This is a genomic window from Saccharopolyspora sp. ASAGF58 (assembly GCF_012277335.1).
GTDB lineage: Bacteria > Actinomycetota > Actinomycetes > Mycobacteriales > Pseudonocardiaceae > Saccharopolyspora > Saccharopolyspora hattusasensis.
This window is the reverse complement of sequence record NZ_CP040605.1, coordinates 3099462-3211822: the sequence shown is the minus strand read 5'-3', so window position 1 is coordinate 3211822 and position 112361 is coordinate 3099462. Positions and strand designations below refer to the sequence as shown.

The 112361-nt window shown below is 68.0% G+C and carries 112 protein-coding genes, 6 pseudogenes and 1 riboswitch; of the genes and pseudogenes, 57 read left to right on the top strand and 61 right to left on the bottom strand.

What is annotated here, in order from left to right; all coding sequences use genetic code 11:
• Nucleotides 1-265: 265 nt before the first annotated feature.
• The 5 genes from FDZ84_RS15220 to FDZ84_RS15205 all read right to left on the bottom strand — a co-directional run bounded on the left by FDZ84_RS15220 (nt 266) and on the right by FDZ84_RS15205 (nt 3757).
• The gene (locus tag FDZ84_RS15220) at nt 266-958 is read right to left on the bottom strand and encodes a helix-turn-helix domain-containing protein (RefSeq protein WP_246869030.1); all 693 of its coding nucleotides are present in this window, start codon (nt 956-958) and stop codon (nt 266-268) included.
• Between the two features lie 384 nt (nt 959-1342).
• Complete coding sequence (locus FDZ84_RS38870) at nt 1343-1657, bottom strand: hypothetical protein (protein ID WP_246869029.1); 315 nt, start codon at nt 1655-1657, stop codon at nt 1343-1345.
• Nucleotides 1654-2493, bottom strand: a complete 840-nt coding sequence (locus tag FDZ84_RS15215) for a hypothetical protein (RefSeq protein ID WP_246869028.1) — start codon at nt 2491-2493, stop codon at nt 1654-1656. The genes FDZ84_RS38870 and FDZ84_RS15215 overlap by 4 nt, the downstream gene beginning before the upstream one ends.
• Before the next feature lie 236 nt (nt 2494-2729).
• A complete protein-coding gene (locus FDZ84_RS15210) occupies nt 2730-2915 on the bottom strand; it encodes a DUF397 domain-containing protein (RefSeq protein WP_168586448.1) in 186 nt (61 codons plus the stop codon).
• A 5-nt stretch (nt 2916-2920) separates the two neighbouring features.
• Nucleotides 2921-3757: a helix-turn-helix transcriptional regulator gene (locus tag FDZ84_RS15205; protein ID WP_168586447.1), complete on the bottom strand. Its 837-nt coding sequence runs from the start codon at nt 3755-3757 to the stop codon at nt 2921-2923.
• A 104-nt stretch (nt 3758-3861) separates the two neighbouring features.
• On the opposite strand from FDZ84_RS15205, the gene FDZ84_RS15200 reads away from it, so the two are divergent.
• Together FDZ84_RS15200 and FDZ84_RS15195 are read left to right on the top strand one after the other, a co-directional pair.
• On the top strand, nt 3862-4074 hold the full coding sequence (locus FDZ84_RS15200) for a hypothetical protein (RefSeq protein WP_168586446.1): 213 nt from the start codon (nt 3862-3864) through the stop codon (nt 4072-4074).
• Nucleotides 4075-4179: 105 nt separating this feature from the next.
• Nucleotides 4180-4458 (top strand): hypothetical protein, encoded by a 279-nt coding sequence (locus tag FDZ84_RS15195; RefSeq protein WP_168586445.1) that lies wholly within the window; start codon nt 4180-4182, stop codon nt 4456-4458.
• A 336-nt stretch (nt 4459-4794) separates the two neighbouring features.
• Here FDZ84_RS15195 and FDZ84_RS15190 read toward each other — a convergent pair whose 3' ends face one another.
• Together FDZ84_RS15190 and FDZ84_RS15185 are read right to left on the bottom strand one after the other, a co-directional pair.
• A complete protein-coding gene (locus FDZ84_RS15190) occupies nt 4795-4986 on the bottom strand; it encodes a DUF397 domain-containing protein (protein WP_168586444.1) in 192 nt (63 codons plus the stop codon).
• Complete coding sequence (locus FDZ84_RS15185) at nt 4976-5818, bottom strand: helix-turn-helix transcriptional regulator (protein WP_168586443.1); 843 nt, start codon at nt 5816-5818, stop codon at nt 4976-4978. The genes FDZ84_RS15190 and FDZ84_RS15185 overlap by 11 nt, the downstream gene beginning before the upstream one ends.
• A 370-nt stretch (nt 5819-6188) precedes the next feature.
• On the opposite strand from FDZ84_RS15185, the gene FDZ84_RS15180 reads away from it, so the two are divergent.
• Both FDZ84_RS15180 and FDZ84_RS15175 read left to right on the top strand, forming a co-directional pair.
• Complete coding sequence (locus FDZ84_RS15180; RefSeq protein ID WP_168586442.1) at nt 6189-6401, top strand: zinc finger protein; 213 nt, start codon at nt 6189-6191, stop codon at nt 6399-6401.
• A gap of 30 nt (nt 6402-6431) precedes the next feature.
• Nucleotides 6432-6710 carry a hypothetical protein gene (locus FDZ84_RS15175; RefSeq protein ID WP_168586441.1) on the top strand — a complete coding sequence of 93 codons (279 nt, stop codon included), beginning with the start codon at nt 6432-6434 and terminating at the stop codon, nt 6708-6710.
• Nucleotides 6711-7043: 333 nt separating this feature from the next.
• Here FDZ84_RS15175 and FDZ84_RS15170 read toward each other — a convergent pair whose 3' ends face one another.
• The gene (locus FDZ84_RS15170; protein ID WP_168586440.1) at nt 7044-7532 is read right to left on the bottom strand and encodes an HNH endonuclease family protein; all 489 of its coding nucleotides are present in this window, start codon (nt 7530-7532) and stop codon (nt 7044-7046) included.
• 110 nt (nt 7533-7642) lie between these two features.
• On the opposite strand from FDZ84_RS15170, the gene FDZ84_RS15165 reads away from it, so the two are divergent.
• On the top strand, nt 7643-8407 hold the full coding sequence (locus FDZ84_RS15165) for a transposase family protein (RefSeq protein WP_168584374.1): 765 nt from the start codon (nt 7643-7645) through the stop codon (nt 8405-8407).
• A gap of 525 nt (nt 8408-8932) precedes the next feature.
• On the opposite strand, the pseudogene FDZ84_RS38865 reads toward FDZ84_RS15165, so the two are convergent.
• Nucleotides 8933-9607, bottom strand: a pseudogene (locus FDZ84_RS38865) (DUF262 domain-containing protein); the annotation flags it as partial.
• A 164-nt stretch (nt 9608-9771) separates the two neighbouring features.
• Between FDZ84_RS38865 and FDZ84_RS15160 the strand changes: the two are divergent.
• On the top strand, nt 9772-11025 hold the full coding sequence (locus FDZ84_RS15160) for an ISAs1 family transposase (RefSeq protein ID WP_168586439.1): 1254 nt from the start codon (nt 9772-9774) through the stop codon (nt 11023-11025).
• A gap of 85 nt (nt 11026-11110) precedes the next feature.
• Here the strand turns inward: FDZ84_RS15160 and FDZ84_RS15155 are convergent, their stop codons facing one another.
• From FDZ84_RS15155 to FDZ84_RS15140, 4 genes are all read right to left on the bottom strand, one after another.
• Complete coding sequence (locus FDZ84_RS15155; RefSeq protein WP_210435570.1) at nt 11111-12046, bottom strand: hypothetical protein; 936 nt, start codon at nt 12044-12046, stop codon at nt 11111-11113.
• A 215-nt stretch (nt 12047-12261) separates the two neighbouring features.
• Complete coding sequence (locus FDZ84_RS15150) at nt 12262-13164, bottom strand: MFS transporter (protein ID WP_168586438.1); 903 nt, start codon at nt 13162-13164, stop codon at nt 12262-12264.
• Nucleotides 13165-13196: 32 nt separating this feature from the next.
• The gene (locus tag FDZ84_RS15145) at nt 13197-13481 is read right to left on the bottom strand and encodes a hypothetical protein (protein WP_168586437.1); all 285 of its coding nucleotides are present in this window, start codon (nt 13479-13481) and stop codon (nt 13197-13199) included.
• Nucleotides 13482-13512: 31 nt separating this feature from the next.
• On the bottom strand, nt 13513-14478 hold the full coding sequence (locus FDZ84_RS15140) for a nucleoside hydrolase (RefSeq protein WP_168586436.1): 966 nt from the start codon (nt 14476-14478) through the stop codon (nt 13513-13515).
• 72 nt (nt 14479-14550) lie between these two features.
• Here FDZ84_RS15140 and FDZ84_RS40655 point away from each other — a divergent pair, with 72 nt between their 5' ends.
• From FDZ84_RS40655 to FDZ84_RS15115, 5 genes and pseudogenes are all read left to right on the top strand, one after another.
• Nucleotides 14551-14934: a GntR family transcriptional regulator gene (locus FDZ84_RS40655; protein WP_210435569.1), complete on the top strand. Its 384-nt coding sequence runs from the start codon at nt 14551-14553 to the stop codon at nt 14932-14934.
• Between the two features lie 20 nt (nt 14935-14954).
• A complete protein-coding gene (locus FDZ84_RS15130) occupies nt 14955-15428 on the top strand; it encodes a carboxymuconolactone decarboxylase family protein (RefSeq protein ID WP_168586435.1) in 474 nt (157 codons plus the stop codon).
• A gap of 125 nt (nt 15429-15553) precedes the next feature.
• Nucleotides 15554-16477: an RNA polymerase sigma-70 factor gene (locus FDZ84_RS15125; protein WP_168586434.1), complete on the top strand. Its 924-nt coding sequence runs from the start codon at nt 15554-15556 to the stop codon at nt 16475-16477.
• Between the two features lie 4 nt (nt 16478-16481).
• Nucleotides 16482-16913: pseudogene (locus FDZ84_RS15120) on the top strand (MarR family winged helix-turn-helix transcriptional regulator).
• 230 nt (nt 16914-17143) lie between these two features.
• On the top strand, nt 17144-17806 hold the full coding sequence (locus FDZ84_RS15115) for an alpha/beta fold hydrolase (RefSeq protein ID WP_168586433.1): 663 nt from the start codon (nt 17144-17146) through the stop codon (nt 17804-17806).
• A gap of 95 nt (nt 17807-17901) precedes the next feature.
• On the opposite strand, the gene FDZ84_RS15110 is transcribed toward FDZ84_RS15115, so the two are convergent.
• Nucleotides 17902-19674, bottom strand: a complete 1773-nt coding sequence (locus FDZ84_RS15110; RefSeq protein ID WP_168586432.1) for a hypothetical protein — start codon at nt 19672-19674, stop codon at nt 17902-17904.
• Nucleotides 19675-20090: 416 nt separating this feature from the next.
• Between FDZ84_RS15110 and FDZ84_RS38860 the strand changes: the two are divergent.
• Nucleotides 20091-20314, top strand: a pseudogene (locus FDZ84_RS38860) (leucine zipper domain-containing protein); the annotation flags it as partial.
• Nucleotides 20301-20597 carry a hypothetical protein gene (locus FDZ84_RS38855; RefSeq protein ID WP_246869301.1) on the top strand — a complete coding sequence of 99 codons (297 nt, stop codon included), beginning with the start codon at nt 20301-20303 and terminating at the stop codon, nt 20595-20597. The pseudogene FDZ84_RS38860 and the gene FDZ84_RS38855, both read left to right, overlap by 14 nt.
• 318 nt (nt 20598-20915) lie before the next feature.
• Here the strand turns inward: FDZ84_RS38855 and FDZ84_RS15100 are convergent, their stop codons facing one another.
• Entirely contained in the window at nt 20916-21650 is a 735-nt protein-coding gene (locus tag FDZ84_RS15100; RefSeq protein ID WP_168586430.1) for a TetR/AcrR family transcriptional regulator, read from the bottom strand.
• Nucleotides 21651-21812: 162 nt separating this feature from the next.
• On the opposite strand from FDZ84_RS15100, the gene FDZ84_RS15095 reads away from it, so the two are divergent.
• On the top strand, nt 21813-22886 hold the full coding sequence (locus FDZ84_RS15095; RefSeq protein WP_168586429.1) for a peroxidase-related enzyme: 1074 nt from the start codon (nt 21813-21815) through the stop codon (nt 22884-22886).
• A 175-nt stretch (nt 22887-23061) separates the two neighbouring features.
• On the opposite strand, the gene FDZ84_RS15090 is transcribed toward FDZ84_RS15095, so the two are convergent.
• Nucleotides 23062-25329 (bottom strand): molybdopterin-dependent oxidoreductase, encoded by a 2268-nt coding sequence (locus FDZ84_RS15090; protein WP_246869027.1) that lies wholly within the window; start codon nt 25327-25329, stop codon nt 23062-23064.
• A gap of 121 nt (nt 25330-25450) precedes the next feature.
• Complete coding sequence (locus FDZ84_RS15085) at nt 25451-25783, bottom strand: hypothetical protein (protein ID WP_168586427.1); 333 nt, start codon at nt 25781-25783, stop codon at nt 25451-25453.
• 292 nt (nt 25784-26075) lie between these two features.
• Here FDZ84_RS15085 and FDZ84_RS15080 point away from each other — a divergent pair, with 292 nt between their 5' ends.
• Complete coding sequence (locus FDZ84_RS15080; RefSeq protein WP_168586426.1) at nt 26076-26822, top strand: dienelactone hydrolase family protein; 747 nt, start codon at nt 26076-26078, stop codon at nt 26820-26822.
• Here the strand turns inward: FDZ84_RS15080 and FDZ84_RS15075 are convergent.
• The 3 genes from FDZ84_RS15075 to FDZ84_RS15065 all read right to left on the bottom strand — a co-directional run bounded on the left by FDZ84_RS15075 (nt 26774) and on the right by FDZ84_RS15065 (nt 29201).
• Nucleotides 26774-27532: an isocitrate lyase/phosphoenolpyruvate mutase family protein gene (locus FDZ84_RS15075; protein ID WP_256413689.1), complete on the bottom strand. Its 759-nt coding sequence runs from the start codon at nt 27530-27532 to the stop codon at nt 26774-26776. The two genes, FDZ84_RS15080 and FDZ84_RS15075, sit on opposite strands and share 49 nt — an antisense overlap.
• A 284-nt stretch (nt 27533-27816) precedes the next feature.
• A complete protein-coding gene (locus FDZ84_RS38850; RefSeq protein WP_246869025.1) occupies nt 27817-28206 on the bottom strand; it encodes a hypothetical protein in 390 nt (129 codons plus the stop codon).
• Between the two features lie 251 nt (nt 28207-28457).
• Nucleotides 28458-29201, bottom strand: a complete 744-nt coding sequence (locus FDZ84_RS15065) for a decaprenylphospho-beta-D-erythro-pentofuranosid-2-ulose 2-reductase (RefSeq protein WP_168586425.1) — start codon at nt 29199-29201, stop codon at nt 28458-28460.
• Between the two features lie 160 nt (nt 29202-29361).
• Here FDZ84_RS15065 and FDZ84_RS15060 point away from each other — a divergent pair, with 160 nt between their 5' ends.
• The gene (locus tag FDZ84_RS15060; RefSeq protein ID WP_168586424.1) at nt 29362-29676 is read left to right on the top strand and encodes a DNA glycosylase AlkZ-like family protein; all 315 of its coding nucleotides are present in this window, start codon (nt 29362-29364) and stop codon (nt 29674-29676) included.
• 77 nt (nt 29677-29753) lie between these two features.
• A complete protein-coding gene (locus tag FDZ84_RS15055; protein ID WP_168586423.1) occupies nt 29754-30569 on the top strand; it encodes an SAM-dependent methyltransferase in 816 nt (271 codons plus the stop codon).
• A 61-nt stretch (nt 30570-30630) separates the two neighbouring features.
• Here the strand turns inward: FDZ84_RS15055 and FDZ84_RS15050 are convergent, their stop codons facing one another.
• Genes FDZ84_RS15050 through FDZ84_RS15035 form a run of 4 tightly spaced genes read right to left on the bottom strand, consistent with a single transcriptional unit; the run spans nt 30631 to nt 35309 of the window.
• On the bottom strand, nt 30631-31260 hold the full coding sequence (locus FDZ84_RS15050) for an ATP/GTP-binding protein (RefSeq protein WP_168586422.1): 630 nt from the start codon (nt 31258-31260) through the stop codon (nt 30631-30633).
• Nucleotides 31241-31831: a DUF742 domain-containing protein gene (locus FDZ84_RS15045; protein WP_168586421.1), complete on the bottom strand. Its 591-nt coding sequence runs from the start codon at nt 31829-31831 to the stop codon at nt 31241-31243. The genes FDZ84_RS15050 and FDZ84_RS15045 overlap by 20 nt, the downstream gene beginning before the upstream one ends.
• A gap of 7 nt (nt 31832-31838) precedes the next feature.
• Nucleotides 31839-32279, bottom strand: coding sequence for a roadblock/LC7 domain-containing protein (locus tag FDZ84_RS15040; protein ID WP_168586420.1), 441 nt, complete (start codon nt 32277-32279; stop codon nt 31839-31841).
• A gap of 54 nt (nt 32280-32333) precedes the next feature.
• Entirely contained in the window at nt 32334-35309 is a 2976-nt protein-coding gene (locus FDZ84_RS15035; RefSeq protein WP_168586419.1) for a nitrate- and nitrite sensing domain-containing protein, read from the bottom strand.
• 703 nt (nt 35310-36012) lie between these two features.
• On the opposite strand from FDZ84_RS15035, the gene FDZ84_RS15030 reads away from it, so the two are divergent.
• The 3 genes from FDZ84_RS15030 to FDZ84_RS15020 all read left to right on the top strand — a co-directional run bounded on the left by FDZ84_RS15030 (nt 36013) and on the right by FDZ84_RS15020 (nt 38907).
• A complete protein-coding gene (locus tag FDZ84_RS15030; RefSeq protein WP_210435568.1) occupies nt 36013-36432 on the top strand; it encodes a DUF485 domain-containing protein in 420 nt (139 codons plus the stop codon).
• On the top strand, nt 36429-38021 hold the full coding sequence (locus tag FDZ84_RS15025) for a cation acetate symporter (RefSeq protein ID WP_168586418.1): 1593 nt from the start codon (nt 36429-36431) through the stop codon (nt 38019-38021). Before FDZ84_RS15030 ends, FDZ84_RS15025 begins: the two co-directional genes overlap by 4 nt.
• A 523-nt stretch (nt 38022-38544) precedes the next feature.
• A complete protein-coding gene (locus tag FDZ84_RS15020) occupies nt 38545-38907 on the top strand; it encodes a hypothetical protein (RefSeq protein WP_168586417.1) in 363 nt (120 codons plus the stop codon).
• Between the two features lie 23 nt (nt 38908-38930).
• Here the strand turns inward: FDZ84_RS15020 and FDZ84_RS15015 are convergent, their stop codons facing one another.
• Both FDZ84_RS15015 and FDZ84_RS15010 read right to left on the bottom strand, forming a co-directional pair.
• Nucleotides 38931-39221 (bottom strand): YrhK family protein, encoded by a 291-nt coding sequence (locus FDZ84_RS15015; protein WP_210435567.1) that lies wholly within the window; start codon nt 39219-39221, stop codon nt 38931-38933.
• Between the two features lie 45 nt (nt 39222-39266).
• Nucleotides 39267-40922 (bottom strand): FAD-binding dehydrogenase, encoded by a 1656-nt coding sequence (locus tag FDZ84_RS15010; RefSeq protein WP_168586416.1) that lies wholly within the window; start codon nt 40920-40922, stop codon nt 39267-39269.
• Nucleotides 40923-41165: 243 nt separating this feature from the next.
• Between FDZ84_RS15010 and FDZ84_RS15005 the strand changes: the two genes are divergently transcribed.
• On the top strand, nt 41166-41603 hold the full coding sequence (locus tag FDZ84_RS15005) for a peptidase inhibitor family I36 protein (protein ID WP_168586415.1): 438 nt from the start codon (nt 41166-41168) through the stop codon (nt 41601-41603).
• A gap of 383 nt (nt 41604-41986) precedes the next feature.
• On the opposite strand, the gene FDZ84_RS15000 is transcribed toward FDZ84_RS15005, so the two are convergent.
• From FDZ84_RS15000 to FDZ84_RS14985, 4 genes are all read right to left on the bottom strand, one after another.
• Nucleotides 41987-43084 (bottom strand): glycosyltransferase family 1 protein, encoded by a 1098-nt coding sequence (locus FDZ84_RS15000; RefSeq protein ID WP_168586414.1) that lies wholly within the window; start codon nt 43082-43084, stop codon nt 41987-41989.
• A gap of 65 nt (nt 43085-43149) precedes the next feature.
• On the bottom strand, nt 43150-44103 hold the full coding sequence (locus FDZ84_RS14995) for an alpha/beta fold hydrolase (RefSeq protein WP_168586413.1): 954 nt from the start codon (nt 44101-44103) through the stop codon (nt 43150-43152).
• Between the two features lie 6 nt (nt 44104-44109).
• Entirely contained in the window at nt 44110-45342 is a 1233-nt protein-coding gene (locus tag FDZ84_RS14990; RefSeq protein ID WP_168586412.1) for a glycosyltransferase, read from the bottom strand.
• On the bottom strand, nt 45339-46388 hold the full coding sequence (locus tag FDZ84_RS14985; protein WP_168586411.1) for a hypothetical protein: 1050 nt from the start codon (nt 46386-46388) through the stop codon (nt 45339-45341). The genes FDZ84_RS14990 and FDZ84_RS14985 overlap by 4 nt, the downstream gene beginning before the upstream one ends.
• Nucleotides 46389-47341: 953 nt before the next feature.
• Between FDZ84_RS14985 and FDZ84_RS14980 the strand changes: the two genes are divergently transcribed.
• Nucleotides 47342-48421, top strand: coding sequence for a copper resistance D family protein (locus FDZ84_RS14980; protein WP_168586410.1), 1080 nt, complete (start codon nt 47342-47344; stop codon nt 48419-48421).
• Here the strand turns inward: FDZ84_RS14980 and FDZ84_RS14975 are convergent.
• Together FDZ84_RS14975 and FDZ84_RS14970 are read right to left on the bottom strand one after the other, a co-directional pair.
• Nucleotides 48376-49527, bottom strand: a complete 1152-nt coding sequence (locus FDZ84_RS14975; protein ID WP_246869024.1) for a hypothetical protein — start codon at nt 49525-49527, stop codon at nt 48376-48378. The two genes, FDZ84_RS14980 and FDZ84_RS14975, sit on opposite strands and share 46 nt — an antisense overlap.
• 189 nt (nt 49528-49716) lie before the next feature.
• Nucleotides 49717-50499, bottom strand: a complete 783-nt coding sequence (locus tag FDZ84_RS14970) for a GH25 family lysozyme (protein ID WP_168586409.1) — start codon at nt 50497-50499, stop codon at nt 49717-49719.
• Between the two features lie 375 nt (nt 50500-50874).
• On the opposite strand from FDZ84_RS14970, the gene FDZ84_RS14965 reads away from it, so the two are divergent.
• The 8 genes from FDZ84_RS14965 to FDZ84_RS14930 all read left to right on the top strand — a co-directional run bounded on the left by FDZ84_RS14965 (nt 50875) and on the right by FDZ84_RS14930 (nt 58201).
• Nucleotides 50875-51582 carry a DUF4232 domain-containing protein gene (locus tag FDZ84_RS14965; protein WP_246869023.1) on the top strand — a complete coding sequence of 236 codons (708 nt, stop codon included), beginning with the start codon at nt 50875-50877 and terminating at the stop codon, nt 51580-51582.
• Between the two features lie 147 nt (nt 51583-51729).
• Nucleotides 51730-52533 (top strand): alpha/beta hydrolase, encoded by an 804-nt coding sequence (locus FDZ84_RS14960; protein ID WP_168586407.1) that lies wholly within the window; start codon nt 51730-51732, stop codon nt 52531-52533.
• A gap of 209 nt (nt 52534-52742) precedes the next feature.
• A complete protein-coding gene (locus tag FDZ84_RS14955; RefSeq protein ID WP_168586406.1) occupies nt 52743-53090 on the top strand; it encodes a PRC-barrel domain-containing protein in 348 nt (115 codons plus the stop codon).
• A gap of 77 nt (nt 53091-53167) precedes the next feature.
• Nucleotides 53168-53977 (top strand): hypothetical protein, encoded by an 810-nt coding sequence (locus FDZ84_RS14950; protein ID WP_168586405.1) that lies wholly within the window; start codon nt 53168-53170, stop codon nt 53975-53977.
• Between the two features lie 221 nt (nt 53978-54198).
• Nucleotides 54199-54459: a hypothetical protein gene (locus tag FDZ84_RS14945; RefSeq protein ID WP_168586404.1), complete on the top strand. Its 261-nt coding sequence runs from the start codon at nt 54199-54201 to the stop codon at nt 54457-54459.
• A gap of 144 nt (nt 54460-54603) precedes the next feature.
• Nucleotides 54604-54855, top strand: a complete 252-nt coding sequence (locus tag FDZ84_RS14940; protein WP_168586403.1) for a hypothetical protein — start codon at nt 54604-54606, stop codon at nt 54853-54855.
• Nucleotides 54856-54990: 135 nt separating this feature from the next.
• Nucleotides 54991-57816 carry an FtsK/SpoIIIE domain-containing protein gene (locus FDZ84_RS14935; RefSeq protein ID WP_168586402.1) on the top strand — a complete coding sequence of 942 codons (2826 nt, stop codon included), beginning with the start codon at nt 54991-54993 and terminating at the stop codon, nt 57814-57816.
• Nucleotides 57809-58201, top strand: coding sequence for a hypothetical protein (locus FDZ84_RS14930; RefSeq protein WP_168586401.1), 393 nt, complete (start codon nt 57809-57811; stop codon nt 58199-58201). The genes FDZ84_RS14935 and FDZ84_RS14930 overlap by 8 nt, the downstream gene beginning before the upstream one ends.
• Nucleotides 58202-58343: 142 nt before the next feature.
• Here the strand turns inward: FDZ84_RS14930 and FDZ84_RS14925 are convergent, their stop codons facing one another.
• The gene (locus FDZ84_RS14925; RefSeq protein WP_168586400.1) at nt 58344-58535 is read right to left on the bottom strand and encodes a hypothetical protein; all 192 of its coding nucleotides are present in this window, start codon (nt 58533-58535) and stop codon (nt 58344-58346) included.
• Between the two features lie 491 nt (nt 58536-59026).
• Here FDZ84_RS14925 and FDZ84_RS14920 point away from each other — a divergent pair, with 491 nt between their 5' ends.
• The 3 genes from FDZ84_RS14920 to FDZ84_RS14910 all read left to right on the top strand — a co-directional run bounded on the left by FDZ84_RS14920 (nt 59027) and on the right by FDZ84_RS14910 (nt 61993).
• Nucleotides 59027-59746, top strand: a complete 720-nt coding sequence (locus FDZ84_RS14920) for a TetR/AcrR family transcriptional regulator (RefSeq protein WP_168586399.1) — start codon at nt 59027-59029, stop codon at nt 59744-59746.
• Nucleotides 59747-59808: 62 nt separating this feature from the next.
• Nucleotides 59809-61383, top strand: coding sequence for a glycerol-3-phosphate dehydrogenase/oxidase (locus FDZ84_RS14915; RefSeq protein WP_168586398.1), 1575 nt, complete (start codon nt 59809-59811; stop codon nt 61381-61383).
• 292 nt (nt 61384-61675) lie between these two features.
• Nucleotides 61676-61993, top strand: a complete 318-nt coding sequence (locus FDZ84_RS14910) for an ABC transporter permease (protein ID WP_246869022.1) — start codon at nt 61676-61678, stop codon at nt 61991-61993.
• Between the two features lie 172 nt (nt 61994-62165).
• Here FDZ84_RS14910 and FDZ84_RS14905 read toward each other — a convergent pair whose 3' ends face one another.
• The 3 genes from FDZ84_RS14905 to FDZ84_RS14895 all read right to left on the bottom strand — a co-directional run bounded on the left by FDZ84_RS14905 (nt 62166) and on the right by FDZ84_RS14895 (nt 65399).
• On the bottom strand, nt 62166-63470 hold the full coding sequence (locus tag FDZ84_RS14905; RefSeq protein WP_168586397.1) for a citrate synthase: 1305 nt from the start codon (nt 63468-63470) through the stop codon (nt 62166-62168).
• Nucleotides 63471-63855: 385 nt separating this feature from the next.
• Nucleotides 63856-64782, bottom strand: a complete 927-nt coding sequence (locus tag FDZ84_RS14900; protein WP_168586396.1) for a carbohydrate kinase — start codon at nt 64780-64782, stop codon at nt 63856-63858.
• Nucleotides 64783-64799: 17 nt separating this feature from the next.
• On the bottom strand, nt 64800-65399 hold the full coding sequence (locus FDZ84_RS14895; protein ID WP_168586395.1) for a TetR/AcrR family transcriptional regulator: 600 nt from the start codon (nt 65397-65399) through the stop codon (nt 64800-64802).
• Between the two features lie 164 nt (nt 65400-65563).
• Between FDZ84_RS14895 and FDZ84_RS14890 the strand changes: the two genes are divergently transcribed.
• The gene (locus FDZ84_RS14890) at nt 65564-66709 is read left to right on the top strand and encodes an acyl-CoA dehydrogenase family protein (RefSeq protein ID WP_168586394.1); all 1146 of its coding nucleotides are present in this window, start codon (nt 65564-65566) and stop codon (nt 66707-66709) included.
• 203 nt (nt 66710-66912) lie between these two features.
• Here FDZ84_RS14890 and FDZ84_RS14885 read toward each other — a convergent pair whose 3' ends face one another.
• The 5 genes and pseudogenes from FDZ84_RS14885 to ureA form a co-directional block, all read right to left on the bottom strand.
• Nucleotides 66913-67833 carry an aldose 1-epimerase family protein gene (locus FDZ84_RS14885; RefSeq protein ID WP_168586393.1) on the bottom strand — a complete coding sequence of 307 codons (921 nt, stop codon included), beginning with the start codon at nt 67831-67833 and terminating at the stop codon, nt 66913-66915.
• A 60-nt stretch (nt 67834-67893) separates the two neighbouring features.
• A complete protein-coding gene (locus FDZ84_RS14880) occupies nt 67894-69288 on the bottom strand; it encodes an APC family permease (protein ID WP_168586392.1) in 1395 nt (464 codons plus the stop codon).
• A gap of 105 nt (nt 69289-69393) precedes the next feature.
• Nucleotides 69394-70692 carry an MFS transporter gene (locus tag FDZ84_RS14875; protein WP_168586391.1) on the bottom strand — a complete coding sequence of 433 codons (1299 nt, stop codon included), beginning with the start codon at nt 70690-70692 and terminating at the stop codon, nt 69394-69396.
• Between the two features lie 379 nt (nt 70693-71071).
• The gene (gene pdxH / locus FDZ84_RS14870) at nt 71072-71725 is read right to left on the bottom strand and encodes a pyridoxamine 5'-phosphate oxidase (RefSeq protein ID WP_168586390.1); all 654 of its coding nucleotides are present in this window, start codon (nt 71723-71725) and stop codon (nt 71072-71074) included.
• A gap of 421 nt (nt 71726-72146) precedes the next feature.
• A pseudogene (gene ureA, locus FDZ84_RS14865) lies at nt 72147-72446 on the bottom strand (urease subunit gamma); the annotation flags it as partial.
• 276 nt (nt 72447-72722) lie between these two features.
• Here ureA and FDZ84_RS14860 point away from each other — a divergent pair.
• The 4 genes from FDZ84_RS14860 (at nt 72723) to sepH (ending at nt 77517) form a co-directional block, all read left to right on the top strand.
• The gene (locus tag FDZ84_RS14860; protein ID WP_168586388.1) at nt 72723-73850 is read left to right on the top strand and encodes a citrate synthase 2; all 1128 of its coding nucleotides are present in this window, start codon (nt 72723-72725) and stop codon (nt 73848-73850) included.
• A gap of 130 nt (nt 73851-73980) precedes the next feature.
• The gene (locus FDZ84_RS14855) at nt 73981-74907 is read left to right on the top strand and encodes an SEC-C metal-binding domain-containing protein (RefSeq protein ID WP_168586387.1); all 927 of its coding nucleotides are present in this window, start codon (nt 73981-73983) and stop codon (nt 74905-74907) included.
• A 298-nt stretch (nt 74908-75205) separates the two neighbouring features.
• Complete coding sequence (serC, locus tag FDZ84_RS14850) at nt 75206-76348, top strand: phosphoserine transaminase (RefSeq protein WP_168586386.1); 1143 nt, start codon at nt 75206-75208, stop codon at nt 76346-76348.
• Between the two features lie 266 nt (nt 76349-76614).
• A complete protein-coding gene (gene sepH / locus FDZ84_RS14845; protein WP_168586385.1) occupies nt 76615-77517 on the top strand; it encodes a septation protein SepH in 903 nt (300 codons plus the stop codon).
• Nucleotides 77518-77991: 474 nt separating this feature from the next.
• Here the strand turns inward: sepH and FDZ84_RS14840 are convergent, their stop codons facing one another.
• Both FDZ84_RS14840 and FDZ84_RS14835 read right to left on the bottom strand, forming a co-directional pair.
• A complete protein-coding gene (locus FDZ84_RS14840) occupies nt 77992-78603 on the bottom strand; it encodes a DUF2537 domain-containing protein (RefSeq protein ID WP_168590073.1) in 612 nt (203 codons plus the stop codon).
• Nucleotides 78603-79406, bottom strand: a complete 804-nt coding sequence (locus FDZ84_RS14835) for an RNA methyltransferase (protein ID WP_168586384.1) — start codon at nt 79404-79406, stop codon at nt 78603-78605. The genes FDZ84_RS14840 and FDZ84_RS14835 overlap by 1 nt, the downstream gene beginning before the upstream one ends.
• Nucleotides 79407-79633: 227 nt before the next feature.
• Between FDZ84_RS14835 and FDZ84_RS14830 the strand changes: the two genes are divergently transcribed.
• Together FDZ84_RS14830 and FDZ84_RS14825 are read left to right on the top strand one after the other, a co-directional pair.
• Nucleotides 79634-80569 (top strand): aldo/keto reductase, encoded by a 936-nt coding sequence (locus tag FDZ84_RS14830; protein ID WP_168586383.1) that lies wholly within the window; start codon nt 79634-79636, stop codon nt 80567-80569.
• Between the two features lie 119 nt (nt 80570-80688).
• The gene (locus tag FDZ84_RS14825) at nt 80689-82185 is read left to right on the top strand and encodes a glutamate-cysteine ligase family protein (protein WP_168590072.1); all 1497 of its coding nucleotides are present in this window, start codon (nt 80689-80691) and stop codon (nt 82183-82185) included.
• Between the two features lie 288 nt (nt 82186-82473).
• On the opposite strand, the gene FDZ84_RS14820 is transcribed toward FDZ84_RS14825, so the two are convergent.
• Complete coding sequence (locus FDZ84_RS14820) at nt 82474-82692, bottom strand: hypothetical protein (protein ID WP_168586382.1); 219 nt, start codon at nt 82690-82692, stop codon at nt 82474-82476.
• Between the two features lie 501 nt (nt 82693-83193).
• Nucleotides 83194-83260: riboswitch (cobalamin riboswitch) on the bottom strand.
• Nucleotides 83261-83471: 211 nt separating this feature from the next.
• On the opposite strand from FDZ84_RS14820, the gene FDZ84_RS14815 reads away from it, so the two are divergent.
• Nucleotides 83472-84101 carry a superoxide dismutase gene (locus tag FDZ84_RS14815; RefSeq protein WP_168586381.1) on the top strand — a complete coding sequence of 210 codons (630 nt, stop codon included), beginning with the start codon at nt 83472-83474 and terminating at the stop codon, nt 84099-84101.
• Between the two features lie 265 nt (nt 84102-84366).
• Here FDZ84_RS14815 and FDZ84_RS14810 read toward each other — a convergent pair whose 3' ends face one another.
• The 3 genes and pseudogenes from FDZ84_RS14810 to FDZ84_RS14800 all read right to left on the bottom strand — a co-directional run bounded on the left by FDZ84_RS14810 (nt 84367) and on the right by FDZ84_RS14800 (nt 87912).
• On the bottom strand, nt 84367-85728 hold the full coding sequence (locus FDZ84_RS14810; RefSeq protein WP_168586380.1) for an MFS transporter: 1362 nt from the start codon (nt 85726-85728) through the stop codon (nt 84367-84369).
• A 32-nt stretch (nt 85729-85760) separates the two neighbouring features.
• On the bottom strand, nt 85761-86195 hold the full coding sequence (locus tag FDZ84_RS14805; protein ID WP_168586379.1) for a MarR family winged helix-turn-helix transcriptional regulator: 435 nt from the start codon (nt 86193-86195) through the stop codon (nt 85761-85763).
• Between the two features lie 252 nt (nt 86196-86447).
• Nucleotides 86448-87912: pseudogene (locus FDZ84_RS14800) on the bottom strand (NCS2 family permease).
• A 60-nt stretch (nt 87913-87972) separates the two neighbouring features.
• Between FDZ84_RS14800 and FDZ84_RS14795 the strand changes: the two are divergent.
• The gene (locus tag FDZ84_RS14795) at nt 87973-88272 is read left to right on the top strand and encodes a DUF2530 domain-containing protein (RefSeq protein ID WP_168586378.1); all 300 of its coding nucleotides are present in this window, start codon (nt 87973-87975) and stop codon (nt 88270-88272) included.
• 103 nt (nt 88273-88375) lie between these two features.
• A complete protein-coding gene (locus FDZ84_RS14790) occupies nt 88376-89170 on the top strand; it encodes an ESX secretion-associated protein EspG (protein WP_168586377.1) in 795 nt (264 codons plus the stop codon).
• A 56-nt stretch (nt 89171-89226) separates the two neighbouring features.
• Here the strand turns inward: FDZ84_RS14790 and FDZ84_RS14785 are convergent, their stop codons facing one another.
• Both FDZ84_RS14785 and FDZ84_RS14780 read right to left on the bottom strand, forming a co-directional pair.
• Nucleotides 89227-89832, bottom strand: coding sequence for a hypothetical protein (locus FDZ84_RS14785; protein ID WP_168586376.1), 606 nt, complete (start codon nt 89830-89832; stop codon nt 89227-89229).
• Nucleotides 89829-90482 carry a hypothetical protein gene (locus tag FDZ84_RS14780; protein ID WP_210435566.1) on the bottom strand — a complete coding sequence of 218 codons (654 nt, stop codon included), beginning with the start codon at nt 90480-90482 and terminating at the stop codon, nt 89829-89831. Before FDZ84_RS14780 ends, FDZ84_RS14785 begins: the two co-directional genes overlap by 4 nt.
• A gap of 431 nt (nt 90483-90913) precedes the next feature.
• On the opposite strand from FDZ84_RS14780, the gene FDZ84_RS14775 reads away from it, so the two are divergent.
• From FDZ84_RS14775 to FDZ84_RS37790, 3 genes are read left to right on the top strand one after another with little or no spacing between them, the layout of a single operon-like run.
• On the top strand, nt 90914-91327 hold the full coding sequence (locus tag FDZ84_RS14775) for a hypothetical protein (protein WP_168586375.1): 414 nt from the start codon (nt 90914-90916) through the stop codon (nt 91325-91327).
• 11 nt (nt 91328-91338) lie between these two features.
• Entirely contained in the window at nt 91339-91917 is a 579-nt protein-coding gene (locus tag FDZ84_RS14770; RefSeq protein WP_168586374.1) for a DUF3558 domain-containing protein, read from the top strand.
• A 46-nt stretch (nt 91918-91963) separates the two neighbouring features.
• Nucleotides 91964-93196, top strand: a complete 1233-nt coding sequence (locus tag FDZ84_RS37790) for a hypothetical protein (RefSeq protein ID WP_210435834.1) — start codon at nt 91964-91966, stop codon at nt 93194-93196.
• Nucleotides 93197-93263: 67 nt separating this feature from the next.
• Here FDZ84_RS37790 and FDZ84_RS14760 read toward each other — a convergent pair whose 3' ends face one another.
• From FDZ84_RS14760 to FDZ84_RS14745, 4 genes are all read right to left on the bottom strand, one after another.
• Nucleotides 93264-93950 (bottom strand): hypothetical protein, encoded by a 687-nt coding sequence (locus FDZ84_RS14760; protein ID WP_168586373.1) that lies wholly within the window; start codon nt 93948-93950, stop codon nt 93264-93266.
• Nucleotides 93951-94191: 241 nt separating this feature from the next.
• Nucleotides 94192-94431, bottom strand: coding sequence for a hypothetical protein (locus FDZ84_RS14755; RefSeq protein WP_168586372.1), 240 nt, complete (start codon nt 94429-94431; stop codon nt 94192-94194).
• A gap of 186 nt (nt 94432-94617) precedes the next feature.
• Nucleotides 94618-94905, bottom strand: coding sequence for a hypothetical protein (locus FDZ84_RS14750; protein ID WP_168586371.1), 288 nt, complete (start codon nt 94903-94905; stop codon nt 94618-94620).
• A 105-nt stretch (nt 94906-95010) separates the two neighbouring features.
• The gene (locus tag FDZ84_RS14745) at nt 95011-95223 is read right to left on the bottom strand and encodes a zinc finger protein (protein WP_168586370.1); all 213 of its coding nucleotides are present in this window, start codon (nt 95221-95223) and stop codon (nt 95011-95013) included.
• Nucleotides 95224-95336: 113 nt separating this feature from the next.
• On the opposite strand from FDZ84_RS14745, the gene FDZ84_RS14740 reads away from it, so the two are divergent.
• Entirely contained in the window at nt 95337-96182 is an 846-nt protein-coding gene (locus tag FDZ84_RS14740) for a helix-turn-helix transcriptional regulator (protein WP_168586369.1), read from the top strand.
• Entirely contained in the window at nt 96179-96412 is a 234-nt protein-coding gene (locus tag FDZ84_RS14735; protein ID WP_168586368.1) for a DUF397 domain-containing protein, read from the top strand. Before FDZ84_RS14740 ends, FDZ84_RS14735 begins: the two co-directional genes overlap by 4 nt.
• A 5-nt stretch (nt 96413-96417) precedes the next feature.
• Here the strand turns inward: FDZ84_RS14735 and FDZ84_RS14730 are convergent, their stop codons facing one another.
• Both FDZ84_RS14730 and FDZ84_RS14725 read right to left on the bottom strand, forming a co-directional pair.
• Nucleotides 96418-99396, bottom strand: a complete 2979-nt coding sequence (locus FDZ84_RS14730) for a sacsin N-terminal ATP-binding-like domain-containing protein (protein WP_168586367.1) — start codon at nt 99394-99396, stop codon at nt 96418-96420.
• Entirely contained in the window at nt 99393-100406 is a 1014-nt protein-coding gene (locus FDZ84_RS14725; RefSeq protein ID WP_246869020.1) for a DUF3027 domain-containing protein, read from the bottom strand. Before FDZ84_RS14725 ends, FDZ84_RS14730 begins: the two co-directional genes overlap by 4 nt.
• Here FDZ84_RS14725 and FDZ84_RS14720 point away from each other — a divergent pair.
• From FDZ84_RS14720 to FDZ84_RS14705, 4 genes are all read left to right on the top strand, one after another.
• A complete protein-coding gene (locus FDZ84_RS14720; protein WP_168590071.1) occupies nt 100335-101153 on the top strand; it encodes a glutaminyl-peptide cyclotransferase in 819 nt (272 codons plus the stop codon). The genes FDZ84_RS14725 and FDZ84_RS14720 overlap by 72 nt on opposite strands.
• A 19-nt stretch (nt 101154-101172) precedes the next feature.
• The gene (locus FDZ84_RS14715; RefSeq protein ID WP_168586366.1) at nt 101173-101922 is read left to right on the top strand and encodes a hypothetical protein; all 750 of its coding nucleotides are present in this window, start codon (nt 101173-101175) and stop codon (nt 101920-101922) included.
• A gap of 430 nt (nt 101923-102352) precedes the next feature.
• Nucleotides 102353-104068, top strand: a complete 1716-nt coding sequence (locus tag FDZ84_RS14710) for an MFS transporter (protein ID WP_168586365.1) — start codon at nt 102353-102355, stop codon at nt 104066-104068.
• A gap of 9 nt (nt 104069-104077) precedes the next feature.
• Nucleotides 104078-104554 carry a DUF2771 family protein gene (locus FDZ84_RS14705; protein ID WP_168586364.1) on the top strand — a complete coding sequence of 159 codons (477 nt, stop codon included), beginning with the start codon at nt 104078-104080 and terminating at the stop codon, nt 104552-104554.
• Nucleotides 104555-104563: 9 nt separating this feature from the next.
• Here FDZ84_RS14705 and FDZ84_RS14700 read toward each other — a convergent pair.
• From FDZ84_RS14700 to FDZ84_RS40360, 4 genes and pseudogenes are all read right to left on the bottom strand, one after another.
• A pseudogene (locus tag FDZ84_RS14700) lies at nt 104564-104747 on the bottom strand (response regulator transcription factor); the annotation flags it as partial.
• A gap of 99 nt (nt 104748-104846) precedes the next feature.
• Complete coding sequence (gene istB, locus FDZ84_RS14695) at nt 104847-105662, bottom strand: IS21-like element helper ATPase IstB (RefSeq protein WP_246869018.1); 816 nt, start codon at nt 105660-105662, stop codon at nt 104847-104849.
• Complete coding sequence (locus FDZ84_RS14690) at nt 105659-107179, bottom strand: DDE-type integrase/transposase/recombinase (protein ID WP_168586363.1); 1521 nt, start codon at nt 107177-107179, stop codon at nt 105659-105661. Before FDZ84_RS14690 ends, istB begins: the two co-directional genes overlap by 4 nt.
• Nucleotides 107180-107485: 306 nt before the next feature.
• The gene (locus tag FDZ84_RS40360; protein WP_168586362.1) at nt 107486-107878 is read right to left on the bottom strand and encodes a cold-shock protein; all 393 of its coding nucleotides are present in this window, start codon (nt 107876-107878) and stop codon (nt 107486-107488) included.
• 242 nt (nt 107879-108120) lie between these two features.
• Here FDZ84_RS40360 and FDZ84_RS14680 point away from each other — a divergent pair, with 242 nt between their 5' ends.
• Entirely contained in the window at nt 108121-108327 is a 207-nt protein-coding gene (locus FDZ84_RS14680; RefSeq protein WP_168584096.1) for a hypothetical protein, read from the top strand.
• Nucleotides 108328-108462: 135 nt separating this feature from the next.
• On the opposite strand, the gene FDZ84_RS14675 is transcribed toward FDZ84_RS14680, so the two are convergent.
• Complete coding sequence (locus FDZ84_RS14675) at nt 108463-109083, bottom strand: HAD family hydrolase (protein WP_246869017.1); 621 nt, start codon at nt 109081-109083, stop codon at nt 108463-108465.
• A 122-nt stretch (nt 109084-109205) separates the two neighbouring features.
• On the opposite strand from FDZ84_RS14675, the gene FDZ84_RS14670 reads away from it, so the two are divergent.
• The gene (locus FDZ84_RS14670; protein WP_168586361.1) at nt 109206-110180 is read left to right on the top strand and encodes a R2-like ligand-binding oxidase; all 975 of its coding nucleotides are present in this window, start codon (nt 109206-109208) and stop codon (nt 110178-110180) included.
• A 166-nt stretch (nt 110181-110346) separates the two neighbouring features.
• Here FDZ84_RS14670 and FDZ84_RS14665 read toward each other — a convergent pair whose 3' ends face one another.
• Nucleotides 110347-110568, bottom strand: a complete 222-nt coding sequence (locus FDZ84_RS14665) for a hypothetical protein (RefSeq protein WP_168586360.1) — start codon at nt 110566-110568, stop codon at nt 110347-110349.
• A gap of 45 nt (nt 110569-110613) precedes the next feature.
• Here FDZ84_RS14665 and FDZ84_RS14660 point away from each other — a divergent pair, with 45 nt between their 5' ends.
• The 3 genes from FDZ84_RS14660 to FDZ84_RS14650 all read left to right on the top strand — a co-directional run bounded on the left by FDZ84_RS14660 (nt 110614) and on the right by FDZ84_RS14650 (nt 112160).
• Complete coding sequence (locus FDZ84_RS14660) at nt 110614-110751, top strand: hypothetical protein (protein WP_168586359.1); 138 nt, start codon at nt 110614-110616, stop codon at nt 110749-110751.
• Nucleotides 110752-110829: 78 nt separating this feature from the next.
• Complete coding sequence (locus tag FDZ84_RS14655) at nt 110830-111618, top strand: PhzF family phenazine biosynthesis protein (protein WP_168586358.1); 789 nt, start codon at nt 110830-110832, stop codon at nt 111616-111618.
• Nucleotides 111619-111758: 140 nt separating this feature from the next.
• Nucleotides 111759-112160, top strand: coding sequence for a YccF domain-containing protein (locus FDZ84_RS14650; protein ID WP_010308641.1), 402 nt, complete (start codon nt 111759-111761; stop codon nt 112158-112160).
• Nucleotides 112161-112361 lie beyond the last annotated feature (201 nt).

The following is a 112361-nucleotide window of genomic DNA, read 5'->3' as shown; positions in this document are numbered from 1 at the left end:
CAACTACCGCACCCGCGGACAAACCCCCGGGCGGGGGGCTGTTCGCAGTGATCCGTTTGCGACCGGCTACTGCCGGGACTGAACGGCCCCCACACACCGAGCCACATCCTCGTGCATACCCACCAGCATCACCGCAGGACGGAGGCGTCGCTAGCGAAAAAGCGACAGCAACGCCGGCGGACAGGGGTCACGAACGGTGGTCACGAACGGCGGTCACGAACGGCGGTCACGAACGGCGGTCACGAACGGCGGTCACAAACGGTGATCACATCATCACGATGTGATCGAAGTTGGGTGGCGGGCCCACCGTGCGGTGCAGAGTGTCAATCACCCGGCGAGGGTTGTCATACGGGCCCGAGATGTAGCACGGCTTGCCCTCGTTGCCAAAGGTGATGCCGGACGGGCCTTCCCAGGTACCGAGGTGGTCGGCGGCCTTCAAGAAATCGGCGTGGGGTTCGAAACCGAGGCCGCGCGCGTACTCGACGGCGCCGAACACGATCTCCTGTGCGAGTCCGATCGGAGCCTCCTTCCAACCGTTCCGGAAGGTCCTGAAGTACTCCGGCACGAACCGCCGCAGGGCGACGTCGTCGGTGATGTCCGGCCCGAGCGCGTTCTTGACTCCCAGGCAATAGACGTCCACCAGGTATCCGCACACCGACACCTTGTCCCAGCGGTGCCTGCGCGCGATCAGCACGCTCACCAGCCCGCCGGGGCCGTCCTGTGCTGGTTCAATCCAGTCGGGTCGGCCGACAACGGAAAGTCCCTGGCTCCAACCCACGTTGAGCCAGCAGCCAACGAGTTCCGGCAACTCGGCCGTGGCGCGATCTTGCGCCGCGACGGCCCGCACCAGAGGAGCCACCGCGGACGGACGTACATCAAGAGCACGGGCGATTTCCTTCGGCGACTTGCCTTCACTACGTAGCCGGCGCACTTGTTCGAGAAGCTCGGTCTTTTCCACGAGACAGGACCTTATACCCGATACCCGGTAGTTCGGGCTCTGGCCAGTTGCCACGGCACCCGTCGGGTACCCCGGCGATGTCGCCAACCGTGCCCGTATTCCAACCAAACAAAGGACCGACCCCCGGCAAGTCAGCGCAAATCATGTTCCGCAAACGATGCCGCGCTCCAAACAGCCACGGAGAGCATTACTACCAGTGGCAGACATGGGCTCTTCCCGTGACGGACGGGCTGGGAGCCCCCGGCTACACCAGCCACAGCTTCCCAGCCCCCGCCGCGTCCAATGATCAACGAGCCACGGGAAGGTCTTCGGCGTGGACTGCCACGACGGTTCCCGTGGTGCGGTTGACGGCTTTCCGGGCTCCGCCAAAGGCTTGCAGAAATCTCAAAGCCCTGCGACGTCGAAACGTTGCATCAGGCTCGGCTTGCGGCGGTGATCGTCCCGAAGTCGTTCATAGCGTTTGGCGAACTTCGGCTCGTCACCGCTCCGTGCACTGAGAGCCTTGAGATCGATAAGGAGACTGACGGCCGCGTCGTATTCGCGCTGGTTCTTGGTGGCGATCAGTTCGTCCACCCGCTGCCAAGCGGCTTCCTCGTCAGCGGCGAGCGCATCAAGCCGCTTCTCGCGAACGGCAGCGGCCTCGCGATCACGGCGGGCGCGCAACTCTTCGGCGCGGCGAGTCTCCTCCTGCTGCCTCACCGCTTCACCGCTTCCCGCCCCGACGCAGCATCCAACAACTCACCGACCGTGCGGGAGCCCGTCAAAGGCGCAGTCGCGTGCAGACTCCGATAGCGCCGTCGGAGATCGGCAATGCCACTACCATCGCCATTGGCAGCGCGGACGAGGAGCGCGTCTTTTTCGTTCTGCGGCAAGCTTTCCACGAACTTGGCGAGCCCATCATCCGAAGGCCTGGCGCCGAGCGGCGCGCTGGCTTGTGCCGCAACGGCCAGCAGGTCTTCATCGATCCGGAGAAACTCAACCAGTGCGCGCTGGGGGCCAGTCAGCTTCGAAAGCCCAGCGGGAACCGGAGGTTCGACCTCTTCGACATCGATGTCCTCCCAATCAAGGTAAAGGCCGATCGTCGTCAGCCAAGCGAGATAAAGAGCACGGTAGTCGCCACCGGCCACCTCCTCGCGGATCGGAAGCAGTACACCCAACTTCGGATCGCTGGTGTATTCCCACTCGCCGCTTTCGTCGCGGTACGTGAAACTGAGAATGACGTGGTCACCATGCTGCCAAGCACTGGTCAGATCGTCATCGACGCAGTACCGCTGCGCCGTCTCGAGATCAAGCAGCCCTGCGGGCAACCGAAGCATCAGCTGCCGGTCTCCCCAGTTCGCGAAGTAGAGGAAAGCGTCGAAGTAACGCTCCATCAATACGCGCGGACGGCCCCGGAAGTCGCTCCAGTGGTACTCGTTGACGAACCTGGTCGCAGAAATGTCAGCCCGACTCGAAAGATCCCGAAGTTCGAGCTGCTGCTGTTCATCGAGCGGCTGATCAATAGCCAAGAACTCGTAGTACTGGTACTCGCTCACCGGTGCCCCGCGCTGGAAGGTTGATCGTTCGTCGCCCGTGCAGGCTACGCGCCGCCAGCCCAACCAAGTCACCTGGCCAAGCCTCCGGCGCAGGCAGCCAAGCATGACGTCCGCGCGGATCAGGTTTCCAGGGACCGGCCGACCGACTTGCCACGAGCGACAACGACGGTGCCCCGGTGAAACCGCCGGGGCACGTCGAAGCCTCAGGAAGCAACAACCATGCCGCGCTCTGCAGTTCAGCCGAAGCGCTCCGCCTTGACGGCGACCAAGAAGGACGCCCAGGCCTGCGGCTGGAAGACCAACGTCCCGCCATCCCGGTCCTTGGTGTCCCGCACCCCGATCACGTCGGTCCCGGTGCCGACCTCGACACAGTCAGACTGGCTCGCGCTATGGCTCGACTTCCACCAGGTCTGGAACGCCATGGTTTTCACCCCTCTAGCTCGTCAGCCCGCGTTGCGATCAACTTCGCCGAATCCTCAGGACTCAACGTCACCCGTTGGAGTGTATCCAGCACTTTCGCGTAATCGGCAACGTCAGCGGGCTCGTCCAGGAACGCGCCCAGCCTGCGCTGCTCCAGGTGGACGATCGAGCGAGCCTTCGGGAACTCAAGCAGGACGAAGGATCCTTCGAGGCCAGGATGCGTTGCGACTTCTTCCGGGATGACCTGGACAGTCACGTTTCGACGCCGGGCCATCTTCAAGATGTGGCGCAACTGTTCCGCCATCACGCGCGTCCCTCCGACAACGCGCCGAAGCACACTTGCGTCAATGAAGGCACGGAACCCTGCAGGAGTGGGCTTGGTGAGACTCTCCTGTCGTCCGAGGCGAATCGCAACACGCGCTTCGATATCAACGGCGTCAACGTCGCTGCCATGCATAACGGCCCGCGCGTAGTCACTCGTTTGCAGCAGTCCTGGAACCAGGACCATGCCGAGGCAGCTGATCTGGCTCGCGTCTCGCTCGAACTCCAGCAAACCGGTGAGCTGCTTCGGCAAGCCTGGAACGCCGGTCTCCCACCAGCCGGGCTGATCCTGTTCGCGAGCGAGCTTCAGTAGGCGGTTACGGTCCTCGCCTGTCACGCCGAGTATGGCGAGGATCGCGGACACGTCGGCTTCGGTGACCGCCTTCGTGCCGTTCTCGATCCGACTCATCGTCGCTTTCGACAAGCCGAGTCGCTTCGCAACGTCTTCCTGCTTGTAGCCGCTCTGGCTCCGGAACTGCCGCAGTTCAGCTCCCAAACCCCGCGCACGAGCACTGCCATTCATGTTGAGCAGCCTAGATCGTCCGCTCGGGGATCTGGTTCACCCAAACCGGAACTAGATCAGTTTCAGAAACTGCCGATAGATTCTGAGAGAACAAGGAGGCATCGATGACCGACTACTTGACCTACGTCTGGCGCCCCGTCACGGGAGGCCGCCACGCGTTTCCCATCGCAGCAACGAAAGCTCCGCACGAGGAGCAGGTGAAGTCGTTCTGCGGAGCAGAAGCGGGCGCGACGGAGCTGCACGGCAGGTCCGAAGTGGACTGGATCCGCGAGGACACCTGCATGCGCTGCTGGCACACCCTCACCACCCGCCTGTGATCACCCGGGGGGGGTGTCAATTTCACGAGAAATTGACCGTCACCTGGGTGAACGCCAATTTCTCGCGAAATTGACACCCCCCGCCCAGCCAAAGGAGAACCACCGATGTTCTGGATCCAGCTCAGCACGTTCGTCCTGTTCAACCTGCTGATCCTCGCCATGCTCACCACCCAGCTACCCGCAAGAGCCATCGCGTTCTCAACGGGCCAGCACGCCGGAGGCGGTGACGGTGCCTACACGGTCTGGCACCTCATAGCCGACATCGAAGCCGAAACCCGCACCGCCGAAGAACCCGACACCAGGCACGAACATCCCCACATACCACCAGGATTCCCCACCACAGACCCCGACGAACCCACCGGGCGCCACCACCTGCGCGCCTGAACGCTCGTGAGTGATCCTTCCGGTTCTTACCGGAAGGATCACTCACGAGACCTGGCCTCCCCAGCCGGGCCGGTGCGGTACCTCCCCGACCTCGGCCGCACCGGCCCACCCCGGTGACCGGGCGCGAATGCCCCCTCCCCCACGCGCCCGGTCACCGACCCAACCGGACACACCTGAGTCCGCTACGACTGTCGCCTTTCAGATGGCCTGGATGCCTCACGAGACCTGGCGTCGCATGCAGCGTCGGCCCTCTTCAGGGTTTTCAGAAACCTGTCGACCGCAGCGAAATTAATGACGGTGCCCCCGACAAAACTGCCGACAGCACCGTATACCCCCTCAGTGATCGAACCGGCCAGACTTCACCGCCTCTACGAACGCGATCAGCCTGCCCGGCTCCATCAACAAGAATTCACCGGTCGAGTTCTTGCTATCACGAATTGCCCAGACTCCGGGAACATTCGAGGCTACTTCTACGCACGTGCCACTGCCACCGCCACTGTAGCTGCTTTTGCGAAACTCAAACTTCATTTTCGTATTGCTCCAGGTAGGTTGATATCAGCTGTCGCGACTCGGAAGGATCGAGTGCGACGTTGTCCAGATTCTCAAGTACGCTCTTGTAGACGCTGGCAGACTGGTCATCGATGAAAACTCCGCTGCCCTGGTTTTCCTGATAGACAACATTGTGATCCTCTCCCAGCTCATAGAGCGTGAACGCACCTTCACATCCCCAGTAAGCACCAACGGAGAAAGGAATCACGCGGACCGACTTACTGGCGCCCTCCCCGACAGTGATCAGGTGACTTAGCTGTGTCGCCATCATTTTTGGATCGCCACTCGCCCTGCGCCGGAGCGCAGCCTCATCGATGAACGCAGAGTAACGACGCAAGCCTGGACGCGTCAGCACAGCCTGCCGTCCAACTCGCGTAAAGACGGCTCGCTCACGCTCAGCGGATCCAAGTGGCGATGTGCTGATCAGCACACGCGCGTATTCAGCAGTCTGCAACAATCCCGGGAGAACAGATACCTGAAACTCATAAATCCCCTGCGCCTCCGCTTCGTAAGCCGAAATGGCACTGAGTTGCTGCGCGATTCCAGAACCAATTCCCACCCACGCGCCAGATGCGGCGCCGGCAAGGTTAATGAGCCGATCTTTTGGGGAGCCCGTGACCGACAGCGCGGTCAAGATAGAGGCGACCTCGTCAACGCCCGCCTTACGTACGCCCGTCTCGATCCGGGAGAGCGTGGAACGTGAAATGTCCGTCGCTTCTGCCAGCTTCTCAAGAGTCCATCCGAGTGAATCTCGATACTTCCTGATCTCAGCCCCGATGGCGCGAGCTTGAGAGCCTGCAAACTTCACCACGCCTGACCTCCTCAAACATCGTAACCGCTTGTGCAACCCCTGAACGTGTTACGCCTACCTGCTACTTCTCAGATATCCCTGGTGATTGATACGGTTCCCAACATCAGAAACATCTGAGAAACGATCATAGTTGCTGTGGCCTCAGAACCGGACATGTAAGCGTGTAGACGTTTGAGCGGAGCGCGGCCATGCCTGGTCAGGGCGTTGCTGAATAGCTCGTGCCATGCCTCCGTCGCGGACTGCCAACCGCACCTCGACGCAGGTGCATCTGACGTTGCCGCTCCGGCAGGCACGGATACGGCCGCGAGTTAGGAGATGAGCACCATCCATGGAAACCGAACGCACCATGCACCGAACGACCGGAGTTCCGATGGCTGATTACTTGACCTATGTCTGGCGCCCGGTCACGGGTGGACGTCACGCTTTCCCCATCGCAGCAACGAAAGTGCCCGCTGCGGAGTCGGTGAAGGCGTTCTGCGGCGCGGAGACGGATGCGGAGCAGCTGCACGACAGGTCCGAAGTGGACTGGATCCGCGAGGACACCTGCATGCGCTGCTGGCACACCCTCACCACCCGCCTGTGACACCCCACCCAACGAAAGGAATCCCTACCGATGTTCTGGATCCAGCTCAGCACGTTCGTCCTGTTCAACCTGCTGATCCTCGCCATACTCACCACCCAGCTACCCGCGAGAACCATCGCGTTCTCAACGGGCCAGCACGCCGGAAGCGGCGAAGGCGCCTACACGGTCTGGCACCTCATAGCCGACATCGAAGCCGAAACCCGCACTGAAGAAGAACATCGTGTGGAACAAGAACATCCCCACATACCACCGGGATTCCCCACCACCGACCCCGACGAGCCCACCGGGCGGCACCACCTGCGTGCCTAAACGCTCGTGAGTGCTATGGCGGTTCTAGCAGGCGATTTCTAGCGGCCACAGCCACTCCCGGGACCGACCTCCCCAGCCGGGCCGGTGCGGCGCCTCCCCCGACCTCCGCCGCACCGGCCCACCCCGGTGACCGGGCGCGAATGCCCCCTCCCCACGCGCCCGGTCACCGACCAAACCGCCCGGGCTAGCGCGGAACTTGCTTCTATCGCTTTCAAGGCTGCTTGGATCCGTTCGAAGCGTTCGAGCGTCGCCTCATAGACACAGCTCACGCCGTACGACGCGGGTAGGCTACGTGGTAGTGGCAGCACAAGGCAGACCGCGGACTGCCTGCCACTACGGATCCATCAGAATTGAGTTCGCGAATTCTTCGGTGCGTTTTCCAATGAGATTCCTGGTCCAGCTGAATTCGTTTAGAACCTGGACGCTGCGAGGGAAGTCGGTCACCCGCGGACGAAGATAGGTGGACTTCTTATCTTCAAAATCCTTGTTCTGCGCCGAAGAGTTCTTTCCTTTGCTCAGCAACACCAGATTGCCGGCGCTGTGGACCACTGCGTCGATATCGTCTTGCGTGAACTCTTTGCGCCACTCGCTACCGCTGGCCGGATGCTGGGGTAGCACGTGTTCCACCGACCTTACCGTGAACTTTCGAGGTTCTGTCAGCTCGCTGGCGCAGATTTCAGCCCGCAGAAGGAGGTACTTGGCATAGCCGGCCGTGTAGAACTTCGGAGACCTGCAAGCCTTCTTTATCGCATCCGAATCATAACCCCGCTTCATTGATTCGATCACTTCTTCACCGCCCGAAGCGTTATCGATGTTCTTCAAAATTGCAGTGAGCGTTATTCAGGCAGCGGGTGATCACCCCAAAATAGAGCAACGACCCCAACCAGGTAAGATCGTTTTCTCCCAAAGAAGACGACTTAAAGGTAGGGCCGTTGCGTTATCAGTCTACTACAGGGCTTGCTGCTGACCAGATCGAGGAGCTTGTCGTGCGTATCTGGCAGATCGTCCAGTGTCGCGGCAAGCAACCGTGGCCTCTGACGGTGGGACTGTATCGGGCTGTCGTGATCACTTTGGTGTATGTCCGACAGAATTTAAACCAGGCAGCTGTCGGCGATTTATTCGGTCTGAGCCAGCCGACTGTATCGCGGATCTATCGAGGGATTCTTCCCTTGATCGGGGAGGCATTATGTCTGCACATTCCAGATCTCAAGGATGCCATCCGTGGCCGACTCGTCCTGGTCGACGGAACCGATGTCCCGACCGGCAACCGCGCTGGTCACGAGGTCAACTACTCCGGCAAGCGCCGCCGCGCAGGCCTCAACATCCAGATCGCAGCAGATACCGATGGTGACCTGTTGGGAATATCCGCGCCGATGCGCGGCTCGATGCATGACCGCAAAGCATTCGACGAGTGCGGTTGGGAAGATCGCCTCTCGGACACCCCTACTATCGCCGACCCCGCATACCAAGGGACTCACGCGATCACTCCACGCAAGAAACCCAAGGGCGGTGAACTCTCCACAAACGACAAGTCGAACAACAAGACCATCTCCTCAATACGGTCTGCCGTCGAGCGATGCATCGCCCACGTAAAGAACTGGAAAATACTCGCCACCGGCTATCGGGGACGCCTCGCCGAACTGCCTACCATCATCCGCATTATCGCAGCGCTCGAATTCTACCGCCTTGGGTGGTAACGCTCGTGAATAACGCTCAGTATAGGTCGAATATCTTTCGTCTTTTCGCACACCTTGGACCCAGTGCGTCAAGAAGATCTTCTCAATCGCCAACAGGAACTTATACAGTGTCGACTTGCCAAATTTTTCAGCAAATCGAAGCACGGCCGCACGCCACTCGTTGGCATTGAATTCCGCCACCATGGCGCTCATCAGCGTTTCGAATTTGGCAGAGCAATTCGGATCATCCGCGAGGTAGTCAATCGATATGAATAGCGAATCGTACAGATCGACAAAATCATTTAGCTTTCTGATGAAATCTTCACCCGGACTAGGCGCTCCAGTTTTACCCAAGATTCTGTTCTCGAACTCCTTGAGCAGGTCACCCTGAGGCTTCTCCTGGACGTAGACAAGCCGCATAGAACGGAAGATCTCTTCGAACGACTTCTCCCCCACCTTCTCTTCCATCGCTTCCCATTTTTCTGCGTAATGGCGGCGATCTTCGTCGTCGGGTATGACATGGGGAGCAAGATTGTTGGCTTTCAGCACATCGATTCGCCTCAGTTGCCGACCGCGATCATTGACCACCGTGAAGAGCCGAAAGGCTTCTTCGAAGCTACTCGCCGCCAGATAAACTACGACGCAACGCTGAACGATGAATTCCGCCAAATTGACAACTTCCGGATGTGAAAGACTGTCGAGACGGCGATGGAACAGTTCCACTGCTGTGCGGTACTTCTGTTCCCCATTTCCAATTGCGCGCTCGATCTCAGTGTTATCACGAGTCCCGCCGGGCGTTATAACAACCTTGTCGAATGCAGCCAGGTCCCTGACGCGCAGCCGGTTGCGCGCAGGAATGCCAGAAAGCGACTGCTTCTCCTGCTGAATCTTCTCCTGTATCTGTCGTCGCACGTCCGAAGAATCGGTAAATGCATGCGAATCGCGAAGACATGCGAGCAATATACACAAAGAAGTGAGACGCTGCTGCCCATCGACGACGTCGTAGACATGTACTCCCCTCTCAGTGCTAACCGTGTGCAGCACCAGCGTGCCCAGAAAGTAGTCAGCATCACGAGGTGCAGTGATCAAGTCATCGATCAGATCAGAAAGATTGTCGATATCCCACGAGAAGGGCCGTTGATAGTCCGGTATTTTAAAGAAGTTTTGCTTGTCGAATAGCTTGTCAATGTTGACAGTATTGCTTGTGAGATTGGAAGCCAAAGCATTCTCCAAATTTCGAAAATAGAAGTCTTTTTAACATTTTCGCGAGGTTTTAGAGCCAGGGCTAAGGCAAGATCGCGCGGAGTGATCAACTCGGCTCGTAGGGTAGCCGGCCGGGTTGGCGTGCTGGGCCGGGAGATGGAGGATGGCCTCCTTCTGGGATCATGGAAATTGCGAAAAACCAAACTCCAGAAGAAGGCCATCCGTTGTCATTTTCTCATGGCTCGTCATGGGCGTCGTTTCCGGGTAGCGCCGACGGTGATGATGCCGATCTGGCGGAACTGATGAAGTTGCTCGGCAAGGTGCCGGATCGCCGTAAGCGGAAGGGCCGTGTGTACAGTTTGGCGTTCCTTCTCGCGGCGTCGTTGATCGCAGTGCTGGCGGGCGCGTCGAATTTTCGGCAGATTGCCGACCAGGTCGCCGATCTGCCGGCGTCGTTACTGCGGAAAATAGGTGGACGATGGTGCTGGTTCCGCGGGTTTTTCCGTGTCCCGGATACGTCCACGATCCGGCGCGCACTGGAAAATGTCGATGTAGCGAAGCTGGAAGGACTGATCGGGCCGTGGCTGCTGCGTCATGCCCGGCCTATCCCGGGCGGCACGTTGCGACTGGCTATCGACGGCAAAGTGCTGCGCGGTTCGTGGATCGGGGATCACGAGTCGTTCACGCTGTTCTCCGCGATGATCCACTGCGATGGTGTCACCGTCGCCCAAGTGGCCGTTCCCTCGGGAACCAACGAGATCACCCAGGTCAAGACCCTGCTCGACGGTGTCTCCCGCGGTGTGGACGGCCGTGTGGTGGTCACCATGGACGCCGTGCACACCCAGCGAGAGACCGCCGAATACATCGCCGGCGAACGCGGATTCGACTACGTCATGACAGTAAAGGGAAATCAAGCGGCGCTTAAGAAAAAGATATACGACCACACTCTTCCGTTCTTGCGGAAAGCCCCGCATCATGTCGTCGTCGATGACACCCACGGCCGGATACGCCGTTGGACTACCTGGATTACCGACGCCGACGGAATCGATTTCCCACACGCTCGCTCCGTAGCCTGCGTCAAACGAGAAGAAAAAACCCTTTCCGGAGAACTCGTGAGCAAAGAGCACGCCTGGATCATCACCAGCCAGAACACCACCACAGTCACCGCCGAAGTCCTACACGACCAAGTCCGCGACCATTGGGGAATAGAAAACAAAAGCCATCACGTCCGTGACACAACATACCGGGAAGACGCACAACAAATCTATACCGGCACCGGCGCCCATATACTGGCAACATTACGGAATACCGCAATATCGATGCTTCGCATAACCGGACACAACGACATCCGCCGGACAACCGAATGGATCAGCAGGGACCGTACACGAACACTCCCCGTCCTGTCACTCCAAGTTGCGGGGCGCAACACACAGTGATCTTGCCTTTGCCCTGGTTTTAGAGCGGCGACCTTATTTAGCTGTCACCGCAGCCCATCTAGCACCGTTGCATTTGTTAAACCCACTACGCAGAACCAGATTCGCTGCGCAGCCGAGCAGCCTGGATTCGTTCGAAATATCCTTGTGTTGACTCGTAAATGCAGCTCACACCGTAGGACGTGAGCAGGTCAACCAGGTCAACCGCCGGGCAAACAGGCACCAAGATGGCGAGCTGGTCGTGTTCGACGTAGCGCCCGTAATCGAGAACCTGGCCAAGGGCCAGCCGCACATCGCTTCTCGATGTTGCTCCCTTGGCTTCAATCAGCTCGCGGAGCCCTTCATCGAACAAGTCCGTGAACAGCTGGCCAGCCTGCCCCGGCAGGCGGATCGAACGGCGCGTCGTCGGTCTCCCCTGCCCATGAAGCCACTCGGTGTACCGCTTCACCAGCGCCGCTTCACGACGTTTCGCGACGACCGAACCGTCCTTGGGAGTCGCTGAATACTCTTCCGCTTCGTTCGACTCGACGGGAATGGACTGCACTTCTGGCCCCGTCGACTCGCTTGCCGCCGGAGCTGGAGGAGCGGAATCAGTAGGCCAGAGGCGGAATACAACGACGCTGCGAAGCACCCCGTCCTTGTCAGGCGCATCGGCTCGGTAGTGAGATTCCACCGGGTCCAAGGTGAACTCGCCGATGTACCGGACGTGGCTTCGCCGCTCTTCTTCGAACAGCCGCAGGGCACGATCAGGCGCTAGCACTGCCTTGTTCCCGCGCACCAAACGCTGATCGCCTTCTTGGCCTTCACCGGTGTAGTGGTAAGAGCCATCTTCACGCCAGCCGTCGTAGTCGTAGCCGTACTGCGCGCCCTGCGCGGAGCTGAACAAGAGCACGCTGCCCGACCTAGGCGCCGATGCGATGCCGCCCTGCCCAGAACCACCGAACCTCTTGTGAACCTCGGTGCGTCGCAACACATCTCCGACTTGGAGATCCCACTCGACCAGACCGTTGCTACTTTCAGTCACCTGATCACCCCAAGTGACTATAACCCGATCAAGCGAAAGACGCGCTCAGAGTTGACCAACAAGGATGTTGACGATCACGGAGAAGACTTGGCGGTCACGTTCGCGTGCGCCACCACCGGATGACATAGCCCGATTCAGACCTTCTCTGCCCAGCCCACCTTGCCTGGCAAGGCGAACGACGCCACCAGGGTTCGATGCCGAGATTGCCGTTGCCACTACCAGGGCCGTGGTGAAGCCCGCTGGGTCGCCCGCGCTCCTTCGGGGGTGCCTTGGGACACCAGGCCTGCCAGGACTCCGATGCCCACGGACGCTCCGAGGTTGAACATTGTTGCGTTTAGGCCTGGGAGGAGTCCTGGGGACTTCGCTGGGGCGTAGATCACTCCCATTCCGTTCAGGGCCGTTGCTGCGCACGCCGCGCACGACACAGCCATCAGGGCCACCAGGATGAACAGGAGCCACGTGAAGTTCACCACGAACACCGTCGCTGCGATCAGGGCCAGGATCCAGCCCACCAGGCCGATCCGCAGCATGTTTCGGTAGCCGATCTTCGGGGCCAGCCAGCCCGCCAGAGGCGCTAGGATCCAGCCCGCCAGGGCGTAGGGCATCAGGAACATCAGGGCCGTTGTCGTTCCGTCGTAGCCGAAGCCCGCCGTCGCGTTCTGCGCCAGCGTCGGGTACACGAACGTCAGGACCGCGAAGATCAACGCCATCGTGCAGAACACCACCAGCAGCACCAGGCTTGCCGCCAGGCATGCCAGGGCACCGGGGTGAACGATCCCGCCGTCGGGCCGAGCGTCAGCCAGGCGTTCAGGCCCAGCAGGGCCAGGCAGATCGCCGCCGCGCCCGTCCAGTCCATTCGGGTGCCCGTGCGCGCCGAGTCCGGGACTCAGGGCCGTGATCACCTCCAGGACGAAGGTGAAACCGAAGATGCCGCGGAAGCCGGTCGTGTCCGTGATGACTCCGCCCAGCAGCGTGTCCACGCCCGTCGCGCCGCTGTTGACCGCCGTCAGGATTCCCAGGTAGCGGCCGAATTGCTTGGTCGGCAGGATGTCGCGCAGCTTCAGGATGCCGAGGGAAATCTTTGCGCCGCAGGCACCTTGCAGCGCCCGGCCGACCATCAGCACCTCGACGTGCGGCGCGAACGTGGCGATCAGGCTCCCCGGGCCATCACCGCGATCGAGCCGAACATGGCGCGGCGGCGGCCCGATGATGTCGCTGTAGCGCGGCGGATCACGCCCGCCAGGCCCGCGACGAACAGGAACACCGTTGTGCTCAGGCCGATCGTGCCGACGTCCGTTTTCAGCGCCGTGCTCATGTTGTCGATGGCTGGCGACAGCATGGTCGCGTTCATCAGGAAGCTAGCCACCGCCACCAGCAGTGCCGTGAGCACCAGCGGTGGGCGGGCCGCGACACGCAGCGGGGCAGTTGCAGTCATCTCAGCGCTCTCGCTCTTGCAGCCCGGGCACTCAGGCGATTTCGCGGGCCGGGGTGGTTTTCGTGGCAAGCAGGCCCTTGATGTAGTCGAAGAATGCTTCGGCGTCGATCTCCTCGATGACCGTCGCGTTGGCTTCCAGGTCGTGGACTCCCCAGGACATCGCTGCGTAGCCGCGGGTCAGTTCGCCCGCCGTCTCGACGTCCACGTGGTAGCGGGCGCTGCGGCGGATCAGCTCGGGGTGCAGCAGGACCGCCGCCGTCAGCGAGTCGGGGTGGGTGGTGCCGTCGATGCCGACGCTGCGGTCGAATTCCAGCGTCGCCGCGCAGACGCGGGTGAAGAAGTCCGACAGCGGCGTGCCAAGCGCCGCGATCTCGTCGAGCGCGGGCTGCGCGAACACCGCCTGGTCCAGGGTGAGCGGCGCCCACGGGACCACCACGATCTCGAAGCCCGCCGCGAACACCGTCTTCGCCGCCTCGGGGTCCACATAGAAATTGAACTCGGCGGCTGCGGTGATGTTGCCGCGGGCGTTGTTGGAACCACCCATCACGTAAAGGGTTTTGACGTTCCCGACGAAGTCCGGGTCCTTCACCACCGCGGTCGCGATGTTTGTCAGCGGGCCGATCGCGACGATCGACAGCTCGCCGGGGCTCTCCGCGGCCAGCCGGATCAGCGCGTCCACCGCGTGCTCGGGTTCCGGCACGCAGCCCGTCAGGTCCACCGTCAGGCCGCCCGCGCCGTCGCCGTGCACGTTCTCCGCGCTCTCCCACGTCCGGACCATCGGGCGGCGGCATCCCAGGAAGATCGGGACGTCGCCGAGGCGATCGGCGACGTTGCAGGTCAGGTACGCGTTGTGGACCTGGTGGCCGAAGTCGACGTTGCCGGCGACCATCGTCACGGCGCGCAGGTCGGCTCGGGGGTCGAGCAGGCCCGCGAGCAGGGCGATGCAGTCGTCCTGCGCCGTGTCGGTGTCGATCACCAGTGGGATGCGCTCAAGCATGACGTCTCCAGTGCGGCCATTGTTCACATCTTCGTTGACTCGGCAAAGCCGGATGTACTGTAAATCTGCCCTGTGCCGGCCGACGACGCTTCGCGCATCTCGCGCGATGCACCCGCGCCGCTGCACGTGCGGATCGCTGCGGCGTTCCGCGATGACGTCCTCAGTGGACAGTGGCCGGAGCACTACCAGCTGCCGCCGGAGCCCGCGCTCGCGGAGCCGCCCGGGGTCAGCCGCGGGACGTTGCGGAAGGCACTGGCCATTCTCAGCGAGGAAGGGCTGCTCACCCAGACCCGCGGCCGCCGATCGCGCAGCTGCCGCATTCGCTGTCCGAGGACCTCCGCGCGCAGGGCACCGCTACGCAAAACGATTTCAGAGACAGTCGCTGAGAGACCTAGATCACACTCGTCCGTGTCACAGGGCGTCGGACTACCCCGTCTCAAGGTGTGTAGCCACTGACGACCGCAGAGGAGCACACCATGGACGCGCGACTGGACTACTTCGCCGACCCGACCGCTGGCAAAGTCCTCAAGCACTTCATGTCGACGGGCAAGGCGCTCAAGGACTCGCCGCTGCCGGCCGCAACACAAGAGCTGGTGGCGCTTCGCGTGAGTCAGATCAACGGCTGCGCCGTCTGCATCGACATGCACACCAAGGAGGCCGCCGCTGCCGGCGAGACCTCGGTGCGGCTGAACCTGGTCGCGGCGTGGCGGGAGGCCACGGTCTTCACCGAGGCGGAGCGCGCCGCGCTGGAGCTGGCGGAGGAGGGGACCCGGGTCGCGGATGCGGCCAGCGGGGTCAGCGACGAGGTGTGGGCCCGCGCCGCCAAGCACTACGACGAGGGGCAGCTCACCGCCCTGGTGATCCTGGTGTCCTTCATGAACTCGGTGAACCGGCTGAACATCATCGCCCAGCAGCCCGCCGGCGACTACGAGCCCGGGCAGTTCCACTGAACGGCATCAGCTGGTTCGGGGCCCGGCTGCGGGCCCCGGACTCGGGTGGTGCGCTGGCCTGGCAGCGGTCCGGATGATCACGCGAGCATGGCCGGGTGGAGCACTTCGAAGAGAGTGGAGTCGGCGTGAGCAAGGTCGAGGAGTTCGAGGAGCTGCGGCCGCTGCTGTTCTCGATCGCCTATCGGATTCTGGGCAGCGTCGGTGAGGCCGAGGATGCAGTGCAGGAGACGTGGCTGCGCTTTGACGGCTCGTCGACCCGGCCCACGTCGACCAAGGCTTTTCTATCGGCCGCGGTCACGCGGATCTCGATCGATGTGCTGCGCTCCGCGCGGGTGCGGCGCGAGGAGTACGTGGGCCCGTGGTTCCCCGAGCCGCTGCTCAGCGATCCGTACCAGGATCCGGGCCGGTCGGCGGAGCTGGCCGACTCGGTGTCCATGGCGGCACTGCTGCTGCTTGAGCGGCTCAGTCCGCTGGAGCGTGCGGTCTTCGTGCTGCGGGAGGTGTTCGCCTTCGGGTTCGACGAGGTCGCCGCGGCGGTGGGGCGGTCGGAGGCGGCGTGCCGGCAGCTGCTGGTGCGGGCGCGGCGGCACATGGAGGCCGGGCGGCCGCGGTTCGAAGCGGACCGGCAGGTGCGGCAGGAGCTGGCGACGCGATTCTTCGACGCACTGAAGGACGGCGATGTGGGCGGGCTGCAGGATCTGCTGGCAGCCGATGTGCAGCTGGTCGGGGACGGCGGCGGCAAGAGCCCGCAGCTGGCCAGGGCCATCGTGGGCGCGCAGAACGTGGCCCGGGTGCTGGGCACGATCTTCCCCTTGATGAGCCGGATCGATGTGTCGTTCGAGCCGCACGAGGTCAACGGCCAGCCCGGCGCGATCTTCCGCGACCGGGACGGCAAGGTGCTCCACACCATGGTCCTCGATGTGCTCGACGGGCAGATTCAGAACATCCGCACGGTGATCAATCCCGACAAGCTCGGCCACATCGGGCCGGTCGCCGACGCCTGGGCCATCGACCGCGAGGTAAAGCAGGCCCGTCGGCAGCAGAACTGACCGGATCGACCGGCTGCACGCCGAGCTGGCTGTGCAAGGACACCCCGACGTGCGCCCGGCGCACGGATTCGCCATGCAGGCGACCGGACGCGACGGCGCGACGGCCAGTGAGCTGGGACGTCGGCACGGGATCTCCAAACGGGCCGCGGGCAAGACCGTGGACCGCCGCAGGCAAGACCGTGGACCGCCTGGCGAGCCTCGGGTACGTCGAGCGGGTCGACGACGCCGCCGATGCACGGCGGAAGCTGATCCGGCTTACCGACCGGGGCGTCGACGTGCTCGCCCGCTCGGCCGCCATCTTCGAGAAGCTCAGGTCGCAGTGGGCGAAGGTCCTCGGTGCGAAGCGGCTGCGCGAACTGGAGGCGAACCTGCGCACCATGGCGTCGGCGGAGACGTTCCGCCCGACGTACCGGGGTGGTTCGGCACGTCGTCGTGAGTGCTCGTTCCGGCAAGAACCGGCTTGAGCACTCACGAGCCTGGGTCGGCGAACCCGCCTTGTGGAGCGAACGGCCCGTTTGCGCCGTCTATCGAGGCGAGCGGGCCGTTCGCTCCACCTCGCTCGCACCCGGACCCACCGGATCCCCAACAAGGGAATCCGCTTGTGGACGGGAACTGTCCTAAACGGCTCCTACGGTTGGTGTCACGACGACCTCGAAGGAGACGGACATGGCGACCTACGTGCTGGTTCCCGGTGCCTGCCACGGCGGATGGTGGTACGAGCCGCTGGCGGCCGAGCTGCGCGAAGAGGGACACGCGGCGCTCCCGGTGACGTTGCCGGGACTGGGTCCGCGGGACGCGCCGACCGGCGGGATCAACCTGGACACGCACATCGACGACGTGGTGCGCCTGCTGGAGGAGCAGGACCTGCGCGATGTCGTCCTCTGCGGACACAGCTATGCCGGGATGGTCATCACCGGCGTCGCGGACCGGGTTCCGCAGCGGATCGCATCCCTGGTCTACGTCGACGCTTTCGTGCCTCAGGACGGAGATTCGGTGTTCTCCCTGACCAGCGGCGTCTGGCACGACTGGTACCTGAACGGGTCGAAGGCCGACGGCTTCTCGGTGGCGCCGCTGCCGGTGCTGAGCCCGCGGGCGACGCCGCATCCGCTCGCCACGCTGGTGCAGGGGATCCGGCTCACCGGTGCGCTCGACCGGGTTCCGCGCCGCGAGTACGTCTACCTCGCCAACTTCGAGAACACCCCGTTCACCGCGACCTACGAGCGCCTGCGGGAGGACCCGGCGTGGCACGTCCGGTCGCTGCCGATCGGACACAACATCGTGGCCGACGCCCCGGACGACTTCCGCAAGATCCTCCTCGACGCCGCCTGACCACCCGGACCGGTGACAGGTGACAGGTGAGGGGCACCCTTGGGCGGCACAACCGACGGCACAACCGCTCAAGGGTGCCCCTCACCTCGAGGAAATCACTCGGCTGGGGTGATTTTGAAGGACGTCTTGCGGGCGGCCTTGGCGATCTTCTTGTCCGGGTGCTGTTCGCCGATCAGCATCAGGACGTCGCGGACGGCCGGGTGGTCCAGGCGCCACATCTCCTCGAAGATCGTCGGCTCCTGCCCGGCGGGCACCGTTTCCGTGAGCAATTCGGGCAGCTCCTCGGGGTCAACCGAGTCGAGCGCGGCCGCGAGCATGTCGGTGAGCAACCGTGCCGCGTCGGTCACCGTCGATTCGAGCTCCTCGGACGGATCCAGTTGGCGGAGCGTCACTTTCGCGTAAGGCCGCAGCATCGGTTCGTCCAGCGCCTGCCGCCACCGCTGCGTCGCGGTTTCGGCGAGCGGCGCGGCGATGGCGACCGCGATCATCCGGTCTTCCGCTTCGGCCTCGGCCGCAGCGGTTAGCAGGTCGTTGGTGCCGGCGGCGGCTCCGCGGACCGCGAACCAGGCCTCGGTCTCGGCGGCCAGTTCTTCGTCGGTCGCGCCCTTGGCGAAGTCCACCAGGTCGAAGGCGCTCATCTCCTCGACCGGCGGCAGCAGCGGAACCTCGACGCCGCCGTCGGTCAACGCGCCCCCGAAGGTGTACTGGCCGAGCGGGGTGAGGCGCGCGACGCCCTGGTCGACCTGCGTGGCTCCCAGGTCGACCAGGGTCGCGAGCAGCCGCTCCGCCGGATCGCCGCACCGCTGGACCCAGGAGTCCCACGCGCCGTCCGAAGTGGTTTCGTCCACGGCGATCTCGCGGATCACGTCCCGCAACTCCGCCACGGGCACGCCCTCGCTGCGGACCAGGAACAACGACACCATCGCATAGAAGGCGACGTCGTCGAGATCGAGGTCGGAGCACTCGTCCTGGAAGATCTCCTCCAGCAGCAGGCCCAGCGCGTCCGCCCAGACGTCCAGCACCGCTTCGTCGTCGCCGTCCGGCCAGTCTTCAATGGTCGGACCGAACTCGACCACTTCCGTTCCGGGGCCGATGAATTCCAGCTCGGCCGCCCATTCCCACAGCTTCGCCAGCTCCGGAATGTCCGCCATTCCTTCCACCGCGTCCGGAACCGGGAAGCCGAGTTCCCCGGCGACGTCGACGGCGTCGCCGGCACCCAGCTCACCGGCGTTGACCGGGCAGGCGACCGTGCGCAGCGCCAGCCGCCGGGCGCGGTCGAGCAACGGGCTTTGCCGCGCTGCGGCGGCGAGTTCTTCGTCCGACGGCAACCGCAGCGGCGGCAACCGGTCGGGCAGCCCGAGCTCCTCCCGGAGGTCGTAGGGCTGCGCCTCGGCGAGGGACTCGGCGGCCTCGTCGACCCAGCGGGCCACTGCGGCCTCGTCGGTCGGGTCGACGCCCTCTGCCAGGAGGGCCTCTTCGAGGGCGCGGGCACCTCCCCAGTTCGCCGGGTGCATCACGGTCTCGGCGAACCGCGGCTCGATCTCGTCGACCTTCTGCCGCAGACCGTCGAGCTGCTCCCTCGCGATCCGGCCCGTGTCCCCAGCGAAGCTCAGCAGCTCGCGGAGCGTCGCGATCACCTCGGCGAGGTCCTCGTCCGGTTCGACGGCCACCTTGACGGGGAACAACTCCAGCAGCAGTTCGTCGAGATCCGCTGGTCGCAGCTCCGCGAGATCGGCCAGCCCCACGTGCTCGAACAGCAGCCGGAGCAAGATCTCGGCGTCGTGGCTGTTCCCGTGCACCGGTTGTTCCTGCTTCTCAGCCCACGCCGCCAGTTCGGGCAGCAGGCTGTTGACCGGGTCGCGCTCCATACCCGAAGCGTACGGCCCCAACCCGGGAGGAGGGTGCAGGGCCCGACGGCCGGTTCCGCACTTGATCACCCGTGACTGATTTAAGACGCTGCAGCGCCTGTTTCCGAACTCAATTTTGCGTGGCCGTGCGGGTAGCGGAACCTCGGACGACCTGGCGGACACCACAGCTAAGCGGCTGGCGTCGCTGCGGGTTCTCAGGCCATGCCACCCCGTCGGGGTTCTTGGGGCGAGGCCAGTCCCCGGCGTGGTGGATTGGCATTCATGAGTCGGCGATCCCGGTCGGGGAGGTCGTCCTGGGTTTGATCGCGTGACACACGGTCGTGAATGACGGCATGGGGAAGGCCTCCGGTTGTGAGTGGAGATGTCCGGTAACCACTTCACGACCAGGAGGCGTTCGTGCCCACGCTAACGCTGCGCTGACTTGGCGTGCACGTCTGCGGTTGGGTGTCTGATCGTCGAGCAGTGCTGGACCGTCGCCTCGGGGGCCAGGATGTTCATGGTCTCGCCCAAGACCGCCGGGAAATGGGCTGCGCACTACCGGGCCGGGGGTGCGGCAGGGATGGCCAATCGCAGCTCACGTCCGCATCACAGCCCGACGCGCACGCCCGTGCGCGTGGTGCGCCGGATTGTGGGGTTGCGGATCTACGGCGACCCGGTCCCCGGCTATCAGGCCTCGGCGGCGGGCCCGCCGCCGAGGCCGAGCACCCGGGCTTGCGCGGGCCTCACCAGCTTGGTGGCCGCCGCCTGGCACCCGCCAGGCCGACGGCGGCCACGACTGGCCGGACTTCGAACCGCGCCTGGCCGACGAGGTCCGCGAGTCGTTCCCCGAACTGCCGCTGGCCGCCGTCGCGCTCTCACTGCACGCCTGGGGTCGCACGCACGGAGTGGGGTCGCTGGAGATCTACGGCGCCTGGGCCCCCTGACCAGGGAACCGGCCAAGCTCTACCGGGCCGAGATCCACGACTTGATCAAGTCTCTGGGCCTGACGCGTCGCGGCCGGCCGCTCGTGGTCGTCGGTGTGAAGGGCTACAGCAGCGCGCGAACTCCTGGAATCGGCGGGCGACGCGCACCTCGGCCGCACCGTGGTCAACCTGACGGCTGGCACCTCGGCCGAGGCCGAGCCGTCGCGGAATGGGCCACCGCAGCGGGCGCGGCGTACCTGCACGGCAGACCACAATTCCGGCTGGCTGAACGACCGCTTCGGAGTCTCCTGGCGGCTCAACCTGCCCTGATGCGGACCCCTAGGTCAGGGCGGCTACTCCGTCGAGGATCCGGTCCAGGCCGAAGGTGAAGTCCCGGTCTTCCGCCGGGTCCTCGCCCGGCCCCGGGGATGCCTCGAAGAGACCGGCGGCCAGCATTTCGGCGACTTCCGGGAACGTTTCCGGGTCGATCAGCTTCGTCAGGCTCGCGCCGTAGCGGCGGGTGGCCTCGGGTTCGTCGATGTCGCCGCGACCGGTCTCGAGCTCTTCCGACAGCACCGTCGAATGCCGGACGTAGCCGCTGAGCAGCATGATCACGCCGATCTTCTGCGGCCAGTCGAGCTTGGTGGGGCGCAGGACGCGCAGGGCGGCTTCCAGCCACGCGATCTGGTTCGGCCCGGTCGGCGGCTCCGAAACGGGCAGCTGGGCCATCCACGGGTGCCGGTGGGTGATGCGGCGTTCGGCCTTGGCCCACTCCCGCAGGCCGTCGCACCAGTCGTCCGCCGCGATCTCCGGGGGCGCGCCGATCGCGAAGTCCTGCATGAGGACGAATAACTCATCCTTCGAGCCGACGTAGCGGTAGAGGGACATTGTGGTGAAGCCGAGTTCCTTGGCGGTCTTCGGCAGCGTGACCCCGAGTAGCCCGTGCTGGTCCGCCAGGTCGACGGCGGCATGCACCACCTGGTCCACGTCGAGCTCCGCAGGTCGCCCCAGCCGCGAGGTGACCGGAACGCGCCAGAGCCGACGCAGCCGTGCGGGCACCGCGTCGCCGTCCATGCTTCTCCCTTGGTGCTCCCACGTGCCGACGCAATCATGGCACCAAGGCAGTCGTGGCTGCTCCGACGGCCGCGGCCCCCGGCGAGGTGGGCACGATCATGGCCGGGTCCGCGCAGTGGAAAACTATTGTGGGAGAAGCCGTTCTAGCTGGATTGGATGCTTATGACGACTGTCGTCAGCGAGCGCGTCAGCCGAACCGAGGAGGCATTGGCCGCGCTCCGGCCGGACGTGCGCGAGCTCACCGCGAGCGTTGATGCCGCCGTGCTGCGCCCGTCGGACGAGTCCGTGCTCAGCCACGCCGACCGCGCTCGGATCGCGTTGCGCGTCGCGTTGGTGAACGAGCGCTGGGAATACGCCGATGAGTTGGCCGACCAGCTCGATTCGCTGGCCGGTGACGGCGCTGCCGACGCGGTCCGGGACGTCGAGCGCTGGTCCGGGCTTCCGGATTCGTTGCAGGCGCTGCTCGCGCACTGCGAGCAAGTTGCGCTCGATCCGGCCGATGCGGGATTCGACGAGATCGCCGAGTTGCGGGCGCAGGGATTCAGCCCCGCCCAGGTCGTCGCCGCCTCGCAGGTCGTCGCGTACGTGAGCTACCGGGTCCGGTTACTGCTCGGGTTGTCACTAGTCGAGCAGGCCGGGGACGGGCCGGTTCCGGCCGGGCCGGTGAACGCCATCGAGGCCGGGGCCACCGCCGACGGTTGCGAGCTGCCGACTCCGGCCGAGGCGTTCCCGGTGCTGCGCTGGGTTCCGTGGGTCGATCCGGCGGCCGAGCCGCCGGAGTCCGAGGCCGAGTCGACCCCGTTCCACCTGACCCTGCTACACGATCCGCAGGTGCTGGCCGAGCGGACCGCGCTCCACAACGCGATAACCACCGGGACCAGCGCGTTGGACCGTGCAGACCGCGAGCTCGCCGCGCTCGCCACATCGCTGATCAACGGTTGCGAATACTGCGCCGCGGTGCACGGCCGCCGTCAGGTCCAGTTGTCCGGTGACCAGATCACCGCGGTCGCGTTGGCGACGGCCGGTCCGGCCGCCGTGACGGATCCGCGGCAGCGCGCTGTCGTCGACGCCGCGAGCGCCCTGGCCCGAACCCCGGCGGCGCTGGCGGCCGCCGACATCCGGCGGCTGCACTCCGCCGGGCTCAACGTCGACGACGTCCGCGACCTGGTCGCGGTCTCGGCGATGTTCGCCTGGAACAACCGGCTGCTGATGACCCTCGGCAACGCGGCCGCCTGAAACCCCGCAATTTCAATGGAAATCGCACGCCTCCGGCGTGTCGGTGGCACGACACGCCGGAGGCTGTGGACAACCACCGCAATTTCCATTGAAATCGAAGGCCCACGGTCCGATTTCAATGGAAATCGAAGGCCCGATTTCCATTGAAATTGCGGAAAACCGGGTGCGGGGACGTTCAGCCTGAAGCGATCGGCGGGGTTCGGGTTCGCAGCGGTGGCAGTGGTGCCTGGTGGGGCCGGACTTCTACCCTGGTCAGCTGCCCAGTGCAGCCCTGGGCCAGGCGGGATGTTCCGATGTCCCGGGTCACGGCGTTCGGGTTGCCGTGGATGCAGGTCGCGACCTCGGGGGCGCTCGGGTCGAACCAGGCGCCGGTCGCGAGCTGGACCACGCCCGGGCGGACATCGTCGCTGATCACGACCGCCGCGAGGGCACTGCCCGTGGCGCTGCTGATCCGGACGATGTCCCCTGTGGACAGTCCTCGGCCGTCAGCATCGGCGGGATGGATGCGCAGCGGTTCTCGGTCGTGGAGCTTGGATTCCGCGCTGGTCGCGCCGTGGTCGAGTTGGCTGTGCAAGCGGGTCCCCGGGTTGTTCGCGACCAGGAACAGCGGGAACTCGCCGGTGCCCGGCGGGACCTCCAGCTCCTCCGCGGCCAACCAGGTCGGGTGCCCGGGGCAGTCGGCGTAGCCGAAGGAGTCGATCTGCTGCGAGAACAGCTCGATCCGTCCGCTCGGCGTCGGCAGCGGGTGCGCCTCCGGGGCCGCGCGGAATTGGTCGTAGAGGACCTGGTCGTCCGGCCCGCCGGGCAACTCGATCCGGCCAGCCTCCCAGAACTGCTGGAAGTCCAGGCCGGGGTCGAACCTCTGCCGCCACTGCTCGTACAGGTGCTCCAGCCAGGCCCACTCGTCGCGGCCCTCGGCGAACTCCTCGCCCAGCCCCAGTTCTTCGGCCAGCGCGGCGAAGATCTCGAAGTCCGACCGGGACTCCCCGAGCGGGGGAACCACCTGCCGCATGGCGATCAGCGCCCGGTCCTCCCGGGCGCAGCCCAGGTCGTTGCGCTCCAGCGTGGTCGTGGCCGGGAACACGATGTCGGCGTGCCGGACCGTCGCCGTCCAGAACGGGTCGTGCACGATTACCGCCTCCGGTCGGCGGAACGCCTCGGTCAGCCGCGCCAGGTCCTGGTGGTGGTGGAACGGGTTCCCGCCCGCCCAGTACACCAGCCGGATGTCCGGGTACCGGCGCCGCTCGCCGTCGTACTCGTACTCCTGGCCAGGGTTGAGCAGCATGTCCGCGACTCGCGCGACCGGGATGTACTCGCGCACCGGGTTCTCGCCCTGCGGCAACGTCGGCAGCCGGTACGGAAGCGGGTGTGTCCCGATCCCTGCCATCGAGCCGTAGCCGTGGCCGAATCCGCCGCCGGGCAGGCCGACCTGCCCGAGCACGCAGGCCAGCGCGATGCCCGCCCAAAGCGCCTGCTCGCCGTAGCGGGCCCGCTGCAGCGACCAGCTCAGCGTCACCATCGTGCGCCGCGTCGCCATGGACTCGGCTAGCTCGACGATGGTGGCCGAGTCGATGCCGCAGATCTCCTCCGCCCACTGTGGACTCTTCGGGACGCCGTCCGCCTTGCCCGACAGGTACTTCCAGAACTCGTCGAACCCTGCGCAGCGCGTGCGCAGGAATTCCTCGGCGTACCAACCGCGTTCTACCAGCACGTGGCTCAGCGCCAGCATCAGCGCGGTGTCGGTGCCCGGCACCGGCGCAAGCCACCTGGCCCCGAGCTCCGGGGCGAGGTCGTCACGCAGCGGGCTGATCAACGTGAACCGGGCACCGCGCTCCCGCGCCCGGCGCAGGTGCCCGGCCACCGCGTGCTTGCTGATGCCACCCGAGTTGACCTGCGAGTTCTTCGCCGGGATGCCGCCGAAGCAGACGAAGTGCTCGGTGTGCTCGGCCAGCACCGGCCACGCCGTCGGGCGGCTGATCGGGTCGTCGCTGCCGACGACGTGCCGCAGCAGCGGCGTGGAGGCGCCGAGGCTGTAGGAGTTCACCGAACGGGTGTAGCCGCCGATGACGTTCAGGAAGCGGTGGACCTGGCTCTGCGCGTGGTGGAACCGGCCCGCGCTACCCCAACCGTAGGAGCCGCCGTAGATCGCCTCGTTTCCGTAGGTACGGCGGACCCGGTCCAGCTCGCCTGCCGCCAGTTCGACCGCCTCCGCCCAGCTGACCGGTACGTACTCGTCCCGGCCGCGCTCGCCCCGGCCCTCCAGCCAGCCCTTCCGCACGTGCGGCGCGAGCACTCGCACCCGCTCGTCGAGCGCGGCGGGCACGTTGCGCAGCAACGGTGCCGGGTCCGGATCGCCCGGGTCGGCGACCACGTCGAGGCCGTCCGGCGTGGTCGCCGCGGTGAACGAGCCCCAGTGCGAGAGTTGCTGTCGGTACCTGGTCACACCCCACCCGTTCCAAGCCTGGCGCCTCCGGTTTCCACCACCCGGACGCGATGCATCGTCAGCAGCATCGTCGCAAACCAACGCCGCGTACCGAAGCCCTGCGCCGGGCGGAGCAACGGGGTCAGCGGAGGAGGCGGGCGGCGCTGACCCCGCGGACGTGGACCACGAGGACCAGCCATTCCGCCAGGGAACCGCCGGAGAGGTTGTAGGCGGCATCGTCGTCCGGGTCGTAGTACGGGCCGATCAGCCTCGTCCGCGTCGGGGCGTCGAGCCAGGCGCGCACGTCCTCCGGGGCGTCGGCGCGCAGGTCGAGCACGTAGGCGTCCGGCTCTCGCGGATCGCCCCGCCCCGTCCGCAGGTAGGCGTCGAGCTCGGCGCTCGCTGCGTCGTCGTCCTCCAACGACAACGACCGGAACCCCAACTCCTGCACCAAGAACCGCAACATGCGGTGCACGACGGCCACCAGCGCAACAGCGCCGATCCGGTTGGTCAGCGGTGGTTCACACCACCAAAACTGTCTCCGCGATGTCCGCAAAAACGTACTGGTCCACCAGTTGGCCGGTGAGCGTGTCGATCTCCGCGGACCGGTCGAGTTCGCTGTGCACCGGCCGGACGCAGTGCCCGGCACCGACAGGGATCGATCCTCTCGCGGGCGTGTTCGGAGAGGGGACAGTGGGCGACCGTGCAGGCGTGTCGCCGCCCGCGCGGCGGGGTAGCCGGAGCTTGCGGAACTGGAGGAGGCTCACATGGTTCAAGTCGCAACCGAGCCGGTGATCGTCAAGACCCCCAAGGGAAACCTGGAAGGGGATCTCGTCGTGCCACCGCCAGCCCGGGCGGTGGTCTTGTTCGCACACGGTTCCGGGAGTTCCCGGCACAGCCCCCGCAACCGCGCGGTTGCGGAGTCGTTGCAGGACCGCGGGTTCGGCACCCTGCTGCTGGACCTGCTCACCCCGGAAGAGGCGAAGTTCGACCAGCGGACCCACGAACTGCGCTTCGACATCGATCTGCTCGCCGAGCGGCTGGTGCCCGCCATCGACCAGCTCGCCGAGTGGTCGGCCACCAGGAAGATGCCGGTCGGGCTGTTCGGCGCCAGCACCGGCGCGGCCGCCGCGCTGAAGGCCGCTGCCCGGCGCCCCGACCGCGTCTCCGCCGTGGTGTCGCGCGGCGGACGCCCGGACCTCGGCGGCGAGGGGCTGGCCTCGGTGCAGGCCCCGACGCTGCTGATCGTCGGCGGCAACGACCGCGAGGTGCTCAATCTCAACCGGCAGGCGGCGGAATTGCTCACGTCGCTGCCGCTGACCGACGTCAAGATCGAGATCGTGCCGCACGCCGGTCACCTCTTCGAAGAGCCCGGCGCGCTGGAGCGGGTCGAAGAACTCGCCGCGGAGTGGTTCCGCACCTACATCGGAGCCGGGGTCGAGCGCTGGACCGGACCGGACGGAGGTCACTGGAAGCCGCCGGAACCCCGCCGACGGCCACCACCGATCGCGTAGTCCTGCACAGTCGAATAATCGGGGATGCCGACCGCCACGGCCGCACCCGCGCGGATGTCGCGCGTCGTGGCGACAGCGGGTGCAGCGCGGGCGCGGTAGAGCAGCGAGCCCATGCTGATGCGCCGAACGCCGAGCTCTGCCAGGTGCTCGATGCGTTGGCCTGGCTGATAGAGGATGTTGATCGGCACGTCGATCGCGTCCCGCAGCGCGCGGATGTCGCCGTCGGTGGCCATGCCGGGTACGAAGATGCCGTCCGCGCCGGCAGCGGCGTAGCGCTCGGCGCGGTCGATCGTGTCGGCGAGCGACTTGGCGCCTAGCCAATAGGTGTCCGTACGCGCGTTGAGGAAGAGTTCCGGCACGCGCTCCTTCACCGCGCTGATCAGCTCTTGGTGGCGTGCGGGATCGCCGAGCTCGTCTTCGAGGTTGATCCCGGCGATGCCGAACCCGGCCAGTTCCGCCGCCAGCTCCGCGACCTCGTCGGCGCCGCCGCCGAAACCCGATTCGACGTCGACGGTGATCGGGCGCGGCAGGTCCGCCAACCGTCGGGCCAGTTCGATCGTCTGCGTCCGGGTGCACCCCGCGGCGTCCGGCAGCCCGTGGGACGCCGCGACACCGAGGCTCGTCGTGCCGATCGCCTCGAAACCAGCCTCGACCAGCGCCGCGGCGGAGGCGAAGTCCCAGGCGTTTGGCAGCAGCAACGGCGTATCCACGTGGTGCAGCGCAGAACCTCCTTCTTACGCGACGGCCGCAGCAACGTGATGCCCTGTTCGGACAGTGACCGTTCGAAGGCCTTCGAGGCGAACCCCTTGTCACTGATCAGCACCAGACCAGCCCGATCCTTGATCATCTCAGCGTGTCACCTCGGTCCAGCATGGTCTTGTCACCACGGTGTGGTGTGCCCGCTGTCCTTGGTGCTGGTGTTGCCCGGGTGCCCGTCAGCGCGGGTGCGGTCTGGCCGGTAGCTCTCCCGCCACGATCCTCTGGTCATGTCCGGTCACACCTGGCCGACGCCGCTGTCCGCCGCCGCAAACCGATGCTGGTGGGCACATCTGCCGATGGCCACCTTCGCGTGGCGGAGGAACACCCGTGAGCGTTTTTGGGTGCCATAGCACCCAAAAACACTCACGGGTGTTCTTCGCTTTACCGAAACGCTCGTCGCGATCCGCATAGCCGCGAACACGCCCCCGCCGCTTCCCGCCATGGCGCGGCCGGATGCCCGGGTGATCGCAGGAGCCCACCGTGACGAACACCGGACGGTGAAATTCCTCAACTCGGAGTGGCTGAGCTTGGGTGGCCGACCTGGCAGCTGCGCTAAACCGGCCAGGTCATCGTCGATTTTGACAATGTAGAGTGCGATCAAGAGGGTGTCCAGGTCAGTCTTCACAAACGGATCATGGAAGCCGTCGCCTCTGCCCGCAGGAATTTGGACTTACTCGTCCTAGCGTGAAGGGCACATCTCCACGGCTCAGAGCCCGCGCGTACTTCGCGGCGCCACACCACCACATAAAGCGCTCACGGCCGACGACCTGCGGATACAACCCCGACACCGTGCGCTGGCCGCGGGAGAACCGCGACCCGCACTCGTCTCGCGGGACCGCGCCTTGAAATCGCCACGGCACGTGACCAGCGGGAACTTCAGCGGGGCAGGCGGCGCCAGATCGGCTGCGGGACCAGGCGCATCGCCGCGAACACCCAGCGCAGGATCGGTGGCACCCACACCACGCGACGTCCCCGCCGCAGCGCGTTGACCGTCGCATCCGCGACCTGGTCAGGGGTGCTCGACCACGGCGCGGGGCTCATGCCCTCGGTCATCCGCCCGATGACGAACCCGGGCCGCACGATCAGCAGCTCCACGCCGCTGCCGACCAGCGCGTCGGAAAGACCGTTGGCGAATCCGTCGAGCCCGGCCTTCGCCGACCCATAGACGTAGTTCGCCCGCCGCACCCGCATCCCCGCGACCGAGGAGAACACGACGATCTTGCCGCTGCCCTGCTCGCGCAGCAGGTTCGCCAGGTGCGTCAGCACACTGATATGCGCGACGTAGTCGACGTGCACGATGTCGATCGCGTGCGCCGCATCCCGTTCGGCCCGCTCCTGGTCGCCGAGCACGCCGAAGGCGGTCACCGCGACGTCGATCGGGCCGTGCCGGTCGACGATGCCGCGGAGCAGTTCGGCGTGGCTGCGGACGTCCGCGGCGTCGAACTCCACCCGCACCACGTCGGTGGCCCCGGCCTCGCGGAGCACGGCCTCCTCGGCGTCCAGGTTCGCCGACCGCCGCGCCGCCAGCACCACGGTGCCGTGTCCGCGCTTGACGAGGCGCACCGCCACCTCGACGCCGATCTCACTGCGGCCCCCGAGGACCAGTACCGCTCCGCTCATCGCCGCAAGTCTGCCACCGGCCCGTCGGCCGGGTTCGCTCCGGCGTGAGGTGAAGCCAACGGCCTGTTCGCGCCGCCTATCGAGGCGAACGGTCCTTTCGCGCCAAAAGAACCCGACGGCCCGCCCAGCCGAATAGGGTTCGCCCGGCGAAGGGAGAAGGATGACCGTGCTCGGCCTGCGCGAGCTCAACCGCGCGACCCCGGAGCGGCAGCGGACTCTCCGCGACGAGAACGGCCGCAAACGCCTGTTCAGCACGAAGAACGCCGTGCTCCCCGGCACGATCCTCGTCGACGGCTTCCGGCACGGCACCTGGCGGCTCGTCCGCCGGAAGCACACCGCGACGCTGCTGATCGAGCCGTACCGGAAGCCGTCCGAAGAGGAGGCCGACGCCGTGGCTGGAGGGCCGCCGGTTGCTGCAGTTCGCCGAGCCGAACGCCCCGACCACGACGTGCGGATTACCTCGGTCGCCGTGTGACAGGTGTTTACCTGTCGCCCTTGCCGGAATTACCCTGCTCGTGATCGTTTCTACCCCGGACCGAGCGGACCCTTCTCATGGCAAGTGCTGACAGGCCGCAGATCGACCCCACGAAGCCCAGCATCGCGCGGGTCTACGACGCGTTCGTCGGCGGCAAGGACAACTTCGAGGTGGACCGCGAGGTCCTGCAGCAGATCCTGAAGATCGCCCCGGAGGCAGTGCAGGTCGGCAGGCAGTGCCGGGCGTGGCTGATCCGCGTGGTCCGGTTCCTGGCCGGCCAGGCCGGCATCGGCCAGTTCCTCGACCTGGGTTCGGGGCTGCCGACCGCGGAAAACACCCACCAGGCGGTGCAGCGGCTCAACGCCGAGGCCACGGTGGTCTACGTCGACAACGACCCGTCGGTCGCAGCGCACGGCCGCGCGCTGCTGGAGGAGAACGAGTACACCCACTTCGTGGTCGGGGACTTGCGCTACCCCGCGGAGATCCTGGCGAACCCGAAGGTGACCAAGTACCTGGACCTGAGCCGCCCGGTGGCGTTGATCCAGTGCAACACCCTGCACCACGTCACCAACGACGAGGACCCGAAGGCGATCATGTCCGCCTACACCTCGGCCATGGCCCCCGGCTCGTACCTCGCGATCTCGCACCTGCACAACCCGGCCGACGGCAGCTCGCGGGCCAAGCTCGCGGACGAGTCCCAAGTGCGGTTCAACTCGATGATGGGCAGCTGCTACTACCGCACGCGGGAGGAGATCCAGGCGCTGTTCTGCGGCCTCGAGATGGTCGAACCCGGCCTGACCTACCTGTTCGACTGGTGGCCCGACGGCCCGCGCTTCACCGAGCCGTCCGACGCCGAGTACAACCTCGTCGGCGGAGTCGCCCGCAAGGCATGAGAAGGGCCGTGCGTCTTCTTGGCAGAAGACGCACGGCCCGTACGACCTGGCCCCTCCGGGATCAGCCGGGCTGGCGGGTCGTCCAGTGCCGCATCGCGTGCTCGACCAGCGCGATCAGGGTGCGCTTGGTGGACTCCCGGTCCCGGGCGTCGCATGGCCCGATCGGCACGTTGGGGCCGATCGCCATCGCCTCGCGGACCTGTTCGATCGAGTGCACCATCTGGCCGTCGAAGCAGTTCACCCCGACCAGGTACGGCAGCCCGCGGTCCTCGAAGAAATCGATCGCCGAGAACGAGTCGGCCAGCCGCCGGGTGTCCACCAGCACGACCGCGCCGATGGCACCGCGCACCAGGTCGTCCCACATGAACCAGAACCGCTGCTGGCCCGGGGTGCCGAACAGGTACAGGATCAGGTTGGAGGCCAGCGAGATCCGGCCGAAGTCCATCGCGACCGTGGTGGTGGTCTTGTTCGGCGTTGCGCCGAGATCGTCGACGCCCCGGCTGGCCTCCGTCATCACCGCCTCGGTGGTCAAGGGCACGATTTCCGACACCGAGCCGACGAAGGTCGTCTTGCCGACGCCGAATCCGCCCGCGACCACGATCTTCGCCGAGGTCGACGCGGTGCCGCCCCGATTGGCGGCCTGCGGCGGCGCGGAGCCGAGCTGGGGCGCGCTATAGCCGACGGAGTCCACTCAAAACCCTTTCCATCAACACCATGTGTGGTGCGCTACCGCTTTCGCTCACCGTCTGGTGCACGGTGATCAACCCCAGATCGGACATGTCGGCCAGCAGCACTCGGGCCACCCCGATCGGCACCGACAACAGCGCCCCGACTTCGGCCACCGATCTGGGGTGTTGGCACAACTCGGCGATCGACTGGTGCTCCAGCCGAACCGCCACGCCCGGCTGGTACATCTCGCCGGTGGAGACCAGGGTTTCCAGCTCCAGCTGGAGGTTCGACCTGGTACGCCCGCCGGTCCAGGTGTAGGACCGGATGCTGGACGCGGCCGGTGCCTCCGGCTCGACCGGATCCTCTGGGTAGGCCACCTCATTCCGATCGTCGTCATCGTCGTACTGGTCCTCGTACTGGTCCTCGTACTGGTCCTCGTAATGCTCGGCGTACTGCTCCTGCGGCTCGTCCCGCCCGCGCTTGCGCTTGCGACCGCTGCCGAAGGTGAACCCGTTGACGACGTGGGCGAAGCTGTCGTCCCCCGAATTGCCCCGTCTTCGGCCCCGCCGTGGATATTCCGAGCGTCTACTCATCGCATCCTCACACCAGTTGGCCGGTGAACGCGTTCGGCGCTCCCTGCAGCTGCGACCGGATCTCCGGCGTGAGCATCTGGCCGACGCGCTCCACGAGCATGGTCATCTCGTAGGCGACCAGCCCCATGTCGCACTGCGGGGCGGCGAGCACGGTCAGGCAGGAGCCGTCGCTGATGCCCATCTGCAGCAGCGTGCCGCGCTGCATCTCAACAATGGTCTGCACCACCCGCCCTGCCTCGAAGCACTTCGCCGAGCCCTGGGTGAGGCTCAGCAGCCCGGAGGCGACCGCGGCCAGCTGATCGGCCCGGTCCCTGGGCAGCGTCGCTGAGGCGGTCAGCACCAGGCCGTCGGCGGACACCACGATCGCGTGCGCCACACCGGCCACGCGCTCGGTGAAGTCGGTGATCAGCCAGCCGAACCTGTGGGAAATCATTTCCTGAGCAGTCATGCAACCTCCTGTTCGTCGCCGAGGTGATCACGCCTTAGCGCTGCGGACTTCATGTCAGCCCTCATCGGTTGCTCGATGCCGCCCACGACTGACACCGCTCTGGAAGTCGGCCAGCCGCCCGCGGAGTTGATCCGCGTCGCGCTGGAACGCCGCGGCTTCCTGGGGCCCGGAATCCGCCACGCTGCCAGGAACCAGATGCTCCTTCGGGGTCCGGCGCGGCAGGCCCGCCTGGGTGAACGAAGTCGGCTGCGGGTTCACCGCGGCCTCCGCCGCTTCGCGCGCGCTATCGGCGGCGAAGCTCCAAGTGTCTCCGGAAGTGTCCGGGACCCACTGCTGGGGCTCGACGGGTGCCGAGCCCCAGTCGTCCGATCCCTCCGGTTCCGACGCCCACGCGTCCTGCCCGGTGGGCTCCTGCATCCATGAGCCCGCCCCGGAGGTCTCCGCCGGGTGCCCGAAGTGGACGCCGTTGTGGGCAAGCTTCCGGCTGATGTCCTCCGGAATGCGGGCGGGCATGTCGGCAGCCGATTCCGCCGCCGGTACCGGTGCCGGTTCCGCCGTCTGCTGGCCGCGCGGCACGCGGCGCGGCAGCCCGGACGAGGTGAACGACGGCTCCTCCGCCTGCCGGTCGCCCGCCAGGAAGTCCGAGTTCTGCGGGAAACTCACGCCCGCGGCCGGTTCGTTCTCCGCGCCGGGCCAGCTGACCTCGCCGGATTCGTTCCGCGACGTCAGGTACGGGTTCTCGCTGGCCGGCTGGAACCACCGGGTGGAGGCCTCGGTGAAGACCGGCGACTCCGCCGACGGCCGCTCCGCAGGCGGCTCGGCCTCCGGCCAGTCCACACCCAGGTCCGACGGCACCGCGCGCGGCTGCTGCGGGATGTCGATCGGCGCGTCGAACAGGTGCGCCGTCGGCCAGTCCTCGCTATCGGGGACGCTGGACTCGGAGAGGCTCGCCGAAGCGGGCTCCTGCCAGGGCGAACTGTCCTGTGCGACCGCGGGCCGCTCGCCGCGGCGCGGCAGCACGCCGGAGGTCGGCAGGTCGGTGTGCGCGTGCCCGTTGCGCTGGCCAGGCGCCGCCGCCGGGGGCGCCAGGGCAGGCCCGGACTCGACCGGGACCACGTGATCGGCCGGGATCATCACCGTCGCCCGGATGCCCTCGACGTCCGGCCCGCCGTGCAGCTCGACGCCGACACCGTGGCGAACCGCTAGGCGCCCGGCGACGAACAGCCCCATCCGGCGCGAGGTGGCCAGGTCGTCCTCGTCCACGTGGGCCAGCCGTTCGTTGGCCCGGGCAAGTTCCTGGTGGCCCATGCCGATGCCCTGGTCCAGCACGTCTAGCACCACCGTGCCGTCACCGGCCTGGTAGCTGGACACCGTGACGGTCGTGTCCGGGGCGGAGAAGTTCGCCGCGTTGTCCAACAGCTCGGCGACCAGCCGCACCAGGTCGCTGGCGCTGTGCCCACGCAGCTTGACCGACGGCGGCGGCTGCACCACGACCCGCGGGTACTGCTCGATCTCGGAAACCGCGGCGCGCAGCACGTCCGCCAGGTCGGTCGGTTGGGTGAAGCGGCGCGCCAGGTCGCTGCCGGAGAGGACCATCAGGTTCTCGTTGTTGCGCCGCATCCGGGTGGCCAGGTGGTCCAGCTGGAACAACCGCGCGAGCTGGTCCGGGTCCTCCTCGTCCTGCTCCAGCTGCTCGAACAGCCGCAGCTGGCGTTCCAGGAGGCTCTGGCTGCGCCGGGAGATGCTGACGAACACCTCGCCGTAGCCGCGGCGCAGGTCCGCCTGCTCCACCGCGAGCCGCAGCGCCTGCTGGTTCACCTCGTCGAAGGCGCGGGCCAGCTGCCCGACCTCGTCGGTGGTGTCGACGGGGAACGGCTCGACGACCGCGTCCGCGACATTGCCCTCCCGGATGCTGGCCACCGCCGCCGGCAGCTCGTACTCCGCGGCGTCCAGCGCGCTGCTGCGCAGGACGCGCAGCGAACCGAGCAGCTGTCGCGCGATCACCATGATGATCGCGGCGGCTGCGATCAGCGCGGACAGCAGCAGCACCGAATCCCAGCCGGCGGCGCTGCTGGCCTCGTCCTCCAGCCGCGAAGCGGTGGCGCGGACGTCGGCCGCCAGATCGCCGCGCCCCTGGTCGATCAGCGCGACCGAGGCTTCGGTGCCGGAATTCCACGCGTCGCGCTTCACCGAGAACCCACCGGAGTAGACGTTGTCGGTGCTCTCGGTCATGATCGCGCGGAGCATGCTGTTCCGGTCCGCGATCGCCGGAGCCGCGAATGTCTGGTCCAGCCGCTGCTGCCAGTTCGCGACAACGGTGGCACGAGCATCGGTGATCTTGCTCTGCAACCGGGCGCGAGAGCCGTTCAGGCTCTCCAGCGCGGCCGGCTTGAGCTCGCCCTCGGACAGCCCGGTCAGCACCCAGGCCTGCTGCAACCGCACTTCCTCGGTCAGGCCCATCATGTCCTGCAGCGCGGTCGCCGTGCTGGACAGGCTGCGGTCGGCGAGGCTGCTGCTCAGCGCGCGGTCCAGAGCCAGCACCGAGGCGATTACGCGGGTGTACTCGTCGATCGCCTTGGCCTCGCCGATCCGGTGGTCGCGGACCTGCTGGCGGAGCTGACCGAGCCCGTCCAGCAGCGGCCGGAGTTCGCCGTAGCGGTCGGCGACGACTCCCGTGGCGACGTCGGACGAGGAGAGGTGCTGCCCGACGTCGGCGGCAGCCCGGTCCACCACGGCCGCCTGCTCCTCGATCGGGCCGAACTCGCCGTCGCCGACCAGGAACTCCACCGCGCGGGTTCGTTCTTGCTGGATGCTGACGACCAGCGGGTCGACCCGGCCGACCGTGTTCAGCACTTGCTCGACGAGGTCGTACTCGGCCGCCTTGTCGACCTGCCACCGGATCTGTCCGATACCGAGCGTGATCGCGAAGATGACCGGTACCAGCACGACCGCGGCCAACTTCGTCGGCAGCGACCAGTTGCGCCACTGCACCACGGCGTCGCGGGTGCGCCCTAACCGGCCCGCCGTCACGACCGCGCTCCCGGCTGCGAGCCAGGGCTCTCGTGCAGGTCAGTCGCGGTCTGGACCTCGGGCGAACAATGCGTTGGAGAACGGCGCATGCGTGCGGTCCCGCAATCGTCGTCTGGGCTGTCTAGGGTGAAATCCAGCCGTGGTCGAGCAGCACCCGGCAACCGGAAACGCCTTACGATACTGCATCGTACCAATGCAGATTCGGATGCACTCTGCGTAACCACGCGCGCCCCCGGTTGGCGCATTACGAACACTGGTACCGAACCGTGACCTTTCGGATCGCGCGACTGTCTTTCAGTGCCTCAGCACTATAAGCCCCGTAACCCGTGATAGTACCGGGGGCTTTTTCGCATTCCGCTACGACAAACAGGCGATGTCACGCCGAGTGGTCAACCCCACTTCACCCGCTGCGCTTTTTCACTCGTTCAGCCTAAAGAGGGTATTCAATCTCGGACCCGATCCCCCCATAAGGCCTGGTCAGGAAGATCGCTGCCGCGAGGCCGGACCGCTGACCTGGCAATACCGGACCGCAATCAAGGAGCGTCGCCTCTCCGCAGCCCGCGGACCGCCGACCGGTACTCTCGGAATCCGATACCAGGTGGCGATCACCACACTGTTGATCACCTGCGCCGAGTGGTTAGAATTCCCCGCCGCTGCCAGGACTCGGCCCAGCGGGCCAACCGCGAAGTTCCAGGAAGGATGCATGAGCAACGCAACGCAATCCGCGCTGCGCGGCAGTCAGCGCGACCAGCCCGGAAATCCGGGGGCAGCCTTCGGCGGAATCGGCAAGAGCTCCGTTCGCGCGACTAACGAACCCCCCGATTTCATCGCTATCCAGGAGAGCGCGGAATTCCGTGCCCTGCGCCGCCGGCTGAAATGGTTCGTTTTTCCGGCTACGGCGTTTTTCCTGATCTGGTACCTCGGGTACGTGGCGATCGCCGCCTACGCCCGGGAATTCATGGCCCGACCGTTGGTCGGCGAGATCAACGTCGGGCTGGTCATGGGCATCGGCCAGTTCATCACCACGGTGGGCCTGACCGGGCTTTACGTCCGCTTCGCCCGCCGCCGCATCGACCCCGATGTCGACCGGATCCGAGATGACGCGGGAGAGTACGACCAGTGAATGAGCCGCAGCTGATCCCGGCCGACAGCGCGATCATCAACACCAGCGTCTTCGCGGTGTTCGTACTGATCACGCTTTTCATCGTGTACCGGGTGAGCAACCGTGGCACCTCCAGCGACTACTTCGTCGCGGGTAGTTCGTTCACGGGTGCGCAGAACGGCATCGCGCTCTCCGGCGATTACCTGTCCGCCGCGTCGTTCCTGGGCATCGCCGGGGCGATCGCGACCTACGGCTACGACGGCTTCCTGTACTCCATCGGCTTCCTGGTCGCCTGGCTGATCAACCTGCTGCTGCTCGCCGAGCGCACCCGCAACACCGGCCGCTTCACCATGGGCGACGTGCTCAGCTTCCGGATGCGCCAGCGCCCGGTGCGGGCCGCGGCGGCCGCCTCGACGCTGGCCATCACGATCATCTACATGATCGCCCAGATCGCCGGTGCGGGCGGTCTGGTCGCCCTGCTGCTCAACGTGCACGGCACGTTCGGCCAAGCGTTGGTGATCGCCGCGGTCGGCGCGATCATGATCACCTACGTGCTGGTGGGCGGCATGAAGGGCACCACCTGGGTACAGATCATCAAGGCCGCCTTGCTGCTGCTGTCCGTCGCGATGATCACAATCTTCCTGCTCGGCAAGTTCGGCTACAGCTTCACGAACCTGCTGCAGCACGCCGCCGACAACAACCCGCACGGCCGCGACATCTTCGCCCCCGGCGTGCAGTACGGGAAGTCTGAGCTGACCAAGCTGGACTTCGTGTCGCTGTCGCTGGCCCTGGTGCTCGGCATCGGCGGCCTGCCGCACGTGCTGATGCGGTTCTACACCGTGCCCAACGCCCGCGAGGCCCGCCGCTCGGTCGTCTGGGCGACCTGGGTGGTGGCGGTGTTCTACATCTGCACCCTGGTCGTCGGCTACGGCGCCGCCGCGCTGGTGGGCACCGACGCGATCCTGAGCGCACCAGGTGCGGAGAACTCCGCGGCCCCGCTGCTGGCCTACCGCATCGGCGGCACGGTACTGCTGGGCATCATCGCGGCGGTCGCCTTCGCCACGATCCTGGCGGTGGTGGCCGGGTTGACGCTGACCGCATCGGCGTCGTTCGCGCATGACGTCTACGCCAACGTGATCCGCCGCGGCGACATCGACTCGGACTCCGTGGTGAGGGTAGCCCGGTTGACCGCGCTGGTGATCGGCATCGCCTCCATCCTCGGCGGCATCCTCGTCATCGGGCAGAACATCGCGTTCCTGGTCGGCCTGGCGTTCGCGTTCGCCGCCTCGGCGAACCTGTCCACGCTGCTGTACTCGCTGTTCTGGAAGCGGTTCAACACCACGGGCACGCTGTGGAGCATCTACAGCGGGCTCGGCTCCTGCCTGCTGCTGGTGATCTTCTCCCCGGTGGTTTCCGGCTCGCCGGACTCGATTCTCCCGAGCATGGACTTCGCCTTCTTCCCGTTGAAGAACCCTGGCATCGTGTCCATCCCGGTATCGTTCATCTGCGGAATCATCGGAACCTTCGTGGGCCGCGACTCGGTCGACGAGGAGCGCCAGGCCGAGATGGAGGTCCGCTCCCTGACCGGCATCGGCTCCCGCGCCGGCTGACGTTTCTGGATTCCAGGCTCGTTCTCTGCGTGGCGGTGCACGTAGGCGGCCCCTCAGACGCCGTCTGGACTCCGGGATCCCCGACTTGCGGCCAATACGCGGATTCGGGGCTGTCCCCGCCAGACAACGCCTGAGAACCCGCGGCGGCGCAAGCTGCGTGCGTGGGCTGAGCGCCTGCGGCGCTTGCGGCAGCTTCGGCCGGTCAAGCTGAGCTTCGCGACGGCGGTTGGGGCGGCGGTTGGGGCGGCGGTTGGAAGCGGCTGCGGCACTTCGCAGACGAATGTTGAGACGTTCTCGTCGGCACGCACCGCATCGGCGCCGCTGCTCCGCTAACCCACAGGTGGGTTTCGCCGTTCACCCCGATCGCCGCGAGTCACCGGCCGCTCACAATTGCGCTCTACCCAATCGGATACTGCCGGTCGACCGCAATTCTCCATAAACTGGAGTTGCCCGCCAAAAGGACGCTTCAGCAATAGCAGGGGGCAATGGGGAGCGACCTGGCGGGCGTATCGGGGGGTATTCCATGCGAACGGTTCGAAATGCACTGCTCGCTGCGGTCACCGCCGCCGTCCTGCCCGTGTCCGGGCTGGGCGTCCAGGCCGCCACCATCGCGGCCGAAATCAAGAACGGCCTGGTCGAACTGGCCGAAAAGGCCTCGCACGGCCGGGCCGGCGACTTCCGTGGGCCCGGCGTCCGGATCCGCTCGGCACCCAATACCGCCGCCGCCGCGCGCGGCGTGGGAAATCCCGGGGACAACGCCACCATCCGCGAGGCGGTCGGCGGGGAATCCGTCCGCTGCCCGGACGGATCGGCGAATTCGGAATGGTTCGACATCACAAATCGCCGCACCCGCGTCAGCGGATTCGTCAGCGGTTGCTACCTCTGATGGAATCGCATTCGGACGCCGGGTCAGAAATCCTGGTCCGATCCCCGGAGGCCGACCGGCCGCAACCGTCGCAGGCGCACGTGCCAGGCGAGCTTGATCACCGGCCGGACCGCGAGCTCGCAGCTGCCCAGCAGAAACGGCCAGGTGCCCGCGGTAGCCGTGTCCTCGTGGAAGAACAGCAGACTGCCGACGATGAACCAGATCGCGATCAGGAAGTCGTTGACGATGCTGATGAACTCGTACCGCTTCCGGATCAGCAGCTCCTCGTGCCCGTTCCGCAGCACCCACGGGCTCGACCCGGCCGGATCCCGCATGATCCGATTGTCCGCACATCCGGCGGATTCCGCAGGTCACAAGGGCTATTCCAGCGCGGCGGCGGCCGCTCGCCCGGCCTGCCGACCGGAGAACAGACAGCCGCCGAGAAAGGTTCCCTCCAAGGACCGGTACCCGTGCACGCCGCCACCGCCGAATCCCGCGACCTCGCCGGCCGCGTAGAGGCCGGGCAGCGGCTCGCTCGAATCCTGCAGGACCCGTCCGGACAGGTCGGTTTCCAGCCCGCCCAGGGTCTTGCGGGTCAGGATGGACAGCCGCACCGCGATCAGCGGCCCGGCGGCCGGGTCCAGCAGCCGGTGCGGCTCGGCGACCCGGATCATCCGGTCGACCACGTAGCGGCGGGCCGCGCGGATGGCGATGACCTGCTCGTCCTTGCCCAGCCCCGACTCCACCTGGCGGTCGCGGGCGACGATCTCACGCTCCAGCGCGGCAGCGTCGATCAGCTGGTCTCCGACCAGGTCATTCATCCCGCGCGCCAGCTCCGCAACGGTGCGCCGGACGACGAAGTCGGGGCCGCGGCGGACGAATTCGGCGACCGGGCCCGGGGTGCCACCGCCGCCTCGCTGCAGCAGCTTGCGGAGGCTGCGCTCGGTCAAGTCCGGGTTCTGCTCGGAGCCGGACAGCGCGAACTCGCGGCTGATAATGCGCCGGTCGAGCACGAACCACGTGTACTCGTGTCCGGTCTTCGCGATGTGCTCCAACGTGCCGAGGGTGTCGAAGCCCGGGAACAGCGGCGCGGGCAGCCGCCGCCCTTCCGCGTCCAGCCACAGCGACGACGGGCCGGGCAGGATCCGGATGCCGTGCTTGCTCCAGATCGGCGCGTAGTTGCGGATTCCCTCGGTGTAGTGCCACATCCGGTCCGGGTTGATGATGTGCCCGCCGCTGCGGGACACCACTTCGAGCATCCGCCCGTCCACGTGGTCGGGCACCCCGGCGATCATCTCTTTCGGCGGTTGGCCGTAGCGCTCGGGCCAATTCCGCCGCACCAGGTCGAGGTTCCCGCCGATGCCGCCCGATGCGACGACGACGGCCTGCGCGTGCAGCTCGAAATCTCCTGCCACGTCGCGAGAACTCGGCTGTCCGCGTTCCGCCGAGCTCGGCGCGAGCACCTCGCCGCGCACCCCCGTCACCGCGCCGCCGCTGGTGATCAGCTCGCTGACGCGGTGCCGGAACCGGAACGACACCAGGCCTCGTTCGGCCGCCTGCCGTACCCTGCGGATGAACGGCGCGAGCACCCCGGGGCCGGTGCCCCAGGTGATGTGGAACCTCGGCACGGAATTGCCGTGCCCGGTGGCCAGGTAGCCGCCGCGCTCGGCCCACTGCACCAGCGGGAAGAACCGCACGCCCTGCGCGGTCAGCCAAGCCCGCTTCTCCCCGGCGGCGAAGTCCACGTAGGCCTCCGCCCACTGCCGGGGCCAGTGGTCCTCGGGCCGGTCGAAACCGGCGGAGCCGAGCCAGTCCTGGAGCGCCAGTTCGCGGGAGTCCCGGACGCCCAACCGGCGCTGTTCCGGGGAATCGACCAGGAAGAGACCGCCGAACGACCAGTGCGCCTGGCCGCCCAGGGCGGCCTCGGGTTCTTGGTCCACCAGCACCACCCAGCGGCCCGCGTCGGCCAGTTCCGCGGTGGCGACCAGGCCGGCCAGGCCGGCGCCAACCACGATGACATCAGCGTCCAACGTCATTACCGACCTCCGCTCTACCGAGTGGTAACCGGATGTCTGTATACCGCAGCCGCAGGCGCTTCGACAGCTCACCGGGCCGTTCCGCTGCGGCACCGCAACATTTCCCCACACACGGAAATCCACCCGGTCGGGGTGTATCCAGCAAATTCGCTGGCATTCCGATCCGGGATTCGGGAATCCTGTTTCCAGTGCGCCGATTCCGGCCGCTAGCCACTCATTATCCGCTCACGAAGGGGTTTTCGCATGTCCAAGTTCGCTTCCGCCGCGCCGTTGCGCGTCGGCACCCGGTCGTCCTCCTGGCGTCGGACCGGGCGGACCGGCGTCTGGCGCATATTCGTCCCCGCGCTGTTCGCCCTCGCCGCGGTCTCCGTCGGTTCCGGAGGCGCGTACGCCGTACCGCCGGAAAAGCCTTGCGCAGCAGGAACTTTCTGCAGCTACCCGGAGGAGGAGTACGCCGGGCAGGTGCACGAGGTCGGCCTCCAGACGACCACGTTGGAGCAGTGTGTCCAGCTCCGGCAAGACGTGGAGGTGCGGTCCTTCGTGAACAACACCGGTCATCCGGTGACGGTCTACCAGGACCCCTACTGCGACAGCGGTGCGGAATTCGCCACGTACCCAACGGGTTCCCAAACACCGCGGGCGACATACGTCGCCCGGGCGATCAAGATCTGGTCGCACTGACCGCCGAGAAACCGTCCTGAACCGATTGCGCGCGCCTCCGGGGGAATCCCAGCCCCCGGGCTCGCCCGGAATCCCCGACTCAGGTGTCCGGCCTACCGGGACGGCACCTGAGAGCCTGTCGGCGAATGCCGTCCGCGCCTTTGGAAGCGGCGTAGCCGCTTGCATTCACCTTGCCAAGACGACCATCGGCGGGTTCTGAGAGGTTTTCTGGCGAGGACGGCCCCTCCGCCGCGTATTGGACACATACATCAGGAGGGGCACCCGCAGTCCAGGGAACCTCTCAGGTTCCGCTAAGCGACCACCCACCCACACCATTCACCAACAAGCTCTGAGAACCCCCGGGCAAAGCCAGGCACGTCGGACGCAACCACCAGGACAACAACTCAGCGGACCAGATCCCGCATCAGCTCAAGCAGGCGCTCGGCGGAGTTGGCCCAGGTGAACTTCGCCGCCTGACCACGAGCCGCGGCGACCTGCTCCGCACGCGTACGGGAATCCTCCACGGCGCGCACCGCGGTGGCGAAGTCCTTCGACGACCCCGGGTCGAAGAACCTCGCGTGTCCCCCGGTCACCTCGTGGAAGATCTCCAGATCGCTGCAGACCACCGGCGTCCCCGCGTTCATCGCCTCGATGATCGGCAGCCCGAAACCCTCGTCCCGAGAAGCGGTGACCAGCGCGCTCGCCCTCCCCAGCAGCGCCTGGTAATCGCATTCACTGATTCCTCGCCAGAAAACGACATCGACATCAGGAGGTATCTGTCCGCGCAATTCCGCTTCGCGCGCAGGCGCGACTCGACTGACCAGGTGCAGGCGATACCCAGGAAGGAGAGCCATGCCCGCGATCAACGCTTCCACGTTCTTGTACGGCATGAACGAACCCATGTACACGAGCTCCCGCGGCCCACCCGGTTGTTCTTGAGCCGCACCGGTTTCGACCCCCTCGAGCACGTCGTCCTCCGGCGGCGGGGACGGTGCATTGTGGACGACCGTCACCGGGCGCCGGGTGAGCCGGTGCTCCGCGATCAGCTTCCTGGTCGTCTCGCTGACCGTGACCACCGCGTCAGCCCGGTTGAGCATCACCCGCTGCGGCCAGAATGCCTTGTGGTAGAGCCGCCAGGCGGCGCGCACCGGCCGCGGGAGGAACCCCGGCGGCTGCGGATGCCGGTAGTAGATCAGGTCGTGCAGCGTGAGGACGAGCCGGTAGTCGCGCCGGAAACCGCCGATCACCTGCAGCGGGCTGAACACGACGTCCGCACCGAGCCGGTTCAGGGTGCGCGACAGCCACAGCTCCCGCGGCGAGAACGGGCTGTTGACCTTCACGTGCGGAACACCGGACGGCAGCAGCCGCAGCTGCCGCTCGTCATGGATCAACATCGTCACCGGATGGAGGTGGTGCAATGCCTCGATCAAGCTCGCGCCGTAGCGGCTGATCCCATCGTGCTGATCGGTCCGCGTCCAGCGCGCATCGACGACGACGTTCATCGTCCTCGACCCGGCCGCACTCGGACTCGGGTCGGCGGTACCGCTCCCTTGCGGCCGCGGGCCGTTCATGGCGCTCCGAGGAAGTGTCGGATCGCTTCGGCCGCCGGCCCCGGCGTCTCGTAGTGCACCAGGTGGCCGACGTTCGGGATCACCACGAGCTCGGCGTCGGCGAGCCGACCCGCCAGCGCGCGCTGGCCCTCCAGGGGCGCGATCTCGTCCGACTCCCCCGCGATCAGCAGGGTCGGCATCCGGAGCGCGTCGGCGTGGTCGGCCACGGTGTGCGTCACCGAAGCCTCGAAGGTCTCGCTGAGCAGGGCGGGGCTGTGGAAGCGGCTGAAGTACCGCAGGTGGTTGGCGTCGATGAACCCGCGAAGCTGCTTGTCTTTCGTCCGCGTCATCGCCCGGCTCGCCGCCAGCACCACCCACCTGTTGCTCAGCAGCGAATGCCCGGCCCGCAACGGCAACCGCTTGCCCAGCGTGTAGTAGGCGGACGTGAGCCCGGACAGCACCACGCGCGGTCCGCGCAGCGCCGGAGTCGCGATCGGGTTGATCAGCACGAGGCGTCGCACGAGTTCGGGCGACGTGGCGGCGACCTGGGCGGCCACGATCGAGCCGAAGGAGTGCCCGAGCAGCGCGATCGGCCGGGTCCGGCCGCCGAGCCGCTCGATGAGCTCGGTGATGACCTGCGCGTAGCCGGCGACGTCGTGCCGCCGCCCACTCATCGGCCCGGAGTCCCCGAACCCGGGCAGGTCCGGGATCACGACGCGCTGGTCCGGCAATCCAGCCGCGACGAGCTCCAGACCGTGGTGGGTACCGCGCAGGCCGTGCACCATCAGCACCGTGTCGGCAGGTTCGACCGGGTCGATCGGGACGACCGAACCGACCTGGGTGACTGCGGGGCCCGCCGCGGTGACCAGGTCGCTGGTCTCGGCGAGGTGCTCGCGGTAGACCCAGTAGTGCAGCTCGGCGCCGCCGATGTGCTCCACCCGCTCCGCGGGGTGGAGTTCCGGGGTGGTCATGCCGGATCAGCTCGCCAGCTCGGTGCGGATCTCGTCGAGCTCGACGGCGCCGGCCGGGTCGATCGCGTGGCGGTAGATCGCTTCGAACCGGCCCAGGATCTCGTCGATGTCGTGCCGGGACACGAGCCGCTCGCTGGCCGCGCCCATCCGGTCGATCGTCACGCGGTCGCTGATCACGTCGTCGATCGCGCTGGCCAGGGCGTGCACGTCCCGCGGCGGGTACAGCCAGCCGTTCTGGCCCGGTTGCACGAGGTGCGGCAGGGCCATGGCGTTGGCCAGCACCACCGGGGTGCCCGCCGACATGGCTTCCATGGTGGCCAGGCTCTGCAGCTCGGCGATGCTGGGCATGCAGAACAGGTCGGCGCGGGCGTAGGCGTCGAGCAGCTCGCTGTCGCTGAGGAACCCGTGGAAGTGCACCCGGTCGGCGATGCCGAGTTCCACCGCGAGCTGCTCGAAGGCGGCGCGGCGGCTGCCGTTGCCGACGATCTCCAGCCGCGTCGGCGTCTTGGTGCGCAACAGCGCCATGGCCCGGAGCAGGTCGTCGATGTGCTTCTCCTCGTCGAGCCGTCCGACGAACAGCACGGTGCGGGTGCCCGGATCCGGGTGCTGCTTGCGGTAGCTCCGGGCCCGACGCCGGTACCGCTCGACGTCGATGCCGCAGGAGACGGGCAGCGCCAGCTCGGCGAACCCGTTCTCCTGCAACAGCTGGACGGCTCGCGGCGTCGGAGCGGTCACCAGCTGCGCCTTGCGGTAGTGCTTGACCAGGTTGTGCCACAGCAGGCGGCCCGCCGCGTGCTGGAGGACCTGCGGCACCTTGAAGTAGCCGAAGATGTTCTCCGGCATGAAGTGGTTGGTGGCCACCAGCCCGATGTCCCGGCGGCGCGCCGAGTTGATCAGGCCGCGGCAGATGAAGAAGTGCGACTGCACGTGGACGACGTCGGGCTGGATCTCGGCGATCAGCCGGTCGGCCTGGGCGGCCTGCCACGGCAGAAGCCCCCGGATCGACGGGTGGAACGGCGAGCCGTACGAGGCGACGCGGTGCACCGTCACGCCGTCCTCGACGTCGGTGCGCGACTCCCGGTCCGTCGAGTGGCAGACGACGTGCACGTCGTGGCCGCGACCGGACAGCCCGGTCGCCAGGCGGTGGCCGAAGTTCGCCGCCCCGTTCACGTCGGGGGGATACGTGGTCGCGCCGACCACGATCCGCAGCGGGCGCCTACTGAACGGTTGCGAAGTCAAGTGGAACTCCCGTCAGGACGATCTGTCGAACTCGGTCCGGCAAGATCACTGCTGCCGGTCGCAGTGGCGGTCGTGGAGGTCGTCGGGGGCACAGCGGTCGAATGCACGGTGGTCGAATGCACGGTGGTCGCAGAAGGCAGACCAACAGCGGAGGACACGGTGGCCGCAGCGGTGGCGGGAGCCCGTTGCGCCTGGGTGTCGGGGTGGTAGCGGGCCAGCGCGAAGACGCCGGCGCAGGCCACCACGGCGCAAAGGGCTTCGCCGACGGCCGTCCACGTGCTGACGTGGTCGGCTTCGCCGAGCAGTCCAATGCCCAGGCCCACGGCCACCAGCGGGTCGATCACGGTCAGGCAGGCCACCACGAGGTCCGGCGGGCCGCTGGCGTACCCGTGTTGCAGCAGCCAACCGCCCACCACCATCGCGACGACGATGCCGAGCAGCGGCAGCGGGTTGATGTCCAGCAGTTCGGTCGTGCCGAGCTGCTGCGCCACCGCCCGCATCAGCACCGAGACGTACCCGTACGCCACCGCGCAGCCAGCGGCGAAGAGCACGCAACGCGCCTTCGACCGGGTCAGCACGGCCAGCACGCCGAGCATCAGGATCGCTCCAGCCACCAGCTGGGTGGCCAGCAGCTGCTCGCCGCCCGCGATCGGAGTGGCGGTGGCGCTGCCAGCAGCGAGGAACACGAAGGCGCCGACGCCGCCGGTGGCCGCGACCACCGAGAGCGCGACGCTGGGTTTGAGGTCGCGCGCGTGGATGCCCTGCTGCCGGAGGTTCAGCAGCACGGTGATCGGCAGCGCCAGCACGCCGACCGGCTGCACCACGCTCAGCGGTGCCAGGCCGAGCGCGCAGGCGTGCAGCACCGTGCCGCTGCCGAGCGCCGCCAAGCCCCCCAACCAGCGGGGGTTGCGGAGGAGCTGGGCCTGGCTGCGGAGGCCGAGCCCGCCGCCGTCCATCGTGTCGTGCACCGCGGCGTGCTGCAGTCGTGCTCCCACGGCGTACCCGCAGGCCCCCAGCGCGGCGAGCAGCACCGCGAGTGCAGTCATCGCGGACCACTCCCCGTGGGCGTGGTCGGATGGTGGTGCACGACCGGGTCAGTCCTCTTCAGCAGGCTGCGGGAACGTTCGACTACCGAACACCCTAGTGCGCGATCCATGCCACGTCCCACTGTCGAGCCCCGCGGCGTCCGCCGCGTCGGCCTACTACCAGTGCCAGGTTCCGAACCCGCCGATTCCTGCCTTCGCTGTTCGTCCACACCGCTCAATCTCGCGTCTCGCGAGTCCGACTCACATCCGGGGCCGGACCCCCAATTTCCCTGAGACGTGCCAGGTTCGCACCCTGGGACGCCCGCCGGACCGCTGGGTCACGACGCCCCTGGATCGACCCCGAAACCCGTCCTAGACTGCGGAAACGCGGTTCGGCACCGCCCCGGTCAAGCCTCCAGGAAACCCGCATGCCGACCTCGGTCCGCCCACCGGGCATTACAGCAAAGCACGTAATTGCGGCGGCCCGTGAAACGCCAGACGAATATGTGCGAACCGATCCGGTGAACGAAAGTCGACTGTTCGACGAAACGTGCGGAAAGAACCCAGCAACTTTCGGAATCGTTGCACCCGCGCACGACCGAGGCGCGCCGGACGCACCCCCCGCATGCGCCTCTGCACTGTCCGCCGGATACACATGCACGACTGTAGAACAACGTTGCTGAGGACTTTGTCAGCAACACTTCCCACCCAAGCCGGACCGGAACGGCACTGCCCGGTGGACAAACCCGTGGATTATCGATATCCGGGTGAAGACACCCCGCCAGCAGGGAAATCGCATTGGGAGAAGATCAACTATTCGGTGCGGAAACGGTGACGAATGCGACACCACGACAACATCACGCCCGCGAAACTGTTCGCGCACCGAAACAATTCGGTCACGACCAGTGATGAAATCCGGCGCTTCCTCCGGACCGAACGGCAATGCTTGCTCATCCGGGTGAGACGATGCACTTGTGGCTGCCGACTCCGACGTCTCCCAGCACAGCCGGTCCGCGAAGCCGGCGCACCCCGCCGACACGGACGAACGCAATGTGGTCGGCGCCAAGGCCGCCGTGGTGGCGGCACTCCTGGGCGGTGCGCTGCTGACCGCGCTGGCCGCGACCGCCTACACGGCCGTCGGCACCATCCCGGGCCTCCCCGACCTGCCGCCGCTCGTGCACTTCGGGTTGCCGGCCGTGCGAGCCCTGCTCGACGTCGCGGCGCTGGCGACCGTCGGTCTGAGCCTGCTGCCGAAGCTGCTGGGCTTCGACCGCCCCAAGCACACCGAGCCGGTCATGGCGCTTGCCAGGCAGTTCACGGTGGTCACCGCGCTGGTCTGGATGCTCAGCGCCCTGCTGTCACTGGTACTGCAGACCGCGGAGCTCAGCCCGGACCGCCCCCTCACAACCGGGCTGCTGATCGACTACGTAGCGGACGTCCCGGCAGGTCCCGGCCTGCTCGCCAGCGCCGGCGCCGGGCTCCTGTGCGCGGCGCTGGGCCTGGTCGCGGTCCGGGTCGGCGAGAAGGTCCCGGCGGAACTGCGCACCATCATCGCGCTGCTCGGCCTGCTCCCGATGCCGCTGACCGGTCACGCCACGGACTGGCAGTACCACGACTTCAGCATGATCTCGATGGAGTTGCACGTGATCGGCGCAGCGATGTGGACGGGCGGCCTGGCCGCCGTCGCGCTGTTCGTGGCGCCGCGCCGCGGGCTGCTCGCCGAGGCCCTGCCGCGCTTCTCGAAGCTCGCCACCATCGCGATCTTCGTCGTGGGGATTTCCGGGCTGTTCAACGGCCTGATGGAGCTGATCATCACGCCGGCCGTCGGCCTGCCCGGCCTGATCAACACCGGCTACGGCCAGATCATCCTGGCCAAAGCCGGGTGCCTGGTGGTGCTCGGTGCGGTGGCGTCGCAGATGCGCTTCCGCCTGCTGCCCCGCATCGCGCGCCACCAGCGCACCGCGCTGATCGGCTGGGCCGCTGCCGAGGTCGGCGTGATGGGCATCGCCTACGGCCTGGGGGTCGTGCTCTCCCGCGCCCCGGTCATCGTCTGACCGCGCGACACCACCCGCCGCCAGCTCCGGCGACCGCTCTCGGTGTCGAGCAGGTACGAGACGAGCCACCACACCGCGGCGAACAAGACCACCGCGTACAGCGCCGACCAGTAGTCGACCGGCGGCGAAGCGAGGTAGGTCTGCTGCATCCACAACGCCAGGTAGGTCACCGCCGTCACGACCGGCGCGCCGGCGAACGGCCGGATCGCCGGCGCCAGACGGAACGAGAGGTCGACCGCCACGGCCCCGGCGAGCAGGAAGAACGGCACGGCCGAGATCGGGAAGCCCGCCGTCCCGAGCAATGCCCAAGCCACGCAACGGAAAATGAGGTAACCCGCGGCGATGGTGGTCGCCGTCCACTGGCGCCCGGCCAGCCGCCGGGCGAGCACCAGCGTGCCGAGTCCGGTGACCGTCGCCCACGTCGGGTACACCCAGTCCGGCACCGGCAGCGTGAACGACTTGACCGCGATCCAGTCCAGGGGCCGCCCGAGGTCGTCGGCGGCGAACTGCAGCAGGGTGTCCTCGGCGTACGGAGTACCGCGCTCCCAGGCCGCCAACCCGAGCACGCCGTACTCCTGATGCTGGTTGAGGAACAGGAAGTTGTCGAGCACCGTGAACCACAGGAAGCAGGTGACCGGGTAGAAATAGCGGCCACCGCCGCCGTAGCGGGCCCACCCGCGGAGCAGGCCGACGCTCAGCAGCCCGGTGCCGAGGTAGAGCAACGCGTGCGAAGGGCTCCACGCGGTGATGTCCAGCCCGTTGATCCGGTGGTTGATCACGTCCAGCGGCGCGGCGACCAGGAAGATGCCGAGCCCCCACTGCATCCAGCGAAGCGTGGCGCGGTCGACGCCGATCCCGGTGTAGGTGTGGAAGACCACCAGGCCGATCACGATCACGGTGCCGACCGTGTTGATCAGGTGCGGTGGCGCGAAATCGTCGCGCAGCCACCGAAAGTGCCAGCAGATGTCCCAGGTGGCACCCGCGATCTTGAGCACCATCGCGGCCACCCACCAGCGGTAGAGCGCGACCACGAGTTCCCGGGGAGCCTCCCGACCCGGTTCACCACGCGTCCAGTGGCAACGGAGCAGCTCCGCTGTACTCGCCATCGCGTTCACCTCCGCACTTCGCGATGTTCACCCGAAAAACGGTAGTCGGTACTGATCGCGAGCGGGGCGCAACGACATACTCGGCGGTAATTTTTGGCGGTGCGCCCGGTCCGTGCACGACAGGCCGGAATAGCCGGAATCCCGTTCACTCCCGGAACGAACGGGATTCTGCGACGAACGACGGCTAGGTCAGCGCGGGATCTTCAGCACCTGGCCGACGTAGATCAGGTCCGGGTCGGTGATGCCGTTGACCCGGGCGATCTCCCGCCAACCGACGCCCAATCGCTGCCCGATCTCGGGAAGCGTGTCGCCGGGCTGCACGACGTAGGTCTCCTGCGGTGGCGGCGGAGTCGGCCCACCGGCCCCGGTGAGCACCTCCAACGGAACCATCGACACGTTCAGGTCGGTGTTGCCGCCGACCCCCGGAACCTGCCCGTCCGAGGCGTGCTGGTGCATCGCCACCCGGTCCGTGAGGTAACCGGGTTCGCCCGGTGGGCGGCCGTAGTGCGCGACCCACAGGAACACCCCGGGGTCGACCCAGGTCTCCGGCGCGAGCTTGCCCTGGAACCAGGACGTCGAGGCGTAGACCACGACCTCGTGCCGGCCCGTGTGCCCGCGGATCGCGTCGATGAACCCCTTGACCCAGCCGCCCAGGTTCGGCGCATCCGTTTCGATGTCCAAGCACGGCGGCAGGTTGCCCGCCGCGCTGGAGTTCAACCGCCCGAGCGCAGCGGCGAAATCGGCCGCGTCCTGCTGCGGGGAATTCGTGTCCGGGCGGGCGAAGTGGTACAGCCCGGTGACCAGCCCGGCACCGCGCGCACCGGCCAGCTGGGAGTCCAGCGTCGGACTCACGTATCCGACGCCTTCGGTCGCTTTGATGTAGGTGAACGCGTATCCAGCTCCCCGAACCGCTCCCCAGTCGGGTTCCCCCTGATATCGCGAGACGTCAATACCGGGAATTCGCTCGGCCATGATCAACCCCCTGACTACGGCCTCATGCCGGTGCCAAACTATCGAAGTCCAGCATTCGGGCAGTCCCGCCGTTCAGGTCAAGATCACCACCCGATTGGTCGATACCAGAGCGAGATGCTGCGAAATCGCGGTGCGGGAAATTACCCAGGTCGGGTTTGTTCTCGGCCGCAATACGACCTTTTCGGTGCAGTGGACCGTCACTCGATCCACTGGTCGCGGGCGCCGATTGCGGCACGTGGAGCAGGCGGACCGAACGGTCGCGGACGGCGGGAAAATCGGTGGCGGAGGCAACCACACCGACAGCCGGACGTCTTCAGCGCAGTAGAGCAATTACCGACGGCCCCGCCGCGAGGACGGGGACGGGAGGTGGTCATCGTGATCCCGCAACGATTCCGGAGTTTCGGCCCGCGGGCGCTCCAGGCGTCCGGAGCACTGCTGATCGCCGGGCTGATGGCGGGCTGCGGCGCCCAGAGCGCCCAGAGCGGCCAAGCCATCACGGCACCGGCGCAAAACGTCCGACCGACACCACCGGCCGCCAGTCCGGCAGAACAGCCGGCGCCCCAACCCGGGACCGACGGCAACACCAACACGAACGCCGGCAACGCCAGCAGCACCGGCAGCCGGGCGACGCCCACGACGGCCGAGGCGCGTCACCAACCGAGCAAGGTGGAGCGCTGCCACACCTCGATGCTCACGGGTTCGCTGCAGAACTCCGAGGCCGGGGCAGGCCAGCGCTACGCGCAGCTGGTGCTGCAGAACACCAGCAAGGAGACCTGCACCCTCTACGGCTACGGCGGTATGCAGCTGGTCGACGGGTCCGGCAAGCCGCTGCCGACCACCATGGAGCGGACGCCGAACCCCGGACCGAACCTGATCACGCTCGCGCCAGGCCGGTCGGCCAGCGCCACGCTGCACTGGACGGCGGTCCCGCACGAGGGCGAGCCGACGGACGGCCCGTGCCAGCCGACTCCGGTCGGCGCGCAGGTCATCCCGCCGGACGAGACCGATGCCCTCGCCGTCACCTGGAACTTGGGCCCGGTGTGCGGCTTCGGCGCCATCAACAACAGCGCGTACCACCAGTGACGCCGGTCAGGCCGGTTTCCCGCGGAACCGGCCTCCGCCCCGGTCGCTCCACTGCTGAGCTGCGACGACACCGGCGCGGCGGAAGACCGAACGGCGAATAACCCAGGGGGGCTGGCCCGGCCGTATGAGGTGTGCTGGGGTGGCGGCATGATCGAGCCAACGGATCGAGTGGTCAGCGGACGGCACGGCGAGCTGGCGGTGCGGGAGTGGTCGGGGACCAACCCGGGCTGGATCGCGCTGATCGCGCACGGCTACGGCGAGCACTCTGGCCGGTACCAGTGGGTGGCCGAGCAGCTGGTGGGCGCCCGCGCGCTGGCCTACGCCCCGGACCACGTGGGGCACGGCCGCTCGCCCGGCGATCGGGTCTACTTCGAGGACGCCGAGACGATCGTGGCCGATCTGGAAACCCTGCGCCGGGAGGTCGCCGCCGGGCATCCGGAACTGCCCGTCGTCCTCATCGGACACTCGATAGGCGGGATGCTCGCCGCCCGCTACGCCCAGGAACACCAGGAGCACTTGGCGGCGGTCGTGCTGTCCGCTCCGGTGCTGGGCACCTGGCACGTGCTGGACCTCCTGGAGCACGACGTGATCCCGGACACCCCGATCGACCCGGCGACGCTGTCCCGCGACCCCGATGTCGGTGCGGCCTACGTCACCGACCCGCTGGTCTGGCACGGCCCGTTCAAGCGCGCCACTCTGCAGGCGATCGACGACTGCCTGCTGGCCATCAACGACGGGCCGATGCTGGACAAGCCGACCTTGTGGGTGCACGGCGAGGACGACGAGCTGGTGCCGGAGGCCGACACCCGCACCGGCATCGACCGCATCCGCGGCAGCGAGTTCCACGAGCACATCTACCCGGGCGGCCGCCACGAGCTGCTCAACGAGACCAACAAGGCCGAGGTGATGAACGACATCCTCACCTTCATCGGCCGCGAGCTGAACTCGTAGGGCCCCGCTTTCCGGCTCGTCTTGCGTGGCGGTTGGGGCAGCTCCTGCCGAAAACCGAAGATTGTTAGTAGCGGGCGGAAATAATCACGATCAATACCTGTTCGGGTGAGGCGTGTCGCTTGCGCGGTTGCAGCTCAGGTCCACCGCATGCAGCTTGAGGAGGCCGACGGGGGTCGGCCTCCAGGCGGGGCGGAGCGAGCGAGGTGGCCATGAACGTCGAGCGCGCACAGGACCTGATCGGCACTCCGGTGTTCGACAGCAACGGCGACCGGGTCGGCCGGGTCGGCAACGTCTACGTCGACGACGTCACGCACCAGCCGGAGTGGGTCACCGTCCGGATCGGCATCTTCGGCGTCAAGGAGACCTTCGTGCCGCTTAACGGCGCGACCACCGAGGAGAACCGCCTGGAGCTGGGCGTCTCCAGGGACCGGGTGAAGAACGCCCCGCGCGTCGAGGCCGAGCACGGCCACCTCTCCGACCAGGAGGGCCGCGACCTCTACCACTACTACGGCCTCGGCCAGGGCGAACCGACCGGGCCTGACGAGGGCGAAGCCTGAGCACCGCGCCGGTTCGCGCGACTTCACCCGATCATCCGTTCGACGTTCCGGGCCCGTGCGGGAGAATGCGTCTCGCGATGGCTGAGAACACCGAGCTCGAACTGCTGATCACCGTCGTCGTCGCGGCCGACGACGAGCCGTCTGCACGCGCCGCGTGCCGCGGCCTGGTGCAACGAATCGGCGGCCGGATCGTGGCCTCCGGGGACTGTTCCGACGAGGAGCCCGGCTGCTGGTCGGTCACGATCAGCAGGGGCAGCGCGGAAACCGGGCAGCACGTGGCCGGGCTGTCCCGCGCGGTGCGCAACTTCCTCCGCGCGCTCGGTCCCGACTACGCCCGGCACCGGGTGTCCTGCGAACCGCCGACGGCCTGGGCCGTGGTGGACCACCCGGACCTGGTGGGCGACCTGGTCGGCGGCGGGGAGCGAATGCTGGTCGAGGCGTGGTCCGGCGGGTCGATCCTGTTCGGCAGGTCTGATCTCGCAGATCCGGACGAGCCGCCCGCGCAGGTCTCGCAGGGCATCGGCGACGTGGACGAGCACGGGAACTTGAGGCCGCGGCTGCGCCTGCTGGTGGAAGTGGTCACGGAGCGGCGAGCGGGCGCGGAATGGCCCGCCCGGGCGGTGGCCAGCCGCCTGTCCCGGACGGCCACGATCACCGAGTACGCGATCGATCCGCCGCTGGTGCGGGTCGCGATGGACCTCGGGCCGGCGCTCGGCGACCTGCCGGAGATCGTGCTCGGCGCGATGTCGACGCTCGGCGGTACCGGCTGGTCCCGGCTGCGCGTCGACGAGCACCGCGCCACCACCCGGTGGACGGCCGCCCCGACGCCGCCGTCGGGGGTGGCGTCGATCGAGATCTCGGCGATCGATCCGGAAACGGACAAATAGAAATCCTAAGTGGCCACCGCCGGCCGCGACCGACTCCCTCGACACCCGGCACGGCGCCCACCCACCCGGGGGCATACCGGTCCGGTGATCAATTCCGCTGGTCGTCACGCACCGCGATCAACCCGTGATCACCTGCACCCACCTGCTTGCGCCGTCGGCGACGCCGAACGCTAACTTGTGGACCGGTACAGCGTTGGGCACCACGGAGGTCCTGAGTCCAGATGGCGGGCGTCGAAGAAGTTCGCGCGGGCATTGCCTTGGCAAACCAGAAGATGCAGGAGGCCATCGCCGCCCTGCAACAGGGCAACCTCGCACTGGAAGAGGCGCAAGCCGCACTGGTGGCCGCGACCCAGGGCAGCACCCAGGAAGAGATGCAGCACGCGCACGGCATGCTCGCCGAGGTGATGCAGACGATCAACGGAGTGCAGGGCACGCTCAGCGCCACGATCAACTCCACCGAGGGCTACGCGGGCCGCCTGTAGGCTCCCGGCCGTTCTGCGAGGCGGCGATTTCGCGCGAAATCGCCGCCCCCCACGCGTGCCTTATGGCGATTTCGCGCGAAATCGCCATACTGCGGCCGCAACGACAGAAGATCGACCCGACTCGAAGACAGGCTCGGTGGCCCCGTGTCGACTCTCGACGAACTGATCCAGACCCTGCGCACCGCGGAGGAACGCCTGGAGGACGCGGGTGCCCACCTCGCCACCTGCCGCACCGCGCTGGCCCAGGCACAGCAGGCGCTGGCGAAACTCGACCCGGAGCACCCCGCATCCGCGATCCCTCCGGGCCTTCCCCGCGCAGATGACCAGATCGAGGGAACGCAGGCGGCAATCGAGCGCATCCTCGATACGGTCCGCGACTTCGCCACCCGCCTGTAGTACGCGGCGGCTTTCCGTGTTCGGTGCTCAACTGCGCCGCATTCGGCCTTGTGAATGGGCACCCCAGGGGCCTGCCCGGTTTCTCGTCGAGTGGTATTTTGATCACAGTCTGTAACACGGGTTCCGAGGTGAGGTGTGGGTAAACGCAACGAGCGGCGGAGTCGGATCGAAGCAGCCTTCGAACGCCTGCGCACCAGCATCGCCTCGGCGCTCGGCGCTGCCGAGAAGGAACACGACCGCGTCCTCGCCGAATGCGCGCAGCAGGAGTTCGCGCTGCGCATCGCGCAGGTCGGGGTGGCCGCTGCGGAACGCCGACCGGCGGAGATCGCCGATCCCGCGGACCCGGTGTTCCAGGCCGCGATGCGGGAAGCGCAGCGGATGCGCGCGGAGATCTACGCGGAGTGGACCGAGCGGGGGCCGGAGCAGCTCGGCAGGCTCGCGGCGGAGGCCGCTCCCGGGTCCGCCGGGCTCCCGTGGCCGGAGTGGCTCGGCGAGATCGGCACCCGGGACGCGGCCGCGCCGCCGCCCGAGCTGTGGCGGATCGGCACCGCGACCGTCCCGGATTCGCCCGCCCCGCAACCGTTTCCGGCCGCCATCCCGCTGCTGGACGAGTCGCACCTGCGGATCATCACCGACTACAACCCCGACTCCGCCGAAGCGCTGGTGCAGAACCTGCTGCTGCGGCTGCTCAGCCATTTCCAGCCCGGCCAGGTGCGCATCCACGTCTGGGACGTCGCGCAGCTGACCGGGACCCTGCCGGGGCTGTACCCGCTGGCCCGCGCGGGCCTGCTCACCGCGCACGATCCGACCCGGCTGGACGAGATGCTCGAAGCGCTCTCCGACCACATCCGGCGGATCCACACCGATTCGCTGGTCGGCGGCCACACCTCGCTGCGCTCGCTGGCCGCGGACACCGGGCACCGCTCGGAGCCGTGGCGCATCGCGGTGCTCTTCGGCAACGGCGAGCCGCTGCGCGAGGAGCAGCAGCAACAGTTGCAGCGGATCGCCCGCAACGGCCTGGCCTGCGGCATCCAGTTGATCGTCGTGGACCTCTCGCTGACCGTGAACAGCGCGATCGAATCCATTACGCTGCTCCGCAGCAACCGGGCTCGCACCAGCATGACCGGCCCGGAAGCCGTTGTGCAGCTGGACGAGTCCCCGTCGCGCAACGAGGCCACCAAGGCGTGCTCGATGATCGCGGAGGCGTTCCTCGCCCGGCGGGCCCGGGTGCGGACCTTCGACGACCTGGTGCCCGAGCAGCTCTGGACGCAGCGTTCGACGGCCGGGCTGCACGCGCCGGTCGGCTTCGACGAGGGCGAACCGGTGTCGATCACCCTCGGTGACGGCAGCCCGCACACCCTGATCGGTGGCCCCAGCGGTTCGGGCAAGACGAACTTTCTCTACGGCATGCTCGGCGGGCTCACCGCCCGCTATTCGCCGGACGAGCTGGAGCTGTACCTGCTGGACTTCAAGGAGGGCGTGTCGTTCGCCCAGTTCACCCCCGGCCGCCGGGATCCGAGCTGGCTGCCGCACGCCAAGCTGGTCGGGGTGAACGTCAACACCGACCGCGAGTTCGGGCTGGCGCTGCTGCGCTTCCTGGCCGACGAGATGCGACGGCGCGCGGAGTCCGCCAAGCAGCACGAGGTCACCAAGCTGGAGGAGCTGCGCGCCGTGGACCCGACCGGCCGGTGGCCGCGGATCGTCGCCGTGATCGACGAGTTCCAGTACCTCTTCGCCGAGCGCGACCCGGTGACCGCGCAGGCCGCCTCGCTGCTGGAGGACGTCGCGCGGCGCGGCCGTTCGCAGGGCATCCACCTGGTGCTGGCCAGCCAGGACGTGTCCGGGATCGAGGCGTTCTGGGGCAAGCCGGCGATCTTCGAGCAGTTCATCCTGCGGATCGCGCTGCCCAAGGCCCGGCGGGTGCTGGCCGACCAGAACAACGCGGCGATTGAGCTGCCCCGGTGGCACGCGGTCGTCAACCACGAGTCGGGCGTCAAGTACGGCAACAAGATCGCGCGCATCCCGGACGCGACCGCGAAGAACACCTTCGACGCGCTGCAGCTGGCGCTCTGCAAGAAGCTCGACGACGACGCCCCGCAGCCGAGGTTGTTCGACGGCTCGAACCTGCCGGAACTGTCCACATTGGATGATTACGCGAAGTTGAGCGCACCGGTGGCGGTGCCGAAGGTGCTGCTCGGGCAGATCATCGACGTCAACGGCACGGCCGCCGCGGTGCGGCTCGCGCGATCGCCGGGGCGCAACGTCGCGGTGATCGGCTCGGTGCTCGCGGACGCGATCAGCGTGCTCGGCACGGCGACGCTTTCCCTTGCCCGGCAATACGATCCGGGCACCATCAAGTTCACCATCGCCGCCCTGCTGGACGATGTGGAAGACGATGCCTGCGGCGTCGCCAAAACCCTTCGCAACGACGGCCACGACGTGGAACTGGTCGGTTTGGACGGCATCGAGGCCGCACTGGCGGCCGCGGCCGAGACGATCGACCACCGCTCCGGCGCCGACGTGCCGCACTGCCTGGTGCTCTACGCCGCCGACGCGGCGCACACCACGCTCGAGCGCAAGGACCCGACCACCAGGGTCAGCGGGCTGGATCACCTGCGGAAAATCCTCAAGCAGGGCCCGGAACTGCGGGTGCACGTGATCGGCTGGTGGCGCAGCGCGCAGCGGGTGAAGAACACCCTCGGCATGGGGCCGGTCGACGACATCGGCGCGTGGGTCGCCTTCGACGTGCACGGCCAGGAGCTGGCCGCGTTCGCGGCCGGGCAGATGGTCAACTGGTCGCCGCGGGCGCGGCGCGGCCTGTTCTTCGACCGCGCGGTGCACTCCCGGCCCGAGGTGATCCTGCCCTTCGACCTCGGCGACCAGGCCAAACCAGTGCTGACGGTGCCCGCGCAGCGGGCGGCGGACGAGCCGTGCGAGATCCGGGAGGAAGCTGGTGACTGAGCAGGTTCCGGCCGCGGACCGGTACAAGGAGATCACCGCCCTGGCCACCACCGCCGCGCAGCAGCTGCGCCGGCACGAGCGGGAGCGTGCCGGCGAGCTCGGCGAGGCGGTCGCCGCGGGGCGGCAGCGCCGGGAGGCGGCTGACGAGCAGCGCGAGCAGGTCGTCGAAGACGTGCGCAAGCGATGGAACGCCGCGATGGAGGCGCTGTGGGACGAGCGGTGGATGCAGGTCAAGAGCATGCCTGACCCCGACCCCGCGGCGCGGGCGTCCAACCCGGACGATTCCCGCCGCGAAGTCCAGGCGGCCTACATGGCGCTCCACAGCGCCCTCGAAAAGCCACGCTTCGCCGCGAGCCTCCGCCCCCGCCGCAAGAAGGAGTCCTGATGCAGCTTCTCCTGTGCGGATCGAGCGGAGTGAGTACAGGCACCTCGCTGCCAAGTCGACCGGCAGAAGGCGCCCTTCACGCCTAAGCCGCTAGCCTGAGTTTCCCCCTGACTGATTGCTCGACAGCATTTCCTTGGGGCGCTTAGGTTTCGAGTCGTGCGCGCAGCGCGGTGACGTTGGCGCCGTCGACCAGCAGCAGGAACTGCTCGGCCAGCTCCCGGTGGCGACGGCGGCCCGCCTCCCGCAGCAGGCCGTCCACGTAGTCGGTGACGTCTTCCTTGTGCTCGGCCGCAACACGGTGCACCGCGCTGTCCGGGTCGGCCAAGTCGACCATCGTGTTGATCGAGGCACAGGCGCGGAAATCCGGCCCCGCGAACCGTTTCCGCGAGCGCGTCGAACACCGCCAGCGGGTCGCCGCCGCACGTGGCGACAGCGGATGGAGCGAACGGACGTTCACTTCACCTACCGGGACGGACGGTCCGTTCACCCCACACCCAGCCAGCGAGGACGCACCAATGCGCAAGCGAACCTGGGAACAGCCGCTACAGCGCTGCGCCGTCGGCTCCCGGCGTTGAAGTTCGCGATCAGCGTGCCCGCTCACCGGGGCCGCAGGTCGGTGTGCCGGTAGGCGAGCCCGCGCGGCTCGACGGCGGCGCCCAGGGCCTGGTGGCTGTCAGCGCGCGCGTCGTCATCTCGGCCAGGCCGGTTCGCTGCCGCAACTAGCGCAGCGAACGTGCCGACAGCGGTGCGGCCGACGCACCTGATGGGGCCCAGCTGCCGCGGAGGGTGTGTTCGAGCAGGCCGTTCACCAGTACAGTGTTACACATGACGTCGCAATGTCACAGCACGTCGCAATGTCACAGCACCGCGGCGGGGCCGACCGCGGCAGCGGACCGACCGACCCGCCCGGCGACGAACCGGGTCGGCGACGCCGAACTGCTGCGGGCCGCCCGGGAATGCGTGCTCGCCAACGGCGTCCGGCGCACCACCCTGACCGAGATCGCGCGCCGCGCCGGGGTCAGCCGGATGACGCTGTACCGGCGCTTCCCCGACGTAAACAGCCTCGTCACCGCGCTGATGACGATGGAGTTCGGCGAAATCCTGCAGCTGGCCAGCACCGGGGACGCGACCGGAAGCGGCCGGCAGCGCCTGGTCGCCGCGACGGTCCACGGCGTTCGCCTGCTGCAATCGGCGCCGCTGCCGCAGCGGGTCCTGGAGACCGATGCCGAGCTCCTGCTGCCCTATCTGGTCGAACGGCTCGGCAGCACGCAGCTCGCCGCCGAGGGATTCATCCGCGAATACCTCGTGCGGGGTCACGAGGACGGGTCGATCCGACGCGCCGACCCGGCCGTGCAGGCCCGTGCCCTGCTGTTGCTGGTGCAGTCGTTCGTAGTCTCCGCCGGCCCTGCCACCAGCGGCATCGACCCGACGGCCCTGACCGACGAGCTCACGTACCTCCTCGACGGCGCCCTGGGCCCGCCGCCCGCCGATCCCCGACCGAACCGGTTTTCGACCGTTTCAACTGGAACTGCGGGAAACCGTTGACCGTGCGCAGTTTCAGTTGAAACTGCGGTCCCCGGTACCCCACCGAGCCGCCCGGAGGTCCGATGATCACCACCCCGCTGCCAGCCGGTTCGCTGCGCGCCACCTCGCTGAACGCCGCGCGCCGCACCGCCGACCTGTCCGCAGTGGCTGACGACCAGGTGGACGTGCTGGTGGTCGGCGGCGGCGTCACCGGCGCCGGGGCCGCCCTGGACGCGGCCGCCCGCGGGCTCTCCGTCGCGCTCGTGGAAGCCGAGGACCTCGCCTGGGGAACGTCGCGCTGGTCCAGCAAGCTCGTGCATGGCGGCCTCCGCTACCTCGCCCACGGCGACGTCGCCACGGCCCGCGAAAGCGCCGTCGAGCGCAACGTGCTGATGACGCGCACCGCTCCGCACCTGGTGCGCACGCTGCCGCAGCTCATCCCGCTGCACGGCAGCGTGTCGCGCCGCTCCGAGCTGGTGCTCGCCGCCTGGCTCCACGCCGGCGACGCGCTGCGCCGCACGGCTCGCACCCCGTCGAGCGTGCTCCCGCCTCCCCGGCGGATTCCCGCCGCGGAGGCGCTCGCCCTCGTGCCGGGCGTGCGCGCCGCCGACCTGCGCGGTGGCCTGCTCGCCTTCGACGGTCAGCTCGTCGACGATGCGCGCCTGGTCGTCGCGCTGGCGCGCACCGCGGCCGGTTTCGGCGCGCGCATCCTCACCCACGTTCGCGCGCGCCGGATCGACGGCGGCGGGGCCGACGTGGTGGACCAGCGCACCGGCGAGTCGCTGCGGATCAAGGCCCGCTCGGTGGTCAACGCGGCCGGGGTGTGGGCCGGGGAGCTCTCGCCGGACGTCCAGCTGCGGTCGTCGCGCGGGTCGCACCTGCTGGTCGACGCGGATGCCGCCGGGATCGCCGGGACCTCGCTGGTCGTCCCGATGCCGGGCGAGTCGGGCCGGTTCGTCCTGTTGCTGCCGCAGCCCGACGGCCGCGCCCTGCTCGGGCTGACCGACGAGCCGGTGCCAGGGCCGATCCCGTCCGTGCCCGAGGTACCAGAGTCCGATGTGGACTTTCTCCTCGCGGCGGTGCGCGATGCGCTGGGGCAGCCGTTGGAGCGCGAGCACGTGCTCGGTTCGTTCGCGGGGCTGCGTCCGCTGCTGGAGCAGCCGGGCCACAAGGAGGCGGCCGACCTGTCGCGCAAGCATGCGGTGCTGACCTCGCCGGAGGGCGTGGTGACCGTGGTGGGCGGGAAGCTCACCACCTACCGGAAAATGGGCGCCGACGCCGTCGACGCGGCGGTCCGCGCCGGCGGGCTGTCCGCCGGGCCGTCGCGCACCGCGGTTGTGGCACTGGTCGGCGCCGCGCCGCGCCGCCACCTGACGAACGTCGAAGCGGCCGCACCGCTGGTCGCGAAGTACGGCACCGAGGCCGCGCGCGTCGCGGCGCTGGCCGAGTTCGACCCGGGCCTCGCGGAACCGGTCTCGCCGGGCCTGCGGCTCACGGCCGCCGAGGTGCTGTGGGCGGTCCGCCACGAAGGAGCCCTCGACGCGGCGGATGTCCTCGACCGGCGCAGCCGGATCGGCCTGAACCCCGCGGAACGCGCATCGGCCCTCCCCGTGGTCGAAGAACTCGTCGAACGCGCACTGCCCGGAGTTTCCGACTGAGCGAACGCAGGCCGTGAGTCTTTTGGGCTATAGAGGCTGTTTGGGAAGTGGTCGTCCGGGGTGTGGCAGGGCGGGCTTCTGTCTTTGAAGCGGCGCCAGCCGCTTGGCCCACGCAGCTTGCACCGCCGCGGGTTCTCAGCTCAGAGCCTGTTGGCGAACGGAGTGGGTGGGTGGTCGCTTAGCGGAACCTGAGAGGTTCCCTGGACTGCGGGTGCCCCTCCTTGTCAGCGGACACGGAAAAATCTGGGTGGGTGGACAGTTTGGTCCGGATCGGCGGACATGAGATTTCCGGGTGTGCGGACGTGTGATCTCCGGGAGCCCGGTGATCATGGTGCTGGTCGTGCCGTTCGTCATCGGCGTCTCGATGCTGCCGAGCTCGCCGGACAGCACGTTCGCGGCGGTGCTCTCCCTGGTCCCGGGCTTTTCGCCGACGCTGATGCCGATGCGCATCGCGCTCGGCGTCGCCGCCCCCTGGGAGATCGCGGTGGCCACCGTCCTGAGCATCGCGGCCATCGCCGTCCTGCTCCGCCTCGGCGGCCGGATCTACTCCAACGCGGTGCTGCGCACCGGCTCCCGAGTGAAGGTCCGCGACGCCCTCCGCGCGTCCTGAACCGCAATTTCCATTGAAATCGAACCTCTGATTTCCATTGAAATCGCACTGCGACCGGCAGGTCGAGCCGTTGTCCAGACACGGATCGGCCCCGGGGACCGGCCGAGAGGCCGGTGTCCGGGGCCGCTGGTGGGTCGGTCGCGTCGGCTACCGACTGGATTCAGGTTTCGATTCAGCGCTGGTTGATCGGCTGGTAGGCGCGTTCCGGCGAACCGGTGTACACCTGCCGCGGACGGCTGATCTTGCGGGCCGGGTCCTCCAGCATCTCGCGCCAGTGCGCGATCCAGCCGGGCAGCCGACCGAGCGCGAACAGCACGGTGAAGTACTTCGTCGGGAAACCCATCGCCTTGTAGATCAGGCCGGTGTAGAAGTCGACGTTCGGGTACAGCTTGCGCTCGATGAAGTAGTCGTCGGCGAGCGCCTTCTCCTCGAGCTTCAGGGCGATGTCCAGCAGCGGGTCGTTGGCCCCGAGCTTGCCGAGCACCTCGTCGGCGGTCTTCTTGATGATCGCCGCGCGCGGGTCGTAGTTCTTGTAGACCCGGTGGCCGAAGCCCATCAGCCGGACGCCGGGCTCCTTGTTCTTCACCCGGTTGACGAACGAGTCGACGTCGCCACCGTTGGCCTGGATGCCCTCCAGCATCTCCAGTACCGCGCTGTTCGCGCCGCCGTGCAGCGGGCCGAACAGGGCGTTGATGCCGGCCGAGATGCTGGCGAACAGGTTCGTCTCGGCGGAGCCGACCATCCGGACCGTCGACGTGGAGCAGTTCTGCTCGTGGTCGGCGTGCAGGATGAACAGCAGGTCGAGGGCGCGGGCCAGCACCGGGTCGACCTCGTAGGGCTCGGCGGGGAAACCGAAGGTCATCCGGAGGAAGTTCTCCACCAGGCCCAGCGAGTTGTCCGGGTAAAGGAATGGCTGTCCGACCGACTTCTTGTAGGCGTAGGCCGCGATGGTGGGCAGCTTGGCCAGCAGGCGGACGGTGGACAGCTCCACCTGGTTCTTGTCGAACGGGTTGAGGCTGTCCTGGTAGAAGGTGGACAGCGCGGAGACCGCGGAGGACAGCACCGGCATCGGGTGCGCGTCCCGCGGGAAGCCGTCGAAGAACTGCTTGAGGTCTTCGTGCAGCAGGGTGTGTCGCCGGATCCGCTCGGCGAACTCGTCGTACTGCTGCTGGGTCGGCAGCTCACCGTAGATCAGCAGGTAGCTGACCTCGATGAAGTTCGACTTGGCCGCGAGCTCCTCGATCGGGTAGCCGCGGTAGCGCAGGATGCCTGCGTCACCGTCGATGTAGGTGATGTCGGAGAGGCAGGCCGCCGTATTGACGAAGCCCGGATCCAACGTCACCAAACCGGTCTGAGCCAGCAACTTGCCGAGGTCCACCCCGGGGGCGCCCTCGGTGGGCTGCTTCACCTGCATTTCGTGCTCGCCGGCGTCATAGCGCAGCGCGACGGTACGTTTGGCGGTCACGTCGTCGGGCATTCGGGAACCTCTCGCGCTCGTCGGGGTGCGCTATCAAGACGACCAGCGCTGCCCGGCCAAGCGGCAGGGCTGCGTCGTCGCCTGCGCGCCGGTCGGGGTATCCGAACCGCCGCAGCACCACCCCGTTGGGGTCCTGTCAGTAGTCACGCTAGACCGCAGTGGGGCCCCTGCGCAGCTATCGCGTTTCGGCTTTTTGCAGGTGGGACCACGATCACATCACATCGGGCCCATCGCGGCGGATGATTTTCGTCCCTCTGGAGCCGAGCGGTCCGTTCATTGTGACCAACAAGCCCGTCCGATCGGGCTAACCATATTTGGACCGTTCGGTCTCGCGCGGTTTACCTCACAAGGTGGCTTCGCGCACGTCGTAGCCGGTTTCGGTCAATCAGGACAGCTCGGCTGCCCACGGCGGTTCGGCACCAGGCCGGGACACGGTGACCGCAGCCGCGGCCGCGGCGAACCGCAGCGCCCGTTCCCACTGCGCCCGGTCGAGCGCCCGTACGGCGTCCGCCGACAGGGCGTCGTTGCGGTGCAGCCAGGCCAGCAGGGCGGCCTGCACGGTGTCGCCCGCGCCGATGGTGTCGACGACCTCGGCGCGCACGCTCGGCACCGTCACCTCACCCTCGCCGGTCACCGCCGTCAGCCCGTCGGCTCCCCTGGTCAGCACCACTGCGGCCGGACCCTGCTGCCGCCATTCGCGGGCCGCCGCGAGCACGTCCTGGCCGCCCGCCAGCCATCCGGCGTCGTCGTCCGAGACCTTCAGCAGCCCCACCGACGGCAACCAGGAGGCGAACCGCGCGCGGTAGGCGTCGGGGTCGGCAATCAGGTCGGCGCGGATGTTCGGGTCCAACGCGATGAACCGGCCGCGCGCGGCCTCCCGGAACAGCACCTCCTCGTACACCGAGGCGCCGGGTTCGAGCACCATGCCGAGAGTACCCAGGCAGACCGTGGTGGTCCGCTCCGGCAGCGGCCGGGCGGCGACGAAGCGCGCGGCGGTGCCTTCGGTGTGGAAGCTGTAGCGGGCCGAACCGTTCTCGGCCAGCCCGACCACGGCCAGCGTCGTCGGCTCCGGGCCGCGCTCCACCAGCTCGACGTCCACATTGGAGAGACGCAGCCGCTCGAAGAGCTTGTCCCCGAACTGGTCGGTGGACAACCGGGCGAAGAACCCGGACGGAATCCCCAGCCGCCCCAACGCGATCGCGACGTTGTACGGGCCACCGCCGAGCCGGGGGTGCAGCGGTCCGAGCTCGCCGTCCGCGGTGGACGGATCCGGGACGAGGTCGACGAGCGCCTCACCGCCGATGACGATCACATTTCCTCCACTGTGTACTAGACCTCCGGGCCGGCGGTCAGCCCGCCGAGCAGGAACTGCGACAGCGCGGCGAAGGCCGCCGCGTCCGACAGGCCGGTGCGCTCGCCGATCTCCCCGCGCTGGATGCCGACGATGGTGCGGCCGACCATCTCACCGACGAACCCTGCGTGTACCTCCCGGAACACGCCCTGGCGCACACCCTCGCGGATGAAGCCGCGGATCCGGTCGGCGGCCGCGTGCGCGTTGGCCTCGTAGGTCGCGCGGGTCGCGATGTTGGCGGCCATGTCGTCGATGAACTCGCGGGACGCTGGCCGCAGTGCCTCGGCCGCCGCCTCCAGGTACAGCCGCACCTCATCCCGCACGTCGTCGCTGGCCGCGACCCGCTGCTCGACCTGCCGCGTGGCGCCCTTGAAATAGTGCGCGACGACGCGGACCGCGAGCTGCTCCTTGCTGCCCGCCAGGGTGTACAGCGTCGACTTGGAGCAGTGCAGCCGGCCGGCGAGGTCGTCCAGCGTGAAGTGCGCGAACCCCTCCGCGAGGAAAAGGTCGCGCAGCCGATCCAGCAGCTCGGCCCGCCGCGCGTTCACCGGCCGACGACGGCCTTCGGAGGTGGTCATCGGTGGAAGCCTGCCACAGCTCTCGCGAACAGTAGCTCGAAGTTTCCGCTCCGAACTTTCACAGTACTCATGAACGCCCTACAGTACTGGCAATAGTACTGGCAACAGTACTGGCAACAGTACTACCGACAGCTGTCACAATGGCCTCAGGAGCGCGAACCGCCATGCCCGTTCAACGCCTGCTTCCCACTTCCGAAGCCACCGACCTGCTAGCGCTGACCCGCGAAATCGCCCGCGCCGAGCTCGCCCCGCGGGCCGTCGGCGATGAAGCCGCGGAGAAGTTCCCGCGCGACGCCTTCCGCCTGCTCGGCGAGTCCGGCTTCCTCGGCCTGCCGTACTCCGAGGAGCACGGCGGCGGCGGCCAGCCGTACGAGGTGTACCTGCAGGTCCTCGAGGAGCTCAGCAGCGCCTGGATGACCGTCGGCGTCGGGCTCTCGGTGCACACCATGAGCTGCTACCCGCTGGCGAACTTCGGCAGCGCGGAGCAGCAGTCCCGGTGGCTGCCGGGGATGATCGGCGGCGAACTGCTCGGCGCGTACGCGCTGTCCGAGCCGCACGCCGGCTCCGACGCGGCGGCGCTGAACACCCGGGCCGTGCGCCAGGACGACTCGTACGCCGTCAACGGGGCCAAGGCCTGGATCACCCACGGCGGGATCGCGGACTTCTACACGCTCATGGCCCGGACCTCGGACGACGGGCCACTCGGCATCAGCTGCCTGCTCGTCGACGCCGCCACGCCGGGGCTTTCCGCGGGCCCACCCGAGCACAAGATGGGGCTCACCGGCTCGCCGACCACGCCGCTCTACTTCGAGGACGCGCGGGTGCCCGCCGAGCGGCTCGTCGGATCCGAAGGTCAGGGGCTGAAGATCGCGCTGTCGGCGCTGGACTCCGGTCGGCTCGGCATTGCAGCGTGCGCGGTCGGGTTGGCGCAGGCGGCGCTGGACCTCGCGGTTGACTACGCCAAGCAGCGGCAGCAGTTCGGGCGGCCGATCATCGAATTCCAGGGGTTGGAGTTCCTGCTCGCGGACATGGCCGCGGCCGTGCACTCGGCGCGAGCAACGTACCTCGACGGCGCGCGGCGCCGGGACGCCGGGCTGCCGTTCGGGCAGCAGGCGTCGGTGGCGAAGCTCGTCGCGACGGACGCGGCGATGAAGGTGACCACCGACGCGGTTCAGGTGCTCGGCGGCGCGGGCTACACCCGGGATTTCCCGGCGGAGCGCTACATGCGCGAAGCGAAAGTCCTGCAGATCTTCGAAGGCACCAACCAGATCCAACGCATGCTGATCGCCCGCCACCTCGCGAAGCCCTGACCTCTCGTCCGCAATTTCAATGGAAATTGCGGAAGTTATCCACAACCTCCGGTGTGTCGGAGGTGTGTCGGGCACCCGACACACCGGAGGTCCGCAATTTCCATTGAAATCGAAGGTCCGATTTCCATTGAAATTGCGGACAGGGGAACCGGGATTCCGCGTTGCGGAAAGGGGTTGGTGTCAGGTTGCGGAAGGGGTCGGTGTCAGAACGGGTTGAGGCCCCAGTGGCCGATCCAGTTCTCGCCGGGTTGCAGGACCAAGAGGTCTTCGCCGGAGTTGAACGCGTTCGGGGGGCAGGTCATCGGCTCTATCGCGATCGCCCTGCCCCGGCCCGGGAAGTCGTCCGCCGTGTAGACCTGCACCCACTTGAACACCGGGTCGGCCCAGAGTTGGACGCCGTGCCCGCTCGGATCGGTGAGCGTGTGCCGCACGAACTCGTCGCCCGGCGCCGGGGTCGCGCCGCCGAAAGCCGTGTCGAGCAGCACACCAGCCAGCCTGCGCCCGGTGCGGAAGTCCATCTCGTCGCCCTGCAGGGCACGCGGCGGTCGCGCCGGGAGCAGCCGCTGCGCGTCCACCGGCAGCACCGTCGACGCCGCCAGCCGGAGCGTGCAGTCGTCGGTTTCGGCGTTGCCGGCGCGCGGGTAGGGATGCACGCCGACCCCGAACGGAACCGCCCGCGAGCCCAGGTTCTCCACGGTGTGCGTCACCGTCAGGCCGTCCGCGTCCAGGGCGTACCCGATGGACGTCAGCAGCGGCACCGGCCAACCCGGCTGCGCGGGCACCATCGCGTGCAGGACCACCGTCGACTCGGCATGCTCGACGAGGGTCCACGCGGTGTGCCGCAACAGGCCGTGGATCGCGTTGTGCCGCGCGGGCTCGGTCAGCGCCAACTGCTGCGGCTCGCCGTCGAACCGCCAGCGCCCGTCGGCGACCCGGTTCGGCCACGGCACCATAACTCCGCCGGCACCGGCTGGCGGCAACCGGTCCGCGTCATAGGTCTCCGCGTACGGCACGCCGTCGACCTCGAAGACCCGAAGCGCCGCACCGACTTCTGTGATCACGGCGCGCGAAGCTCCGGACGCGATCTCGAACTGCCGTCCGGTAGCGGGAACAGGATCATTCACCTGCCAACTGTACGGCCGGTGCGGCGATCGGGTCACCGCGAACGGTGACCCGATCGGGACTCACTTGTTCAACGCCTCGGCATCGAACTTCGTCTGGCCCTTGATGAAGTAGTTGATCAGCCAGAAGATCACGCCGATCCCCAGCAGCGCCCCTGCGATGTAGTACTCGGTCGCCGGACGGCCCGACAGCGGACTGGCGAAGAACGCGCAGAGGATCGCGCCCAGCACCGGGACCCAGGTGGGCGCCTTGAAGTGCTGGTGCTCCACCTTGTCCTTGCGCAGCACCAGAACCGCCACGTTGACCACCGTGAACACCGCCAGCAACAGCAGTGACGTGGTGCTGCCCAGCGAACCGATGTCCAGGAGGCTCACCAGGATCAACGCGATGATGCTGGTGAACAGGATCGACACCCACGGGGTCCGCCGGGCCCGGTGCACCTTGCCGAACACCGCCGGGACGATGCCCTCGTTCGCCATGCCGTAGACCAGGCGGCTGGCCATCAGCATGTTGATCAGCGCGCTGTTCGTCACCGCGAACAGCGCGATGATGGAGAAGACGACCGGCGGGAACCACGGCGCCGCGGCCTGCACCACGAGCAGCAACGGCCCGCTCGACCCGGCCAACTCGTCGGTGGGCACCAGCGTGGAGGTGATCAGCGCGATCACTAGGTAGATCGACGCCGTGATGGTCAGACCGAGCAGCAGGGCGCGCGGGAAGTTCTTGGTGGGGTTGCGGGTCTCCTCGGCCATGTTCACCGAGTCCTCGAAGCCCACCATCGCGAAGAACGCCAGCGCGGTAGCCGACGTGATCGCCAGCAGCGGAGTGGTCTCGGTGTTGAGCTGGCCCAACCGGCTCGGGTCCGGAACCAGGTCCGGGTTGCTGTTGCCGACGAAGATCGCCCACAGGCCGCACCCGATCACGATCAGCAGGCCGGTGAGCTCGATGCAGGTCAGCACCACGTTCATCTTCACCGACTCGCCGACGCCGCGGAAGTTGACCGCCGCCAGCAGCAGCACGAAGCCCAACGCCACCAGCAAGGACGGCACGCCCTCGCCGAAGATCGCGTCCAGGTAATCACCGCTGAACGCTTGTGCGGCCGACGAGGCGGACGTGATGCCCGAGCACATCACCGCGAACGCGATGAGGAACGTCAGGAAGTGGATGCCGAACGCCTTGTGGACGTAGAGCGGCGCGCCGCCCGCCTTCGGGTACTTGCCGACCAGTTCCAGGTAGCTGAACGCGGTCAGGAAGGCGACCACGAACGAGACCAGGAACGGGATCCACAGCGCCCCGCCGACCAGGCCGGCGACCTTGCCGGTCAGGGAGTAGATCGTGGTGCCGAGGATGTCTCCGACCACGAAGAAGAGCAACAGTTTCGGGCCCATCACCTTCTTGAGGCCAGGCTCCTGCGCACCGCCGGGCGCAGCGTCGTTCACGGTCTGTTCGTTGGCCATAGCAGAGAAGTGTGCAGGGTGGTTCGTCCGGTTGTCTGCCCACCCCTGGTCGAACCGCGCTGCTGCGGCCGGATCAAACGGGGCAAGATGCCGATTCCGGCGCCGTCATGCCTGCCCGGCGGCCGGGGCTCGGTAGCGCCAGAACGCGGGCAGCAGGACGGCCGCGACCACCGCGCCGACGACGACCAGGGCCCCGCCCGCGATGATGGCGGTCGAGGTGCCGACCGCCGCGCCCGCCAAGCCGTGCACCGTGTCGGCCAGCCGCGGCCCACCGGCGACGACGACGGTGAACACGCCCTGGATGCGGCCGCGCATCTCGTCCGTGGCTGCCGCCTGCATGATCGAACTCCGGTAGACCATGCTCACCAGGTCCGCCCCGCCGCCCAGGGCCAGGAACAGCACCGCCAGCCACAGCGAGTCGGCCCAGCCGAACCCGATCACCGCGATGCCCCACGCGACGACGCTGGCGGTGACGCCGACGCCGTGCCGCGTGATCCGGTGCAGCCAGCCGGAGAACATCCCGAACGCGAACGCGCCCAGCGGGATCGCCGCGAATAGCCAGCCCAGCGCCGCGCCGCCGCCAGGCGGATCGCCGAAGGTGCGCTCCGCCATCTCCGGGAACAGCGCGCGCGGCATGCCGAACACCATCGCGATGATGTCCATCAGGAACGACGCCAGCAGCACGGAATGCATTGCCAGGTAGCGGAATCCATCCAGCACCGCGCGCAGCCCGGCGCGCTTCGGGGCGCCTTCCTGCGGCGGCAGCGGCGGCAACCGGAACACCACCCACAGCGCCGCGCACAACGCCACCGCGTCGACCAGGTACAGCACCGAAAGCCCCAGCATCGGCAGCAACATGCCGGCCAGCAGCGGCCCGATGATCGAACCGAACTGGAAAACGGTGGCGCCGAGCGCCTGCGCCGACGGCAGCAGGTGCACCGGGATCAGCCGGGCGATCGCGGCGCCGCGAGTCGGCATGTTCACGGCGAAGAAAGTCTGCTGCGCGGCGAAGAGCACCAGCACGAGCCAGACCGACCGGACGTCCGCCGCGGCCACCAACCACAGCAGCACGGCGCTGCCTGCCAGGCCGCCGTTGGTGATCAGCAGCAGCTTGCGGCGGTCGACGGTGTCCGCGATCGCGCCGCCCCACAGGCCGAACACCAGCAGCGGCACCAAGCCGAAGATCCCGGCTAGGCCGACGTAGGCGGAGGAGCCGGTGATGTCGTAGAGCTGCTTGGGCACCGCGACCGCGGAGAACTGCGCGCCGACGGCGGTGACGATGTTGGACACCCACAGGCGGCGGTACGCCGGGTACCGCAGCGGCCTGGTGTCGAGGAAGACCTTGCTCAGCAGGGACCTGATGGATCGACGGGACTTGGTCGGGGCTCCGCTGCTGGGTTGCACAGATGCAAAATCCTAGTGATTAGACCGGCTAACGGCATGCCATTTCCGGGCCCGTGTGACCGATGTCTAACGGGTTTCCGCCGAACCGGACAAAACCCGCCCAAAACTGGCCGGGACCAACACGGCCTCGACCACTTGCGAAAACACCGGCCTAGCCGATGCAGGGCGCGATTTCCCGAGAAATCACGCCAGCCCCTCGCCTGGCCGCCACCCCCGAGGTGACGCTTCGCGCCGCTGTCTTTTAGACCCGGGTGGTGCGCATTTCCTCGCGAGAATTGCGCACCGCCCGGGTGACCAGCTCCGGGGGCCCAGCTCCGGGGTCCAGCTCAGGGGTCCAGCTCAGGGGGCCCCAGCTCAGGGTCCAGCTCCGGGGTCCAGCTCAGGGGGCGAGGCGTTCGACAGTCCAGAGGTCGTTGGAGCGGCGGAAGCGCAGGCGGTCGTGCAGGCGGTCCGCGCGGCCCTGCCAGAACTCCACGTAATCCGGGCGGATCCGCCAGCCGCCCCAGTGCGGCGGCACCGGCACCTTCTCGGCGTCGGCGAAGCGTCGCTGGATGCCGCTCAGCGACGACTGCAGCGCATCGCGGCCGGCGACCACCTGCGACTGCGGTGACGCCCAGGCACCCAACTGGGAGCCGCGCGGGCGCTCCGCCCAGTACTCGGCGGTCTCGGCGGACGACACCTTCTCCACCGTGCCGCGCACGTTGACCTGGCGCTGCAGGCCCAGCCACGGGAAGGTCGCGGCGGCCACCTGGGTGGCCTTGAGGTCGTGGCTCTTCGCCGAGGTGTAGTTGGTGAAGAACACCACGCCGCGCTGGTCGAAGCCCTTGCAGAGCACGGTGCGCGAGGACGGGATGCCGTCGGGGTTGGCCGTGGCCAGCACCATCGCGTTCGGCTCGATGAGGTCGGCCTGCACCGCTTCGTCGAACCACAGCTGGAGCTGCTCATGCCAGGTGGCGGCGAGCGACGACTCTTCCAGCGCCCCGGCCTCGTAGGACACCCGCATGGACGGCAACGCGACGTTTGCCTCCGACATGCTTTTCCTCCCTGACTCGCCCGGCAGCGGCACGACTCGACTTCTCCGGCTGTTCGCCGGACGGTACGGGTTGAAGGGCCGACGCGACACGATTGGTGGCGCCAACCACGCCTACGACGGTAAACGGGATCCGAACGGACGCCGAATCAGTGGTGCTACACGATCGATTCCGCAACCGATGCAGTGATCGTTCCCACACCCGTTCGGACGCACGGCGCGCAGCAAGGTCTACGCGCCGTGTGCCGCGGGTGCCGTTGCCCGCTCCGTGGCATTCATCAGGTGTGAACCTCTAGATCCTTCGCAGGGTGACCGGATCGCCGCTGCGAGCCGGGCGCTCGGCGGCCACGGCGTTCTCGGCTAGCGCGGTGGGCAACTCCTCGCGCATGTCGATTCGAGATCAGTGACCGGCCGGGCCGCCGCATCAGGTGACCGGGTCGTGCACCGTGACCAGTTTCGTGCGCCCAGGAAGGTCGCCTCGCCCCGCCTCGACCTGCACGTCGTGGATCACCTCGGGCACTCCGTCGAGCGCCTGGTCGGCGCGCAGCACCTGGCGGCCGCTCTGCATCAGCTCCACGGCGGTCCGGCCGTCCCGAGCACCCTCCGCGACGTGGTCGGCGATCACGGACACCGCCTCGGGGTAGTTCGGCTTCAGTCCGCGGTCCAGCCACTCGCACGCTAGGCGGGCCGCAACGTAGACGAGCAACTTGTCGCGCCCTTGAGGAGGGTATCTATTTAACCCACGCGCACCGGCAACACCCGGCGCTGTACTGCAGCTTTACCAGCGGATAGACAATTGAACCAGGACAACCTATTTCCCAAAATTTTGCGCCGCTAACTAAATTATTTCCGGATCGTGTGATCTAGCTCATTCCGGAGTTTTCACCAGGTGAATCCGATTGCTTTCACCTCGCGGGCGGGTGCACTGTGTTCACGACGCCCCGCCACGTCCCCCGAGCCGCGCACGCGCGGCACCGAACACCGAGGAGACGAGGCAGCCATGAGCAACGCGGGCCAGTCCGAATTCCGCCCTGGTCTGGAGGGCGTGGTCGCCTTCCAGACCGAGATCGCCGAACCCGACCGCGACGGCGGAGCGCTGCGCTACCGCGGCGTGGACATCGAGGACCTGGTGGGCACGGTGTCCTTCGGCGACGTCTGGGCGCTGCTGGTGGACGGTCGCTTCGGCGACGGCCTGCCGGCTGCCGATGACGCAGTCCTGCCGGTCCGCACCGGCGACGTGCGGGCAGACGTCCAAGCCGCACTGGCGATGATCGCGCCGACCGCCGGTTTTCCGCCGCTGCTGGACATCGACGAGCAACAGGCCCGTGCGCAGCTGGCGCGTTCCAGTGCGCTCGGGTTGTCGTTCGTGGCGCAGTCCGCGCGCGGCGACCAGCCGCCGGTTCCGCACGCCCGTATCGCAGAAGCCGCGACGGCCACCGAGCAGTTCCTGGTCCGGTGGCGCGGCGAACCGGACCCCGAACACGTGCAGGCGCTCGACGCCTACTGGGTATCGGCGGCCGAGCACGGGCTGAACGCCTCCACGTTCACCGCCCGGGTCATCGCCTCAACCGGCGCCGACGTCGCCGCCTGTCTGTCCGGGGCGGTCGGCGCGATGTCCGGCCCGCTGCACGGCGGCGCCCCGGCCCGGGTGCTGCCGATGATCGAGGAAGCCGAGCGCACCGGCAACGCGCGCGCAGTGGTGACGTCGATCCTGGACCGCGGCGGGCGGCTGATGGGCTTTGGCCACCGCGTCTACCGCGCCGAGGACCCGCGGGCCAGGGTGCTGCGCAACACCTGCGACCAGCTCCGCGCGCCGCGCTTCGAGGTGGCCCGGGAGCTGGAGCAGGCCGCGCTGGCGGTCCTGCGGGAGCGCCGACCGGACCGGCAGATCGAGACCAACGTGGAGTTCTGGGCCGCGGTGGTGCTCGACTTCGCCCAGGTCCCGACGGCGATGATGCCGGCGATGTTCACCTGCGCCCGGCTCGCGGGCTGGTCGGCGCACATCCTGGAGCAGCAGCGCACCGGCCGCCTGGTGCGCCCGTCGGCGCAGTACGTCGGCCCGAACCCGCGCTCCCCGCAGGACGTCCCGGGATGGGACTCCATCAACCAGCTGATCGCCCCGGTGTGATCGCGGCGTGCTCCGTCTCCGATGGCGGAGGTGAAGCGGACGGACCGTTCGCGCCGTCTACCGACGCGGACGGACCGTTCGCCCCGAACCGCTCCCCCGAAGAACCTCCCAGCAGCGGTAGCGTGGAGTGGTGACGGTCACATCCACCGATGCGCAGCGGCGGTTGCACGTCGAGTACGCCGAAGCGCTGGAGGCCGACGCGGAGACCAGCGGCGAGCAGTGCAACGACCTCGTCGAAGCGGCGGATTACTGGCATTTCGCGGGCGAGCACGAGCGCGAAGAACGGGCCCTACGCGCCGCGGCCGAGGTCGACGACGACAACAACGTGCTCAACGGCGCCGCCGCGTACGCGAAGTTCCTGCTGACCCACGGGCGGCGCGCGGAGGCCGAGGAACGCTTCGCGCAGCTGCTCCGCGAGGGCTCGAACTGCGAGTGGGCCTACGCGACGGCGTCGATCGCTTACCAGCTCGTCGACGCACCCCAGGAGGCTCTGCGCTGGCTCAACGTCGGCGTCAACCGGTTCATCCCGAGCCTGGACGTCGAACTGGAGAAGGGCGATGCCGGTTCCGAGCTGCTGCGCCAGCGCAGCCTCCTGCGCCGCGAGCTGGGCCTGCCGAAGGACGGGTTCGACGACCTCCTCGACCGCCTGACCGACCACGGCCGCCAGATCGGCGAGCAGATCCGCGAGATCCGGCGGCACGACGAGACCGAACGGCTCGCGGTCCTCTACTGGCCGCCGGAGGAATTCGCCGAGCTCCAACGAGGACGCCCGACCTGGTACCCGGGCACCACACACCTGGAGCACCGCCGGGAGGTCCAGCGGGCCCTGCGGCAGCACCCGGCACCTGCCGTGGTCATCGGCTCGATCGGGGCGCTGGTGGACTTCGCCGCGTCCTGCGGAATAGCCCCTGGCGAGCGGTCCGCCCGCGAGGAGTTCGCCGCCGAAACCGCCCGTCGCGGACTGGCGAGCGCCTGGCCGCCGGGCCGCAACGACGCCTGCTGGTGCGGCTCCGACCGCAAGTACAAGAAGTGCTGCGGAGCCCCCGGCTTCGCCTGAGCCACGCGCCGCGGGGCCGACCGCCGCCGCAGGGCCGACCGCCGGGCCGACCGCCGGGCCGACCGCCGCCGCAGGGCCGACCAAGATCAGGTGATGTTGCCCGGCGGGATGTTGGCCAACTGCGATGGTCCGCAGTAAGTTGCGGTGCGGCTGTTCGCAGCACCGGGGTCACCCCTCGGAAACCCTGCTGCAACACTTGAGCCGAGCCGGCAAAGGCGCCGGTCATCAGGCCACTGGCGCGCGGGAGGCACGCCCCGCCACCTGCACTGTCACCACAACAACGCCCGGAGGCGCCGGCATGACGCAGGCCGAGACCATTGATCCGACGACCCTGAAGCTGCCCGAGGAACTCAAGCCCGCCGACGGCCGGTTCGGCTGCGGTCCGTCCAAGGTGCGCGACGAGCAGCTCGCCCACCTGGCCGACGCGGGCGCCGCGCTGATGGGCACCTCGCACCGGCAGAAGCCGGTGAAGTCCCTGGTCGGGCGGGTCCGGGAAGGACTGCAGGAGCTGTTCTCGCTGCCCGACGGCTACGAGGTCGTGCTGGGTGTCGGCGGCACCACGGCGTTCTGGGACGCCGCGACGTTCGGCCTGGTCCGCGAGCGGTCGCTGCACCTCACCTACGGCGAGTTCTCCTCGAAGTTCGCCAAGGCCGCCAAGACAGCGCCGTTCCTGGCCGACCCGGTGGTGGTCGCCGCCGAGCCGGGCGACGCGCCGGAGCCGGTGTCGGACCCGTCCGTCGACCTGATCGGCTGGGCGCACAACGAAACCTCCACCGGCGTGATGCTCGCGCCGAGCCGCCCGGAGGGCTCGGAGAACGCGCTGATCGCGATCGACGCCACCTCGGGCGCGGGCGGGCTGCCCTTCGACGCGGCCGACATCGACGTCTACTACTTCGCGCCGCAGAAGTGCTTCGCCGCCGACGGCGGGCTGTGGCTGGCCGCGATGAGCCCGGCCGCGATCGAGCGGATCGGCGAGATCGGCGCGTCCGACCGCTGGATGCCGGAGTTCTTGTCGCTGCCCACCGCGCTGGACAACTCCCGCAAGGACCAGACCTACAACACCCCGGCGGTCGCCACCCTGTTCCTGCTCGCCGACCAGATCGAGTGGATGAACGGCCAGGGCGGGCTGGACTGGTGCGTGCAGCGCACCCGCGAGTCGTCCCAGCGGCTGTACTCCTGGGCCGAGGCGTCGGAGTTCGCCACCCCGTTCGTCGCCGACCCGGCGAAGCGCTCCCAGGTGGTCGGCACGGTCGACTTCGCCGACTCCGTCGACGCTGCGGCGGTCGCGAAGGCGTTGCGCGCCAACGGGATCGTGGACACCGAGCCGTACCGCAAACTGGGCCGCAACCAGCTGCGGGTCGGCATGTTCCCGGCGATCGCCCCGGACGACGTCACCGCACTGACGAAGTCCATCGATTGGGTGGTTTCGCAGCTCTCCTGACACGCATAGCCGCCGGGATCGAGGCCGATCTCGGCGGCTTTTGCCCGAACGCCACTCCACTAAGTGAACAGTTGGCCACTATTGGTGACATTCACCGAAAATGAGTGATTTTACCCGTTCGCTCAAGCACCACCTTTCCGGCAAGATCGAGGCCGGAGAGAGCGACCAATGCGGATACGACGTGCCCGGCGTGCCTCCCGCGTCAAGGCGGCGCGCCGGGTTACTGTCACAGCTTGGTGACATGTAGGTCGGCGGGAGGCTGGCGTATGCGAGCGCTGCGAGTGGTCGGGCTCGACGAGGACGGTGAATCCGTCATCTGCGAGGACCCGGAGAACGGCGAGCGCTTCACCGTGCCCGCCGACGAACGACTGCGTGCCGCAGCCCGCGGCGACCTCACCAGGCTCGGCCAGGTCCAGATCGAGATGGAAGCCCAGATGCGGCCCCGGGAGATCCAGTCCCGCATCCGCTCCGGCGCGTCCGTGGCGCAGATCGCGGAGGCGTCCGGCATCCCGGAACACCGGGTCGAGCGCTACGCCTACCCCGTGCTGCTCGAACGCGCCCAGATCGCCGAGATGGCGCAGCGCGCGCACCCGGTCCGCGAAGACGGCCCGGACGTCCAGACGCTCGGCGAGGTCGTCGCGCACACCTTCGGGATGCGCGGCCACGAGTACTCCGAAGCCAACTGGGGCTCCTGGCGCGGCGAAGACGGCAAGTGGGTCGTGCAGCTGACCTGGCAGGCCGGGCGCTCGGAAAACCGCGCGCACTGGGTCTTCCACCCGGGCGCGCACGGCGGCACCGTCGCCGCGCTCGACGATCACGCCGCCGACCTGCTCGACCCATCCCCGAACCGCCCACTGCGGACTGTCCGGCCGGTCACCGAGCTGGCGCGCGAAGCGCTGCAGCTCGACCAGCAGGCACAGCCGGTGCAGGAGCGGGCGGAGGAGCCGGTGGCCGCGGCGCGGCCGGAGGCTCCGAGCCTCGATCTGGACACCGGCCCGCCGACGGAGCTGGCGGAAGAGCCGGTGGCGGAGGAAAGCGCCGAAGGCGCGACCGCCGAGGCGGCGGAGGACGACGCGCAGCGCAAGGCGGAGCCGCGGCGCGGGCGCAAGAGTCATCCGATCGTGCCGTCGTGGGAGGACGTCCTGCTCGGCGTCCGGTCCCACCGCTGACGACAGAAACCCAACGGGGCCGGGCGAGCACCAAGCTCACCCGGCCCCGTTGGCGTGTCCACGGTCACTTCGATTTCGATGGAAATTGCACTCTGTCGGCGTGTCGGACCAAAACACGCCGACAGATGTGGACAACTCCCCCGATTCAATGGAATCAGAGTTCGGATTTCCATTGAGCCTTTTTCATCTGAACCTTTGTCATCCTGGTCGATCCGCAGCCGCGACGCCTGAAGCCCACGGTCCGGGGCGGCCGCAAGCGGCGTAGCCGCCTTGGCCCACCTTCGCAGCCTGCATCGCCGCGGGTTCTCAGCGGTCTTCTCGCGAGGACAGCCCGGCGCCGCGTACTGGTCGGTCATACACAAGTCCCGGGATCCCACAGCCGAGAAGACCGCTGAGGTTCCGCTACCCGCACCAGAACGCAAGAAGAGATTGGAAAACGCTCATTGAAATTGCGTGGTCGGCCGCGGTCCGGTGTCAGCCGAGGAGGCTGAGGATCAGCGCTATCCAGGCGGCGACTATGCCCGCCGCCGTTCCGTAGGCCACCCAGCGCCAGACCGGAACGTATCGGCCCAGCCAGATCGACGGCGTGAACCCGGCCGCGACCGCGAGGTTGACCACCGCCGCGAGGATTCCGCTCACGTCCGCCAGCCCCTGCGTCACCACCACCAGGGTCACCGCCACGATCGCTCCGATGATCGCGCTGATCACCAGGCCCGGACCCCACGGCGTTGGCGGCACCGGGGCGAGCGTTCCGCCACGTCGTCCAGGTATCGCGTGCGCCGAGCGCGGCCGGCCGATGCGGTCCAGTTCGCCGCTGAGCGGGTCGACGTAGCCGATCTGCCCGCCGGTCTCCGCCGCGAGCCGCATCGCCAACTGGCGACCGCGCTGCGACACCAGCTCCGCGTCGTTGTCCGCGGTTTCCTCGGCCTGCACGGCCTCCACCACATGCGCCCACTCGTGCAGCGCAGCGACAAGCGCACCCGGCAGCCTCAGCCGGGCCGGGTCGACCTCGCGACCGACGCCGCGTACCAGCACCGCGCGACCGGATCGTGCGTGCAGCTCCCAGCCGGATTCCCGGGCGTCCATCACGCTCCGCTCATCGCGTGGAAGGTGATCGCCGCGGCGGTGGCGACGTTGAGCGAATCCACCCCGCTGACCATCGGGATCCGGACCGCGACGTCCGCGGCCTCGATGGCCTCGTCGGTGAGCCCCGGGCCTTCCGAGCCAAGCAGCACCGCCACTGAACCCCGGTCCAGCTCCGCGTCGCGAAGGGATTTCGAATCCGCTCGGGGGGTGAGCGCGGCGATCCGGAAGCCGTTGTCGTGCAACAGCTTGAGGTCTTCTGGCCAGGAGGTGAGGTGGGCGAACGGGACCCGGAGCACGTGCCCCATCGACACCCGGACGCTGCGCCGGTACAGCGGGTCCGAACATCCCGCGCCGAGCAGCACGCCGTCGATGCCGAGCGCGGCGGCGTTGCGGAACAGCGCGCCGAGGTTCTCGTGGTCGCCGATGCCTTCCAGCACCGCCAGGCGGCGGGACCGGCCGATGAGCTCCGCCGGCTCGATGACCGGGGCTCGGTCGGCGACCGCCAGCACGCCGCGATTCAGGTGGAAGCCGACCACGCTCGCCATCACGTCGGCATCGGTGACGTAGGCGGGCACGTCGAGGGCGGCGGTGGCCTCGGCCAGTTCCTCGATCCGGCGGCGCACCCCGAATAGCGCCCGCACCGGGTACGGCGAGGCGAGCAGTCGCTCGACCACCACGACGCCTTCGGCGATCACCAGCCCGCGCCCGCCCGGGCGATCCGGGCGGCGGTCCGCGCGGGACAGATCGCGGAAGTCGTCGACCCTCGGGTCGTCGGCATCGCTGACCTCCACAATGTGCGCCACGCGCGCATTCTCGCACCCGCCGCCAATCGGGCTGGCCGCCCCGGCTGGCGCGTTGCGGGTGAACCGCGTTGTCGTTCTCGGTCAGTGGGATCGGCGGTGTCGGAGATGCCGGTGTGTCCGTTGACCTGATCCGGATTCGCCTGGGATTCCGGGCAAAACGTGCGAAGATCGACGACTGTGCCGTCCGCCACCGGATCGGCCGACCACAGGAGGAGTAGGTTCGCGACATGGCTCGACTCGGCAACACTGAACTCGACGTCTTCCCCATTTGCCTCGGTGGCAACGTGTTCGGCTGGACGGCCGACCGCGACGAGACCTTCGACGTCCTGGACCGCTACTCCGCCGCGGGCGGCAACTTCATAGACACCGCCGACAGCTATTCCTCTTTCGCTCCGGGCAATTCGGGCGGCGAGTCGGAAACGCTGATCGGCGAGTGGCTGCGCGCCCGGGGCAACCGCGACGACATCGTGATCGCCACCAAGGTCGGCAGGTGGCAGGACCGCCCCGGCCTGTCGGCGGCGAACATCAAGGCCGCGGCCGAAGATTCGTTGCGACGCCTGGGAGTCGATCACATCGACCTGTACTACGCGCACAGCGACGACCAGGCCACGCCGCTGGCCGAGACGCTGGGCGCGTTCGACGAACTGGTGCGGGACGGCAAGGTCCGCTACATCGCGGCGTCGAACTACACCGCACCACGTCTGGCCGAGGCGCTGGAGATCTCGCGCCGCGAGGGCCTTGCCCGCTTCGACGCCTTACAGCCGCACTACAACCTGGTGCAGCGCGGCCACTTCGAGGGCGAACTCGCCGAACTCTGCGTTCGCGAGAATCTGGCGGTGCTGCCGTACTACGCGCTGGCCAAGGGATTCCTGACGGGCAAGTACCGGCCGGGCGGCGACAGCTCGGAGAGCCCGCGGGCCGAGGGTGCCCGCACCTACTTGGACGAGCGCGGCGTGAAAGTACTCGCTGGATTGGACGAAATCGCGACACTCCGTAACGTGCCTATCCCTTCGGTCGCACTGGCGTGGCTGTTGGGACAACGCAGCGTTACTGCGCCGATCGCCAGCGCCCGCAACACCGAACAGCTAGCGGATCTGCTCCCGGCGGCCCAACTCACGCTCACTTCCGCCGAGCTGGAGCGGCTTGCGGACGCCTCCCGTTGATCATTCTGCGGACCTTCCGGTGACACCGTTTTGGCCGCTGGTCCCCCGGGTACCGATGTGTCACGGTGGTTTCCCCAGCGCTGCGCGCTGACGTGCTGCCGATCAAGCGGGGAGACGGCATGGGAAGGCACGTGGACGATCAACCCTTCAAGCCAGTGGACCGGCAGCGGTATCGGAGCAAGATGCAGCGCGGCCTGGACGCCCTGGCCCGGATGCTCGCCGAAGGCAATTTCTCCTTCCCTCACCAGCAGATGGGGCTGGAGATGGAGCTGTGCCTGGTGGACGACCAGATGGAGCCGTCCATGTCCAACGCGGTGGTGCTGGAGAAGATCAGCGAGCCGGTGTTCACCACCGAGCTCGGCCAGCAGAACATCGAGCTCAACGTCGAGCCCCAGGTGCTGGCCGGGGACAGCGCCCTGGAGCTGGAGGCCCGGATGCGCGCCGCGCTGCTGCGCGCGGACAGCGGGGCGCACGACGCCGGGGCGAAGATCGTCATGATCGGCACGCTGCCGACGCTGCGCAGCGCGCACTTCGACCCGAACTGGCTGTCGCGCAACCCGCGGTACTCGCTGCTCAATGAGCAGATCTTCCTGGCACGCGGCGAAGAAATGCTGCTGGACATGGAGGGCGTGCCGCTCGACGAGGCGCAGTCCGAGAAGCTGCGCTCCTACGCGGACTCGATCCTGCCGGAGTCGGCGTGCACCTCCGTCCAGCTGCACCTGCAGGTGGCGCCGGAGGACTTCGCGGCGCACTGGAACGCCGCGCAGTGCCTGGCCGGGGTGCAGGTGGCCATCGGCGCGAATTCCCCGTTCCTGCTGGGCAAGGCGTTGTGGCACGAGACGCGGATCCCGCTGTTCCTGCAGGCCACCGACACGCGTCCGGTGGAGTTGAAGAACCAGGGCGTGCGGCCGCGGGTGTGGTTCGGGGAGCGTTGGATCACGTCGATCTTCGACCTGTTCGAGGAGAACGTCCGCTACTTCCCGGCGTTGCTGCCGGAGCCGGAGGAAGAGGACCCGGTGGCCGCGCTGGAAGCCGGCCGGGCGCCGACGCTGGCCGAGCTGCGGCTGCACAACGGCACCATCTGGCGCTGGAACCGGCCGGTTTACGACCTGGTGGGTGGGGTTCCGCACCTGCGGGTGGAGAACCGCGTGCTGCCGTCGGGGCCGTCGGTGGTGGACATCGTCGCCAACGCCGCGTTCTTCTACGGCGCCCAGCGGGCGCTCACCGAACAAGATCGTCCATTGTGGACGCAGATGTCGTTCGCGGCAGCGGAGGAGAACTTCTACGCCGGGGCGCGGCACGGCTTCGACGCGCACCTCTACTGGCCGAGCATCGGCTGGGTAAAGCCGGATGAGCTCGTGTTGCGACGCCTGCTGCCGATGGCGCACGACGGCCTGCGGGCGTGCGGGGTGTCGGACGCCGCGTGCGAGCGCTACCTGGGCGTGATCGAGAAGCGCTGCCTGGCGAAGCGCAACGGTTCGACCTGGCAGCGGGAAACCGTTGCGCTGCTGGAAGACCGCGGCGCGGACCGGCACGGCGCCCTGGCCGGCATGCTGCGCCGCTACATCGACCTCGCCGACAACGGAGACCCGGTCCACGCCTGGCCGGTGGGGTGATTTCCCCGGAATCGGGCGATCCCCCCAACGTCCAGATCGCAGCTCCCACCTGGTACCCCGCAATTTCAATGGAAATCGGATCTCCGATTTCCATTGAAATTGCGGGATCAGGGCCATCAGAGGGGTCCGTCGACCTCGAGGACCGGGCGGTCGTTGTGGCTGGTGAGATCCACCGGCGCCGTGCCCGCCAGTCGCTGCTTGACCGCGCGTACCCGGCCTTCGATGTAGGCCGCGACCGCCGAGCGTTCTCCGGCAGGCCCAGCACCTCGCCGAACATCGCGATGTCGGTCAGCAGCGTGTCCATCCCGGACGGGCCCGCGGCGCAGGACTCCGAGAGCAGCAGCGTTCTAATCCCGCTGACCTCCAGCGTTTTCCGGTCCCGCCGGTCGTGTCGTCGAAGGCGCTGGCGTAGCCGCCGACGACCAGGTCGGGCTCGGCTTCGAGGATGCGCTCGTAGGACGGGTACTGGTCGGCGAGCAGCGGCGCCTGGGCGTAGGCGGCGGCCACCGACGGTGGCGGCCACCGACGGTGGCGGCGCGTGGCCGTCCGGGTAGGCGGTGCCGACCAGCCGATCGCCCAAGCCCAGCGCCAACAGGATCTCGGTGGCGTGCTGGTTGGGGCTCACCACGCGCTTCTGCGGCTCCGGGAACGTCTCTGTGCGACCGCAGTTCTCGATTCGCAACCCGTCACTCTGCGGTTCGGCGGCGGTGCAGCCAGTGATGGAGAGCGTGACGAGGACGAGGGCGAGCAGGAGCCGGTCGGGCCGTCGCGGGTGGCGATTTCGCGCGAAATCGCCATTGCCCACGCGTGCCGGGTGGCGATTTCGCGCGAAATCGCCGCTCCCCGTGACGCGCCCGATCTGCGCGACGAGCAAGCGGCGCATCGTGCGTTCCAGGGTCTAGCCGGCCTGCAGGAATGCGGGAAGACCGGGACCGCACGGGAGGCTGCGAGCCCCAAATCCCGACCGCAGGCCACGGCGGTCGTTGGAGTCATCCCTCGCGAACGGGCGATCGGGCTCGCCGCGCGGTGCGCGGCCTACCGTTGCGGGTCAGCGCCGGGCTTCGACCGGCTTCTCCCGCTCGCGGGGTCTGCCGAGGATGCTGCCCGCCCCCTCGAACCGGGCCGACCGGGTCAACCAGGCAAATTCCCCCACGCCGCAGGGTTTTCGCAGATCACCGGGGCTGTTGGCGCAACTCGTCCGACAGGTGAGATCAACACCTCCATGCGGACTAGTTGCCATAACGTGGCAGTAGCTAGAAACTGTCGATAGCGAAGGGAGATGCTCAATGGCGCAGTACGTGTTGCCGGAGTTGGACTACGACTACGCGGCGTTGGAGCCGGCGATCGCCGGCGAGATCAACGAGTTGCACCACAGCAAGCACCACGCGGCGTACGTCAAGGGCACCAACGACACGGTGGAGAAGATCGCCGAGGCGCGGGAGAAGGGCGATTTCTCCTCCATCGTGGGTCTGGAGACCACGCTGGCGTTCAACCTGGCGGGGCACTCGCTGCACCTGGTGTGGTGGAAGATCCTCTCGCCGGGCGGCGGGGACAAGCCGACCGGCGAGCTGGCGGCGGCCATCGACGAGGACTTCGGTTCCTTCGACAAGTTCCGCGCTCAGATGGAGGCGGTGTCGACCACGATCCACGGCAACGGCTGGGGCGTGCTGGCCTGGGACCCGGTGGGCCGGCGGTTGATCACGCAGCAGCTGCGGGACCACCACTCGAACCTGTCGATCGCCACGACTCCGCTGCTGGTTTTCGACATCTGGGAGCACGCGTACTACCTGCAGTACCGCAACGCGAAGGCCGACTACGTCAAGCACCTGTGGAACGTGGTCGACTGGGACGAGGTCGCCGCGCGCTTCGCCGACGCCTGCGCCGGCTACAACGGCCTCCGCCTCCCCAACGCCTGACGGGCAGAACCACCGCGCCGACGGTTCTCGCCGGTCAGAAGTCGTGAGTGTTTTGGGCTAGCAGCCCAAGCGTTCACGAGCCCAGGACTCGGCGGTGAGTGCTCCGACAAGCCCGCTGCCGACGCTTCGGGGCCTTCCTCCGGGAGGGCCCCGAAGTCCTTTCCGGCCCCGCAAACGATCGGGCCCCGGTCTCCCGAAGGAGGCCGGGGCCCGATCCGTTCCCGAACTGACTACCGCTCCCACCACGAAGCGGACGAGATTTAGGTTAGCCTAACCTCCGCGATCGGGCAACTCCTCCGCCCACCGAACCAGCACCGCGCTGACGCCATGCCAGCACCGCGACCCCGCCGAGCGCGGCGGCCAACGACGCCAGCCCGCCCAGCAGGATCGGCCAGCGCGGCCCGAGCACCTCGGCGATCCACCCGGAAGCCAGCCCACCCAGCGGTTTTCCACCCAGGAACAGCAGCATGTACAGGCCCATGACCCGGCCGCGCATGGTCGGCTCCACGGCCAGCTGGACGGTCGAGTTCGCGCTGGTGGTGAACGTCATGACGGCGACCCCGACCGGGATCAGCGCCACCGCGAACAGCTCGTAGGTCGGCATCAGCGACGCCGCCGCCTCCAGCACGCCGAAAACCGCGGCGCCCAGCAGCATCAGCCGCAGCCGCGGCACTCCGCGCCCACTTCGGCGGGCCGCCAGCGCCGCCCCGGTCAACGTCCCGATCGCGAGCATGGTGATCAGCAGGCCGTAACCGTCGGCGTCCCGCTCGAAGGTGTTGCGCGCGATCACCGCGAACGTGCTCTCGAAGTTCATGCCGAAGGTGCCGAGGCAGAACACCAGCACCATCACCACGATCAGATCCGGACGCCCGCGCACGTAGCGCAGCCCGGCGCGCAGTTGGCCGCGTTGCTTCGGCGGCGGCTTGACCCGGTGCAGCGCCGCCTGATCCATCAGCGCCAGCCCGGCGACCACGGCGACCGAGCTCAACCCGTTGGCCAGGAACACCCAGCCGGTGCCGATCGCGGTGATCAGCACCCCGGCGATGGCCGGGCCGACGATGCGGGCCAGGTTGAAGGTCATCGAGTTCAGCGCGACGGCGTTGGTGAGCTGCGCTTGCCCGACCATCTCGACGACGAACGACTGCCGCACGGGCGCGTCCACCGCCGCGAAGCACCCGAGCACGAAGCACAGCACGAAGACGTGCCAGAGTTGCACGAGGCCGGTGACGTTGAGCAGCCCCAGCGCCAGCCCGCACGCGCCGAGCGCACTCTGGGTGCCGATGAGCATGCGCCGCTTGTCAAAGCGATCCGCGACGACTCCGGCCCACAGCGTCAGCAGCAACGTCGGGATGAACTGCAGGGCGACCGCCACGCCGAGCGCGGCGGGGCTGCCGCCGGAAAGCTCCAGCACAAGCCAGTCCTGCGCCGCGCGCTGCATCCACGTGCCGGTCAGCGACACGACCTGACCGGAGGCGTAGTAGCGGTAGTTGCGCTCCCGCAGCGAGCGGAACATGCCGCCGCCGGAGTCGGTGGAGGCGGCCGGTTCGTCCGATGTGGACGACGATGTGAGGTTGCCCGGATCCTCGCTCGGGCCTGCTCCCGCGCGCGATGCGGATCGGTCAACCACGCTCGTGCTTACCGCCTCTCACTGACGTTCTGTCATCGGCTGGCCAGTCGGTCGATGATCTCGACCGCCTGGGACAGCACCCGGCGTTCCTCTTCGGACAGGTCCACGAGCTGCTGGTCCAGCCAGCGCTCCCGGATCGAGACCTCTTCGTCTATGCGGGCCCGACCGGCCTCGGTCAGCTCCACGATGGCCTGCCGACCGTCGGTCGGGTGGGCTCGACGGGCGACCAGCCCGGCGTCTTCCAGGGCGGCGATCACCCTGGTCATCGACGGCGGCTGGACACCTTCCCTCGCTGCCAGCTCGCCCGGCGTCATCGCGCCGGTCTTGTGCAGGCAGGACAGCGCCGACAGCTGGGACAGCGTGATCTTCAAGTCGGCGCTCTGCGCGCGCAGCCGCCGATTCAGGCGAACGACCGCGAGCCGCAGTCGACTCGCCAGGGTGCGCTCTCGCTCCGCGATATCGGACACGTCGTTAGTCTACCAAACTATTTCGGGGAATCGGACAAACTGATCACGCAGATCAGTGGCCGCCCACAATAGCCATGCCCGCGACCCCGGACCTGGATCGCAACCCAATCGACGCACTACTCCGATCGGCCCATCCGAGCGCCGCCGAAACCCAGCGGGTGCGGGTTCCGTTTGGTCAGGACCCGTGCGCACTTTGTGGTGCCATAGCGCCACAAAGTGCGCACGAGGGCGAATGCCGAGCCGAGCAGCCGCTCAGATGCCGAAGAGCGCGCTGAACGGACCGGAGCAGAAGTAGAGCACGAACGCCGCCGAGACGACCCACATCAGCGGGTGCACGGTGCGGACGCGGCCGGTGAACACCTGCAGCTGCACGTAGCTGATGAAGCCCGCGCCGATGCCGTTGGCGATCGAGTAGGTGAACGGCATCACCACGATCGTCAGGAACGCGGGCAGCGCGATGCTGAAGTCCGACAGGTCGATCTGCCGGATCTGGGTCAGCATCATCGCCCCGACCACCACCAGCCGGAGCCGCCGCCTCCACCGGAATGACCTGGTAGAGCGGGGTGAAGAACATCGCAGCCAGGAACAGCAGACCGGTGATCACGTTCGCCAGCCCGGTCCGCGCCCCCTCCGCGATGCCGGACGCGGACTCCACGAACACGGTGTTGGAGCTCGCCGAGCCCAAGCCGCCCGCGACCGCGCCGACGCCCTCAACGGCCAGCGCCTTGCCGATGCCCGGCAGGTTGCCGTCCTTGTCGGCGAGCCCGCCTTCCTTGCCGAGGCCGGTCATGGTGCCCATGGCGTCGAAGAAGTTCGCGAGCACCAGCGTGAACACCAGCATCGCGGCGGCCAGCGCGGGCAGCCGGGTCCACGCGCCGAAGGAGATGTCGCCGACCAGCGACAGGTCCGGCAGCCCGACGACCTGCCCCGGGATCGCCGGATAGCCGAGGTTCCAGCCGTAGGGGTTGGTGCCCTTCGACGGGCCCGCGTGGAAGACCGACTCGACGATGATCGCCAGCACCGTGGTGACGGCCACGCTGATCAGGATCGAGCCCCGCACCTCGCGCGCCACCAGCACCGAGGTCAGCACCAGGCCGAAGACGAACACCGCGGTCGGCCACGAGGCGATCGAACCGTCGATGCCCAGCCCGACCGGCACCGTCGTGTTGGCCGCGTCCGGCAGCCGCCGCACGAACCCGGAGTCGACCAGGCCGACGAACGTAATGAACACGCCGACGCCGACCGCGATCGCGGCCTTGAGCTCGGGTGGCACCGCGTTGAACACCGCGGTCCGGAAGCCGGTGGCGACCAGGATCAGGATGATGATGCCGTCCACCACCACCAGGCCCATGGCCTCCGGCCACGTCACCTGCGGCGCGATGGTCACCGCCAGCAGCGTGTTGATGCCGAGCCCGGCGGCGATCGCGAACGGGTAGTTGGCGACGAGTCCGAACAGGATCGTCATCACACCCGCGACCAGCGCCGTGGTCGCGGCGACCTGCGACACCGGCAAGATGTTGCCGAGCACGTCGCGCTTGGCGCCGGCGTCCTCGGCGGAGTAGCTGCCGAGGATCAGCGGGTTGAGCACGATGATGTAGGCGACCGTGACGAAGGTGACCACGCCGCCGCGAACTTCCCGCCCGACGCTGGACCCACGGTCGGTGATCTCGAAATACCTGTCCAGCAGCGACCTCTTGGAAACGTCTCGATCCACCATCAGTACTTCCCGATCACCGCACCTGCGCGCGCGTTCATTACCGGGGGTAGCCTGCCTGACGTGGCAAAAGACAGCGAACCCACCCCCTCGGCGCCGGGCCACCGACCGGTCCCGCCGCTGCCGCGGAGGCTGGCGGACCCGACCCCGGTGGTGCTGTTCGGTACCGCGCTGTGGTTCGCCGGGGCGATCGTGTTCGGCATCCGCGACTGGACCGGTGGCTCCTGGGAAATCCAGTTCTGGACCTGCCTGGCCGGCGGCGCGCTCGGCATCATCGGCTACGGGGTGTTCCGCTGGCAGCGCTCGGCGGCGCGCCGCGGCTCCCGCGGAGCCTGGAAGGGCCTGTCCGGACTCGACGGCTGAGCCTGCACAATTCCTGCTCCGAACTGCCCCGCAACCGGTTAGTCTGCACAGTCGTCACCAGATCCGACGCGCAACTCTGACCTAACGCGGGAGCGCAGTACCAGTGCCCAAGCTCGACGTCGACCGACTCGAATTCGCGATCCTGGCCGAACGCGCCGGACTCACCCGAATCCCGATGATCGCGTCGTACAGCAACTACGGGACGACCGTCAAAGACATACCGCGCGAGTTCGACGCAGCCGAGCAGCGGGTCCGCGACCGCGGCCTGATCAACCCGGGCGGCGTGAACGACCGGGTCATGGAACTGCTGGGCATCTACGCGCACACGACGGTCGAGTACGACCTGCGGTTCTCGTCCAAGAAGGAAAGCGAGCTGCGGACGGCGGTGTCCAAGGCGAACAAGACGGCGGTACGCACGGTCGTCGACGGAGACCGGATCATCCTGGAGCCGGTGCACCCCAACGACCTGATCCCAGCCCTGGTGTCGGCGCTGCCGGCACACCCGCCGGCGCGGATCCGCCCGCCGCTGAGCGTCGACCTGGCGGAGATGCGCGCGGCGATGAACGAGGTGCGCCGCCGCGGCGACGAGGACCCGCAGGCGATCGAGCAAAGCCTGCGCGCCCGCGGCGTGAACGTGGCGAGCTTCCGCAAGATGACGCAGCTGCTGGACGGACCGCGCCTGGGCCTCGGTGAGATCGGCGTCACGATCTGGGGCGACCGCCGCAAGGAGTACCGCGGGGACCAGACGCTCCGCATCATCGACCTGCAGCAAGGCCGCACGGCGGTCTACAACAGCGGAACGCAGCGGATGTTCGCGGGGGCGGACATGAGCACGTTCACGCGCGTGCTCGGCGAGCTGACGACGAGGACCCAGCGCGAAGCGGCCGCGGCCTGGTAGCGACCAAGGTCACGCTCACTTCTAGCGGCTATCAGGCTCCCAGATGGGACGTCAAGTTAGGGGTGTGAAGGCCGGTTGTCGGGTCCGGGGCCGTATTTGCGTAGAAGCCCTCGTGCTGGGCGGAGCAGCCGCCAGCCGATGATCATGTTGAGGGTTGAGAGCAGGCATGGCACCACGAGCAGCACCAGGTAGGCGACGACCGGCGGGCTGTAGTCGAGCTGCATGTCGGCTGGCCAGCGTTTCGATGCGTTGACGGTGCCGGTGAAGATAAAGACGGAGATACCCGTCGTGACGACAGTGCCGCTCCACAGCGTGACGAGCACTCGGCGCGCGTTGGTGGCGAAGGTCGCGTTCAGGTACCCGTCTTTCACGAAGGAGCGGCCCGTGGTCAGGGTGATGCAGGAGAAGAAATAGAAGAATGCGGCGAGGCCGCCCATGACTACGGTGAAGAGCGTCGTTCCTACCGTAGCCGCGGGAAGCCGGTAGCGGCTCCAGACGGTCAGGATTCCGATGATGATGCTCAAAGGCATCGACAACGATCCGATCAAGGTGCAGGTGAACCGGATCTTTCGCGCGAGTCGTGGCGGCAGCACCATCAACAGGTGGTGACGAGGGGGGACGGGCCGGTAGTGATACTGCGGTGGTGGTCCGCCAGCGTTCATTGGTTGACTCGCCAATCTGAGCCGTCACCGTCGCTGACGCTGCCGTCGGAGAGGTCGCGGTCCGAGCGCGACCAGGTCTTGCCCACATCGTGGATCTTCTGCTTGAGGGCGGTCTGCTCGACCTCGATGACATCCAGGAAGGTGTTCATCGACATGATCGTGGTGGTGATCAGGCCGATGGAGACGCTGGCGGCCGTTGCGATCGCAGCGATTGCGGCGGGCGTGCCGACTACGGTGCATGCTGCCGCAACAGCCCCGATGGCACCGACCACGAACACGCCAACTGCGATTCCCATCGCCATGTAGAAGGCATCGAGCGCGTTCGCCAGGCTGTTCAGCGAGTTGCGGATTTGCAGGGCGAGGTCCTTGACGCCCGTGAGCCCGTCTGCTTGTGCCGGAACGATCGCTTTGTAGGCTTCGGCGGCACGGCCTGTCCACTCCACGTTCGCGTCCAGATTGGGCAGGGCAACATCGCCCGCGATGTCACCGACCGGGTTCGCGACAGCGCTCGCCCACTGCTCACTCTTGTTCCTCAGCTCTTGTGCGTCGCCGGGCTGATCGACCCACTGCTGGATTTTGTCCCAGAACTCCTGGACTTTCTGCTTGACGACCTCCATGCCGCGTTGAATCGGCAGGGCCAGCCGTGCCATCCTCAGCGCCGGTAGGTGGATCCGTACCAGGTGTCGGATCGTCCAGCTCCCCAGGGTTCTCGAACTCCGACAGCGGGTCGTACTCGAACTCCCAATCCTCCGCGCCACGCCTGCCGTAGCTCATCCGACCGTCCTCCCCAGGTTGCCGAGTGCCGCGCCAGTCTGCCCCGCGAACCGCGACCCCCGTGCAAGGGGCTGCGAAATGTGTCTTGCTACACGGCTAGACGGGTGGCGCAATCGGCCGGGGCGAACGTCCCGGGCGCGAAGCGGCGCGGTAGCGACCAAGGTCACTCCGCCAAATGGACCAATTCGGCAACGAGTTGGGAACCGATCTCGACTGAGGATCGTCACACCCGTGCACGGATGAGCAGAGACCTGGCAAGCTAAGCGTGACGTGTACCTGTGTCAGGGGACAAAGGGGGTAGTGAGAGGTGTCATTCTTCGACGGGGTCGGCAACGCTGTCGTCACGGCGGGGCAGAAGGCTGTGCGGTCAGCGACGATTCACACCGCGATCAACGCGGGCGGCACTGCGAAGGCAGCGTCGTTCCAGGTCGACATCGAGCAGATCCCGGGGCTGATCACGGAGTACGAGAAGGCCCGAGACGGGCTCGATGAAATCCTGGAACAGGCTCAACGGCTGCGGCACATCAACGGCCCTGGCACGGACGAAATCAGCCAGAGACTCGCGACCGCCCTCGGCGACATGGCAGGCGATGACGAAGGCTGCCTTTCCTGGGCTGTCAACGACGCCCGTGGCCGCATCCAGACAATGATCGACCAGCTGAAGGCCGCTAAGGGCACATACCAGAACACCGACGAAGCCGCCTCGATCCGTCAGGTTTAAGGAAGACTCACGTGCTACGCCGCGCAACTCTGACCGCCGCGTCACTACTCGCCGTCCTTGGAGCATCGGCATGCTCTCCAAGCGGAGCGACCAACCCGCCGAAGACCACGACCGAATCGGCTTCTTCGACCGCTGCTACCCCGAAGGTCGAAAATCCGAAGAACCTCAAGGCAGTCACCGACGCGTGCAAGTTGTTGGCCGAGGAACAGGTCGCGCGGCTTGGCGGCGATGCCGGGGCAAAGCCCCCGGAGGGGAGCAACTCCGAGGAGTACGGCGAGCCTCAGTGCAAGTGGCGAAACGATGCCTTCAACGCCACGATCGCAATCAACACCAAGCACGGCGGACTCGCAGAAATCCAAAGCTTCATCGAGTCGAGCGACAGCTTCAAACCGACGCAGGTGGGCGGCTACCAGGGAGCACGAGTCGACGAGCAGAGCACACTGTGCCGAATCGAGCTCGCGGTTGCCGATGACCAGTCACTTGAAGTCAACTACTTCAAGAACGCTGGGGGGACCCCGGAGATGAATGACCCGTGCGGCTTCGCAGAAAAGATCACCAGCGAAGCCTTGACGAACGTACCGGGCGCCTGATCGCGTCTGCATTACCACGACCAGTTTCTGACAAGGGGGTGTGATCATGGTTTTACCGATCATCGTCGGTGGCTACCTACTCACACGTGAATCGGACCGTGGTAACACGGACGAGATCATGCAGAAGGTGGGCTTCAACCACCCGGAGAAGTACAAGCAGATCCACGAGGGTAAAGGTCCGAGCGACCTGTCCGGCGCCGTCCTCTCCTGGGAAAAGGGCGTCGGCGGCAAGTTCGACGCGGTCCACTTGATCCTCGACGCAGCCAACAAGAAGGCCAACCTGGCGTGGACCGGTCAAGCCGCAGAAGAGCACGGCGCCTCGCTGCAGCCCATGTCGCAGTTCATCGAGGACGCCAAGAACGTCTCGACGTCGGTTAGCAGATCAGCCGATCAGCAGGTGGGGCACTTCTTCACCGTCAAGAACAGCATGCCCAAGCCGGTGGAGGTCACTGCGACCGACAACCTGCTTGAGAAGGGTGGCGCTTGGCTGATCGGTGGCGAGACGGACCTGCAGAAGCAGGAGCGCGAAGCTACTGAGAAGGCTCAGGAAGCCAAGCAGCACTACGACAACTACAGCCAGAGCACCACGAACGTCTCGCAGAACCTCGCGTTCTACCCGAAGGCCCCGGAGATGGCGTACGACCAGGGCGGGGATAGCACTGGTACGAACCCGGCGGTCGGCAGGATACCGAACGGCTCCGGCATCCCCGGTGGCGGCGGCACTCCGGGCGGCGGCGGTGGTGGTGGCAGCTGGGTCAGCGGCACCGGTGGCAGCGGTCACAGCGGCAGCGGTAGCGGCACCGGCGACTACATCACGACTCCGTCGCAGAGCAATTCGCAGTGGTCTTCTCCGCCTGTTCCCAATGGTCCCGGCTTGCCCGTGAACACCGGCCCCGGCCTCGGTTCGGGTCCGAACACCGGCGGTCCCGGGTTCGGGATGGTGCCCGGCGGACCCGGCCTCGGCGGCGGCTCCGGCGCTGGAGCTGGCGCTGGTCGTGGGCTCGGTGCCGGTGGCGCCGGCGGCCGTGGCGCGGGTCTGGGCGCCGGTGGGCGCGCCGGCCTCGGGGGGCTCGGCTCTGGTGCTGGCGGTGCCGGTGGCGCTGCCGGCGCGGCCGGTCGTGGTGGCGCGGGCGGCATGGGCGCCGGTGCTGGTGGCCGCGGCCGGGGCAAGGAGGGCGAGGAAGACATGGAGCACGAGGACAAGTACTGGGTCGACACGGACGAGGCTTGGGAAGACCTGGGCCTCCCCAAGGTCGCCCCGCCGGTCTTCGGCGAGTGACCAACACCCGCTGAAGTCGACCGACGCAAGCTGGCCGCGCACCGAGTCCGGTGCGCGGCCAGTTCCGCTATTCGGAGGCTTTGCGGTAGATCTCACCCAGCGCAGCTATCGCCCGGTCTGCTTTAGTTTGATCACCTGGAATGAACCCGGTGCGGGCGATTCCGGGCATTTGCTTGTAGTCCAGCACGAGTACCTTGTTCGGTGCGTCGGGGATCTCCATGATCCAGCTGCGGAAGGCGTCGTACTCCCCCTCAACGTGGTGGTCGACGATCAGACGACGACCGTTGAAGTCTGTGACCTCCGCTTCTGGGCTGATGTCGGTCCAGCTGTCGAAGCTCCCCGACCCGACGTAGACGTCGAACGTGATCTGCATGTCCGGACTCGGCGTTTCGTACGAGCAGATGAAACCGTTCATGACGATCTTCCGGAAATCAGAACCCATGAACTGCGCCATCAGCTCGTCCGGCGGGTAGGAGCACAAGTAGAGCGGCAACCATTTCGACTCGGGCGGCTGCTGCGGGAGACCCTCCAGCTGCAGAACCTCCTTGAACGATCGAGGTTCAGGGCGTGCCCATTCGGAACAACTGAAGGCCATCCGGTCTACCGAAGCGCATACGTTCGTCGTCGCCGTGGTAATTGGTGGCGGCGCAGTTTCCTGGTCTCGATCGAGGCTCGGACCGCTTCTTATGTCGATCAACAACGCAAGCACCGATACGCCGACTACGAATACAGATGCAAGCACGGAGGCGACCACCGCAATCCAAACACGCGACTTCCGGGGTGGCGTTGGCTGAGGTCCGAGTGGATATTGCGTTGCGTGCGGCGGCTGTGGGCAAGGTTGCCCGTCCTGGTTTCTTGGCCAGCCTTGGTAAATCACTTGAGCATGCTCCTGTCAGCATGAACGTGCTCTCGCGGAACGCGGAGCACTCCCCCAGACGGCCTGCGATCAGGCCAGACGCCATTATGCAGGGCCTCAATTCCGGAAAAACGGCCTTTCATTCGAAGGTCACGAGCCGGACGTCGATTCGTCCACTTCGGACTTCTGCAGCGCAAACGGAGCAGGTAGGGCGCTGATCCCTGCCACCGATGTCCTCGGGAGCCGTCATGACGCCACACACCGCGATCAGCGCTGGCCCATCACGCCGCGAGTCATCGTCCGGAATCACGTGGTTCTGGTAGCCGAAGGCGACCCAGCGCCCGCTGCTGGCGTTCGCCTCGTTTTCTGAAGGTGTCATCGCGTTCTTCCTGAAGCGCAGGGTGGTCGGTGACCGGGCGCGTGGGGGAGGGGACATTCGCGCCCGGTCACCGGGGGTGGGCCGGTGCGGCCGAGGTCGGGGAGGTACCGCACCGGCCCGGCTGGGGAGGTCAGGCCTCGTGAGTGTCTGTTCCGGTAAGAACCGGAAGGAACACTCACGAGCTGTTCAGGCACGCAGGTGGTGCCGCCCGATCGGCTCGCCGGGCTCGTCGGGGTCTGTGGTGGGGAATCCCGGCGGTATGTGGGGATGTTCGCGCCTGGTGTCGGGTTCTTCGGTGGCGCGGGTTTCGGATTCGATGTCGGCTATGAGGTGCCAGACCGTGTAGGCGCCTTCGCCGCCTCCGGCGTGCTGGCCCGTTGAGAACGCGATGGCTCTCGCCGGTAGCTGGGTGGTGAGCATGGCGAGGATCAGCAGGTTGAACAGGACGAACGTGCTGAGCTGGATCCAGAACATGGTGGGGTTCCTTCCGAGGTGCGAGCGGGTCGATTTCGCGCGAAATCGGCACTTGCCAGGCGTGGGGAACGGCGATTTCGCGCGAAATCGCCCGTCCCTGGGGTGTCACAGGCGGGTGGTGAGGGTGTTCCAGCAGCGCATGCAGGTGTCTTCGCGGATCCAGTCCACTTCGGACCTGTCGTGCAGCTCCGCTGCATTCGCTTCTGCTCCGCAGAACGCCTTCACTCGCTCCTCGCGCGGAGCTTTCGTTGTAGCGATGGGAAATGCGTGGCGGCCGCCGGTGACCGGGCGCCAGACGTAGGTCAAGTAATCAGCCATGGGGATTCCTTCCGGGTTGCTGTGTCAATGAGACCGTCCCAAAACATTCCATGCAATCTTGTTCACCGAATTGTGTAATGGCGCTGTCTCAGCGCCTGAAATAGCGTGGTCATATGACAACTGCACGTTCTCGCGGACTCGGCGCCGAAGTACGCAATCTACGCAAGAACGCTGGCCTGCGACTTGAGGAATTGGCCGAACTCTGCGGCTGGTCAAGGGCAACGTTCGGGCGGATCGAATCGGGCGACAAGATTCCGACCGACACTGAGATAGCCATCATCCTGGGAACCCTTGGCATCAAAGGTGATGAACGAAAGCGCCTGCTGGAGCTGGCTCATGATGCGCACCAGCCGAACTGGTGGGAGATCGGCTACAGCGGGCTGCCGTCTCAGCTAGCTTCACTGCTCGAGTTCGAACGCGCCGCCACCAAGATCACGGACGTTGCACTCGGGTTCGTCCCCGGGCTGCTGCAAACGGCCGACTACGCGCGAGGAGTCATCCGCAACGGCGGACTGTCCGAGAGCGAAGTGGAGTCACGAGTTTCACTGCGCCTCGGCAGGCAAAGCATCCTGACCCGGTCGAAGCCGGTCGCGCTGCACGCCCTCATCGATGAGTCGATACTTCACCGCCCGGTAGGCGGAGGTGCTGTGATGGCAGAACAGCTTCGCCACGTTGCGCGCATGAGTGAGCGGACACACATCACCGTCCAGGTCGTCCCCTACTCCGCAGGTGAGCATCACGGGATGAACGGCAGCAACCTGATCCTGGAGTTCCAACGGCAGCGACCGATAGTTCATCTGGAGCATCGCCGCGCTGGAGTCTTCATCGATGACCCCGCAGACACCTTCCTCTACCTCGAAGCCGCATCTACTGTTGAGAAAGCGGCTTTGAGCCCAGCAGATTCTGCAGACCTCATCTTGGCTTGCGCGAATGCGCTGGAAGGACACGATTCGAGATGATCTTTGAGTGGCGAAAGTCCAGCTACAGCGGAGTGGAAAGCAACTGCGTTGAGGTTGGTTGGCGGAAGTCCAACTACAGCGGTGAAGAAGGCGACTGCGTTGAGGTTTGGGCTGGGCCCGACGTTGTCGGGGTTCGGGACACCAAGGATCGGGATGGCGGAACCTTGGTGTTCGGGCAGCCGACCTGGGGGCGGTTCTTAGCCGCTGTGAAGGCTGAGCGGTTCTGCTGAGCCGCTCAGCGCAGGAGGGTTGCCGCTTCCGGGTCGGCTAGCAGGGCCGTCAGGGCGAACCTCTCGTGCCAGGCTCCCGATGCCCAGGCCAGGGCTCGGGCCAGGCCGTCCGGGGTTCGCTCCGCGTGGACCTTTCCCGTGCTCTCGACCCACCAGTGGACGCGCTGCTCTCCGGCCGAGGACCGGACCTTCAGCACGTCGTGGAGGGTCACCTCGCCCGTTGGCACCGTGATTCCGAGGAGTTCGCAGGCCGCCGGGACTCGCGCCACCTCCGGCCAGCGCTGGAGGCGGCCCGGACCCACCACCTGCATCGTGTTCTCCTCGGACGCCAGCGGCAGGTCCAGGAGTTCCGCCAGCGCCTCCGCGTCGAACTGGTCCGGGCTGCCGCCCGCGATCACCAGCGGCGCTTCCAGCACGCCGAGCATCCACGGCTCGTCGAGCACCACCGCTCGCCCCGTGCTGACCACCGCACCCGACACCGAACGCACCATCTCCGGCGGGTCGAACTCGCCCGGATCCACGACGCCACCCGCAACCGCGTCCGTTAGCGCTTGGTGCGCCCGCAACGCCGTTCCGGCGCGCACCGCGCGGTCCGGGTCACCGAGCCGTTCCAGCAGGTCTTCGGCATCATCGGCGTCCTCGATGACGAGTTCGCCGCGCACACCCGCGATCCGCAGGTGCTCGTCGTCGAGCCCGACATCGGGCACCGCGTCGTACAGGCCCGCGAGTTCTTCGGCCCCGGCAAGGCGCCAGTGCTTGGGCGGGTGTCCTTCGATCAGCGCGTAGCGCGCGATCCACCAGGCCGAGTAGCTGTTCGGTTCGCGCAGGGCCCGCAGCGTGTCCGGGTTCCGCACCAGCAGCCGGATCGCCGCCGGCCAGGCGTCGTCGGCGACCAGGTCGAGGTCGCGGATGCCCATGAACCTGGCGGGCGGCCAGTTCTCGGGCTGCGCGGCTTCCTGCTCCGCCCACCAGTGGTGCGAGTCGGGGAAGTCGTCGTCGGCTTCGACCGGGTCTTCCTCGACGTGCACCGCGAAGCCGTCCAGCACGCCGATGGACCGCAGCAGGTCCGCCGGCCGGTCGGCCGCGAAGTCCTCGTCCAGCACCGCCAGCGGCGCGTCCTCGCCGATGTACTCGGGGTCGAGGACGTCCAGCAGCGCCGCATCGGGCAGCATGAGCTCGTCCGCCCGGCGGAAGTCACCGTCCGCGTCGGGCAGCGCCAACGCGCCCAGCCAGTGGCGCGGCTGCGCGCTCGCGACCAGCCGCAACACCGCCTCCGCCAAGGGCTGCACGTCCGCCCCGGACCGCGCGTCGGAGACGCTGCTGCGCACCGCCTCCTCCAGCGACGGGGCGTCGAGCAGCTCCGCCGGGCCGGCCGGGTGCGCGCCGAGCTTCTCCAGCAGCGGGTGCGTCGCTTCGGGGTGCGCGATGCGCAGACCCGAAATGTCCAGTGTGGACAGGAGCGCCGCCGGGTCTGGGTCCGCATCCCGGTGACTCAGCAGGACATCCCGCACACCGGTGACCGTGCGACCGTCCGCCAGCGGCACCGGCAGCGCGGAGAACTCCTCGCGCGCCACAGGATCCGCGCCTTCGATCGGGGTCAGCGCGTCGTAGAGGCGGTACCACCAGTGCGGCGGGCGCTGCAGACCCGTGACCGCTTCGACGATCTCCGCCGCGGCGAGCCGCCGGACCTCCAGCACATGCAGCGACCTGCGGTGGTGGGCATCGGCCAGATCCGCCGTGAGCAGGCCGGGAACCACGTCCTTCAGCAGCTCCACGAGCTCCGGCGAGACGTATTCGAGGACCCGGGATTCCAGCGGCGCCAACAGTTTCCCGTTGGCGGCAGGCAGCCACGCCGCGACGCGCAGCCGGTCGTTCACGCCCTGTCGCAGCTTGTCGTCCACATCGGACAGCGGGAAGCCGGGCAGCGGCACCAGCGCCGTGCGGTGCTCCGCGGCAATCTTGCCGACCAGCGTGGGATAGCACTCGGCGGCGAACGTCAGCACCGAGTCCGTGGCGGCCGACGCCGCAACCCGGCGGCGGTCCGGCTCCACCGGCACGCTCGCCAGCAGCCGCGCGGGCAGCGACAGCCGCTCTTCCGTCGGGGTCGGGGCGTGCAGCACGTCCTCGGCCAGCGGGATCGGCATGCCGTACTCGTCCAGCGGAACCGCCCAGGTCACGTGCCACTGCGTGGCATGCCGGGCCTCGACGCCCAGACCGGCCAGCGCCACCTCGCTCAACGTGCCCGCTGCGCGGTGCACGAGCCACCGATCGCTGCGCACCGGGCCGCGCACGACGAACCGGTCATCGGCCTCGTCGTCGCGCCGCCAGGTCTTCTCGCCGATCCGGATCTCGGTCAACCCGGGCAACGAGATCAGCAGATCAGGGGCCTGGTCGGTCAACGCCGCCAGCAGCGCCTCCGCGTCCACCTCGGGACGCAGCGGCAGCCGCACCTCGGTGTCGAAACCCGTCGGCGGCTCGTCGGCGACCGCCCACGGCAGCCGCAGGATCGGCACCACGCCCTCGCGCGCCGCCAACTCCTCGGCCCGGCCCGACAGCTCCGCCACCGCTTCCCTGGTCCGCTCCGCGGAAAACGCCACACCACCGGACGTCGACACGATCCGCGGCTCGTCGGACACCGCCAGCACCGCGGCGAACCCGACGCCGAACCGGCCGACCGACACGCCCTCGCGCTTGGCCGACGCGCGCAGCGAAGCCAGACCCGCCACGCCATCCACGGTCAGCGGCGCACCCGTATTGGCCACCCGCAGCTCGCGGCCGACGAACTCGACCCGCAGCACACCGCTGGTGCCCGCCGCGTCCGCCGCGTTCTGGGCCAACTCGACCAGCAGCCGGTCGCGGTAACCGCCGAGCCGGAGGTCTTCCTCGGCGTTGGCGTCCTCGCGGAACCTGGTCGGCGAAGCCTCCCAGGACTGCAGCACGGCCTGCCGGAGCTCGGCCGCGCCGAACGGGTCCGCTCTGCTCACCCGCGCGGCTCGAAGTCCAGGGTGGCGTCGTCGTAGACGACCTCGGCCACCGGAACCGTCGACGAGGCGTCCACCTCGACCTCGGAATGCGCGCCGCAACCAAACTCGACGCTGACCACGCGGCCGTCCGCGGGCGCGAGCTCGTTGGCGCAGACGCCGAACGCACCGCCCATCGAACCCGCCAGCTTCAGGAAGAAACCGCAGGTACCGCAGGCCCCCGGGGCGGACCGGGCGATCTCGGAGCGCGGCCCGAAGTCGCCGTTGTGCCAGCGGTCGGCGGCCTCGAGCCGCCCCTCCAGGCTTAGCACCCGCTTGCGGCCGAGGCCCACCTCGTGGACGACCTCCTCCACCGCCGGGTCGTCGCTGGCCAGGTAGCCGGGCGCCAGGCGCGGGTCGTCCGCGGTGGTCGGCAGCAGGTCACCCGCGCCGAGGTCACCCGGGCGCACCCGCTGGTTCCACGGCACCCAGTCCGGCGCGGTCAACGCGTCCGGACCCGGCAGCAGCACGACTTCGCTGACCGTCACCGGTTCGCCTGGTCCGACGCTGGCGACCGTGACCGCCCAGCGCCACCCGACGTAGCCCGGGTAGTACGACTCGAAGTAGTGCGTGACCGCGTGCGGGCCCTCCGGCTCGACACCGACGTGCGCCCCGACCGGGGCGGAGACCTCGGTGTCCAGGGTCAGCACCGGCGAACCGATCGGGTCGTCCCCGGGCCGCGCCTCGTCCTCCGCCGCAGCTCGGGCGACGTCCTCCGCGGCGGCGAGCTCCGGGTTCGGCGGCACGGGCGCAGGCGGCCCGGCATCCTCGAACGGGGCACCCGCGCCTGGGCTGGTCATCGGAGCAGGCATAGGCGTCACATGCTCGATTGTGCCGTACGTGGTCGTCGCCGCCGTCGGCCGTGTCAGGCTTTCGGGGTGCGACTCCTCCTGACCCGTCGTGTGCTGTGCGGCTGGGTGCTCACCATCGGGCTGGGGTTGCTGGCGTGCGCACCGCAGGTACCAGCGCAGCACGACGGCCAGGACAACCGCGAGCAAACCGATCAGGGCGTTGGGCACTCGGGAAGCCTGCCACACCTTCGAGCGGAGGTGATCTCCGTGCTCCCGCACGACCACTCCTCATTCACTCAGGGCCTCGAACTCGTCGCCGGCACCCTCTACGAAGGGACCGGCCTCCACGGCGAGTCGCTGCTGCGCGCCACCGACCTCGCCACCGGCGAAGTACGCCGCGAGACCCGGCTCCCGGCCGACCTCTTCGGTGAGGGCATCACCGTCACCGGTGACCGTATCTGGCAGCTCACCTGGCAGGAAGGGGTTGCGCTGGAGCGGGATCGGGAGTCGCTGGCGGAGCTGCGCCGCGTGGAGTACTCCGGTGAGGGCTGGGGCCTGTGCTTCGACGGGGCGCGGCTGGTGATGAGCGACGGCAGCGACCGGTTGACCTTCCGGGACCCGGTGACCTTCGCGCCGATCGGCGGGGTCGGCGTGCGGCTCGGAGGGTCCGCGGCCGACGAGCTGAACGAGCTGGAGTGCGTCGGTGGGCAGGTCTGGGCGAACGTGTGGGGCAGCGACGAGATCCTGCACATCGACCCGTTGAACGGGCAGGTGACCGCCGTGGTGGACGCGTCCGGGCTGCTGAGCCCCCGGCAGCGGGCGGGCACCGACGTGCTCAACGGCATCGCCGCCGTGCCCGGCACCGACGAGTTCCTGCTGACCGGGAAGTACTGGCCGTCGATTTTCCGAGTTCGCTTCATACCAACGTGATCATTAGTACGGTCGGCGCATGGATGATCAAGAGGACTTGGTGGAGCCGCTGCACGTGCTCTGCGTGCTCGGTACCGGCATGGATTTCGACGCGATCGAGCGAGTCGTCGGCGCCGTGGGCGGACCGCAGTTCTCGCTGGACCGGGAGTTCTCGATGCAGGAGCACGACCCGCGGATGCTTGACGCGTTCGAGGCCTGCCTGGCGTGGTTGACCTTCACCGACGCCGACTGGGACGCGGTCGCCGAGCACGATTCGGTCGCCTACGTGCTCGCGAAGGGCGGGCAGGAGCACGCCCCCTACATCTCCGAGCGGATGCTGGCGGTGGTCGCGGAGCTGTTCGAGCGCTGGGGCGCTACCGCCATCAAGAGCGAGAGCAGCGGTCTCGCACACGGTCGGGAGACGTGGCTGGCGCTGGCCGAAGCTGCCGCCCAGCCCGACGCGCTCCGCCGGGCCTGGGTGAAGCGGCCGATCCACAGCGGCGAGGTGCTGCACAGCTGCGGCATGCACCTGCTCGGGGTCCCCGACGTGGAGTTGGAGACCGAGGGGCTGCTCGACGAGAGCCGGCTCGGCGAGTGGGTGGAGCTGATCGACGGCCTCGCGGGGTACCTGCTGACCGAGACGCGGGCGGCGGCGATCCAGGACGGCGAGGGGTTCCGGCTCGCCGAGGACGCGCCGCGCTGGCTGCTACACCAGCACGCGTGCGACCGCTACGACGACGAGGACATCTTCTTCAACCCCTACGGCTACTGGCGTCTGACCCCGGCCTGAGGTTCTGCCTGCTCAGGTGCCCGTGCGCTTTTTTGGGGGCGCAACTATTCGCGGTGCTGGGTAAAGATGCGTCATTTCGGGTTAGTTTGGTTGCCGCGAAGGAACCTGGGTCCCGCTGTGTGGCCGCAATTTCCATTGAAATCGAAGGTCAAAGGTCCGGTTCAATGGAAATTGCGCCAGTGCACGGCGTCGAGGCTGTATCTGCGGGTCACTGGCCGTGAGCGTTTTTGGGTGCTATGACCCCGAAAAATACTCACGGGGCTCCGGGGTTGCTTTGGACCACCCGGTCGGGGGTGGTTTCGGGGTGTTGATGTCGCTCGATGGTGTCCGGGTGTATCTGGCGGGCGGGTTCCTTCCTCTTTAACCGTGGGACCGCCGAAATCCGGCGGAGACCCGATCGGTCGGAGGCGGGTGAGGCAGGATGAACGGTATGGGTTTGCGACGCCATGACCAGCGGTCGGACGCCTCGCGCGGCCGATCGGGCTGGGGTGCCGGGCAGCGCCGCAAGCGCGGTTGGTATACCGAAGGCGGCCGGGAGGCCGAGCACGGCTCGGCGCAGCGCGCCGAGCACCGGTTCGAGGCGTCGAGCAGGGGCGAGCCCGACCGGGGCGAGCGGCGGGGTTCCGGCGCGAGTTCGCGGGGGGACGAGCGGTCCGATCGGCGGTATCCGTGGGAAGAGGATCCGGATTACGAGCGTCCGCGCAGCAGTGCTCGGCGGTTGCCGCCGCTGCCCGGAGACCGCTCCGGCCGCGCGGAAGACCCCGAACAGCCCGAACCGGAGAAACCCCGCGGCACCGCGCCGCCCCAGAAGCTGACCGTCACCCGTGTTGCCGCTTGGCGCAGCCGGGACCTGACGCAACGCGCGATGCGGATGTTCTTCTCGCTCGCGCACGCCGACGGCGCCGACCGGTCCGGGCTCGCGAAGTTCACCTACGCCGTGATGGGCAACTACGCGGTGGACGCCGCGATGGCGGTCGCGCTGGCCAACACGCTTTTCTTCTCCGCCGCCACCGGCGAGAGCAAGGACAAGGTCGCGCTCTACCTGCTGATCACGGTCGCTCCGTTCGCGGTGATCGCCCCAGTGTTCGGCCCGGCACTGGACCGGCTGCAGCAGGGCCGCCGCATCGCGCTCGCCGCGTCGTTCGCGGTCCGGGTGCTGCTCGCGGCCGTGATGGCGCTGAACTTCAACAGCTGGTTGCTGTACCCGGCGGCGCTGGGCTGCATGGTGCTGTCGAAGTCCTTTGGCGTGCTCAAGGCTGCGATGACGCCGCGGGTGCTGCCGTCGCAGATCACGCTGACCAAGGCCAACTCCCGGCTGACCGCGTTCGGCATGGCCGCGGGCGGGATCTTCGGCGCGATCGCCTCCGGCTTCGCCTGGATGCTGGGTTCCGAGGGCGCGCTGTGGTTCATGGCCGCGATGGCCGTCGGCGGCGTGTGGCTGTGCCTGCGGATTCCCGGCTGGGTGGAGAGCACCGAAGGCGAGGTCCCGACGTCGATCGGCGCGCACCCGGAGCAGACCAAGAAGGTCCCGGTGAGCGGGCACGTGGTCGTGGCGCTGTGGGGCAACGGCGGCATCCGGGTGCTGACCGGGTTCCTGACGCTGTTCGCCGCGTTCGTGATCAAGCAGAGCACCCAGCACGAGCCGTTCATGCAGCTCGTGCTGTTTGGCCTGGTCGGCGGCGCGGCCGGGGTCGGCAGCTTCCTCGGCAACGGGCTGGGTTCGAAGATGCACTTCGGCAAGCCGGACCGGGTGATCATCGCCTGCCTGGGCAGCGCGCTGGCCGTCGCCGTGTGCGCGGCCGTGCTGGCCGGGCTGCCGCTCGCGGTGGTGGTCGGCCTGGTGGGTGCGACGGTGAGCGCGCTGGCCAAGGTCTGCCTGGACGCGGTGATTCAGCACGACATGCCAGAGGCCTCGCGGGCCTCGGCGTTCGGCCGGTCTGAGACGATCTTGCAGCTCAGCTGGGTCTTCGGCGGCGCGCTGGGCGTCCTGCTGCCACCGGACTACTGGATCGGGTTCGTCGTCGTCTCCGCCGTGCTGGCGCTGATGCTGGCGCAGACGATCGTCGCCGGGCGCGGCGGCACGCTGCTGCCCCGCATCCGCCGCCGGGCCGCACCGGCCACCGAACGACCAGGGGCCAAGTCGTAGGCTCGAACCGTGCATCGTGGACTGAAGCCGCTGCTGGCGGCGGCGGGCATCGCGCTCGTCGCCGGTTGTGCCGCACCCAGCGAACCGCAGGTCACCTTCTACTCGCACGGGAACTCGGTGGCCGTCAACCCCGCCCAGCTCTGCGACGCGACGGGGCAGAACTGCAAGACGCCGTCGGAGAACACCGTCGGCGACCTGCGCGTGCCGGACAACGATCCGCTGCAGATCTCGGTGCCCGGCGAGGTCGCCGCCACGCCGTGGCAGGTGGTGTTCATCTACCGCGGCACGAACGGCCAGGAACTGGACGGCCGCAGCGCCGTCTTCCGCCCCAACGAGCGCCACGCCTACACGCTGCAGGTGCCGCCGGACGGCACCCGGTTGGAGCACGTGGAGGTCCAGCAGTTCTCGGCGGTGCTGACCCAGGGCACGGACGGCGGTGTCGACTTCGGCATCGGCGGCACCTGGATCCTGAACGTCCACGAGTGACGGCCGGCTTCAGCCGCCGACCAGCCCGGCCTCGTAGGCGGTGATCGCGGCCTGGACGCGGTTGTTCGCGGACAGGCTGCTGCAGGATCGTCCGGACGTGCGCCTTGACGCTGCCTTCGGCCAGGAACAGCCGCTGCGCGACGTCCTGATGGGACAGTCCCGCGCCGACCAGCGCCGGCACCTCGCGTTCCCGCATGTCGCTTGCCGACGTGATGGGACCACCGAGTTGCCAAGAGCAAGGGACCACCCGTGGCTGTCATCGAGCATCGGTGTCGATGCCCTGATCGTCAACTCAGGCGTGGTCGCCGCCGCTGGCCCGGGGGCGTTGGCGCTGCCGGTAGGACTCGCCTTCGACGACGAGTTCGTGGCAGGTGGAGGTCAGCCGGTCGACCGCGGACTGCGCCAGCAGGGGGTCATCCATCATGGCCAGCCACTCGCTGGCGTCCCGGTTGCTGGTGATCACCGTCGATGCCTTCTGGTGGCGCTCGACGCAGAGCTCGTAGAAGTCGGTGGTCTCGGTAGCGTCCAGTCGTTTGAGGGCGAAGTCGTCGATGATCAGCAGCTCAACGGCGGCCAGCTTGCGGATCTCGGCGTCCAGGGAGTTGTCCAGTCGGGCGGCCTTGAGCCGCTTGAACAGCTTGTCCGCCCGCGCCATGTGCACCGAGCGGCGCCGGCGGACGGCGATATGCCCGAGCGCGGTGGCCAGGTGCGTCTTTCCAACGCCCACCGCTCCCAGGACCAGGGCGCCGTGCGGGCCGTCGAGGAACCGCAGGCTGACCAGCTCGTTCCACAGCTGCCGGTCGTAGCGGACCGCCCCGGTCTCCTCCCAGGTGTCCAGGCGCATCGACGGGTCCAAACCGGCGGCGCGGGCGCGCAGCCCGGCGGAGGTGTTCTCTCGCCGTGCCACCTCGTCGGCCAGGACGAGTTCGAGGAAGTCAACGTGGGTGAATTGTTGTTGGCGGGCCAGGGAAAGCCGGTCGGGAAGGGTGTCGAGCATCCGGCCGAGCTTGAGGGTCCGCAGGGCCTGCTTGAGTTCCGGGCCGATCACCGCCGGCGCGGCCGGGGCCGCCTTGGAGGTGGCCCTTCCGTTGGTTTTTGGTGTGGTCACTGGGGTTCTCCGTCCTGTTCGCTGCTGTCGTGTTCACAACCCCCGGCGACGCCGGGGAGATCGGGGTCCTGGCCGCCGCGCAGCACGATCAGCCGCCGGTTGGAGAACTCGGACGGGTCACGGGCGAACCGGGTCGGGCCTCCGGCCGCCTGGCGCGGACTGAGCGTCGGGGTGGTCTCGATGGCCTTTTCCAGCATCGAGGCGATCTTGGACACCGACACCACGTCAACCTCCAGGGCCTTGGCGCAGGCCGTCTCGACCGGGCCGGGCCCGTAGCGGCGCACCAGGCCCAACAACCGGTAGGCCTGCCGCATCCTGGTCCACGGCAGATCGACCCGCAGTAGCCGTTCGGCGTAGATGCCGACGTGGTGGCCGTGGCGGCGGGCGGCGCGCACCAGCGAGTCGAGATCGCGCATCGCGTAGCCGGAGGTCTGCGAGGGCAGGTCGGCCGGATCGGTCCACCGCCCACCGGGCCGCTGCCGAGGATGGACTTTCACCAGCCGGCCGTGGTGGAACAGCTTGACCAGCACGGAGTCCGCGCGCACCTCCAGCCGCTGCCCCACCAGTTGCGACGGGGCGGAGTAGAGAGCCTTGGCTATCTCGACGTGGAAGTCCTTGTGCACTTTGACTTTCGTGAAGATCGGGACGTCGTAGGCCTTGTCGGGCAACGCGAGCAATGCCGGCGCCTCAGCCTCGGTGAACACTTCCAGCGGGCGGGCCTGGATGGTGCCGTGCATGCGTTGCCCGGCCGTGGTCGAACACCACGATCGAGCGCGGGTTTGGGCGTCGGCCAGGTCCAGAAACGACTCTCCCGCAAAGAAATTCCCGCGCACGTACTGAACCATCCGCTCGACCCTCGGCTTGTCACGAGGATGGCGAACACGGGTGGCGTCTGTTCCGAAGCCGCAATGCTGGGCGTAGTCCAGCCACCCAGCGGTGAAGCGCGGATTGACCGGGTCGGCGTCGGCGACGATCGCGGCCATGTTGTCCGGGATGACGACCTTGAACACCCCGCCGAAGTAGGCCCACGCGGCCTCACAGCCCGAGATCACCGCGTCCAGTGTCTGGGAGAAGGTCAACCACACGAACATGTGCCGGGAGAACACGGCGGTGAGGATCAGTGCGTGGCAGACCCGACGACGGCCCCGCGCCGCGTCGTTGACCAGCCCCATACGGGCGAAGTCGATCTGCAGCTCAGCGCCGGGCTCACCATCGGCCAGTCGCGTTGTCGTTGCCGTGCGGCCGAATCCGCAACGCTCAACGCAGAACCGGTGCAGCGTCCGATACGGCACCACCACGCCGATCCGCTCCAGCTTCACCCCGACCTTGACCACCGACAGCCCGGCGGCGACCCACTCGGTGATCTGTTCGCGCTGGGCCTCCAGAGCCTGCCAGGAGCCCCCGCGCCCGCTGGGGCGGACCGGACGGACCCGCTCGACCACCTCGCCGAGTAGCCCGTCGGTCAACTGGTCGTCCCCGCCATCGCGGGTCAGCCCCGCCTCTTGGGCGGCCTCCACATAGCGTCGGCACGACCCCGTCGCCCTTGGTGACCACGACCGAGAATCCGGGTACGCCGGTGGATTCCAGCGCGTTGGTCAGGTACTCGTCGATGGCGGGCGCGGTCGGCTCGGGCGCGTCGTGCGCATTGGCCGGGCCGAGCGAGATCCCGAGCGCCACCGCGAGCGCGATGGTCTTGGCTGTCGCGCAGGTGAATCTGGGAATCCGGGCGCCCTCGCCGGATCTGCCGACCGACCACACCGCCCCTGCCGCGAGGCATAAAGAAGCCGGGCGCACCGCGATGCGCCCGGCCTCCGCGACGTTCGTCAGTTACCCGGATCGAGCTCGCGGGCGACCGCGCGCACGACCTCGCCGATGCGCTTGGCCATTTTGCGGTCCGGGTAGCGACCGCGGCGCAGGTCGGGCTGGATCTTCAGCTCCAGGAGCTTGATCATGTCCTCGACCATGCCGTGCAGTTCGTCGGCGGAGCGGCGGTGCGCCTCCGCCACCGACGGCAGCGGGTCCAGCAGCTTAACCTTGAGCGCCTGCGGACCGCGGCGCCCCTGCGCCATGTCGAAGTCGACGCGCTGGCCGTTTTTGAGTGCATCCACGCCGGACGGCAGCGCGGAGGATCGCACATAAACGTCCTCCCCACCGTCCTGGGTCAGGAAGCCGAAGCCTTTTTCCGCGTCGAACCACTTGACCCTGCCGGTAGGCACTGTCCTCACCGTTCCCTGTCGAATGCGCTGGCCCGGTCTCCGGGTCCTCGGTCGTCCTTGTCTTCTCCGCCGAGTGGGGCCGAACGACCCCGGCACGACGAAAGCGCCCCGAATACGCCACGCAGTTGGGCGCGCCGGGACGCGTCACGACTAGCGTACCGCGTAACCATCCGACAACACCCGGCCTTATTGACCAAGGCCCGCTGCGGCACCGGGCTCAGTCCGTGAATACCCTGCTCAGCATGGCTAGTGCAACGTCCAGGTCCGCAGTGCTCCCGGTATCGATGGCCCTGTTCGGGCTGGGCCTGCTGGCGATCGTCATGATCTTCGGGCTGGCCGCCGCCGGCTACCAGAACCTGCCGATCTGGCTGAACCTCGCCACCCTGCTGTGCCCGGCGGGCCTGATCTTCGGCGTGGTCGCAACCATCTTCCGCAACCGCAGGCGCTGAATCCGCCAAGCGGGACCACGCCCGACACAGGGGTTCCGCGTCGGCGATTTCGCGCGAAATCGCCACCTGGCACGCGTGGGGAGCGGCGATTTCGCGCGAAATCGCCGCCGTACTCCGCCAGGCGCCCCAGCACGATCAGGCGTGCTGCGCGAGCCACTCCGGGAACTCCGTGAGGTCGCGCAGCGCGACGTCGGCACCGGCTTCCACCAGCTCGTCGACGCCGTAGGGGCCGGTGGCCACGCCGACGGCGACCGCTCCCGCGGTCTTCGCGCCGACGATGTCGCCGAGGTGGTCGCCGACGTAGATCGTCGCGCCCTCCTCGCGCAGCACCTCGCCCTTCGCCGCGGCGAAGACGTCGCCGGCGAGCAGGTCGACGTCCCAGCCGAACGCCTTGAGGTGCAGGGCCGCGTTCGGCTCGAACTTCCCGGTGATCACCAGCGTGCGCCCGCCGGCTTCGCGGACCGCGTCCAGCGCCAGCGCGGCGCCCGGCATCGGCTCGGTCGCCCCGACCACCACTGACGGGTAGATCTCGCGGAAGTGGTTCACCAGCCGCTCAACCATCGGCTCGTCGAAGCCGTATCCGCGCATCGTGTCGGCCAGCGGCGGCCCCAGGTGCGCGGCGAAGGCCTCGCCGTCCAGCGACAACGCGAACTCCGCGTTCAGTGCTTCGATGGCGCGCACCATGCCGGGGCGCGGGTCGATCAGGGTCATGTCCAGGTCGAAACCGACGGTCAGGGCGCTGCGCTGTTCTGCCACGCGCCTCACCCTACGTGCGAGCGGACTCGCCGCCCGACCCCCAAAACCTTGATTCAGAACTGTGCAGTACCGAAAATCATGTCGTAATATTTCTCACATTCCGGCGAGCTGGAGTCGTTCAAATGACGAGCACCACCGCGCACCCCGCCCATCGCGCAGGCTTCCACTCCCTGCGGGCCAGCGGCCTGAACTGGGACTCGCTGCCGCTGCGCCTCTTCAACAAGGGCAACGCCAAGTTCTGGAACCCCGCCGACATCGGCTTCAGCAAGGACACCGAGGACTGGCAGCGGCTCAACGAGGCCGAGCAACGCAGCGTGGCCAGCCTCTGCGCCCAGTTCATCGCCGGCGAAGAGGCCGTGACCCAAGACCTCCAGCCGTTCGTGGCCGCGATGGCCGCCGAGGGTCGGTTCGGCGACGAGATGTACCTGACGCAGTTCGTGTTCGAAGAGGCCAAGCACACCCAGGTGTTCCGGCTGTGGCTGGACGCCATCGGACTCACCGAAGACCTGCACGGGCTCGTCGAGGAGAACCCCGGCTACCGCGAGATCTTCTACCGTGCGCTGCCCGAGTCGCTGCATGCGCTGCACGACGACCCCAGCCCGGAGAACCAGGTGCGCGCGTCGGTCACCTACAACCACATCGTGGAGGGCACGCTGGCCCTGACCGGCTACTACGCCTGGCACAAGATCTGCGTCAGCCGCCGCATCCTGCCCGGCATGCAGGAGGTCATCCGGCGCATCGGCGACGACGAGCGCCGCCACATGGCGTGGGGCACGTTCACCTGCCGCCGCCACGTCGCCGCCGACGAGCGCAACTGGGACGTCGTGCAGGACCAGATGGCCCGGCTGCTGCCGCACGCTATCGCCCAGGTCCAGTGGAAGCCGGAGGACGCGCCCGAGGTGCTGCCCTTCGAGCTGGACATGGATGAACTCACGGCCTACGCCTCGGACCGCGCGACCCGCCGCCTCGGCGCGATCTCCAGCGCCCGCGGCGTGCCGCTGGCCCAGATCGATGTCGACGCCTCCCCGGAGCAGCTGGAGGACCAGTTCGGCGCCGAAGACGCCGCCGAACTCGCCAAGCTCGACGCCAAGGGCTGATCCCGGACTGCAGCGCAACTTCTCGCTTATGCGCCAAGCGGCCGAGTGTCGCGTGAACCCCAATCCGCGCGGCCGGTTCGCCCGGCGGAAGGCACCCTTAACCTGCAACTTCCCGGCAGCTGCTCAGGAGTTGAGGCGGGTCAGCGCCCGAGGGAGTTGAGGCGGGTCAGCGCCCGAGGGAGTTGAGGCGGGTCAGCGTCCGAGCGGCTTCGGCCTCGATCTCGGCGGCGATGTCAGCGGCCGCCTGGGTCACGGCGTGCCGGTAGGAGCTCGCGGTGGCGGCCTCGTCGGCTAGCAGGAACCGCGTGCGGATCCAGACGGCCAGGCGAGGGTGTGGCAGATCAGGACATCGCCGAGTTCGGCAGCAACCGCCGGGTGCTCCGACCACCTGCGGGTCGGCCAGCTCGCCTTCGACTGCGTCCAGCTTGCCACGATGGACACATCGGGCACGAAGCTGTTCGCCCGCACGCCACCGACGCCGCCGCTGCTGCCGCCGCTACTGCTACTGCTACTGCTACTGCTACTGCTACTGCTACTGCTACTGCTACTGCCGAAGCTCACCCACGATTAGCGGTGACCCGCCGTCGGGATTCCCTTGGCCGGGCAAGCGAGATGACGACGCCGCCTGCGGTTGCATAGGGTTCAGGGGGTGCGTGCCTTCGTCGTGGACTCCTTCACCGGCAGCGCGTTCTCCGGAAACCCCGCCGGGGTCGTGCTGTTGGACGCCCCTGCCGAGGTCGAGTGGATGCGATCGGTCGCCGCCGAGCTGCAGCACTCCGAGACCGCGTTCGTCGTGGTCGGCGGCCCGGGCGACGAGCCGAAACCACTGCGCTGGTTCACCCCCACCGCCGAGGTACCGCTGTGCGGGCACGCCACCCTCGCCACCGCGCACGTGCTCGGCGGCGACCAGCGCTTCGACACCCGCAGCGGGGTGCTCACCTGCACCGCGCAGGCCGACGGCTGGATCGAGATGGACTTCCCCGTCGACCGCGCCGAGCCGGTGGAGCCGCCCGGGGCGCTGGCCGCTGGGCTGCCCGGCATCACCATCGAAGAGGCCGCGCAGGGCGAGACCAAGGTGCTCGCGCTCGCCGCGTCCGCCGCCGAAGTCCGGGCGGTGCGGCCGGATTTCGAGGCGTTGGCGGAAATCCCGTCGGGCGGGGTGATCGTCACCGCGCCCGCCGACCGGCCCGGCATCGACTTCGTCAGCCGCGTGTTCGCCCCGCAGGTCGGCATCCCGGAGGACCCGGTGACCGGTTCGGCGCACTGCCTGCTGGCGAACTGGTGGGCGGTGCAGCTCGGGCGCGACGAGCACGACACGATGTTCGTCGGCGAGCAGGCGTCCCGGCGCGGCGGCATCGTCCAGATGGCCCTGCGCGGGCACCGCGTCGGGCTCCGCGGCCGGGCCGTCACGGTCCTCCGCGGCGAACTCCTCGCCTGAAGCCTGAACCACACCGTTCCACCTGGTCAGGACCCATGAGCACGTTGGGTTGCCTATCGGAGCTGTTTCCAAACTCGTCCTGCGTGGCGGTGCGGGTAGCGGGGTCGGCGGGGCGGGCGCCGGGCTGGCACCGTATAGGCATGCGGTTGTTGCTGAACATCATCTGGTTGGTGCTGTGCGGGTTCTGGATGGCGGTGGGCTACGCGTTCGCCGGAGTCCTGCTGGCGATCACGATCATCGGCATCCCGTTCGCCATCGCGTCCTTCCGGATGGCCAACTTCGCGCTGTGGCCGTTCGGCCGGCGGCTGGTGGACGAGCCGGCCTCGGGCGCGTTCGCCGCCATCGGCAACATCATCTGGCTGGTGCTGGCCGGCTGGTGGCTGGCGCTCGGGCACATCTTCACCGGCCTCGCCCTCTGCGTCACGATCATCGGCATCCCGCTGGGCATCGCGAACTTCAAGCTCGTACCCGTCTCGCTGATGCCGCTGGGCAAGCGCATCGTCGACGCCGACGATCCGTACGCGTTCATGCGCGTCCGGTGACCTCCGGAGCACCGGCGTACCACCGACCACCGGATCGCAGCGCCGCTGTTCCGGCTCACCGAGCCGCCGCGCGGAGCCCGTGCGCGACGCCGCCGAACGCCTGGCCGAGGACCCGAACCAGGTCACCAGCGCGATCGACCTGCCGAAACCCGCTTCACCGTCCTGAAAGCACCGGGCACCCGCGCCCGCCCGGCCACGGGT

Excerpts from the sequence above, each read along its gene's own strand:
- FDZ84_RS14785 (WP_168586376.1), bottom strand. The coding sequence starts at position 89,832 with ATGAACGCTGGCGGACCACCACCGCAGTATCACTACCGGCCCGTCCCC.
- FDZ84_RS15115 (WP_168586433.1), top strand. The coding sequence starts at position 17,144 with ATGGCGACCTACGTGCTGGTTCCCGGTGCCTGCCACGGCGGATGGTGG.
- FDZ84_RS15210 (WP_168586448.1), bottom strand. The coding sequence starts at position 2,915 with ATGGCGTTCCAGACCTGGTGGAAGTCGAGCCATAGCGCGAGCCAGTCT.
- FDZ84_RS14735 (WP_168586368.1), top strand. The coding sequence starts at position 96,179 with ATGATCTTTGAGTGGCGAAAGTCCAGCTACAGCGGAGTGGAAAGCAAC.
- sepH (WP_168586385.1), top strand. The coding sequence starts at position 76,615 with ATGCGAGCGCTGCGAGTGGTCGGGCTCGACGAGGACGGTGAATCCGTC.
- FDZ84_RS14945 (WP_168586404.1), top strand. The coding sequence starts at position 54,199 with ATGGCGGGCGTCGAAGAAGTTCGCGCGGGCATTGCCTTGGCAAACCAG.
- FDZ84_RS15160 (WP_168586439.1), top strand. The coding sequence starts at position 9,772 with ATGGAAATTGCGAAAAACCAAACTCCAGAAGAAGGCCATCCGTTGTCA.
- FDZ84_RS14955 (WP_168586406.1), top strand. The coding sequence starts at position 52,743 with ATGAACGTCGAGCGCGCACAGGACCTGATCGGCACTCCGGTGTTCGAC.
- FDZ84_RS14975 (WP_246869024.1), bottom strand. The coding sequence starts at position 49,527 with ATGGCGAGTACAGCGGAGCTGCTCCGTTGCCACTGGACGCGTGGTGAA.
- FDZ84_RS15005 (WP_168586415.1), top strand. The coding sequence starts at position 41,166 with ATGTCCAAGTTCGCTTCCGCCGCGCCGTTGCGCGTCGGCACCCGGTCG.
- FDZ84_RS15030 (WP_210435568.1), top strand. The coding sequence starts at position 36,013 with ATGAGCAACGCAACGCAATCCGCGCTGCGCGGCAGTCAGCGCGACCAG.
- FDZ84_RS15195 (WP_168586445.1), top strand. The coding sequence starts at position 4,180 with ATGTTCTGGATCCAGCTCAGCACGTTCGTCCTGTTCAACCTGCTGATC.
- FDZ84_RS14880 (WP_168586392.1), bottom strand. The coding sequence starts at position 69,288 with ATGGCCAACGAACAGACCGTGAACGACGCTGCGCCCGGCGGTGCGCAG.
- FDZ84_RS15040 (WP_168586420.1), bottom strand. The coding sequence starts at position 32,279 with ATGACTGCTCAGGAAATGATTTCCCACAGGTTCGGCTGGCTGATCACC.
- FDZ84_RS15000 (WP_168586414.1), bottom strand. The coding sequence starts at position 43,084 with ATGAACGTCGTCGTCGATGCGCGCTGGACGCGGACCGATCAGCACGAT.
- FDZ84_RS14905 (WP_168586397.1), bottom strand. The coding sequence starts at position 63,470 with ATGCCCGACGACGTGACCGCCAAACGTACCGTCGCGCTGCGCTATGAC.
- FDZ84_RS14660 (WP_168586359.1), top strand. The coding sequence starts at position 110,614 with ATGGACACATCGGGCACGAAGCTGTTCGCCCGCACGCCACCGACGCCG.
- FDZ84_RS14680 (WP_168584096.1), top strand. The coding sequence starts at position 108,121 with ATGGCTAGTGCAACGTCCAGGTCCGCAGTGCTCCCGGTATCGATGGCC.
- FDZ84_RS15015 (WP_210435567.1), bottom strand. The coding sequence starts at position 39,221 with ATGCGGGATCCGGCCGGGTCGAGCCCGTGGGTGCTGCGGAACGGGCAC.
- FDZ84_RS15180 (WP_168586442.1), top strand. The coding sequence starts at position 6,189 with ATGGCTGATTACTTGACCTATGTCTGGCGCCCGGTCACGGGTGGACGT.
- FDZ84_RS15145 (WP_168586437.1), bottom strand. The coding sequence starts at position 13,481 with ATGACTGCAACTGCCCCGCTGCGTGTCGCGGCCCGCCCACCGCTGGTG.
- FDZ84_RS14715 (WP_168586366.1), top strand. The coding sequence starts at position 101,173 with ATGGATGATCAAGAGGACTTGGTGGAGCCGCTGCACGTGCTCTGCGTG.
- FDZ84_RS14995 (WP_168586413.1), bottom strand. The coding sequence starts at position 44,103 with ATGACCACCCCGGAACTCCACCCCGCGGAGCGGGTGGAGCACATCGGC.
- FDZ84_RS15150 (WP_168586438.1), bottom strand. The coding sequence starts at position 13,164 with ATGGTCGGCCGGGCGCTGCAAGGTGCCTGCGGCGCAAAGATTTCCCTC.
- FDZ84_RS14745 (WP_168586370.1), bottom strand. The coding sequence starts at position 95,223 with ATGGCTGATTACTTGACCTACGTCTGGCGCCCGGTCACCGGCGGCCGC.
- FDZ84_RS14985 (WP_168586411.1), bottom strand. The coding sequence starts at position 46,388 with ATGACTGCACTCGCGGTGCTGCTCGCCGCGCTGGGGGCCTGCGGGTAC.
- FDZ84_RS15175 (WP_168586441.1), top strand. The coding sequence starts at position 6,432 with ATGTTCTGGATCCAGCTCAGCACGTTCGTCCTGTTCAACCTGCTGATC.
- FDZ84_RS14895 (WP_168586395.1), bottom strand. The coding sequence starts at position 65,399 with ATGACCACCTCCGAAGGCCGTCGTCGGCCGGTGAACGCGCGGCGGGCC.
- FDZ84_RS14950 (WP_168586405.1), top strand. The coding sequence starts at position 53,168 with ATGGCTGAGAACACCGAGCTCGAACTGCTGATCACCGTCGTCGTCGCG.
- FDZ84_RS15100 (WP_168586430.1), bottom strand. The coding sequence starts at position 21,650 with ATGGACGGCGACGCGGTGCCCGCACGGCTGCGTCGGCTCTGGCGCGTT.
- FDZ84_RS14815 (WP_168586381.1), top strand. The coding sequence starts at position 83,472 with ATGGCGCAGTACGTGTTGCCGGAGTTGGACTACGACTACGCGGCGTTG.
- FDZ84_RS14970 (WP_168586409.1), bottom strand. The coding sequence starts at position 50,499 with ATGGCCGAGCGAATTCCCGGTATTGACGTCTCGCGATATCAGGGGGAA.
- FDZ84_RS15055 (WP_168586423.1), top strand. The coding sequence starts at position 29,754 with ATGGCAAGTGCTGACAGGCCGCAGATCGACCCCACGAAGCCCAGCATC.
- FDZ84_RS14740 (WP_168586369.1), top strand. The coding sequence starts at position 95,337 with ATGACAACTGCACGTTCTCGCGGACTCGGCGCCGAAGTACGCAATCTA.
- FDZ84_RS14860 (WP_168586388.1), top strand. The coding sequence starts at position 72,723 with ATGAGCAACGCGGGCCAGTCCGAATTCCGCCCTGGTCTGGAGGGCGTG.
- FDZ84_RS15200 (WP_168586446.1), top strand. The coding sequence starts at position 3,862 with ATGACCGACTACTTGACCTACGTCTGGCGCCCCGTCACGGGAGGCCGC.
- FDZ84_RS15205 (WP_168586447.1), bottom strand. The coding sequence starts at position 3,757 with ATGAATGGCAGTGCTCGTGCGCGGGGTTTGGGAGCTGAACTGCGGCAG.
- FDZ84_RS14915 (WP_168586398.1), top strand. The coding sequence starts at position 59,809 with ATGATCACCACCCCGCTGCCAGCCGGTTCGCTGCGCGCCACCTCGCTG.
- FDZ84_RS15020 (WP_168586417.1), top strand. The coding sequence starts at position 38,545 with ATGCGAACGGTTCGAAATGCACTGCTCGCTGCGGTCACCGCCGCCGTC.
- FDZ84_RS15060 (WP_168586424.1), top strand. The coding sequence starts at position 29,362 with ATGACCGTGCTCGGCCTGCGCGAGCTCAACCGCGCGACCCCGGAGCGG.
- FDZ84_RS15095 (WP_168586429.1), top strand. The coding sequence starts at position 21,813 with ATGACGACTGTCGTCAGCGAGCGCGTCAGCCGAACCGAGGAGGCATTG.
- FDZ84_RS14780 (WP_210435566.1), bottom strand. The coding sequence starts at position 90,482 with ATGGCACGGCTGGCCCTGCCGATTCAACGCGGCATGGAGGTCGTCAAG.
- FDZ84_RS15130 (WP_168586435.1), top strand. The coding sequence starts at position 14,955 with ATGGACGCGCGACTGGACTACTTCGCCGACCCGACCGCTGGCAAAGTC.
- FDZ84_RS14825 (WP_168590072.1), top strand. The coding sequence starts at position 80,689 with ATGGGAAGGCACGTGGACGATCAACCCTTCAAGCCAGTGGACCGGCAG.
- FDZ84_RS14920 (WP_168586399.1), top strand. The coding sequence starts at position 59,027 with ATGACGTCGCAATGTCACAGCACGTCGCAATGTCACAGCACCGCGGCG.
- FDZ84_RS14755 (WP_168586372.1), bottom strand. The coding sequence starts at position 94,431 with ATGACACCTTCAGAAAACGAGGCGAACGCCAGCAGCGGGCGCTGGGTC.
- FDZ84_RS15140 (WP_168586436.1), bottom strand. The coding sequence starts at position 14,478 with ATGCTTGAGCGCATCCCACTGGTGATCGACACCGACACGGCGCAGGAC.
- FDZ84_RS15190 (WP_168586444.1), bottom strand. The coding sequence starts at position 4,986 with ATGAAGTTTGAGTTTCGCAAAAGCAGCTACAGTGGCGGTGGCAGTGGC.
- FDZ84_RS37790 (WP_210435834.1), top strand. The coding sequence starts at position 91,964 with ATGGTTTTACCGATCATCGTCGGTGGCTACCTACTCACACGTGAATCG.
- FDZ84_RS14670 (WP_168586361.1), top strand. The coding sequence starts at position 109,206 with ATGACGAGCACCACCGCGCACCCCGCCCATCGCGCAGGCTTCCACTCC.
- FDZ84_RS15010 (WP_168586416.1), bottom strand. The coding sequence starts at position 40,922 with ATGACGTTGGACGCTGATGTCATCGTGGTTGGCGCCGGCCTGGCCGGC.
- FDZ84_RS15110 (WP_168586432.1), bottom strand. The coding sequence starts at position 19,674 with ATGGAGCGCGACCCGGTCAACAGCCTGCTGCCCGAACTGGCGGCGTGG.
- serC (WP_168586386.1), top strand. The coding sequence starts at position 75,206 with ATGACGCAGGCCGAGACCATTGATCCGACGACCCTGAAGCTGCCCGAG.
- FDZ84_RS14750 (WP_168586371.1), bottom strand. The coding sequence starts at position 94,905 with ATGTTCTGGATCCAGCTCAGCACGTTCGTCCTGTTCAACCTGCTGATC.
- FDZ84_RS14890 (WP_168586394.1), top strand. The coding sequence starts at position 65,564 with ATGCCCGTTCAACGCCTGCTTCCCACTTCCGAAGCCACCGACCTGCTA.
- FDZ84_RS14925 (WP_168586400.1), bottom strand. The coding sequence starts at position 58,535 with ATGGTCGACTTGGCCGACCCGGACAGCGCGGTGCACCGTGTTGCGGCC.
- FDZ84_RS15065 (WP_168586425.1), bottom strand. The coding sequence starts at position 29,201 with ATGAGCGGAGCGGTACTGGTCCTCGGGGGCCGCAGTGAGATCGGCGTC.
- FDZ84_RS14840 (WP_168590073.1), bottom strand. The coding sequence starts at position 78,603 with ATGGACGCCCGGGAATCCGGCTGGGAGCTGCACGCACGATCCGGTCGC.
- FDZ84_RS14710 (WP_168586365.1), top strand. The coding sequence starts at position 102,353 with ATGGGTTTGCGACGCCATGACCAGCGGTCGGACGCCTCGCGCGGCCGA.
- FDZ84_RS15045 (WP_168586421.1), bottom strand. The coding sequence starts at position 31,831 with ATGAGTAGACGCTCGGAATATCCACGGCGGGGCCGAAGACGGGGCAAT.
- FDZ84_RS14650 (WP_010308641.1), top strand. The coding sequence starts at position 111,759 with ATGCGGTTGTTGCTGAACATCATCTGGTTGGTGCTGTGCGGGTTCTGG.
- FDZ84_RS14960 (WP_168586407.1), top strand. The coding sequence starts at position 51,730 with ATGATCGAGCCAACGGATCGAGTGGTCAGCGGACGGCACGGCGAGCTG.
- FDZ84_RS14830 (WP_168586383.1), top strand. The coding sequence starts at position 79,634 with ATGGCTCGACTCGGCAACACTGAACTCGACGTCTTCCCCATTTGCCTC.
- pdxH (WP_168586390.1), bottom strand. The coding sequence starts at position 71,725 with ATGTCGGAGGCAAACGTCGCGTTGCCGTCCATGCGGGTGTCCTACGAG.
- FDZ84_RS15080 (WP_168586426.1), top strand. The coding sequence starts at position 26,076 with ATGGTTCAAGTCGCAACCGAGCCGGTGATCGTCAAGACCCCCAAGGGA.